Origin of the sequence: Paenibacillus mesophilus, assembly GCF_005938385.1 — a bacterium.
Lineage (GTDB): Bacteria > Bacillota > Bacilli > Paenibacillales > NBRC-103111 > Paenibacillus_AB > Paenibacillus_AB mesophilus.
On sequence record NZ_VCRA01000019.1, the window covers coordinates 1 to 115,343 of the forward strand.

At 51.8% G+C, this 115,343-nt stretch carries 98 protein-coding genes, 1 pseudogene and 1 other annotated feature (1 of these 100 running past the window's edge); of the genes and pseudogenes, 71 read left to right on the top strand and 28 right to left on the bottom strand.

Annotation, left to right across the window (positions count from 1 at the left end; all coding sequences use genetic code 11):
• Window positions 1-331: 331 nt before the first annotated feature.
• Window positions 332-784 carry a hypothetical protein gene (locus FE783_RS26400; protein WP_138882375.1) on the bottom strand — a complete coding sequence of 151 codons (453 nt, stop codon included), beginning with the start codon at window positions 782-784 and terminating at the stop codon, window positions 332-334.
• A gap of 135 nt (window positions 785-919) precedes the next feature.
• Between FE783_RS26400 and FE783_RS26405 the strand changes: the two genes are divergently transcribed.
• The 4 genes from FE783_RS26405 (at window position 920) to FE783_RS26420 (ending at window position 4,749) form a co-directional block, all read left to right on the top strand.
• Complete coding sequence (locus tag FE783_RS26405) at window positions 920-1,480, top strand: DEAD/DEAH box helicase family protein (protein ID WP_138882467.1); 561 nt, start codon at window positions 920-922, stop codon at window positions 1,478-1,480.
• Window positions 1,481-2,257: 777 nt separating this feature from the next.
• Window positions 2,258-2,863: a methyltransferase domain-containing protein gene (locus FE783_RS26410; RefSeq protein ID WP_138882376.1), complete on the top strand. Its 606-nt coding sequence runs from the start codon at window positions 2,258-2,260 to the stop codon at window positions 2,861-2,863.
• A 106-nt stretch (window positions 2,864-2,969) separates the two neighbouring features.
• Entirely contained in the window at window positions 2,970-3,386 is a 417-nt protein-coding gene (locus FE783_RS26415; RefSeq protein ID WP_138882377.1) for an NUDIX hydrolase, read from the top strand.
• Window positions 3,387-3,648: 262 nt separating this feature from the next.
• Window positions 3,649-4,749, top strand: coding sequence for a hypothetical protein (locus FE783_RS26420; protein ID WP_138882378.1), 1,101 nt, complete (start codon window positions 3,649-3,651; stop codon window positions 4,747-4,749).
• A 55-nt stretch (window positions 4,750-4,804) separates the two neighbouring features.
• Here the strand turns inward: FE783_RS26420 and FE783_RS26425 are convergent, their stop codons facing one another.
• Complete coding sequence (locus FE783_RS26425) at window positions 4,805-5,926, bottom strand: aminotransferase class V-fold PLP-dependent enzyme (protein ID WP_138882379.1); 1,122 nt, start codon at window positions 5,924-5,926, stop codon at window positions 4,805-4,807.
• A gap of 257 nt (window positions 5,927-6,183) precedes the next feature.
• Window positions 6,184-7,080 carry an RCC1 domain-containing protein gene (locus FE783_RS26430; RefSeq protein WP_138882380.1) on the bottom strand — a complete coding sequence of 299 codons (897 nt, stop codon included), beginning with the start codon at window positions 7,078-7,080 and terminating at the stop codon, window positions 6,184-6,186.
• A 383-nt stretch (window positions 7,081-7,463) separates the two neighbouring features.
• On the opposite strand from FE783_RS26430, the gene FE783_RS26440 reads away from it, so the two are divergent.
• From FE783_RS26440 to FE783_RS26475, 8 genes are all read left to right on the top strand, one after another.
• Complete coding sequence (locus tag FE783_RS26440) at window positions 7,464-8,510, top strand: MBL fold metallo-hydrolase (protein WP_138882381.1); 1,047 nt, start codon at window positions 7,464-7,466, stop codon at window positions 8,508-8,510.
• Between the two features lie 246 nt (window positions 8,511-8,756).
• A complete protein-coding gene (locus FE783_RS26445; protein ID WP_138882382.1) occupies window positions 8,757-10,712 on the top strand; it encodes a PAS domain-containing hybrid sensor histidine kinase/response regulator in 1,956 nt (651 codons plus the stop codon).
• Window positions 10,713-10,780: 68 nt separating this feature from the next.
• Window positions 10,781-12,256 (top strand): protein adenylyltransferase SelO, encoded by a 1,476-nt coding sequence (locus FE783_RS26450; protein ID WP_138882383.1) that lies wholly within the window; start codon window positions 10,781-10,783, stop codon window positions 12,254-12,256.
• 163 nt (window positions 12,257-12,419) lie between these two features.
• Entirely contained in the window at window positions 12,420-13,163 is a 744-nt protein-coding gene (locus FE783_RS26455) for a DUF975 family protein (RefSeq protein ID WP_138882384.1), read from the top strand.
• Between the two features lie 34 nt (window positions 13,164-13,197).
• Window positions 13,198-13,935: an MBL fold metallo-hydrolase gene (locus FE783_RS26460; RefSeq protein ID WP_138882385.1), complete on the top strand. Its 738-nt coding sequence runs from the start codon at window positions 13,198-13,200 to the stop codon at window positions 13,933-13,935.
• A gap of 106 nt (window positions 13,936-14,041) precedes the next feature.
• Window positions 14,042-14,306, top strand: a binding site (T-box leader).
• A gap of 120 nt (window positions 14,307-14,426) precedes the next feature.
• Complete coding sequence (gene asd / locus FE783_RS26465; protein WP_138882386.1) at window positions 14,427-15,512, top strand: aspartate-semialdehyde dehydrogenase; 1,086 nt, start codon at window positions 14,427-14,429, stop codon at window positions 15,510-15,512.
• Between the two features lie 173 nt (window positions 15,513-15,685).
• Window positions 15,686-16,450 carry a CPBP family glutamic-type intramembrane protease gene (locus FE783_RS26470; protein WP_138882387.1) on the top strand — a complete coding sequence of 255 codons (765 nt, stop codon included), beginning with the start codon at window positions 15,686-15,688 and terminating at the stop codon, window positions 16,448-16,450.
• 77 nt (window positions 16,451-16,527) lie between these two features.
• Complete coding sequence (locus FE783_RS26475; RefSeq protein ID WP_138882388.1) at window positions 16,528-17,166, top strand: TetR/AcrR family transcriptional regulator; 639 nt, start codon at window positions 16,528-16,530, stop codon at window positions 17,164-17,166.
• A 91-nt stretch (window positions 17,167-17,257) separates the two neighbouring features.
• On the opposite strand, the gene FE783_RS26480 is transcribed toward FE783_RS26475, so the two are convergent.
• Window positions 17,258-18,664: an extracellular solute-binding protein gene (locus tag FE783_RS26480; protein ID WP_158302039.1), complete on the bottom strand. Its 1,407-nt coding sequence runs from the start codon at window positions 18,662-18,664 to the stop codon at window positions 17,258-17,260.
• A gap of 313 nt (window positions 18,665-18,977) precedes the next feature.
• On the opposite strand from FE783_RS26480, the gene FE783_RS26485 reads away from it, so the two are divergent.
• From FE783_RS26485 to FE783_RS26500, 4 genes are all read left to right on the top strand, one after another.
• Window positions 18,978-19,991 (top strand): zinc-dependent alcohol dehydrogenase, encoded by a 1,014-nt coding sequence (locus tag FE783_RS26485; RefSeq protein ID WP_238403264.1) that lies wholly within the window; start codon window positions 18,978-18,980, stop codon window positions 19,989-19,991.
• Between the two features lie 13 nt (window positions 19,992-20,004).
• A complete protein-coding gene (locus tag FE783_RS26490; RefSeq protein WP_138882390.1) occupies window positions 20,005-22,011 on the top strand; it encodes a hypothetical protein in 2,007 nt (668 codons plus the stop codon).
• 95 nt (window positions 22,012-22,106) lie between these two features.
• Entirely contained in the window at window positions 22,107-24,401 is a 2,295-nt protein-coding gene (locus tag FE783_RS26495) for an FIMAH domain-containing protein (RefSeq protein ID WP_138882391.1), read from the top strand.
• Between the two features lie 24 nt (window positions 24,402-24,425).
• Window positions 24,426-25,757, top strand: a complete 1,332-nt coding sequence (locus tag FE783_RS26500) for an ABC transporter substrate-binding protein (RefSeq protein ID WP_138882392.1) — start codon at window positions 24,426-24,428, stop codon at window positions 25,755-25,757.
• 78 nt (window positions 25,758-25,835) lie between these two features.
• Here the strand turns inward: FE783_RS26500 and FE783_RS26505 are convergent, their stop codons facing one another.
• Together FE783_RS26505 and FE783_RS26510 are read right to left on the bottom strand one after the other, a co-directional pair.
• Window positions 25,836-26,582 carry a PHP domain-containing protein gene (locus tag FE783_RS26505; protein ID WP_138882393.1) on the bottom strand — a complete coding sequence of 249 codons (747 nt, stop codon included), beginning with the start codon at window positions 26,580-26,582 and terminating at the stop codon, window positions 25,836-25,838.
• Window positions 26,554-27,627, bottom strand: a complete 1,074-nt coding sequence (locus tag FE783_RS26510) for an ATP-grasp domain-containing protein (RefSeq protein ID WP_158302040.1) — start codon at window positions 27,625-27,627, stop codon at window positions 26,554-26,556. Before FE783_RS26510 ends, FE783_RS26505 begins: the two co-directional genes overlap by 29 nt.
• Window positions 27,628-27,833: 206 nt before the next feature.
• Between FE783_RS26510 and FE783_RS26515 the strand changes: the two genes are divergently transcribed.
• From FE783_RS26515 to FE783_RS26530, 4 genes are all read left to right on the top strand, one after another.
• Window positions 27,834-28,502 carry a PIG-L deacetylase family protein gene (locus tag FE783_RS26515; protein ID WP_138882395.1) on the top strand — a complete coding sequence of 223 codons (669 nt, stop codon included), beginning with the start codon at window positions 27,834-27,836 and terminating at the stop codon, window positions 28,500-28,502.
• Between the two features lie 34 nt (window positions 28,503-28,536).
• Window positions 28,537-29,256 (top strand): glycosyltransferase family 2 protein, encoded by a 720-nt coding sequence (locus tag FE783_RS26520; protein ID WP_138882396.1) that lies wholly within the window; start codon window positions 28,537-28,539, stop codon window positions 29,254-29,256.
• 319 nt (window positions 29,257-29,575) lie between these two features.
• Window positions 29,576-30,295, top strand: coding sequence for a kasugamycin N-acetyltransferase AAC(2')-IIb (gene aac(2')-IIb, locus FE783_RS26525; RefSeq protein WP_138882397.1), 720 nt, complete (start codon window positions 29,576-29,578; stop codon window positions 30,293-30,295).
• A 223-nt stretch (window positions 30,296-30,518) separates the two neighbouring features.
• Entirely contained in the window at window positions 30,519-32,903 is a 2,385-nt protein-coding gene (locus FE783_RS26530; protein ID WP_202916261.1) for a polyprenyl synthetase family protein, read from the top strand.
• Between the two features lie 93 nt (window positions 32,904-32,996).
• On the opposite strand, the gene FE783_RS26535 is transcribed toward FE783_RS26530, so the two are convergent.
• Window positions 32,997-33,875, bottom strand: coding sequence for a LysR family transcriptional regulator (locus FE783_RS26535; RefSeq protein ID WP_138882470.1), 879 nt, complete (start codon window positions 33,873-33,875; stop codon window positions 32,997-32,999).
• A 164-nt stretch (window positions 33,876-34,039) separates the two neighbouring features.
• Here FE783_RS26535 and zwf point away from each other — a divergent pair, with 164 nt between their 5' ends.
• The 4 genes from zwf to FE783_RS26555 all read left to right on the top strand — a co-directional run bounded on the left by zwf (window position 34,040) and on the right by FE783_RS26555 (window position 39,325).
• Window positions 34,040-35,566: a glucose-6-phosphate dehydrogenase gene (gene zwf / locus FE783_RS26540; protein WP_138882398.1), complete on the top strand. Its 1,527-nt coding sequence runs from the start codon at window positions 34,040-34,042 to the stop codon at window positions 35,564-35,566.
• A complete protein-coding gene (tkt, locus tag FE783_RS26545; protein ID WP_138882471.1) occupies window positions 35,550-37,538 on the top strand; it encodes a transketolase in 1,989 nt (662 codons plus the stop codon). The genes zwf and tkt overlap by 17 nt, the downstream gene beginning before the upstream one ends.
• A 36-nt stretch (window positions 37,539-37,574) precedes the next feature.
• A complete protein-coding gene (gene fsa / locus FE783_RS26550; protein ID WP_138882399.1) occupies window positions 37,575-38,240 on the top strand; it encodes a fructose-6-phosphate aldolase in 666 nt (221 codons plus the stop codon).
• 299 nt (window positions 38,241-38,539) lie between these two features.
• On the top strand, window positions 38,540-39,325 hold the full coding sequence (locus FE783_RS26555) for an aminoglycoside adenylyltransferase domain-containing protein (protein ID WP_138882400.1): 786 nt from the start codon (window positions 38,540-38,542) through the stop codon (window positions 39,323-39,325).
• Window positions 39,326-39,601: 276 nt separating this feature from the next.
• On the opposite strand, the gene FE783_RS26560 is transcribed toward FE783_RS26555, so the two are convergent.
• Genes FE783_RS26560 through FE783_RS26570 form a run of 3 tightly spaced genes read right to left on the bottom strand, consistent with a single transcriptional unit; the run spans window position 39,602 to window position 42,565 of the window.
• Window positions 39,602-40,195: a response regulator gene (locus FE783_RS26560; RefSeq protein WP_138882401.1), complete on the bottom strand. Its 594-nt coding sequence runs from the start codon at window positions 40,193-40,195 to the stop codon at window positions 39,602-39,604.
• Window positions 40,182-41,570 carry a sensor histidine kinase gene (locus tag FE783_RS26565; protein WP_138882402.1) on the bottom strand — a complete coding sequence of 463 codons (1,389 nt, stop codon included), beginning with the start codon at window positions 41,568-41,570 and terminating at the stop codon, window positions 40,182-40,184. The genes FE783_RS26560 and FE783_RS26565 overlap by 14 nt, the downstream gene beginning before the upstream one ends.
• A gap of 11 nt (window positions 41,571-41,581) precedes the next feature.
• Entirely contained in the window at window positions 41,582-42,565 is a 984-nt protein-coding gene (locus FE783_RS26570; RefSeq protein WP_138882403.1) for an alpha/beta hydrolase, read from the bottom strand.
• 260 nt (window positions 42,566-42,825) lie between these two features.
• Between FE783_RS26570 and FE783_RS26575 the strand changes: the two genes are divergently transcribed.
• From FE783_RS26575 to FE783_RS26590, 4 genes are all read left to right on the top strand, one after another.
• Window positions 42,826-43,311 carry a DUF3574 domain-containing protein gene (locus FE783_RS26575; RefSeq protein WP_238403265.1) on the top strand — a complete coding sequence of 162 codons (486 nt, stop codon included), beginning with the start codon at window positions 42,826-42,828 and terminating at the stop codon, window positions 43,309-43,311.
• Between the two features lie 86 nt (window positions 43,312-43,397).
• On the top strand, window positions 43,398-44,093 hold the full coding sequence (locus FE783_RS26580) for a hypothetical protein (RefSeq protein WP_138882404.1): 696 nt from the start codon (window positions 43,398-43,400) through the stop codon (window positions 44,091-44,093).
• Window positions 44,083-45,876, top strand: coding sequence for an NPCBM/NEW2 domain-containing protein (locus FE783_RS26585; protein WP_138882405.1), 1,794 nt, complete (start codon window positions 44,083-44,085; stop codon window positions 45,874-45,876). The genes FE783_RS26580 and FE783_RS26585 overlap by 11 nt, the downstream gene beginning before the upstream one ends.
• Before the next feature lie 105 nt (window positions 45,877-45,981).
• Entirely contained in the window at window positions 45,982-47,337 is a 1,356-nt protein-coding gene (locus tag FE783_RS26590; RefSeq protein ID WP_138882406.1) for a DUF2252 domain-containing protein, read from the top strand.
• Window positions 47,338-47,421: 84 nt separating this feature from the next.
• On the opposite strand, the gene FE783_RS26595 is transcribed toward FE783_RS26590, so the two are convergent.
• Both FE783_RS26595 and FE783_RS38870 read right to left on the bottom strand, forming a co-directional pair.
• Window positions 47,422-48,165, bottom strand: coding sequence for an aminoglycoside phosphotransferase family protein (locus FE783_RS26595; RefSeq protein ID WP_338015908.1), 744 nt, complete (start codon window positions 48,163-48,165; stop codon window positions 47,422-47,424).
• The gene (locus FE783_RS38870) at window positions 48,143-48,346 is read right to left on the bottom strand and encodes a hypothetical protein (protein WP_338015909.1); all 204 of its coding nucleotides are present in this window, start codon (window positions 48,344-48,346) and stop codon (window positions 48,143-48,145) included. Before FE783_RS38870 ends, FE783_RS26595 begins: the two co-directional genes overlap by 23 nt.
• Before the next feature lie 317 nt (window positions 48,347-48,663).
• On the opposite strand from FE783_RS38870, the gene FE783_RS26600 reads away from it, so the two are divergent.
• The gene (locus FE783_RS26600; protein WP_138882407.1) at window positions 48,664-50,976 is read left to right on the top strand and encodes a right-handed parallel beta-helix repeat-containing protein; all 2,313 of its coding nucleotides are present in this window, start codon (window positions 48,664-48,666) and stop codon (window positions 50,974-50,976) included.
• Window positions 50,977-51,053: 77 nt separating this feature from the next.
• On the opposite strand, the gene FE783_RS26605 is transcribed toward FE783_RS26600, so the two are convergent.
• From FE783_RS26605 to erm, 3 genes are all read right to left on the bottom strand, one after another.
• On the bottom strand, window positions 51,054-52,256 hold the full coding sequence (locus tag FE783_RS26605; RefSeq protein ID WP_138882408.1) for an MFS transporter: 1,203 nt from the start codon (window positions 52,254-52,256) through the stop codon (window positions 51,054-51,056).
• 88 nt (window positions 52,257-52,344) lie between these two features.
• A complete protein-coding gene (locus FE783_RS26610) occupies window positions 52,345-52,632 on the bottom strand; it encodes an ArsR/SmtB family transcription factor (RefSeq protein ID WP_138882409.1) in 288 nt (95 codons plus the stop codon).
• A 137-nt stretch (window positions 52,633-52,769) separates the two neighbouring features.
• Window positions 52,770-53,588, bottom strand: a complete 819-nt coding sequence (gene erm, locus FE783_RS26615) for a 23S ribosomal RNA methyltransferase Erm (RefSeq protein WP_238403266.1) — start codon at window positions 53,586-53,588, stop codon at window positions 52,770-52,772.
• A 406-nt stretch (window positions 53,589-53,994) separates the two neighbouring features.
• Between erm and FE783_RS26620 the strand changes: the two genes are divergently transcribed.
• From FE783_RS26620 to FE783_RS26650, 7 genes are read left to right on the top strand one after another with little or no spacing between them, the layout of a single operon-like run.
• Window positions 53,995-55,287, top strand: a complete 1,293-nt coding sequence (locus tag FE783_RS26620; protein ID WP_138882411.1) for a sugar ABC transporter substrate-binding protein — start codon at window positions 53,995-53,997, stop codon at window positions 55,285-55,287.
• A gap of 13 nt (window positions 55,288-55,300) precedes the next feature.
• Window positions 55,301-56,617 carry a carbohydrate ABC transporter permease gene (locus FE783_RS26625; protein WP_138882412.1) on the top strand — a complete coding sequence of 439 codons (1,317 nt, stop codon included), beginning with the start codon at window positions 55,301-55,303 and terminating at the stop codon, window positions 56,615-56,617.
• A complete protein-coding gene (locus FE783_RS26630; RefSeq protein ID WP_138882413.1) occupies window positions 56,618-57,451 on the top strand; it encodes a sugar ABC transporter permease in 834 nt (277 codons plus the stop codon).
• Between the two features lie 34 nt (window positions 57,452-57,485).
• Window positions 57,486-59,234 carry a glycoside hydrolase family 13 protein gene (locus tag FE783_RS26635; protein WP_138882414.1) on the top strand — a complete coding sequence of 583 codons (1,749 nt, stop codon included), beginning with the start codon at window positions 57,486-57,488 and terminating at the stop codon, window positions 59,232-59,234.
• 57 nt (window positions 59,235-59,291) lie between these two features.
• Complete coding sequence (locus FE783_RS26640) at window positions 59,292-60,206, top strand: LacI family DNA-binding transcriptional regulator (RefSeq protein ID WP_138882415.1); 915 nt, start codon at window positions 59,292-59,294, stop codon at window positions 60,204-60,206.
• Window positions 60,207-60,232: 26 nt separating this feature from the next.
• Entirely contained in the window at window positions 60,233-61,585 is a 1,353-nt protein-coding gene (locus FE783_RS26645; protein ID WP_138882416.1) for an alpha/beta hydrolase, read from the top strand.
• Window positions 61,582-62,640, top strand: a complete 1,059-nt coding sequence (locus FE783_RS26650) for an alpha/beta hydrolase (protein ID WP_138882417.1) — start codon at window positions 61,582-61,584, stop codon at window positions 62,638-62,640. The genes FE783_RS26645 and FE783_RS26650 overlap by 4 nt, the downstream gene beginning before the upstream one ends.
• 66 nt (window positions 62,641-62,706) lie before the next feature.
• On the opposite strand, the gene FE783_RS26655 is transcribed toward FE783_RS26650, so the two are convergent.
• Window positions 62,707-64,479: a sensor histidine kinase gene (locus tag FE783_RS26655; protein WP_138882418.1), complete on the bottom strand. Its 1,773-nt coding sequence runs from the start codon at window positions 64,477-64,479 to the stop codon at window positions 62,707-62,709.
• 11 nt (window positions 64,480-64,490) lie between these two features.
• On the bottom strand, window positions 64,491-65,774 hold the full coding sequence (locus FE783_RS26660) for a response regulator transcription factor (RefSeq protein WP_158302041.1): 1,284 nt from the start codon (window positions 65,772-65,774) through the stop codon (window positions 64,491-64,493).
• A 277-nt stretch (window positions 65,775-66,051) separates the two neighbouring features.
• On the opposite strand from FE783_RS26660, the gene FE783_RS26665 reads away from it, so the two are divergent.
• From FE783_RS26665 to FE783_RS26685, 5 genes are all read left to right on the top strand, one after another.
• The gene (locus tag FE783_RS26665) at window positions 66,052-67,680 is read left to right on the top strand and encodes an extracellular solute-binding protein (RefSeq protein ID WP_138882420.1); all 1,629 of its coding nucleotides are present in this window, start codon (window positions 66,052-66,054) and stop codon (window positions 67,678-67,680) included.
• A 168-nt stretch (window positions 67,681-67,848) separates the two neighbouring features.
• Window positions 67,849-68,202 (top strand): SGNH/GDSL hydrolase family protein, encoded by a 354-nt coding sequence (locus FE783_RS26670; protein WP_138882421.1) that lies wholly within the window; start codon window positions 67,849-67,851, stop codon window positions 68,200-68,202.
• Between the two features lie 135 nt (window positions 68,203-68,337).
• Window positions 68,338-69,699: an ABC transporter substrate-binding protein gene (locus FE783_RS26675; RefSeq protein ID WP_138882422.1), complete on the top strand. Its 1,362-nt coding sequence runs from the start codon at window positions 68,338-68,340 to the stop codon at window positions 69,697-69,699.
• 45 nt (window positions 69,700-69,744) lie between these two features.
• On the top strand, window positions 69,745-71,373 hold the full coding sequence (locus FE783_RS26680) for a glycosyl hydrolase family 28-related protein (RefSeq protein WP_138882423.1): 1,629 nt from the start codon (window positions 69,745-69,747) through the stop codon (window positions 71,371-71,373).
• A 218-nt stretch (window positions 71,374-71,591) separates the two neighbouring features.
• Window positions 71,592-72,203 (top strand): hypothetical protein, encoded by a 612-nt coding sequence (locus tag FE783_RS26685; protein WP_138882424.1) that lies wholly within the window; start codon window positions 71,592-71,594, stop codon window positions 72,201-72,203.
• Window positions 72,204-72,263: 60 nt separating this feature from the next.
• Here the strand turns inward: FE783_RS26685 and FE783_RS26690 are convergent, their stop codons facing one another.
• Window positions 72,264-72,914, bottom strand: a complete 651-nt coding sequence (locus tag FE783_RS26690) for a TetR/AcrR family transcriptional regulator (RefSeq protein ID WP_138882425.1) — start codon at window positions 72,912-72,914, stop codon at window positions 72,264-72,266.
• A 137-nt stretch (window positions 72,915-73,051) separates the two neighbouring features.
• Here FE783_RS26690 and FE783_RS26695 point away from each other — a divergent pair, with 137 nt between their 5' ends.
• The 13 genes from FE783_RS26695 to FE783_RS26755 all read left to right on the top strand — a co-directional run bounded on the left by FE783_RS26695 (window position 73,052) and on the right by FE783_RS26755 (window position 85,971).
• Window positions 73,052-74,551 (top strand): MDR family MFS transporter, encoded by a 1,500-nt coding sequence (locus FE783_RS26695; protein ID WP_138882426.1) that lies wholly within the window; start codon window positions 73,052-73,054, stop codon window positions 74,549-74,551.
• Window positions 74,552-74,791: 240 nt separating this feature from the next.
• The gene (locus FE783_RS26700; protein WP_138882427.1) at window positions 74,792-75,274 is read left to right on the top strand and encodes an NUDIX hydrolase; all 483 of its coding nucleotides are present in this window, start codon (window positions 74,792-74,794) and stop codon (window positions 75,272-75,274) included.
• 165 nt (window positions 75,275-75,439) lie between these two features.
• The gene (locus tag FE783_RS26705) at window positions 75,440-76,357 is read left to right on the top strand and encodes an aminoglycoside phosphotransferase family protein (protein ID WP_138882428.1); all 918 of its coding nucleotides are present in this window, start codon (window positions 75,440-75,442) and stop codon (window positions 76,355-76,357) included.
• Window positions 76,354-76,599 carry a hypothetical protein gene (locus FE783_RS26710; protein WP_138882429.1) on the top strand — a complete coding sequence of 82 codons (246 nt, stop codon included), beginning with the start codon at window positions 76,354-76,356 and terminating at the stop codon, window positions 76,597-76,599. Before FE783_RS26705 ends, FE783_RS26710 begins: the two co-directional genes overlap by 4 nt.
• A gap of 35 nt (window positions 76,600-76,634) precedes the next feature.
• Window positions 76,635-77,945 (top strand): ABC transporter substrate-binding protein, encoded by a 1,311-nt coding sequence (locus tag FE783_RS26715; protein WP_138882430.1) that lies wholly within the window; start codon window positions 76,635-76,637, stop codon window positions 77,943-77,945.
• Window positions 77,946-78,140: 195 nt separating this feature from the next.
• Window positions 78,141-78,542 carry a VOC family protein gene (locus FE783_RS26720; RefSeq protein ID WP_138882431.1) on the top strand — a complete coding sequence of 134 codons (402 nt, stop codon included), beginning with the start codon at window positions 78,141-78,143 and terminating at the stop codon, window positions 78,540-78,542.
• A 96-nt stretch (window positions 78,543-78,638) separates the two neighbouring features.
• Window positions 78,639-79,544, top strand: coding sequence for a DMT family transporter (locus tag FE783_RS26725; protein WP_138882432.1), 906 nt, complete (start codon window positions 78,639-78,641; stop codon window positions 79,542-79,544).
• A gap of 52 nt (window positions 79,545-79,596) precedes the next feature.
• Window positions 79,597-79,980: a YkvA family protein gene (locus tag FE783_RS26730; RefSeq protein WP_138882433.1), complete on the top strand. Its 384-nt coding sequence runs from the start codon at window positions 79,597-79,599 to the stop codon at window positions 79,978-79,980.
• Between the two features lie 175 nt (window positions 79,981-80,155).
• Entirely contained in the window at window positions 80,156-81,166 is a 1,011-nt protein-coding gene (locus tag FE783_RS26735) for an ABC transporter ATP-binding protein (protein ID WP_202916262.1), read from the top strand.
• Window positions 81,163-82,008 carry an ABC transporter permease gene (locus tag FE783_RS26740; protein WP_138882434.1) on the top strand — a complete coding sequence of 282 codons (846 nt, stop codon included), beginning with the start codon at window positions 81,163-81,165 and terminating at the stop codon, window positions 82,006-82,008. The genes FE783_RS26735 and FE783_RS26740 overlap by 4 nt, the downstream gene beginning before the upstream one ends.
• 2 nt (window positions 82,009-82,010) lie before the next feature.
• Window positions 82,011-82,814 carry an ABC transporter permease gene (locus FE783_RS26745; protein WP_138882435.1) on the top strand — a complete coding sequence of 268 codons (804 nt, stop codon included), beginning with the start codon at window positions 82,011-82,013 and terminating at the stop codon, window positions 82,812-82,814.
• Between the two features lie 41 nt (window positions 82,815-82,855).
• On the top strand, window positions 82,856-83,884 hold the full coding sequence (locus FE783_RS26750) for a polyamine ABC transporter substrate-binding protein (RefSeq protein WP_238403272.1): 1,029 nt from the start codon (window positions 82,856-82,858) through the stop codon (window positions 83,882-83,884).
• A gap of 131 nt (window positions 83,885-84,015) precedes the next feature.
• A complete protein-coding gene (locus FE783_RS26755; protein WP_158302042.1) occupies window positions 84,016-85,971 on the top strand; it encodes an ATP-binding protein in 1,956 nt (651 codons plus the stop codon).
• 72 nt (window positions 85,972-86,043) lie between these two features.
• Here FE783_RS26755 and FE783_RS26760 read toward each other — a convergent pair whose 3' ends face one another.
• Entirely contained in the window at window positions 86,044-86,694 is a 651-nt protein-coding gene (locus FE783_RS26760; protein ID WP_138882438.1) for a response regulator transcription factor, read from the bottom strand.
• 207 nt (window positions 86,695-86,901) lie between these two features.
• On the opposite strand from FE783_RS26760, the gene FE783_RS26765 reads away from it, so the two are divergent.
• The 3 genes from FE783_RS26765 (at window position 86,902) to FE783_RS37700 (ending at window position 92,066) form a co-directional block, all read left to right on the top strand.
• Window positions 86,902-88,023 carry an acyltransferase family protein gene (locus FE783_RS26765; protein ID WP_158302043.1) on the top strand — a complete coding sequence of 374 codons (1,122 nt, stop codon included), beginning with the start codon at window positions 86,902-86,904 and terminating at the stop codon, window positions 88,021-88,023.
• A 112-nt stretch (window positions 88,024-88,135) separates the two neighbouring features.
• The gene (locus FE783_RS26770; RefSeq protein WP_138882440.1) at window positions 88,136-90,592 is read left to right on the top strand and encodes a hypothetical protein; all 2,457 of its coding nucleotides are present in this window, start codon (window positions 88,136-88,138) and stop codon (window positions 90,590-90,592) included.
• A gap of 241 nt (window positions 90,593-90,833) precedes the next feature.
• Window positions 90,834-92,066 (top strand): GNAT family N-acetyltransferase, encoded by a 1,233-nt coding sequence (locus FE783_RS37700; protein WP_238403267.1) that lies wholly within the window; start codon window positions 90,834-90,836, stop codon window positions 92,064-92,066.
• A gap of 56 nt (window positions 92,067-92,122) precedes the next feature.
• On the opposite strand, the gene FE783_RS26780 is transcribed toward FE783_RS37700, so the two are convergent.
• The gene (locus FE783_RS26780) at window positions 92,123-92,734 is read right to left on the bottom strand and encodes a hypothetical protein (protein WP_238403268.1); all 612 of its coding nucleotides are present in this window, start codon (window positions 92,732-92,734) and stop codon (window positions 92,123-92,125) included.
• 448 nt (window positions 92,735-93,182) lie between these two features.
• Between FE783_RS26780 and FE783_RS26785 the strand changes: the two genes are divergently transcribed.
• Window positions 93,183-94,703 carry a malate:quinone oxidoreductase gene (locus FE783_RS26785; protein WP_138882441.1) on the top strand — a complete coding sequence of 507 codons (1,521 nt, stop codon included), beginning with the start codon at window positions 93,183-93,185 and terminating at the stop codon, window positions 94,701-94,703.
• 562 nt (window positions 94,704-95,265) lie between these two features.
• On the opposite strand, the gene FE783_RS26795 is transcribed toward FE783_RS26785, so the two are convergent.
• From FE783_RS26795 to FE783_RS26815, 5 genes are all read right to left on the bottom strand, one after another.
• Complete coding sequence (locus FE783_RS26795; protein WP_138882443.1) at window positions 95,266-95,964, bottom strand: L,D-transpeptidase family protein; 699 nt, start codon at window positions 95,962-95,964, stop codon at window positions 95,266-95,268.
• Between the two features lie 63 nt (window positions 95,965-96,027).
• Window positions 96,028-96,906 carry an SDR family oxidoreductase gene (locus tag FE783_RS26800; RefSeq protein ID WP_138882444.1) on the bottom strand — a complete coding sequence of 293 codons (879 nt, stop codon included), beginning with the start codon at window positions 96,904-96,906 and terminating at the stop codon, window positions 96,028-96,030.
• Between the two features lie 17 nt (window positions 96,907-96,923).
• Window positions 96,924-98,591 (bottom strand): thiamine pyrophosphate-binding protein, encoded by a 1,668-nt coding sequence (locus tag FE783_RS26805; RefSeq protein WP_238403269.1) that lies wholly within the window; start codon window positions 98,589-98,591, stop codon window positions 96,924-96,926.
• A gap of 143 nt (window positions 98,592-98,734) precedes the next feature.
• A complete protein-coding gene (locus tag FE783_RS26810) occupies window positions 98,735-99,115 on the bottom strand; it encodes a YmaF family protein (RefSeq protein ID WP_138882445.1) in 381 nt (126 codons plus the stop codon).
• A gap of 105 nt (window positions 99,116-99,220) precedes the next feature.
• Window positions 99,221-99,742 (bottom strand): class I SAM-dependent methyltransferase, encoded by a 522-nt coding sequence (locus FE783_RS26815; protein WP_158302045.1) that lies wholly within the window; start codon window positions 99,740-99,742, stop codon window positions 99,221-99,223.
• A gap of 297 nt (window positions 99,743-100,039) precedes the next feature.
• Between FE783_RS26815 and FE783_RS26820 the strand changes: the two genes are divergently transcribed.
• Complete coding sequence (locus FE783_RS26820; protein ID WP_138882447.1) at window positions 100,040-101,455, top strand: MBL fold metallo-hydrolase; 1,416 nt, start codon at window positions 100,040-100,042, stop codon at window positions 101,453-101,455.
• Window positions 101,456-101,479: 24 nt separating this feature from the next.
• Complete coding sequence (locus FE783_RS26825; RefSeq protein WP_138882448.1) at window positions 101,480-102,061, top strand: histidine phosphatase family protein; 582 nt, start codon at window positions 101,480-101,482, stop codon at window positions 102,059-102,061.
• Between the two features lie 96 nt (window positions 102,062-102,157).
• Here the strand turns inward: FE783_RS26825 and FE783_RS26830 are convergent, their stop codons facing one another.
• Window positions 102,158-102,973 (bottom strand): AraC family transcriptional regulator, encoded by an 816-nt coding sequence (locus tag FE783_RS26830; protein ID WP_138882449.1) that lies wholly within the window; start codon window positions 102,971-102,973, stop codon window positions 102,158-102,160.
• A gap of 218 nt (window positions 102,974-103,191) precedes the next feature.
• On the opposite strand from FE783_RS26830, the gene FE783_RS26835 reads away from it, so the two are divergent.
• Window positions 103,192-104,508 carry an ABC transporter substrate-binding protein gene (locus FE783_RS26835; protein ID WP_138882450.1) on the top strand — a complete coding sequence of 439 codons (1,317 nt, stop codon included), beginning with the start codon at window positions 103,192-103,194 and terminating at the stop codon, window positions 104,506-104,508.
• A gap of 85 nt (window positions 104,509-104,593) precedes the next feature.
• On the top strand, window positions 104,594-105,436 hold the full coding sequence (locus tag FE783_RS26840; RefSeq protein ID WP_274381462.1) for a sugar phosphate isomerase/epimerase family protein: 843 nt from the start codon (window positions 104,594-104,596) through the stop codon (window positions 105,434-105,436).
• A gap of 29 nt (window positions 105,437-105,465) precedes the next feature.
• Here FE783_RS26840 and FE783_RS37860 read toward each other — a convergent pair whose 3' ends face one another.
• A complete protein-coding gene (locus tag FE783_RS37860; RefSeq protein ID WP_162458205.1) occupies window positions 105,466-105,906 on the bottom strand; it encodes a hypothetical protein in 441 nt (146 codons plus the stop codon).
• On the opposite strand from FE783_RS37860, the pseudogene FE783_RS26845 reads away from it, so the two are divergent.
• A pseudogene (locus tag FE783_RS26845) lies at window positions 105,840-106,271 on the top strand (AzlC family ABC transporter permease); the annotation flags it as partial. The gene FE783_RS37860 and the pseudogene FE783_RS26845 sit on opposite strands and share 67 nt — an antisense overlap.
• A 2-nt stretch (window positions 106,272-106,273) precedes the next feature.
• Entirely contained in the window at window positions 106,274-106,600 is a 327-nt protein-coding gene (locus FE783_RS26850) for a branched-chain amino acid transporter permease (protein WP_420799771.1), read from the top strand.
• A 205-nt stretch (window positions 106,601-106,805) separates the two neighbouring features.
• Here the strand turns inward: FE783_RS26850 and FE783_RS26855 are convergent, their stop codons facing one another.
• Window positions 106,806-107,888 (bottom strand): RNA-guided endonuclease InsQ/TnpB family protein, encoded by a 1,083-nt coding sequence (locus FE783_RS26855; protein ID WP_238403273.1) that lies wholly within the window; start codon window positions 107,886-107,888, stop codon window positions 106,806-106,808.
• 220 nt (window positions 107,889-108,108) lie between these two features.
• On the opposite strand from FE783_RS26855, the gene FE783_RS26860 reads away from it, so the two are divergent.
• The 7 genes from FE783_RS26860 to FE783_RS26890 form a co-directional block, all read left to right on the top strand.
• Window positions 108,109-108,324 (top strand): CDGSH iron-sulfur domain-containing protein, encoded by a 216-nt coding sequence (locus tag FE783_RS26860; RefSeq protein ID WP_138882455.1) that lies wholly within the window; start codon window positions 108,109-108,111, stop codon window positions 108,322-108,324.
• A 797-nt stretch (window positions 108,325-109,121) separates the two neighbouring features.
• A complete protein-coding gene (locus FE783_RS38055; protein WP_476638930.1) occupies window positions 109,122-111,236 on the top strand; it encodes a winged helix-turn-helix domain-containing protein in 2,115 nt (704 codons plus the stop codon).
• A gap of 201 nt (window positions 111,237-111,437) precedes the next feature.
• On the top strand, window positions 111,438-111,740 hold the full coding sequence (locus FE783_RS26870) for a hypothetical protein (protein WP_202916264.1): 303 nt from the start codon (window positions 111,438-111,440) through the stop codon (window positions 111,738-111,740).
• A 95-nt stretch (window positions 111,741-111,835) separates the two neighbouring features.
• Window positions 111,836-112,468 carry a DUF2306 domain-containing protein gene (locus FE783_RS26875; protein ID WP_202916265.1) on the top strand — a complete coding sequence of 211 codons (633 nt, stop codon included), beginning with the start codon at window positions 111,836-111,838 and terminating at the stop codon, window positions 112,466-112,468.
• Window positions 112,469-112,495: 27 nt separating this feature from the next.
• Window positions 112,496-113,464, top strand: coding sequence for an NAD(P)-dependent alcohol dehydrogenase (locus FE783_RS26880; RefSeq protein WP_138882458.1), 969 nt, complete (start codon window positions 112,496-112,498; stop codon window positions 113,462-113,464).
• Window positions 113,465-113,571: 107 nt separating this feature from the next.
• Complete coding sequence (locus tag FE783_RS26885; RefSeq protein WP_238403274.1) at window positions 113,572-114,156, top strand: maltose acetyltransferase domain-containing protein; 585 nt, start codon at window positions 113,572-113,574, stop codon at window positions 114,154-114,156.
• A gap of 353 nt (window positions 114,157-114,509) precedes the next feature.
• Window positions 114,510-115,343: the 5' portion of an extracellular solute-binding protein gene (locus tag FE783_RS26890; RefSeq protein ID WP_274381463.1), read on the top strand. It continues 210 nt past the right edge of the window; the window shows 834 of its 1,044 coding nt (coding positions 1-834); the start codon lies at window positions 114,510-114,512; its stop codon lies off the right edge, out of view.

Here is a 115,343-nt window from a genome sequence, read left to right on the forward strand (position 1 = left end):
AGGCGAAACAGTGTGCCGTAGACGGTACGAATTAAGAAGCTTTGGTGGGGTATTTCACCTAGTTGACGATTGAATACCCCAAACAAGAGTATTTGATTAACTTTTAGGCAAGTAAATCGACAGTCTCAAACCTACAGTTAAATTCTTTCGTTTTGTTCATTTAATTGATTTTCAATGATTTTAACCGCATGTTTTCCTTTATAATGAAGCCAAAACACCCATTTTCCCGAAATACCTGCATGTTTTCCAGTTGGCAGCGTCCTAACTCACAAAATGTCCCCTTGGCTCATGTCAACGTCAATGACAAAACCGAGGGGACATCTACCTTAGCCTAATATTCATTGCGGCGCTTGCGGAATAAACGAACGACAGCAAATATAGCGACGGCCCACAGTACTAAACTGATTATCGATAATACGGGGAATCCAAGGGAAAACCCGGAAAACGGGTTAAACAACGAACCCAGAATCGTACCGAGAGCAAGTCCTCCGAACAATCCGCCAAAAAAACCTCCGAATCCCGTTCGCGGAGCAGGTGTCGTTCTGGGCGTGGTCGGAGTGCGGGCCGCATTGTCCGGTCTCGCCGGAGTCGTACGGGCAGGTGTTCCGACTCCCGGATTATAGCCTTGTCTCGGCGAACGGAAGCTGCCGCGCTTGAACGGCTCGAACGTACCGGGTTGTCCGGTTTCCTCCTGTGATTGATATTCCTCCCCATATACGGCGGCCGGCGTATTTCCGAACATGAGCATGGGAATCAACACGAACATCATGATCCATTTTTTCATTCCGACTTATTACACCTCCATCTTTTAGCGTCTCCATACGATCCTTTATCCATGCAGCAGGTTTGTTAGATAGAGGTTTAATGCATCTATGGATCGAATTGTGTTCTTATAAAACCAATGGAGAGGTTAATGAAAATGAAATTTATTTTAATATTCGGACCGCAAGCGGTCGGCAAGATGACCGTCGGGCAGGAGCTCGAGAAAATAACCGGATTGAAGCTTTTTCACAATCATATGAGTATTGAAATGGTTGCCCCCTTTTTTAGTTACGGCACGGCCCCGGGGAAAAGATTAGTCAAACTGTTTCGTCAAGCGATATTTGAAGAAGTGGCGAATAGTGACTTGGACGGATTGATTTTCACCTACCTTTGGTCGTTTGACCGCCAGGCCGATTGGGACTATGTAGAGAGTGTTTGCCGCATATTCGAATCGAAGGGCGGCATTGTTTGTTTTGTAGAATTGGAAGCAGAGCTGGAACTAAGATTGGAACGCAATAAAAGCCCACACAGACTCTTGCATAAGCCTACGAAAAGAAATATCGAATTCTCCGAAAACGATCTGATCTCCAAGATGGAGAATAATCGGCTGAACTCTTACGATGGTGAAATCAAAAGAGAGAATTACATGAGAATCAACAATTCAACGTTGAGCCCGGACATGGTCGCCAGCATGATCAAGCAGAGGTTTGACTTATAGAGAAGTATATTGAACTGGCGGTGATTGAGAATCGCTTCATTCTTCTGTATAATGTGAATATTCGTATGGATGGAGGGATGAGAGCGTTGATGATGATGGCCGTATTCCTGACAGTTGTTATCAGTTAATCATGAACTGAATAACACCGGCGGCACGTTGGAATCCGAAAACCGTTATTTCGGGTTTTATTTTTCATGGATTCTTCATGCTGCTGACTGTCAAGGAACGGAATAGTCAACACGCTCTCTTCCAAGGACCCTGCAAGCGGGGCCTTTTTGTGTATGAGGAAGCGCGAATGGACTTTTGTTCATTTGCGCTTTTTTTGTACCCATAATCCCGAGTACGAAGGAGAAATGAAAAGTGGCATCGATTATTGCAACGGTATTGCCGGGGCTCGAACACGTTTTGGAGAACGAGATTCGGACTAAGATTACAGACGCTACCATTGAAACGATAGAACGAGGCAAAGTTTATTTTAATTCGTGCTTACCTACTGACGCGTTACTGGTTTTACGGACGGCAGACAACCTATACAAATGGATTCATCGGTTTCGGGTCGGCCCCCATAAGATTCACTTGGCCGGCATCGAACAGGAGATTTCCCGGATTGAATTATGTTGGCCGAATAGAAACCGCGCGAGACCCGTTAGCTTTAAAGTCAATGCAAGCCGTATAGGCAAGCATACTTATTCCCGGTTTGAAGCTGCCGAAGCTTGTGCACGAGGGATCGCGAAACGTGCCGCCACTTGCTCTCATGATCTTTCCGGAACACATGAAATGGAGTTTCGGCTTGATATCGTTCATGAAGAAGCGGTGTTCTCATTAAGGTTGACGGATGCCGCCTTCCGTTATCGGAGGGAGGAAAGAACATTCACTCACGCCGCTTTGCGTCCGACAGTCGCTCATGCTCTAGTCTGGCTATCAAGGCCTGGAGCGACGGATGTTGTAGTCGACCCATGCTGCGGTTCGGGTACGATCGTCTCGGAACGTCTTGCGTATCCGTATTTCCAAATATGCGGGGGAGATCGAGACGAAGAAGCCGTGACCGCCGCTCAGGAAAATGTCGGCATCAACGATCATGTACCGATTCAACTTTGGGACGCCCGCCGTCTCCCTCTCGATGCGGGACATGTAGATAAAGTGGTTACCAATTTGCCGTTTGGCCGACAAATCTCGGCGGATGAGCATATACCGTCATTGTATCAAGATGTCTTCATGGAGATGAAACGGGTGTTGAAGAAGAAAGGCTTCGTCTTATGCCTAACCGATGCGGATGCTGCGCTGCATGCTGCCGCCGAGCGGATCGGGTTCTCCTGCTCCAAGGAAGCGACTCTCAGCTTAAAAGGTCTTCATCCTTCCGTCTATTTGCTCAGAAACGAGTAATGCGGCTCAAATCGGCAAGTGATCTTTGTTATAATAAAGAGCCGGGCAAGATGAATATCGATCTTTTGTACTTTTCGAAAATGGCAAGTAGAGAGGAGATCCGCTCATTCAAGGATACAATGTTCTTATGGTTTATAGTAAAGATTTGGATCGGCTGCTCATGTGCAAAAGAGTAAAGGACCCCTATAAAGGACTAAGCAATTTGGTTGGCGGCAAAATCGAGAGCGGAGAAACGGGGATTCAAGCAGCTTACCGAGAGCTGTTGGAAGAAACCGGCATTACGGAAGAGGATATTTCTTTACATCATATCATGGATTTTACATACTATTTGCAGCATTGCTATGTTGAAGTGTATGCAGGCAAATTGAAGCGCGATGTTAGGGTCTCGGGGGACGAAAATGAATTGTATTGGTCCGATTTGAACCAAGATTTTTTTGACATGACCTTATTTGCCGGTGAAGGCAATATTGGCCATATGATTGAACAAGTGAAGATGAGTCGAAGTATCCTTCTTGATGAGTAAGCGTTGCCGCACATGCGGCGAGAAGCGATTGCTCTACATGTATCTAAAACGTGGCTGCCGATGCGGATCGGCAGCCTTGTTGCGTTAACGGACGCAACTCCGGCCGAGAGGAATTGATCTGTCCTTATGCATTGATTAATAATGATATATTATATATAATATATCATAGCTCAATATGAATTTATCATTTTTATCGGTTGCCTTGACGGTGTGATGCGTTAGGGGTCATTTGAAATGGTTGCAAATTGCGGAGGTGGGCGGATTGAAGAAAAGAGTAGCGGCCGTTATTACGGAATACTGGGACATTTGTCACGCAGACGTCATTTTGACGAAGATGCTGGACGGCTTTCGGATGGACGGACGACAGTATGCTTCGACTATCGATATCGTCGCCATGTATGTGGATAAATTCCCGCCTACAGACTTGAGCCGAGGAATGGCGGCCAAGCACGGTATTCCGATTCACGGAACGATCCGGGAGGCGCTGCTGGCGGGACAATCGGAATTTGATCTGGATGGCATCATTATTATCGGGGAGCACGGCGATTATCCCGACAATGAACTCGGTCAGACGTTGTACCCGCGCCGCCTTTTTTTCGAAGAATGTCTGAAGGTTATGCTGGAATTCGATCGGATCGTTCCCGTATTTACGGATAAAGGGTTTGCCGTCGTCCGGGAAGACATCGAGTGGATGTATAGACAGATCAAGCAAAACCGTATCCCTTTCATGTCAAGCTCCGTTGTGCCTTATTCCCCGCAGAGACCCGCCGAGAAGCCATTTCCGAACGGTGCGCCGCTCCGTAAAATGTTTGGATTCTGTTACGGTCCTGTCGAGCGCTACGTCTATCATACGCTGGAAATGATGCAATCGATTGCGGAAAATCGGGCTTGCGGCGAATCCGGGATTTGCAGGGTCAAGGCTTATAAAGACGGTGAGGCGATCGGAAGGCTGCTGTCCGAGGAGTGGAACGGAATATACCGGACGTTGGGCGGCTATATAAACCTTCGCAACCTCGACACATTTCCGAGCGAAATAAAAGATCCCGTGTTCGTCGAATTGAACTACAAGGACGGACTGAAGTCGGGCGTGCTTATGGCGAATCCCGAAGTCGTGACTTTTGCTTCCGCCTATCAAGTCGATGAGCAGGAGGCTCCGATATGCCGCGAGTTTCTGCTGCAAGGCGGCAAGCCTTATATTCATTTCGGCAGACTCGTGCTGGAGATCGAGAAGTTCATTCATACCGGGCGGCCGCCACACGCTGTCGAGCGATCTTTGCTTACGACCGGCGGTCTTGATGCATGCATGCGATCGTTGCATACCGGGGAAGCGATCGACACGCCTCATTTGATCGTTAATTATTAATACTTAGGAATAGGGAAGGCAGGGCCTAAATACGGCTCTGCCTTCTCACTTATCGTTATAATTGGCTAATCCACCCATATAATGCACGCATCCGCGAGAGAATCTGTTCCACTTCATCCTCTTGCAAATGCAAAGGGTTCAGCACCAGACTCCGCTTATCCGGCGATAGAGCAACGAGTATGGAAGGGGTCCCTTCCAACAGCTGCCTGCTCAGCTGCTCTGCAACTGCTGCGGGCCGATTCAGTTTCACATGAACGAGAGGGTAATCTTGACCGGTTGGCCCGGGGTAAGCCCGTTCGGCGTTCCAGCCCGCCTCGTTTAATCCGGTGCGCAAGCGGTCGACAAGCCGTTCGTAATGTTCGTTCATCGCTTCATGGTCCAGATTGACATATCGCTCTATTGCCGCGACCAAGCCGGCAATCTCTTCCTTACCGACCTTCATCGGCCTTGCGATCGAATTTCTGGCTCCCGTGTAGAGGCGGCATGCCGCCACATAATGTTCCTTCCCGACGATAAACCCCGAGCTTTGCGGTCCGCGCAGCGTCTTGCCGCCGGAGAAGATGACCAGGTCGGCCCCCATTTCCGTATATCGCCACAGGTTGCTGACCGGAGGCAGCTGTGCAGCTGCATCGACGACGACTGGAATGCCCTTCCGACCGGAGATTCGGATGACTTCTTCCAGAGCCAGCGCTCCTTGGGTGTATTGCGGAGTATCGAAATAGATGATGCAAGCCGTGCGGTCGCCGAGCGCCGCCTCTAACTGTGCGGCAGTTGTTCCCGCCGTATCGCCGATCTCGACCAGAGTCGCCCCGGTCTGCCGGATCGCGATGTCAAAGCCGTTGCGCTGGCATCGATGCATAACGACTTCATTTTTCGCGCCGTTATGCAGAGGCCACTCCCGCGCTTTCTCGGTATCCGCTCCCGTCATGCAGGCTGCTGTCGCCACAGACAGCGCCGCTGCGGCACCGCTCGTTATGACGGCCGCCTCATTGCGGGTAAGCCGGGCGATTTGCTCGCCCGCTTTCAGATGCAGCTGCTCCAGCGAGACGAAATGACGGCCCGCTTCCGCCATCGCGTCCGTTACTTCAACAGGCATCAGCGATCCGCCGATCATAGTGTAAGAGTCGGCGGCGTTAATAACGGTAGTCACGCCGAGCTTGCCGTAAAAAGATGACATGGCTTTGTCCGCCTTTCCGAAATCGTGTCGCGTTTTTGATTTATGCTTCTCCTATCATAGCATTTTTTTAACGTTTCAGAATGTTTAAGTTTGCTAAAGCGTTAAAGCGAACAGCGACATTCTGAACCAAGAAAAACTTCCTCTTGATCGCGGTCGCTCATCCTTGAAGTACTTCGATAGACGTTTTTCTTACAAATAAATAGACACGGTACTCTGCTTTTCATACCGGATCGTTCCAAGAGGCTTAATATTGAAAACTAATTGCCGGGCGGTTGGATGCCGCGCCAGGCACTTACATTGCATTGGCCATATTCATTATCACCCACAGCAACCATCGTGCCGTCCGATTTAAGGCCGAGTGTATGAGCGCAACCCACCGCAATCGCCACAATATCGCGCCAGCCACTTACATTGCATTGGCCATGCTCATTCCAGCCCACAGCCGCCACCGTACCGTCCGATTTAAGGCCGATGGTATGATGACTGCCCGCCGCTATCGCCACAATACCGTGCCAGCCGCTTACATCGCACTGGTCATGCTTATTCAACCCTACAGCCGCCACCGTGCCGTCCGATTTAAGCCCGACGGTATGTAGGTAACCCGCCGCTGCCGCCACTATGTCGCGCCAGCCGCTTACCTTGCATTGGCCATACCGATTATTACCCACACTCGTCACCGTACCGTCCGATTTAAGCCCGACGGTATGCCAGTCACCCGCCGCCACCGCCACCATATCACGCCAGCCGCTTACCTTGCATTGGCCTTCATTATTTCGACCCACAGCCACCGCCGTGCCATCCGATTTAAGCCCGACGGTACGACGCCAACCCGCCGCAACCGCCACAATATCACGCCAGCCGCTTACATCGCATTGATCATGCTTATTCCAACCCACTGCCGTCACCGTGCCGTCCGATTTAAGCCCGATTGTATGAGCATTGCCCGTGTTCGTCGCCATATGAACATTACCAGCCGCAACCGCCACCATATCGCGCCAGCCGCTTACATCACATTGGCCATATTTATTATCACCCGCAGCAACCACCGTGCCGTCCGATTTTAGACCAACGGTATGACGAGGACCCGCCGCTATAATATCTTTAGGCCACCGTTTCCCCTTTAACGCCGCTTCTTTCGGTGAAATGTAATCCATGTCTTACCTCCTCGAAAACAAGGTTCCGGTATGTTAAAGCAAAATGATTCCAACTTCAATCATACAACATTCATGCAAGATTTCATTTAGTGAAAATCGGGGAGGTCGCCGTTATCGCCGTTGAACGCTCCTTCAGAATAGCTCTTCAGAAGCTGAACGAGCAATTGGATAAGCAAATGAATGGCATATCCGAAATGATGAGATAAGAGTCATTTTTTTTATTCATTTTGTTCTTGCCGTACAGGGATTTAATGGTTTTTGTAGAATGTTATCGTCAATGGGAATCCAATCTGCGGCTAAGATTTGTTATCTGGTGAATACAGCTAAGTCCCGCCCATATTTCCAGATGGGATCAACAAATTATTTAGGTGGAGGGTGTCCGAATGAAACTTCGTGTAACCGTTTTACTAGTTTTGCTCCTGTCTTTGACAGGTACAGGAATGCTGTTCGCAGCCGACGAAACGATGAATAACGGACAAGTGATTGTCCAGGTAGACGGGAGGGAAATTGTGTTTCCGGACGCCAAACCGTATTCGGTATCGGCCAGCGTATACGTCCCCGTCCGGATCGCAGCCGAGAATATGGGGATTCCAGTGTTCTGGGATGCGAAAACCACATCCGTACGTATTGGGGAAGGCGCTGCTGCCGTAACGTTTATACCGGAAAAATCTGCGAACGGCAATAAGCCGTTTCTGAGAGAGGGCCGGGTATTTGTCGATCTTGCCTTCATCCAAGACAAGCTCGGGGCTACTGCTGTCTGGAATAAAGAGAAGAAGTCGGTAACCTTAACGACCAAGTCGAACGTGCTGAAGGGCGTTCAGCTGTTCAAGCAATCGATGGTTAAACTCACCGGGGAGCAAGTGATTTACGTCGATCCTTACAAGGTGGACGGCGAGCCGATGGATGGAGATATTATTTTTATTACGCATACGCATGGCGATCATTTCAGCTTGAGTGAAATCCGCAAAGTGGCCAAGGCCGATGCGACCATCGTATTCCCGGCGAAAGAGCTGGACAAAGTATCGGATGCCGGATTCGGGGATGTGGTCGGCGCAGTTCCGAATGAAGAGGGAACAGTGAAGAACATTTCGTATAAGGCGGTACCGGCGTACAATACGGAGAAGAGCAATCATCCGAAAGACCGGGAATGGGTAGGCTATATCATTAAGGTTAACGGAGCGTCGTATTATATGGCCGGGGATACGGATCTGATTCCGGAGATGGAGCAGATCGACGCGGACGTCGCCTTCCTGCCGATGGGCGGCACGTTTACGATGGCCTACGAGGAAGCGGCCAAAGCAGCGAATCTCATTCGCCCGCGCATCGTCATTCCATATCATTACGCCGATGTAGTCGGCACCCGGGATGATGCGCTGAAATTTATCGATTTGATTGAACCCGGCATAACGTCCATATTGATGAAAGAATAGAGGATTGCAAAAAACCGAAGAATGATGACACCGGAAGGCCTGAGAAATCAGGCCTTTAATTTTTTTATCATCACGCTCAAGTCCTTTCCTTGTATGGATTACTCAGCGTTTCCCGAAAAAATCTATCGATGAAAAAAATGGCAAAGCCTTGTACAATAATAGGGAAGAATGAATCATTTTTTTGTCGAATAGGAGCATCGTTGAGCGGGATAATCGCTTCGATTATAGGCTGGATGGGAGAAGAGCATGATAACGAATCTCAAAGACGTCGAATATGCTATCGCTGCACTGGAAGCAGCGTCGATCGTTTCGATTACGGATGAAAAAGGGGTCATCACCTATGTGAATGATCATTTCTGTGAATTAACAAAGTATGATCGGGATGAAATCATTGGATCGAGTCATAATACGGTAAACTCCGGATTCGATTCCCATGCGCACTTTAAGGGATTATGGGAAACGATCAGCCAAGGTCAAGTATGGAAAGGAGAAATGAAAAATCAGGCGAAGGACGGCAGCGAGTATTGGGTAAACTTGACCGTTGTCCCGTTCGTGAACGACAGCGGTGCGGTTTATCAGTATTTGGGCATCGGGACCGATATAACGAGACGCAAGCAGAATGAAGCGAAATTGATCGAAACGATGGAAAATTTGCGCGATATCGAAAATGCATTGGACGAATCTTCGATTGTCGCGATCACGGATGATAAAGGAGTCATTACGTATGTAAATGAAAAGTTTTGTGAAATTTCCAAGTATGAGCGAACGGAGCTGATCGGAAAGACGCACCGGGTGATCAACTCGGGCTACCATCCCAAATCATTTTTCAAGGAAATGTGGGACACGATAAAACAAGGCCTAGTCTGGAAAGGTGAAGTCAAAAATCGGGCCAAGGACGGCAGCGAATACTGGATGAATACGACAATCGTACCGTTTCTCGGCGACAACGGAATCCCCCGGCAATTTATTTCGATTCGTACGGATATTACGGATCGGGTTAAAGCGGAAACCGCTTTGGCCGAACGTACGGAACAGCTGGCCAAAGCGCGTGACGAAGCGATCCAAGCGAGTATGATCAAGAGCCAGTTTCTGGCCAATATGAGCCATGAGCTGCGAACGCCGCTCAATGCGATCATCGGTTACAGCGAAATGCTGCTGGAGGAAGCCGAGGAACTGGGCGAGTCGCTCTTCGCGGAGGATTTGTCCAAAATCAGTAAAGCCGGAAACCATCTGCTCGCACTGATTAATGACATACTGGACATTTCCAAGATCGAAGCGGGCAAAATGGAGCTCCATCCGGAGACATGCCGTTTGCCTGAATTGATTCAGGATGTGATGACGACGATTCGCCCACTTGTGGAAGGCAAGGGCAATAAGCTTCAAATGAAATGCGAGGAGCAAGGGGATATTACTACGGATGTTACAAAATTGCGCCAAATTCTCATTAATTTGCTGAGCAACGCCAACAAATTCACAGAGGACGGCACGATCACGTTTCAGGTTTTCATCGAATCCAGAGACGGTCGAGGTGGATACGCATTCCGCGTACAGGACACGGGAATCGGCATGAGGCCGGAACAGCTTGAGAAGCTGTTTCAACCGTTCACGCAGGCTGACGCTTCCACGACGCGAAAATATGGAGGAACGGGGCTCGGTCTTGCAATCAGCCAACGGTTTAGTCATCTGATGGGCGGCGATATCCGGGTGGAAAGCGAGTTTGGCACAGGTACGACTTTCACTTGTTGGCTGCCTGTCACGCCAGACGATCATCAGGGTTTGCCGCGTCCCCGGTTGGATGATGAGGAGCAGGCAGCGGATGAGGCTCGCCAGGTCAGCATCCTTCTTATAGATGATGATGCCTCCAATCGGGAGCTTATGGAACGTTATCTTGTCAAGACGGACTGGACGCTGGCCTATGCGAATAGCGGGGCGGAAGGGCTGCGATTGGCCCATAAGCTGCGGCCCAAAGTGATTTGCCTTGATATTCTCATGCCGGGCATGGACGGCTGGAGCGTACTGACAGCGTTAAAGAATGATCCCGGGCTAATGGACATTCCGGTTGTCATATGGTCCATGACGAGCGACAGACAGCCGGGTTATTCGCTTGGCGTCACCGAATTTTTAACCAAACCGGTCGAACGGGAACGGTTGATCAAGGTGATGGATAAGTATATCAACCAACGTGGCCTAATATCGGAATGACTATGATTTATGTTGTATGCAATAGAACATATTAAGATACATAAGACAAAAAGAAAAAAGGAGATACGATGACAGGGATAAAAGCAATGAATAAAACGGGATGGAACTTCGATAACAGTTATGCTCGTCTTCCGCAATTATTTTATTCGAAGCTTAACCCGACCCCCGTACGATCACCGGAGTTGATTATTTTAAACGATTCATTGGCAGAATCCCTCGGGCTGAACGTCCAAGCGCTGAAGAGCGAGGATGGCGCGAAGGTGCTTGCAGGCAACCGTATTCCCGAAGGGGCTTTGCCTCTTGCCCAAGCTTACGCGGGACATCAATTCGGTCATTTTACGATGTTAGGGGACGGCCGGGCTCTGCTGCTGGGCGAACAGATCAATCCCCGGGGCGAGCGGTTCGATATTCAGCTTAAAGGCGCCGGTAAAACGCCATTCTCCCGCCGCGGCGACGGTCGAGCGGTAATCGGGCCGATGCTGCGCGAGTATATCATCAGCGAAGCGATGCATGCACTTGGTATTCCAACCACACGCAGCCTGGCCGTGGCGGGGACCGGCGAGCCGGTCATCCGTGAAACCGAACAGCCCGGCGCCATTCTGACACGCGTGGCTGCCAGTCATCTGCGCATAGGCACGTTTCAGTTTGTTTCAAAATGGGGCAGCGCCCAGGATCTGGCGACGCTGGCCGATTACACATTGCAGAGACATTTTCCGGAAATCGGGGCCGATGAGAACCGCTATCTTCACCTGCTTCAGGAAGTGATCAAGCGTCAGGCCGAGCTGATCGCGAAATGGCAGCTCGTCGGCTTTATTCACGGAGTGATGAATACCGACAATATGGCCCTCAGCGGCGAAACGATCGATTATGGCCCTTGTGCTTTCATGGATGCTTACGACCCGGCTACGGTGTTCAGTTCCATTGACGTTCAAGGCCGCTATGCATACGGCAATCAGCCGTATATTGCCGCGTGGAATCTCGCGAGATTCGCCGAAACCTTACTCCCGCTTCTGAACGATGACGAGGCGCAAGCCGTCAAGATGGCGGAAGATGCGATTTCGAATTTCTCTGAGCTGTATCACCATAATTGGCTTGCGGGCATGAGGGCTAAGCTTGGAATGTTTGACGAGGAGCCGGAGGATGAAACCTTGATCGAAGACCTTCTCGGTATGATGCAGAAGCATCGAGCGGATTATACCAATACTTTCCGCGCGTTAACTTTCGATAAGCCGGAGGAGACGGCTCTGTACGGCACTTCGGACTTTACCCAGTGGCTCGAGAAGTGGCGGGCGAGACTCGACAGGCAAGAACAGCCAAAAGCCTCCTCGCATCAGTTGATGCGGAGCAGCAATCCCGCATGGATCCCCCGCAACCACCGGGTGGAGGAAGCGTTGGAAGCTGCAGAGGAGCAGGGAGACTACAGCGTGATGGAGAAGCTTCTTCAAGTTCTTTCAAGCCCGTTCGAGCACTCTCCCGAACACGCCGAGTACTGCACTGCGCCTGCGCCTTCCACCCGTCCTTACCGAACCTTTTGCGGAACTTGATCCAGACCCATCCAAGGCTGCCGCTTGATCGGCAGTCTTTTTCTTTTTTGCTTGAAACGATTGTTAGCGATGGAACGGCTTGATAAAATGGTAGTAATAATTGGAACTTCTTCATTGACAAGTATTGTGAGAAAAGTAAGGTGCGAAAGGGGAGCCGGTTCGGATGTGGACTCGCAAGGAACTGAAGGAAAGAGCATGGCAAAGCTTGCGCGCGACGTATTGGAAGGCGTTCTTGGTCAGCCTGCTGCTGGCGTTGATTGGCGGAGGACTCCCTAGCTGCTCATGGAATTCGGGAGGCGAAAGAGGATTCGACGGGGACACGGGCTCCATATTCGGCAGCGGGGAGGACATCGGGATATGGGTCACGATCATTGTCATTCTTGTATTGATCGGAATCTTCGTGGTGATCGCCGCATTCGCATTTCAGGTGCTTCTCGTCTCGCCGTTAATCGTCGGCATCCGTCAGTACTTCAAGCAAGCCGCCCAAGATGACGTAAACATGAATTATATAGGATATGCGTTCGCCAAGAACAATTATTGGTCCGTCGTCAAAGGGATGTTATGGAAAGATTTCTTGAATTTCTTATGGTATCTTCTCTTGCTTGTGCCTGGATTCGTGAAATTTTATTCGTACAGCCTTGTGCCGTATCTGTTGGCGGATAATCCCCGGATCGGTACGAAACGCGCGGTCGAGTTGAGCAGGAAGATGATGCATGAACAAAAATGGCGGACTTTCGTGCTGGATCTGTCCTTTATCGGCTGGTTCTTGCTCGGAATGCTTGCGCTCCTGCTCGGCATTTTATTTGTGCTGCCATACTTCAATGCAACGAAGGCGGAGCTGTATATAACGCTTCGGGACAAAGCGATTCAAGAAGGAATCAGCAGCAGGGAGGAGCTCGGACTGTAGCGGATTCTCCTTAGGAAAGGAATAAGAGCTATTTATGAAAAACTATCGACTGCTGGAGATCGAGTTTGAATATAACGGACAAACGCAAGTAATCACCCCGACCGTTGTTCAAGATGAACGCGATACGATTCTCATCGATTGCGGCTATCCGAATTTTATGCCTCTGCTTAAGGAAGCGGCTATCCGAATCGGAGACACTCTCGATACGATTACAAAGTTGATCGTGACGCATCACGATATGGACCATATCGGATCGCTCGCTGAATGGAAGAGGGCGTTCCCTCATATCGAGATCATCGCACACGAGTTGGAAGAGCCGTTCATCGACGGGACCCGAAAGTCATTGCGGCTGGAGCAGGCGGAATCGTCGTTGGACGCTTTGCCCGTTGAAGCGAAACCGCATGCGGAACAGTTTATTCGCTTCTTGCAGTCCATCGAGCCGGTTGCCGTTGATCGGACGGTTTCCAGTGGGGAAACGCTCCCTTGGTGCGGCGGTATTGAGGTCGTCCATACGCCCGGTCATATGCCCGGGCATATTTCTCTGTATTTGCCTGCAAGCAAAACCATGATAGCGGCGGACGCCGTCGTCATCGAGGAAGGTCGGCTCGCAATCGCGAATCCCCACTATACGCTCGATCTCGATGAGGCGATCCGTTCCGTAGAACGATTGCTCGACTACGACATGGAGCGGCTCGTTTGCTATCATGGAGGTTTATTTCAAGGCGACGTTAAACAATCGCTCCGACAACTCCTCCATACGTATAAGTTTTAGGAACATACACCGACATTCGAGCCTCCGACAAATTTTTGAAGTGTTTTTGAAATTTTTAAATTTATATTTACGTCGCGACAGTTATTTGATAATATAAACGCAACATTCAAATGCGATGAAGAGACGAGTAAATAAATGAATTCTTTCACAGAGAGCTCCGCCGGCTGAGAAGGAGTATAGAATTCATTATTGAAAAAAGACTCTGAGCAGCACATCGGATCCTCATTATTCGGTTGATGGTGTGCCAGGAGCTCCTGTTACAGAGCTAGAGTATAAGCATTGCGTTGCAATGCCGTACTCGAAGAGGCGGATATGGCGACATATCGGCGAATCTGGGGTGGTACCGCGAGCGTATAAATCTCGTCCCTAAGACTACACAGTCTTGGGGGTGGGATTTTTTTTGTCGCTAAGGAAAGTACTGCACACATGATTCGTACTGCTTGAATATCGAAGTAAAAAATGCCATTTACTCGGAAAGGAAATGATAGCATATGACACAAAAATTGAAAGTCGGTATTGTCGGAGGAACGGGGATGGTGGGACAGCGGTTCGTCCAGCTGCTGGATCAGCATCCGTGGTTTCAAGTAACGGCCATTGCAGCCAGTGCCGGTTCGGCAGGGAAAACTTATGAAGAGTCCGTACAAACCAGATGGAAGCTGTCCAGCCCGATTCCTGAAGATGTGAAGCGTATCGTCGTTCAGGATGCGTCGAAAGTGGAAGAGGTTGCCGCTCAGGTCGATTTTGTTTTCTGCGCGGTCGATATGAAGAAGAACGAAATCCAAGCGCTGGAAGAAGCGTATGCCAAGACGGGCACACCCGTTATTTCCAATAATTCGGCTCACCGCTGGACTCCCGATATTCCGATGGTCATTCCGGAAATTAATCCGGGACATATCGAAGTCATCGCCGCACAGAGAAAACGGCTTGGAACTTCGACCGGTTTTATTGCCGTAAAACCGAACTGTTCGATCCAGAGCTATGTGCCGGCACTCCATGCACTGTGGGATTACAAACCGACAACCGTGGTCGCATCGACGTACCAGGCGATCTCCGGAGCAGGCAAAAACTTCTCCGATTGGCCCGAGATGCTGGATAATGTCATTCCTTATATCGGCGGCGAGGAAGAGAAGAGCGAGCAGGAGCCGCTGCGTATATGGGGCAGCATTGTAAACGATCAAATTGTTAAAGCAAGCGCCCCTTTAATTACGACACAGTGTATCCGCGTTCCGGTAACGGACGGACATTTGGCTACGGTATTCGTATCGTTCGAGAAAAAACCATCGAAGGAAGAAATTCTCGAACGCTGGCTGCAATTCAGAGGTCGGCCGCAGGAGCTTGGCCTGCCGAGCGCACCGAAGCAGTTCATCACGTATTTTGAAGAAGAGAACAGACCGCAGACGAAGCTTGATCGCGACATTGAGCGCGGAATGGGAGTTTCGGCGGGTAGATTGCGCGAGGATTCCTTATACGATTATAAATTTGTCGGACTATCGCATAATACGCTGCGCGGAGCAGCGGGCGGCGCAGTTCTGATCGCCGAACTGCTCAAAGCGGAAGGGTATATTCAGGCCAAATAAATGCTCGCGTAGGGTCGAGCAGATAGACAGCAAGCAATCCGAATAATCGGGGCTTGCTGTTTTTTTGTTATGCTAAAATAACGATATTAACGAACGTTAATACTTTACAAGTTAACGTTCGTTCATTTATAATGCATATATTGGAATGAAAAATCATATTGAGGTGTAATCGAATGAAAACAGCGGCTATCAAACATTCAGTACCAAGCAGTCATGAAATCCGCTCCGGCGGGCGCATTGTTTTTTCTTTATTAATGCGCACATTATTGTTTTTCGTTTTCGGAATTGGGTTTGTAGGTCTATTTGCTCTCGTCGGCCATGCGGATCCTTTGAAAGCAGCAGAAAGATGGTGGCCTTTTCAAGCCATATTCGCCAATGCGGCAACGTTTCTCATTCTGAGATACTGGATCCATAAAGAAGGAAGCACCTACCGCAGCATGTTTAAGGTTCGGAAGGGCGAGCTTGGAAAACTCGCGCGACAGTTTTGTTTGCTTCTTATCGTCGGGTTTGCACTAGGCGGAATTCCTTTGTTCGCGTTCTCCTATTTGCTATTGGGAACCGTCGTGCCTCCGGATACGATGTTTCAATCGTTGCCTGTCTGGGCGGCAATCATCGCGTTAGTCGTATTCCCGCTTTCCAACGGTCTTGTGGAGACACCAACCTACATCGGGTATGCTCTTCCTCGCCTTTATAAGAAAACAGGCATCTTATGGGTTGCCGTTATGATGACCGGATTAGCGCTAGCCTTCCAACATATCGTGCTGCCTATGGTGTTTGATGTGCCCTATATGCTGTGGAGGTTTCTTTCCTTTATTCCTTTGGCCATTGCATTGGGCTTTATATTCAGCCGCACTAAGAAGCTGCTTCCGATTGCATTGGCGCATTATGTAATGGACTTGCAGCTTGGCGCACAAGTGTTCCTCGTTTCACTCGGTTAGCCGCTTTCTTTGCATGTGAACGATCGTTAATATATAATGGCGATAAAGGATGACAAGAAAGCAGGGTGTCGTATACGATGGATCATTTGTTTCCCGTTAAAGAATCAGGCCAGACGAAGCGGAGAATACTCGAAGCGGCTATCGATATGTTCTCGCAAAACGGATATTCCGCGGTATCGGTGCGCGAAATTACGAAGCAGGTCGGGATCAAAGAGAGTGCCCTATACAATCACTATAAAACGAAAGACGAAATTCTGGAGTCGATCTATCTGCTTTTTAAAAATATGCAGAAAAACAACGGGCAAGGATTCCCCTCGCCGGAGCAGCTGCAACAGATTTTGAAAGCCGTATCGCTGGAAGCCTTTTTGGAGCAAGGCTTTGATCAATTCATACGGGCCATCGAGAACCCGCTGCTTACGAAAATTTGGCGGATTTTAAATATTGAGCAATATCGGGATCAGCGCGCCCGGGAAATCATTTTGCAGTATATATACAAGGATACGATCGACTTCTTGACTTCGGCTTTCCAGATTCTGATTCCGAATCAACAGATCAAACCTTACGATGCAAAACTGCTTGCCATTGAATATCAATATCCGATTTTCGCCATGATGACGGAATACTTGCTGCTGAAGTTTGACGACAAAGAGACGGATGAATTGGAGAAACGAGTGAAAAGTCATATTCACTATTTTACGGAGATTGTGAAGCTGTAGTGTCCTCCTTAAAGGAAAATGCAACGCGAGAAGCCGGGGGCGTTCGGAATACGCTTTCCCGGCTTCTTTGTTGGGTAATACAATTCGCCGGTCAGCCGATTGGCCGGACCGCCACCGCATCCTCCAAGCCCATACAGCATGCGTCCAAATCCGTGACGCCCGCCCAATACAGCTTCAGCTCGCTGCGCACTCGTTTCATTGCTTCGCCCGACAGCTGCAGATCGGAATGCAGCCGGAAGCTGCGTATAATTTCCCGGTACAGCATAAATCTCGACGGCTCGTAAGGAGGTGCGGGGTGGTCCGGAGCAAGTCCCCGCTCCGCCGCTTTTTTGAGCGCCGGGATGCTTAGCGTCCTGCGGCGGATCAGACTTTGGTAGTCCATCGAGGTCAGCTCGCCGACCAGATGCTTGGCCGCCTCCTTCTGTGCGGATTTGGCCGCTACCGCCAGACCCACGACAAGATTGAGCGTAAGGTTCGTCCGCAGCGCAGGCAGCGGAGCGATATCGAACCGGAAGGGAGCATCCTTCAACAAGTTCAATCCGAAATAAGTCGTCATGATCATCGATATTTTCCCGCCCCGGAACAGCTCTTCCGCTTCTCCGTCGCTTTGGGACAAAAGAGAGGTCAAGCCTTGGTCGTTCAAAATGTCCCGGCTCATGCGGATCGCTTCCCGGACCGCCGGACCGGAGAAGTCGAAATGTCCGGCTGCCCCCTCGATTGAAGATTCTCCGCTTTGCAGCAGAAAGATCGGCCAACGGTTGTCGGACAGCGCATGGTAATAAAAACCGACCCGTTTGTGTTCCCGGGCGATTTCCGCCGCTACGCTTAGAAGGTCGCTCCACGTCCAGCTGCTGTCCGGCTCGGGCAGATCGTATTCGGCGAAGTGGTCTTTATTGTAGCCGAGTACGACGGGAGAGAAGACGAAGGGCAGCGCATGCAGCAGCCCGTCGACTCGGAACGCCGGCAGCAGGAACGGATACAGCTCCTCGGAAGGCTGCAGCGGTTCCAGAAGCTCCTTCAGCAGGCCGGATTCATGGAGCTCCCCGAAGCTGAGCTGGTTGAACATGGCGATGTCGATCAGACCGGATTCCAAATAATGGTGCATCAAATGCAGATCGTCGAATTTGAACGGAATCGGGATCAGCTCCACGCCTACATCCGGATGCCGCTGCCGGTACAGCTTCACCAGCTCGGATAAAGCCGCCTGCCTCCACATGGAAGGATAATAGCCCAAACGAAGAACGACGGTCGGCTTCTGTTCGGGCCGACTCACTTTATTGCCGATCCTCGGAACCTTCAACACGTATCCCTGCTCGACCAGCAGGTCCAGTCCTTTCCGGACGGAATGTTTGCTTATTTCGTACTGTTCCGCCAGCTCCACCTCGGAAGGCAGAAAATCCCCGTCATTCAGCTTTCCGCTCGTGATTTGTTCCCGGATGCCGGCTATCATGTCGTCCAGCTTCGACCTCAGTACAGATTGCCTCGTTTTCCGGCTCATTCCGGTACCTCCTGATTTTCTAGTACGTATCTGATTGAAACATGTCATATCGGTTGATTGGAATCATAAACTCTATTATAAATAAAAAAACGGCCAATGTCACTCGCGACACGAAGGAACTGTTGCGATCCGCACCATACATCGTAAAACGGCGGCAAAAGATTGGAACACGCGAATAGACGATTTTTTCGTTGACAGCGTTTACTTGATGTCTATATAATTCAATCAGATACGTATCACAAATGATTAAATCCTTTATTATTTCTTGCAAGTTCGTTTGTGGTTGTTACATCAATGGATTGGAGGGGAAACCTTGCGAGTCATCGTTGCCAAAGAGGGAATGATCCTAACCGAGTGCGAGCCCGAGCCGGTGCCCAAAACGGGCCATGCGCTCATTCGGACCGTCTGCTCCGCCATCAGTCCGGGAACCGAGCTGATGATCGCGCGAAGGCCTAACGAGCGGCCGGCCGCACTCGGATACAGCGCCGCCGGCTATGTGGCGGACCCGGGAGATTGCGGCGGATTGACGGCGGGACAGAGAGTGGCCTGTTACGGCGGCCCTTACGTGAGACATGCCGAATATTTATCGGTCCCACGCCATTTGGTCGTGCCGATCCCGGAGTCGGTCGGCTTCGAGGAAGCATCCTTTGTCGGACTCGGGGCTATCGCGATTCATGCCCTTCGCAAAGCAGCGCTCCATTTCGGCGAGACGGTCGCCGTCGTCGGACTCGGCATCATCGGGCAGCTCGTCTGTCAAATCGCCCACGCCGCATCTTATCAAGTCATCGCCCATGACCTGATCCCGGAACGAAGGAGGAAGCTTGCGGCGATGCTTCCTGCATGTACGGTTGCGGAGCGGTTGGACGAGATGGGTGCCCTTGTAGGAGCGAATACGGGAGGAGCGGGCGCGGATGCGGTATTGCTCTGCGCGAACAGCGCCGACGGAAGCTTGATCGATCATGCTTTGCGTTGGGTGAGGGATCGCGGCCATGTCGTTGTCGTAGGCGATATGAAAATGGATTTCAATCGCGGCCTGCTGTTCGCCAAAGAAGCGAACTTAACCGTCTCCAAGGCGGGAGGTCCGGGCAGGGGCGATGCGGCTTACGAGCTGCATGGCAACGACTACCCGATCGGCTTCGTCCGCTGGACCGAAGGACGCAATATGGGCGAATTTATCCGGCTGCTGGAACGCCGTGCGATCCAGGTCGAGCCGCTGATCTATGACCATTACCCGCTGCAAGATATGCAGGGCGCTTACGAGAAATACAAGAAGACGCCCGAGCAGACGATGGGCATGGTGATCCGGTACGATCCTATGAACCGATGAAGGGAGCAGCGCATTGAATCGAATAGCCATTGAACCGGTTGAAGTCAAACGGGCCGCCTTCCGCCCGGTCGGAACCGTCGAGGATCTGGGGGCGCCAATCCATAATTCCACCTCCCACGCCGCCGCCTTCGCGAAATCTGCTGAAGGCCGCACGATCATGTATTTGTCGCTGGACGGCGCGCATGGGGAAGACGCCCGGTTAGGCATCGTAGATTTGGACGAGGAACGGCTGCTCGAGGCGATTCGCCTTCCCGATGCGATGGGCGGATTTACGATGACCGTTGCAAATGATGACAGCGTATATGTCGCCTCTCACAATAAAGGGAATGTTTACCGGTATACTCCGGCGGACGGCAAGCTGGAAACGCTCGGAAAGCCGACCCCCGAAACGACGTTCGGGTATTCCCTGATTCCGGCAGGGAAGGATGCGGTGTTCGGAGGGACGTACCCGGGAGCGGTGTTTTACGAATACAGCCCCGCAGGAGGCTTCAAGCTTCATGGCCCGAAGCCGTTCGAGCCCGGCGAGCATTATGTGCGCAGTCTCGCGCACTGGGCCGAAGCCGGCGTCACCTATGTCGGAATCGGCTCCCATCCGCGGCTGAAGCGTTACGAGCATGCGGGCGGACATATCGGGGAGCTGCTTCCGGAGTCGTACTGGAACGACGAGTTCGTGTACGATCTGAACATCGAAGGCGGAAGATTGTTCGTCCGGCTCAATCCGTCCAACCGGATGCTCGTTTACCGTCTTACTCTCGACAGCCAAGGCCGGATAACGGAACAACTGGAGCGCGAAGTGCCGAACGTAGGCAGCCTCGGCGTATCCGAAGAGTATGAAGGCTGCGTCTACTACGCCTCGGCGGGTACGATTCACCGTTACGATATCGCAACAGGAGAAGCGGCATCGCTCGGAGTCGATACGACTATAGCCCCCTACAAACTAAGCTTCGTTCAATTGGCGGATCAAGAGTCGTTCCCCGGACGGACGCTGATCGGGGCAGGCTGCCGGATGGGCAAAACCCGTCTATTCAAATACAATCCGACGACGGGCGCGATCCGCATAACCGATCTGGACATTCCGGGCGTGCCGACGAATGTGCAATGCGTCGTCGCGGGGTCCGACGGTCACATTTACACGGGTGCGTTTCTGGTCGGAGGCACCTCCGTATTCGATCCGTCCACCGGACTTTTTACCGAATATAAAGGAGTCGGGCAGACGGAAAATATCGCCGAGGTCGGCGGCAAAATGTACTTCAGCGTTTATCCGCACGCCAAGCTGTTCGAGTACGATCCCGCCGAGCCCTGGTCGATGGTCCGGGGAGGAAGCAATCCCCGTCAATTGTTCAACTTGTCCGCCGAGGAGCAGGACCGGCCGTATGGGTTGACGACGGGCGGCGATGTGCTGTACATCGGCACCATTTGCGGCTACGGCAAGCTGGGAGGCTCCATCACGGCCTTCGATCCGCGTTCCGGCTCGCGCAAAGTGTATCGCAACCCGCTTCCGGATCTCAGCATCGTAACGCTCGTTCATCATAGCGGCAAGCTATACGGCGGGACGAACGTTTGGGGAGGACTCGGGATTAAGCCTGCTCGAACCGAAGCGGAATTGCTCATCTTCGATGTGTTCTCGGAGGAAGCAAGGGGGATCCCGCTGCCTGTTCCAGGATTGAAAGCGATTACGGCTTTGACGTTCGGAACGGACGGCTTGATATGGGGGATGGCGGAAGGATACGTATTCGCCTTCGATCCGGCGAGTGAGAGCTTTGTGCATCTGGCGCATTTGTTCCCGGATATCCGGTACGGCGAGCAGTCGATATGGAGGGACGCCTCCCTGCGATTCGGCAAAGACGGCGCTCTTTACGGAACCGTGCAGGGAAAGTATTTATTCCGATACGACCCGGCAGTAGCTTCCATGGAGACGCTCGTGGAAGACGGAGCGAGGTTTCTGGCCGAGGATCGCGAAGGGCGGCTCTATTTCTCGGACGGGAAGACGAGGCTGCGGCGGTATACGCTTCCGGGCTGACGGCAAAAAGAAGTTTCAGGGCTCCCCCATAAGCTTCGAAGACATGCTCCACATTTGGGGGACCAACACCATTAAGGGAAGGGAGAGCTTCCAAAATGAAATGGTCCAAAACGATGGGTACCTGCTTGTTGGTCTTCATGCTGGGACTCAGTACAACGGCAACGGGGCCGAAAACGGCGGAAGCGCAGGATGCCGCATCCGGCGTCTACGAGATGCTCGGGACACCGCTCAAGCGGGTAGTCGGCGTGGGAGGCGTGCCATTCGACGGTCCGGACGGGACGCCATATATCAGCGCCTCCGTAAACGGCTCTCCGGCACAATTCGTCTCCGTTCACGCGCTCACGCTTCAGGTTGACAAAGTAATCGAAATACCCGGAACGTCGAGCGCTCCGTCCATGACAACCGGGACCGACGGGAACGTGTATATCGGGACGACCGGCTCGGCCGAATTGTTCCGCTATGTGCCGGGAACGGCGAAGCTGGAATCGCTCGGCAAACCGATCGCGGGCGAGACGTATATTTACGGCTTGACGAACGGTCCCGGCGGCAAGCTGTACGGAGGCACTTATCCGGGCGGCAAAATGTTCGAGTTCGATCCCGCGACCGGAGCCTACCGCAATTACGGCACGCTCGTACCAGGCGAGAAATATATAAGGGCGACCGCATACGATGCCGAACGAGGGCTGCTCTACGTCGGAACGGGAACAAGCAACAAGCTGGTCGAATTCAATCCCGCGACCGGGGCCGTGTCCGCCAACTGGATGCCGGCGTCATTGTCCGTCGAGGAATACCCGAACAGCATCGATCTGAGAGGCGGCAAGCTGTTCATCCAGCTGAACAAGTCGTCGAAGCTGATCGTGATGGATAAGCTGACGAAGGCGATCGAATATACGCGCACAGGCGTTTCGTCCGATGTGATTTCGTCGCCGGACGGCAAGAAGGCATATTTGTTCACCCCGGGCGACGCGTACGTGCATGCCTACGATTTTGTCGCGAAGCAGACATCGCCCGTCTTCCGGTTCGGCAAATACAACGGCTGGAAATCGGTGAGAATGATCCAGACCGGTACTTCTCAGACGCCGGCTTATACGTTGTCCGCCTGGGCGGGCTACAATGCCGCGGTAACATACGATTTCGCGGCGGCGAAGCAGCGGGGGCAAACGATCGACGTGCCGGGTCAGCCGATCGAGATCCGTTCGATCGCGGCAGGACCGGACGGAAAGGTATATGCCTCGGGCACGCAGGGCGGTGTCGGCATCTATAATCCGGCAACCGGCGTCATGGAGCCGGTCTCGCTTAACATCAGTCAAGCCGAAGGCATCGCGGCTATCGGTGACGTGCTTTATTTCGGCATATATCCGCAAGCGCGGCTCGGGATGTTCGATACGTCGCGGTCGACGGGAACCGGCAATCCTGCCGAAATTGCGAAGCTGCCGGCCGACAGCTTGCAGGATCGTCCGTTCGGCATGGTCGGAGCACCGGAGCTCGGCAAGCTGTTCATGGGCACCGTACCCCAATACGGCCAGCTGGGCGGAGCGTTCGCCGTCTATGATCCGGCAACGAAGGCGCTGAACACTTACCGCAATCTGGTGCAGGATCAGAGCATCATCACGCTTGCCTACAAAGACGGCAAAGTGTACGGGGGTACCTCGATCTGGGGCGCTTACGGCGCGCCGGCTCCGACGGCCAAGGAAGGGAAGCTGTTCGTATGGGATGCGGCGACCGGACAGAAGGAGCTGGAAATCGTACCCGTGGCCGGAAAGCAGGCCGTTACTTCGCTGATCGTCGGTCCGGACGGCAACCTGTGGGGCTTTGACGAGGGAGTGCTGTTCATTTACGATCCGGCTTCCCGAAAAGTAACGGAAACGCACGAGGTCATGCCGATCCGCTATGCGGGAACGGTATGGACGGACGCGTTCATGGCGGCAGGCAAGGACGGCAACGTATATGGAACGGCGCGAGGCACGTTTTTCCGAATCGACGGCAAGTCGAAGAAAGTTTCGATATTGGACAATACGCGCCAATTTTCCAACCTGACGGCAGACCGGAACGGCGATCTGTACATGCGCTCGGGTATCGAAGGCAAAAGGCACGAGCTGTGGCGGTATACGAACCCCGATCTTGCGCTGGCCCGCATGAGTGAGCGGATCGAAGCCGCGGCTGCGGATGGTAGTCTAGGGCAACCGCTCTATATGCAGACCGGCAATGATTTACGCCAAGCGATCCATCATTGGGAAGCCGGGCGCCGGGACCAAGCCGTACACTTTTTGGCCAAGGCGGCCGATGGACTGAAGCAGGGCGGCAAATGGGCAAGCGAGCCGGTACGCAGCGGACTAGAGTCGGGGTTGAACGAGATCACCCTGCTGATACAAGGCACGGCAGGGAATTAATACGTCACCGAAAGGGTGGAAGAAATGAAAAGCAATACAATGTCGAAGACGGTACTTCCTTTCTTGTCGCTTGCTCTCGTTCTGGGCGCGTGCGGCACGGGAGGGAACGGCGACTCGGCGAAAAATACGGAGACGGCAAAGCCGGCGGCCGAAAAACCGAAGGAACCCGTTACGCTTACATTTTATAATCCGAACTCCGGGGATTTGAAGGAAGACTGGATGGCACAATACGGCAATGCCATTCAAAAGAAATTTCCTCATATTACGATCAATTACGTGCAATCTCCGGATACGAATCCGGCAGGTCATCTCGCCAATCTGCTCGCGGCCCAGGAGCCGATCGACGTGATCCTTAATGCGGATACGAACCATTACCGGCTGATCACGCCATTCAAGTTCGAATACGATATGACCGAATTGATCAAGAAGCACAACTACGATTTGTCCCGTCTGGAGCCAAGCACCGTCGAGGCGGTGAGAGCGCTTTCGAAGGGCGGCTTATACGCTTTGCCGTTCAAAATGAACGTCCTGTCTCTTATGTACAATAAAGATTTGTTCGATAAATTCGGCGTACCGTATCCGAAGGACGGCATGACCTGGGACGAAACGTACGAACTGGCCAAGACGATGACCAGGAAGGACGGGGAAACGCAGTACAGGGGCTTCATTACCCAATCGTACAACATAGCCTGGATGAATCAAATGTCGCTCGGCTTCGCCGATCCGAAGACGGATAAGCCGTTGTTCTACAGCGACGACCGGTGGGGGCAGTTCGTGCGCAACATTAACCGGTTCTACGAAATTCCCGGAAACGCGTTTGCGGAAACGACATTCCGTGCGGTCAGCAACGCTTTCCTCGTGAATAAAGTCGCCGCCATGTACGCATATACGATCCCGACTACAAAGCAGGACGTGAACTGGGATATGGTCTCGCTGCCGGAATTCGGCAATCTGCGCGGAGTAGGCTCGCAGGCGATGCTGACGCTAGCTTATGTCGCGAGCGTCAGCAAGCATAAGGACGATGCCTTCGAGGCCATCGCCTATATGACGAGCGACGAGTACCAGACGAACATTTCCAAGCAGGCACTAGGCCTTCCGGTCGTGAAGACGCAAGCGGTCAAGGACGCCTTCGGTCTGGACAATCCGAACCTGCAGGGGAAAAACTTGAAATCGCTGACGAAAAACAAACCCGCCGCGCCGTTCCAGCAATCGGCTTATCAAGCGATTACGAATAATCAGCTTGAAAAGGTTTGGTACCAGCTCGGCAAAGGGCAGATGGACGTGAACACGGCATTGCGGACCGCATCGGAAATGGCCGAGAAGGAAATTGCGAATCTGAAATCGAGCGGACAGTAATTGAACTGCACGCCAGACCACACGGGATTGGAAGTGCGGCAGCCTTGGACGAGAATTAAGTCCAAGGCTGCCGCCATTTTAATCAGGCTTCGGTTGAGGAAGTGTATTGTTTTTTTTCTCTCCTATATGCCGGTGGATGTCGATCAATTGATACCCTCTACCCGTGAACTCCTTGACGAGCCTGCTGTTTGCGATCAAATCCTGAACGGAATGGCTGTCGGATGAGATCAGGAACGGGATTCCCTTATGCGCCGATATCCGAATGACGGCTTGATCGGGAGTATTGTAACGAACGTTCAATTCCAGAATTTTGCCCGAGTGAGCGATCCGGTCCGTAATTTCCTCCATCGGAAGCTCTTCTTCCCGTATCCCGAAGCCCTTCAGCTCCGACAGCGGATGGGCGATAATATCCACACGCGGGTTATCGAGCATCCCGTAGAAAGCTTCGAGCCAGTTCCCGATGATCGATCCTCTGGGCAATCGACCCGCATCCGCCTTGGAGTAGTAGCCGTCCGGCTTCGGAATGCGATGAATGGAACCGAGGACGAGATCTACCAGAGAGTCGAAGGAGGGATCGGCATCAATATCGCCGTCCAGCGACACGACCTTCGCTTCGATCCCCGTGTAAAGCCGGATTTGATGCCGATAGTTCCGCTTCAGCGCATGAAGATGCGCGGCGTACGCCGGTATCCATGAGCTCGACTTCCAAACATGATCCGTGATGGCCATCGTTTCGTAGCCGATGCCGATTGCGGCTTCGATCATCTCTTCCGGCGTGTTTTTGCCGTCCGAATAATTAGAGTGCATATGAAGATCCATGAACATCGTAGAAAACCTCCTCCCAATAACGCGTCATCCGAGTTCCCCACTTGATCTCCAATTCGTCTTTGCGCGGCGGAATATCGAGCGCTTGCTTTACGGCAAGCGCCGGAAGGTTGATCCCGGCCGCGGTGCAGTGTACGATCGTTCCCTGTATTCTCGGGTTAATCTCTACGATTTTCGGCTCTCGATGCCGGTCCCGGCGGACTTGCACGCCGATGTTGCCATTCAATTGCATACACTTGACTACCGCAACTGCGTAATCGATAATATCCTGTTCTTTCGCTATCAAGCTCTTTGTCGTAATTCCTCCCACCGTAACCTCACGCAGCCTTGGAACGGCCACAACGGCCTCGCCGTGCTTGGCCAGCAGATCCACGCTATACTCCTCATACGGCAAGTACTCCATAACGAGGGTTTCCGGGATGTCGGCGCACCCCCCGATAATACGCAACAATTCTTCTTCGCTGATATGCGCGGAGCTGGGCTTCTCCCGGAAAAGCATTTGAAACCTGTCGGCGCTGTTATCCACGATATGAAACCCTCTGCTGCCGTCCGATACGACCGGCTTAAAGCATACCGGCCGAGCCGGGTAGCCAAGTTCATAGATCGCATGGATCAAACCTTCCGGAGTATGGACCGTCCGGAATTCGGGCACGGCCAACCCCATCGTTTGAAGCGCTTGATACAAACGTCCCTTGTGAATGACTTTTCGCAGCGATTCCGCCGAGGAAATCAATAGTCGAGTGCCAAGACGCAGCAGTTCATGTTGCGCCTCCGACAGCTTGATTAGTTCATCCGTGACGAGAGAAAAAACCATCCCGACTTTCTCCATGGCGCATAGACTCAGGACGAATGGCAGAAACGATTCCTCCGACGCCCGGGGACCGACGACATGCTTATTCGCCAAATGAAATCCAGCGGCTTCCGAATTGCAATCCATGCCTATAATCTCGACATCCATATCCCGGTTTAGGCGGAGAGACCGAATGACGCCGGAAGCGGCCGGAGAACCTGCTCCGGTAAGAAGTATGCGCACGAACGGTTTCACGATGAATTCATCACCAACCTCTATTTTCTTCCCACTATACTCTCTAACCGTCGTTTAAGCGCCTGACAGGCGACCAATTTTACTAGGAATAGGTCGCAGTACAGGAAACGCTCTTGATCTTTTCATAGGTTAGGATAGTCAAATCCATACCATACGACGAAGGTGTGATACGATTGGGTGCGCTCCTCTATTCTGAGCAACGTGCAATGGTTTTGGCTCCCCATGCGGACGATGAGACGCTCGGCTGCGCCGGTGTCATTCAGAAATATATCCGCCACGGCAGTCCGGTTCGAATTGTCATAGCTTCCTTCACCTTAAGCGACTCCAAGCGTTATCGGAAGGAACAAAGCGGTTACGGCACCTATAGCGGAAAGAAACGAATCAGTGAGCTAAAGGAAGCCATGCGTCTGCTCGGTGTTACGGATTATCATATCCTTTATCCGGATCAAACCGGCAAGCAGCTTTACGACAGCAGGCTCGACCGCATCCCTCGGGTGGAGCTGGTCGCAAAAATCGAACGCCACATAGAGGAATTCCGTCCGACAGTCCTGTATATTCCGTCCATTACGAAACATCAGGACCACGAAGCGCTTCATCAGGCCGCAATGGCAGCGGCGCGGCCGTATTTCTGGAGTGGCACCGTCTTGGTATATGAGACCGACGGAGAACTGATGTTTCAGCCGAATCTCTACGTTCCCCTTACGGAAGAGGCCATGAATCTCAAAATGAAGACGTTGGAGGCTTATCAGACCCAGATCGGCTCATTACGTCATCCGGTTCATCCGGATAGCCTCCTGCATAAAGCAAAGTTCCGCGGCAATCAAATATTCGAGGAATTCGCCGAAGCTTTTCAGATCATACGGCTCCATGGGTAAAATACGAGATTTCGATCTTGGGAGGGAATGATTAGTGAGTCTGTATGTCAATCGGATACAAGGGGTCTCGGTCATCACTTGCACAAATCGCCCGCTGTTCTTCAGCGCGCTGATCAACAACTACAGAAGGCAGCGATATAATCAGAAAGAGCTGATCGTTGTTCTGAACAAGGATAGTATGGATTTGGCCAAATTTCGCCGGATGGTTTCTTCCTTTCCCAATATTTCGGTCCACAAGGTTCCGGAAAAGTTTTCTTTGGGCCGGTGCCTGAATTATGGAATCGGCAAAGCAAAATATCCGATCATCGCCAAGTTTGACGACGACGATTACTACGCGCCCAATTACCTTATGGAACAAGTAAGGGCTCTGCGCCGAACCGGTGCCGATATTGTCGGAAAAGGAGCTCATCTGAAATTTTTTGAAGGGAAACGTCTGCTTGCCATTACAACTCCTTCGGAGAAAAACAAATTCGTGAATTATGTGGCGGGAGGTACGCTTCTGTTCGAGAGGCGGCTGCACAATCGCGTTCGTTTTGCCGATCGTACGCTCGGTGAGGATACAAACTTTTTGCAAAGAAGCCGGGCAAAAGGGTATAGGCTGTACGCCACCTCTCCTTATAATTTTGTCGGAATCCGGAGGGCGAATAAAAAAAGCCATACGTGGACCTTGAGTGACGACATCGTAATGAGAGGAAGCAAGTTTGTAGCAAGGACAATTCGCTACCGCAGGTGGGCGAGCCGGCCGGTCAAATAGCCGTTTGTCCGGTTCGGAAGCTCCGCGACGGGAACGATAGAGGCTGCCGGGGAATCGGCAGCCTTATTGCGTACGATAAAGAAAGTTTAACTTCGCTAAAGCGTTAAAGCGAAGTGCGAGTTTCTTTACTAAGAAAAGCTACCTCTTACGCAGGGTCATTCATCGTGGAGAGGGCTTCGATTAGAAGCTTTTCTTATTTCGGGAGGATAATTCGGATTAGTTTGATTTATACCCGGGTTATGTTTGGATATTTTTGATACTATGGAATGTGGCAAGAAACGATAATAGATTTAGGCAAGCGGAACGGAGGGATGAAAGCATGAGCGATAGGGGAGCAATGAATCCAACCGCACAGGAGCTGATGGTATTGCATGCCGAGGCGATGTTCACGTATGACCGGAACATGCGGCTACGTACGGTTAACGAGCCTTGGCCGGGCGAGAGCCCAGCCCCCCGGTTTTTTATGGGACGAACGATGGAAGGTTCGGCTCTTTGCCGATTTCGGTATGATGTGCCGGAGACGCTGGTCGAGCAATTGAATAAATTGTGCGCCGACGAACCGGTCATAAGAGATTTACGGACAAGGCCGAAACATTTCGACGCTTACATGAGCCTTCTACAAAGCGACCGCTACACGATGGGGCCTTGTTATCGGGTACCTGACGAAACCGTGCCGAACGCGCAGGTTGTCAGCATCACGCGGGATAACAGGGACGAGTATCTTCACGGCGGCTTCGAATGGTTGAAATCGGAAATAGATTATGCGCAGCCTTGTATGGCGCTCGTAAACGAAAACAAAGCCGTCTCGATCTGCCGAAGCGTTCGCATCTCACCCGGAGCGCACGAAGCGGGGCTCGAGACATTAAACGAATATCGCGGAAGGGGATATGCCGCCGCAGTTGTTGCCGGATGGGCGATGGCGGTGCGTGAAATAGACGGTATCCCGTTATACAGTACTTCGTGGGACAATCTTTCCTCCCAGAGTGTGGCAAGACAATTAGCTTTGTCGGTATACGGTGTCAATTTTACAATCCATTAAGTCGAGTTCTCTTTAAGAAGCTGGAGATCCATCGGGGTCCCGCAACCCCCGCCTAGCGTTCATTTGTAACCCCTGCGAATTTTTCACGTATAAAGATGTGAACATGATCCGACGACGAATTCGTTGTGGCATGAATTCACAACCGTTTCTGCCATTGGAGTAACCTCGTTCTCACTTCATGGATCCATGTTTAACACTAATAGAAGCAGAGGGAATCCGACGTATGAATGAGGAATATACAGATCATGCCGGAACCTGGTATCGGCTCGCCGAGCGGAAGGCGGCTCATTATTTTGCATCGTTATATGCGCAGGTGAAGGAAAAGGCCTATGTGCCGATATTGACACAAGATATTCAATCGTGGAAAAGAAACCATATTCATCATCGTTCACTGCTTTCCTTGTTGTCGCGGCGGAAGAGAAAGCCTGATTCTGCGGATTATCATAAATATATCCGATGGCTGAACGTTACGGGTAAACTGGATGATTACTTGGACCGCAGCGTTTCCTATATTTACATGAGGGATCTGGGCAAGGCATTGGATCATCCCGACACACGGAGCAGAATTCAACGTACCGTTGCCGACGTGAAAAATCTGTTGATTCGGTCCAGCGCAACAAACGGGGGAGACCAACCGGAGTATATGAGCTTGGCCGGGTTGTATCGGTGGGCCCGGAAGGAAGGCGTGGAGCTTGCCGCGATCTGGGTCATAAACAAACTGAAGGCCGTATCCTCCCATCTTCCGAAGGAGATGAATGCGGAGCAAGCGCTGCGCAAGCTGATCAAAATCATGATCGGGGTAGTTCTCCATGTGATAGAAGAGATGGACGAAGAAATATTGCCCGAGGAACGTGCCCGCAGACTTGATGAAGCGATCAGGCTTGGATACTCGTACGGGCTGACTTATCCTTTTATTGACGATCTTCTCGATTCCGGGGTCTTAAACGATCAAGAGAAAGCACAGTATTCCCGTATGATCCGTGCCGCGCTTCTCACCGGATCCGTGCCGGAAATAGGCGAGTGGACCGGCAATAACCTGGATTTGGTCCGTTACGTGCACTCGGAGCTCCGGGATGGTTACGAGTATATTAAGAGTCATCGGCAACCGGAGTCGCGGCATACCTTTTTCGAGCAATCGTATGTGTTTTTTCATTCTCAGGAGACGGACCGTGCAAAGGATCTTTCCAACGCGCATTACACCAACGAAGAGCTGTATGTGCCCATCATCATCAAATCTTCGTCTTCCCGATCGATCGTCCGTTCCGTCATCGGCGCTCCCGCGGATGAAGGCTTTGAACATCGAACATTTTACTATGGCATTTACAATCAGCTTGCCGATGACTTTGCGGATATGTTCGACGATGAGAGAGACGGGGCGTTGACGCCTTACACGTATTATTTGAAATACTATAGCGAGCGTCCGGATTTGATCAATCCGTTCGAATTATACTGGGCGGTCATCTCCCATTTGATCCATCACGTCTATCGCTCCGATGCGAAAACCCGCGAGGTGATACTCGATCGGGCCATCAACGGTCTAAAACGTTGCAAGAAACGGATCGGTAAGGAAAAATATAACGAAATTATGGAGATTTTCGCTTCCGGAAATCCGGAATTCAACCGTCTCATCCAACATCTGGTTCGAAAAGCGGACGATGTGGATTTCTTCGATAAGCTGCTCCGGGACCAGATGGTGACCGTGCTGAAAGAAGACCGCAAAGAAAAGGAAAGCTTCCTCGAAACGGTCGAAACCGTACGCCATCAGATCAACAAACTGCTGCACATTCCTAACGGCAACGGGACTCCATCGATGAACGAGTCGCTGGTCGATGCCGCCAATTACAGTCTCGAAGGGGACGGCAAGCGGATCAGGCCAATACTTGCTTGGGTCATGGGTGTAAACGAGTACGGACTGGCTCCTTCCGCGCTTGGGCCGCTTCTGAAATCGTTGGAATATATGCATACCGCTTCCTTGATCTTCGACGATTTGCCGTCGCAGGACAATGCGTCCACCCGCAGAGGGCGACCGACCTTGCATCAAGTCCATAATAGCGCCACCGCGGAATTAACCGGTCTGTTTCTGATCCAGAAGGCGATTGAGGAACAATCGTCCCTTGACGGGTTCGATGCCAAAACCGTGCTTGCCTTGATGCAATATTCGTCCCGGAAGGCGGCGGATATGTGCATGGGCCAGGCGATGGATCTGCAATCGAAGGGAAAGCCGTTGACGCTGGAGCAATTGAATACGATGTGCTTTTACAAAACGGGAATTGCGTTTGAGGCGTCATTGGTCATGCCTGCCATACTTGCTCGGGTGGAGGCGTCGGAACTTGCGGCTTTGAAGAAATTTGCCTATCATGCGGGCATTGCCTTTCAGATCAAGGATGACTTGCTTGATTCGGAAGGAGACCTGAGTTTGCTCGGCAAGCCCGTCGGGAAAGATGTCGACAACAATAATTCGACTTTCGTGACTGTCCTGGGTCAAGATGGCGCCAGAAAACAGATGTGGGAACACTACTGCCTCGCCATGGATGCATGGAAGGAGCTGCCCCGCAAAAACGCTTTTCTGAAGCATTTATTGACTTATATGATTAGCCGGGACTGTTAAGAGTGGTCATTCTGTGTTGGCAACATTGCCAGCACTTTTTTTTATGAAAAGGAAAGGAAGCGAGTGAGCTCACATTCCGCACCGTATTGAAGTCTATCGAACCAGATCGATAAACCGGCTTGCGGTAATCGACAGCGGCATATTGCGCATCGTCATGAACCCGACACGAGAGGGCGGCAGCCGTACGTCCAACCGTATCTCGAAAAGAGAGCCCTCCTCCAGTTCCTTCGCAACAAACTCCCGGGTCACGTAAGAGATTCCGAGTCCTTTCCTCGCAAACTCGATGAGCAGATCGACGCTTCCGACCTCGATTTGAGGTTTCAGCGTATAGCCGTAGCTTTGAAATAATTCCGTAATGGCCATTCGTGCCCGGCTATTGCGCGAGAATAAAATAACCGGGTGTTCCAGCAGCCTATCCAGTGTCAGAACCGCGTCCTTAAGCCCGGCATAACGGGCTCCCGCCACAAAACAATCCTGCAGCTGGATACTCTCTCTTACGTCAAGCTGCGGATCGACGATAGGCAGGCGGACGACGCCCAGATCGATTCTGCCTTCTTTCAAGAAAGCTATGATTTCCGGTGTCGTGCCATGATTCAGGTGAAGCCGGATACCCGGATGCTTCTGAAGAAAGTGTTCCAGGTACGGAAGCAGGTAATGCTTGAACAGCGAATCGCTTCCGCCGATCCGCAGCTCGCCGCTGTCCAAATTTTTAAGTGCGGCCATTTTTTCTTCGGCCAGCGTGATCAAGATATGAGACCGCTCGATATAGGAATATAGAACGGCGCCTTCATGCGTCAGCGATACGCCTTTGGGATTCCGGTAAAACACCGTGATGCCGAGTCTGTCCTCCAGCTGTTTGATGGCGTGGCTCACGCTCGGCTGGGTGAGGAACAAAGCTTTGGCAGCCTGCGTCAAGCTGCCTGTCTTCGCGGCCCAATAAAACACTTTGTACAATTCGTAGTTATTACCCATAGACATGGTCTATAGCTCCTGTGAAATATATTAATTACTTACATGCATACGATTCGTATTATAGTGGAACTGCGAGCAACAATCCAGAGTTTCCGGATCGGGAAGCAGCCATGCCGCAGCTGCGGACGATCGATCAACTATAGACTGCCGGGAGGAGAAAGGAAATGGAGCCGACCACGTTTATTTTGTTTGGAGCGACAGGAGATTTGGCCAAAAGGAAAATTTATCCTGCCTTGTATAATTTGTTTGTCGATAATTTGCTGCCGCAATCCTTCTTCTTGATCGGTCTCGGAAGAAGAGAATGGTCCGATGAGACGTTTCAGGCCAATGTCGAGCGGTCCATCCGCGAGTTTTCCAGACGCGAAGCGGAGGATCCCGCGCTCCTGAAACCGTTCTTGCGCCTATTCCGTTATTGCGTACTGGATGCCGGACGCCAGGAAGATTACCGGAAACTGCTGCAGATGATCGAACAACGGGAACAAGAGCTACGCCTTGCGCCGAACCGTCTGTTTTATTTGTCCGTCGGTCCGGAATTTTTCGAAACGATCGCAGCCAATATCCAAGAAAGCGGACTCGGTTCCGCGGACGGCTGGAAGCGTCTTGTGATCGAGAAGCCTTTTGGCCATGATCTGCAATCGGCCCGGGATTTGAACCGGAAACTGAACAAGGCTTTTGCGGAGCATGAAATTTTCCGGATCGATCATTATCTCGGCAAGCCGATTGTCCAGAAGCTGGAGGTGCTGCATCAGACCGATCCGATCCTTCGGGAATTGTGGACCGGCCGCCGCATTGCCAATGTGCAGATTACGGCGGGCGAAACCGTAGGTGTCGAGGAAAGAGCGGGCTATTACGATCATGCCGGCGCTGTCAGAGACATGTTCCAAAACCATATGCTGCAATTGCTTATGATGCTGGCGGTTCACTTTCCGAACGACAGTGCGGACGAGATGTCGCGCGTAAAGAAGAGAAAGGTGATGGAAGCCCTTAGACCGCTGCGAAAACAAGATGTGGTCGAGAGCGTGATCCGCGGGCAATACACGGCCGGAACGATTCAAGGAACACCGGTAACCGGCTATACTTCCGAACCGGGTATTGCACAACAATCGATGAACGATACGTTTATTGCCGCCAAATTGCGGATCGACGATTCCTTCTGGGACGGAGTTCCTTTCTATATCCGAACAGGCAAAAGAATGAGGGAGAAGTCCACCCGGATCGTGATCGAGTTCAAGGACGCCTTGATGCCATCATTCGCAGCAAAAAGCGGCAGCAAAGCGCCTAACCTTCTAGTCTTTGAGATTGGCCCCAAGGAAGGAATTTCGCTGCGATTCCATAAGAAGGATGCTCCGCATACCGAAGAGTTCGAGCCCGTTCATGTCGACTTGACTGCAAATCGCGGCGACGTCCAGGAAGCTTACGAAAATTTGATTTGCGATGCTTTGCGTGGAGACCCTAGGTTTTTCGCCCATTGGGACGAAGTCGAATTGTCTTGGGTATGGGTCCAACCGATTCTGGAAGCATTCGAGGACAATCTCGTTCCGCTTCGCTTGTATGAAGCGGGCTCCTACGGACCGGCTGAATCCGACGTGCTACTGGCGGAGGACGGCTATCATTGGTGGTTCGATACCAAGACAGAACAAGAATCCAACACAAAAGAAGGGGAACCTTATGCCTATCACACAAACTATTGATCAGTTGGCCGTCGATACGATCCGGACTTTGTCCATCGACGCCATCAACAGTGCCAATTCCGGTCATCCGGGGCTGCCTATGGGAGCTGCGCCGATGGCGTACGCCCTTTGGTCCAAGCTGCTGAATCACAATCCCGGTCATGCTAAATGGTTTAACCGCGACCGCTTCGTACTGTCGGCAGGTCACGGCTCGGCCTTGCTGTACAGCTTGCTGCATTTGTCCGGTTACGATGTGTCGATTGACGATTTGAAGCATTTCCGCAAGCTGAACAGCAAGACGCCGGGACATCCCGAATACGGGCACACAGATGGGGTGGATGCGACAACGGGACCTTTGGGACAAGGGATTGCAATGGCTGTCGGGATGGCGATGGCCGAAGCGCATTTGGCCGCGAAGTTCAATCAAGCCGGGTTCCCGGTTGTCGATCATTATACGTATGCGCTTGTCGGGGACGGCTGCTTGATGGAAGGGATCTCTTACGAGGCGATGTCCATGGCGGGACATATGAAGCTCGGCAAATTGATCGTCTTGTACGATTCCAACGATATTTCCCTCGACGGTGATCTGAACCTTTCCTTTGGGGAAAATATGCAAAAAAGAGCCGAATCGGCTCATTGGGAATATATACGGGTAGAAGACGGCAATGACGTTGCGCGTATTGCCGAAGCGATTGCGGCAGCCAAACAAAACGGATCCCAGCCGACTCTCATCGAAGTTCGGACGATTATCGGGTACGGCAGCAAAGTAGCGGGAACGAACAAGGCACACGGCGTTCCGCTCGGCAAAGATGAGGCGAAAGCGACCAAGAACGTATATGGCTGGCAGTACGAGGAAGAGTTTACCGTTCCGGAAGAAGTCAAAGCTCATTTCCGCCGGCTTATGCAAGAGGGCGAGGCCAAGGAACAACAATGGAACAAATTGTTCGCTTCCTATAAAGACCAACATCCATCGCTCGGCACGGAACTTGAGCAGGCGATCGACGGCTCCGTGCTGTTGGATGCCGCAGATATTGTTACGTTCGACACTTCCAAAGCGATTTCCACCCGCGTAGCAAGCGGGGAAGCTATCAACCGTTACGTGAAAACCGTTCCGTCCATTTTTGGCGGAAGCGCGGATTTATCGCATTCGACGATGACGGACATCGGCAAAGAGCAAACGTTCGCCGTCGACTCTTATTCGGGCCGCAATATTTACTTCGGCGTCCGGGAGCATGCGATGGGCGCGGCGGGGAACGGCATGGCTTTGCATGGCGGCGTAAAACCGTTCGTCAGTACGTTCTTCGTATTCAGCGACTATTTGCGTCCGTCCATCCGGTTGGCGGCGCTGCAGAAGCTGCCTGTCATTTATGTATTTACCCATGATTCGATTGCAGTCGGGGAAGACGGACCTACGCATGAGCCGATCGAGCATTTGGCCGCCCTGCGCTCCATCCCGGGGCTTACGGTCATCCGACCGACCGATGCCAATGAAACGGCTAGCGCATGGGCGTACGCTTTGCGGCAGCAAGAAGGCCCGGTAGCCCTCGTGCTGAGCAGACAAAATCTGCCTGTATATGAAGCGACCAAGGCCAATATCGACAAGGTGGCGAAAGGAGCTTATGTTCTGGCCGAAACGAACGATCAGCCGGATCTGATTCTGATCGGAACCGGATCCGAGGTTTCGCTGGCCGTCCATGCCAAAGCGGAGCTGGAGCGTGACAACATCTCCGTTCGCGTGGTCGCCATGCCGTGCAGAGAGCTGTTCGATCGGCAGCCCGAGGCTTACAAGCAAAGCATTTTACCAACATCCGTCTCGAAACGGATCGCCATCGAAGCGGGAATATCGCTAGGATGGGATCGTTACACGGGTCTCGGCGGAAAAGTATTGGCAATCGATACGTTCGGCGCTTCGGGACCTGGAAATGAGGTAATGGAATATTTCGGCTTCTCCATATATAATGTAGTTCGTCAGGCAAAAGAGTTACTGCGGTAACCAGCCCTAAACCAAAACAAACGGAGGTAGTACCCAATGAAATTTTTTATCGATACGGCAAACTTGGCAGACATCAAAAAAGCGTATAAAATCGGCGTCTTGTCCGGCGTTACGACGAATCCGTCGCTGGTTGCCAAAGAAGGCGTGAAATTCGAAGACCGCATTGCCGAGATTTTGCGGGAAGTGCCAGAGGTTGAATCCGTCTCGGCCGAAGTAACCCCGGATGCGGAAACCGCCGAAGAAATGATCGCGCAAGCGAACGAATTGATCAAAATCAATAATTATGACAAAAACATTACGATCAAGCTTCCGATGACGCTGGAAGGGTTGGAGGCTTGCCGTTACTTGTCCAAAAAAGGCGTGAAAACCAATGTGACCTTGATTTTCACCGTAAACCAGGCGCTGTTGGCCGCTCGCGCAGGCGCAACCTATGTATCGCCGTTCCTCGGCCGTTTGGATGACATCTCGGAAGACGGCGTTCAATTGGTTGCCAAAGTCGCGGAATTATTCCGTACGCATAACCTGGATGCGCAAATCATCGCGGCATCTGTCCGTCATCCGGATCACGTGACTCGAGTGGCGATGGCAGGCGCACATATCGCAACGATTCCGTTCTCCGTTATCGAACAAATTTCGAAGCACCCGCTGACCGATCAAGGGATCGCGAAATTCGCCGCCGACTGGAAAAAAGCGGTTCAATAAAAATAGGTTTGCTTCACCTGGAGCCGCGATTCTCGCGGCTTTTTTTTTGCACTCGGGCGAATCTTCGGCATGGAGATCCTGCAAGCAGATAGACTCGGACTATACCATCAAGTATGTTTATTCGGAGATCAGCGTAGCTGTGTGAAAAATTAATTAAAAACTATATATCGTAAGAACCACCGTGCTATTCTAGCATTACGGGAAGGGAAGACCGTTTTACATTGAAATGGCATAAGGTGGGAACTGACGTGGGGAAGCCGCAATCTTGGGAATCATGCGATGAGGATATCAGGCGATTTGTGTTAAAGCTCGTGGAGCGGTTGAGAAAGGAGCTTGACGATAGGCTGGAAGGCGTCTACCTTCACGGATCGCTGGCGACGGGCAGCTATTATCGGCCGAAGAGCGACTTCGATATGATAGTGGTTGCAGATGGCAAGCTGGAAGCAGGACTTGCCGAGTCGGTCGGCATCGCAATCGCGGAGGAGGCTGAGACGAGACCTACTGTCGGCAATGTCGAGCTTAGTGTCATAACGGCCGACACGGCTAGGCAAGTCCCGAAGGCGATGCCTTACGAAGTGCATTACAGCACGAATTGGCACGAGAAGATTATGAACCGCGAAGTGGATTACGACGGCGAACGCACGGATCCCGACTTGCTCTCCCATTTGACCTATGTGGCGAAACGCGGCATTTGTTTGTACGGCAAACCGATTCGTGAAGTATTCAGCACCGTCGAATGGCTTCATTTTATGGAGTCGGTCCTGGACGACTTTACTTGGATCGTTGAAGACGATCATATCGTGGAGACGCCGTTCTACGGCGTACTGAATATTTGCCGCGTATTGCAGCTTACGAGTGAAGACGGAGAAAACGTCTACAGCAAGGATGAAGGCGGGGAATGGGGACTTAGCCATCTGCCGGAGCAGTTTCATCCGATCATCCGGCAAGCGCTCGATATGTATCGTTCTTCGGAGCCCGTATCCGAGGAGCAGCGGAGGCGGGGCGGCAAGGAGTGGGACGAAGCCGCTCTGCACGCTTTCCGGGATTATGCCAAGTTCATAATGGATCGGAAGGGAAGGCATTAAGAAGACTTTCCGCGTTAAGGGGACGATCTCGATCGTCCCCTCAGGCTGTCGAGAAACCCCCGATTTTTTCAAGGGCGATTAAAAAGAACATTTTTCACATCATAACGTGGCTCTCAGATCGTTTTAAATCGATTTTTCTTGTTTGAGACGAGAGTCACCACATAAAAAAATAAAGTGCGAAATGCCCATTAGACTTTATCGACACTCTGAGGGGACGATCTCGATCGTCCCCTTTTTTTTTGCCGGTGCAGCCAGCAGACGAAACGGACAGCAGCTTCATTCACTGCCATTCGTTAATTTGCTCTGGATCAGTTTCACTTGTTTTTTTACCGTTTCTACGGATTTATGCAGCTTCTTCGCGATTTGCGTTTTGCTTAACCCTTGTTTCTTCAAATCATAAACTTCCCGTTCCGTAGGGGTCAATATTTTCAGCTTGCGTTCCTTACGAAGTTCGGCCGTCAGAACGCTCGAGACGTCGGAGTGCAGACTGACCTTCCCGGCATATGCCTCCCGTACCGCTTGGGGAATGTCCCTGTAAGACGTTTTGGTCATATAATTGACAGCCCCTAGATCAAACGATTCCAGTATGATTTCCGTATCTTCGCAGGAAGTGAGCATAATCAATTTATCTATGCCGAGGTCCGACAATTTGCTTGCAACCTGAAGCCCGCATAAATTATCGGCGTCCTCGGAAAGCTGCAAATCGATCAATACTACGTCTACGGTCGAATTAGTGATGCCGTCCGTCGCATCTTCCATCGTGAAGGCTTGTTTGACTACGGCGATATCGTTCTCTTTCTCGATATATTCGGTTAAATATTTCATCCAAACCGGATCGTCTTCCACGATCATAAGTTTAATTTTGACCATAAGCCACCTTTTCGTGATGAATCGGATGGGCTGGTGGGATTACGGAAACAGATCGTATTCTTTTCATCGGAAATGCCAATGTGAATGTGGTTCCTTGCTCCAAATGGCTTTTGACCGTAATAGAGCCGCCGTGCTTCTGCATGACGTTATAGCAGTATGTCAATCCGAGTCCGTAATTCCCTGCCTTTCCTTTAGTCGTATAAAACGGATCGAACACCAATACCCGGTTGTCCTTCTCAATCCCCTTTCCGCTGTCCGTAATATCGAGGTAAGCGTTCCTGCGCGTGCGGTATGTTTTAAATAAAAGAGTCCCGCCGTCGTTCATGGCTTCCAGGGCGTTGTTGATCAAGTTTACGCAAGTTTCCTGTATGTGCACGGGGTCTCCGAAAATTTGTAGGTCAACGTCATATTGCCGTACAATCTCGGTTCCCTTGGAATCCAGGTGAGGCTTGAGCAAATGAAGGGCTTGCTCTATGCAATGGGTAAACCAAAATTCGGATTCCTTGAGCTCCATAATGTCGAGTTTCTTCTGAATTCGCGAGGAAAGCTCCAATACATGCTTGGTCGAATGCAAGATAAAGTCAATATCCTCATGGGGACCGCTCCAATTTTCCGGCACGATGTCCTTTACCCGATTCGCCAAAAGGTCGATTTTGGCGATTTCATTTTTGATGGCATGGTTGAGCAGCATCGTTCCGGACGTAACGGCTCTCATCGTATGATCGCGCCGCTGCTTCTCCACCCGGACTTGGACGCCGAGGAAGCCGTATCGAATGGCTATGTAGACGAATAACAAAAATTGCACTCCGATAATCCAAGGATTGTAATTCCACACTCCGGCAATCCCGAACGCCTCCAGCAAAATATTCGTTACGAGTGCAAACGAAGTCATAGGCACTACTACGACGGAGGTCCATATTTTTTGGCGTTTGATAGCCGGCCGTTTTTCCCGCCATGTCGAATAGATCATCAAAATGTTGGACCAGACAATATAGGGTGTGACCCAAAGCGCCAAAACTTTATAATCGGCTTTGAATTCGGGATAAATCGGATACAGAAAATACATGGCAATGACCGGTATGAAGAACAGCAGCTTGCACAACCCTTTTTGCAAAGGAGTTCTTAAAAGATCCGAAAAGACAACGCCGAATATGAGAATCGAATAAGACGTTCCATAGTGTCCGACCGACGATAAAAATCCGTCAAGAAGCAGAATCCAAGGAGAACGGTCCAGCTCGTGGCCGAGAAGAACGGTTAAGCCGCCGCATCCTCCGCAAAAAGCCACGATGCAGGTCCAGCGAATTTTCTCGTTCTTGGGGTCTGCGAAAAAAAGTATCAAACAGATCAACCAGAGCGCAGCCCACAATACAACCATATCTCACACCTTTATCCTCTTATTTTTTGCTGCACGAACGATAGGGCGTCTCGCGCGATTGCTTTTCCGTGCAGAACGATTCCGGCATGACCGCAATTATAAACGTGCCGCGCAGGTCTATCCCATGCTTCCCACAAATAGTCGGCATCTTCGATATGGACATACAAGTCGTTTTTGGCCGAGATCAGTAATATGCGGTCCTTCTGCAAGACCGGAACGGATTGGCTCGGCTCCGTTATTTTCCAATATCGAACAAGATCTCCGTAATTCACTCCATGATGCTCCAAATCGGTTCTAATATACTTCCCCGGGATCGTATTCCAGATCGAGTAGGACAGCCGGTTGGCATAAAAAATGGAAACCATCGCATCGATCCGAGGCTCGACCAAAGCGGTCAAATTCGTAAGAAAGCCGCCTAAACTGACCCCGATCACGATGACGGGCCCTTTTTTATTCGCCTTGATCCAGCCGATCAACGTTCGCAAATCGATTACGGCTTGCCTGACGGCTTGTATCGTTCGGCCGATATCGGCACTGACCATATACTCTCCGCTATATAACGACAGATCCGGCTTCCTTTGAACGTGATAGGGGAGGGTGAAATAATACGGATTCCATCCCAAATCGTCCATCAGCTGTTTCTGGAACATGCTTTTGATCCGATCGAACGAGCTCATTCGCCAGCCGTGTACAAAAATGACATTAGGTGCCGCTTCATTGTGATTGATCAGCACCTCTCCCGCCGATATGTCGTTCAAAGGATCGTCGGTGGCAAGCAAGCTTCGGTATGAGAATGTCCCTGTATGATACCCATCTTTAAAGCGATGAAAATCGAATATGACATTAGACGGACCATCCGCATTGTAAAAGATTTCTTTTTCCATTGATTCCGACATAGCCGCCGGAGGCGCGGAATACTGAAAATGTTTGCTTCGGGTTTTATGAAGGATATGTAGAGCAAAACGGTCTATCGCCTTGGAAATGATAGATTTCATCCCCTTATTGGTTCTTCTAAAAAAGGTTATTCGATTCCCGGTACAAAGTCACGGCTCTATGTAATCATTTTTTCGACAATTCCAGTAGGCAATTGTTATTATAAACCTCATAAAATTTTCCAAAAGATAGATTATAACATTTAATCTTCATGGGTGAGAAGGGGTATTTTTTTGGCCCTCCCCAATAGCTGCCGAAGCTTATAACATGAATTTGTCGCATCAATTGTTTTTTGGATCTAACTTTATGAGGAGGACTGGAAATGATGAAGAAAAGAATCGTATACGTGTTGATGGGGCTGTTTGCGTTCGCGCTGCTTATGCTGCCGTTGAATTCGCCATCAAACCCGCTGCAAGCTTTTGCCTCAACGGCAGCCGCGTCGGAAAATAACGGAAGCGACTTGCAGAAGCTGAGCAGCCTGAATCATGTCGTCAAAATTTATGTGCCTTCTACGGTGAACGGAAGCATTCCGATTACGGAAGAAGCTCATGAGCAATTTGTCGACCAAGCACTCACTAAATTTTCGTCCCTGTTCGGCGGAGCGACGTCCATTGGCGGAAACGGCGGCTGGATCGACGAGAACAAGAGGCTGATCAAAGAAAAGGTTACGATCGTCTACAGCTTCGCCGATAAGCTCGACAATCAGTCGCTGAACGATGTCGTAGCTTATGCCAAGCAGTTGAAAAAGGATTTGACGCAATCGTCCGTTTCCCTCGAAGTGGACGGCAAGATGTACTTTATCGAATGAGCAATGCGAAATATCGGTAATCCTTGACCAAGGAAAGCCGATTTTTCTTTTGGGGGCCATATTGCGGAAAGGAGTGGGAGAAGCAGGTGAAATTGTATGCTTTATTTATCGCGGTAATCGTTCTTCTCGCTGTTACGGGATGCGGTCGGCTGGACTTGGTCGTCCAAGAAGACAGTTCGGGAGAGGGAAATTACTCGGTTGATCTGATGGGCAAAATCTCGGCCCAGCAAATAAAAGCGGAGATGGAGAAACAGATTCAGAAGGCCAATAAGAAGGCCGGCAAAGAAATCATTACGCTAAACAAGTTCGAGGAGAAAGACGGGAAGGTAAACGCGACAGTCATATTCGGTAATATTTCCGCGCTCGGAGGAGACGATTCGCTGCTTGTGACAGTCGACGATTTGAATAGAATTTACCCGGAGCCGATACGAAAATTGACCGATGTCAAACGGCAGACCGTCATTACGCCGGAAGCTATCGAAAAAATCGGGGACAAACCCGCGATATACCTGGATATGGACGAGGATGTCGAAATAACGGTTACCGTACCCGGAAACATTTTATACGCGGCGGGAGGAACCGTCTCGGATCAAAAGCCGCGAACTTTGCTGGCGAGTGGTGATTCTGTCGTTATTGTTTATGAGCCTTCGGGCAGGTCGGATATAGTCTGGACCGTTATGCTGCTCGTTGCCGCCGTTGTTCTATATTTCTTGTATAGGAACGGGTTGTTCAAGAAGATCTTGTCCGGACGGAAAGGAGGCGGCATTCCGAATGCGCAATAAGGGACGTCTGCGGATCGTTCTGCTCAGTTGTTGGCTCCTGTCCGGCTGCGTAGGCGGAGACGGGGAGTATGCCAAGCACATGGCGGAAGCCGATAAAGCGATGGAGAATTTGGACGTGGAGACCGCCATTGAGGAGTACCGCAAAATTGCCGAGATGGCCCCCGGAAAGTTCGTATACGGCGAGGGGCGGATCGTCATCGTCCGGCAGCTGTTGGAGGATGCGGAAAATTTGAAGCAAAAACTGGGGGATTTGAAATCGCGCGCCGAGAAAGTCAAGCAAGCGCTCGCCGAACTGGATATGCGGAAAGCGAAGGCGAAAGAAATCGCCCAGGTATACCACGAGCTGAATGATGTTCATTCCGCTCTGGAGCAGTTCCCCGCCGCCGGTTTGTACAAAGAATTGGGTGACCTGCACAATAAATTCGCGAACGACGTGAAGAGCGGCAAAGTCGATCCGCTCAAAAAAGAAATCGAGCATCACATAGGCAAGCTGGCTTTTGATACGGCCGAAAACAACGTTACGGCGCTTCGCGAGCTCGAAGACGGCATGTCGAATATTGTCGGGAATGCGGCGGCCGATTATTCGGCGAAGATCAAGTCGGAAAAAGCGAAATACATCGATCTGCCGGTTACGTATAACCAAAGAAATATAACGCTCTTGGAAAATGACGCCGGTAAAATAACGTTTCTCGGCGAAGGCGTCAAAAATAACCAACTCGCGCTAATCTACAAATATGAAGGAGCGGTTCGCTATGCGGCAAAGGAGCTGCCCCCTAAAATCCAAGCCGTATTCACCGACGGCAAATCCGTTACGAGTGACAAACTGACGCTTCGCCATTATCCCGATTATGCCATCGGTTATCAGTTTATATCCGATATCCCGACAAAGACTTTGGCGCGGCTCGATTACCGTTTCGGACTGCAGCCGAAGGAGGAGTATACTAAGGTCGATATCGGCGCTGCGGGTGTCAAGGAGACTTTGAAAGAGGTATTGGCTTTACCCGACAAAGAACTCCAATCGTCCATTAAAGCGACTAACGGCCAGATTACCCTCGAAATCGGCAAAGTAAAAATAAGCGCCAATTCCGTAGAAATTCAAGGAAAGATGACGGCGAGCGCGGATACGAAGCTGAAGGAAAAAGCCGTTCTGTATGTGCCGACACTCGACACGTATCGGGACTATACCATGAATCAAGACTTGTTCGCCGGGATAGCCAAGGATATAAAAGTCACTTTCGGGCTGAACGGACGACTTCCGAATGACGCCAAATACTTGAAGCTCCATATGGCGGGGATTCAGACGAATATCGATTTGGCATCCGGAGGCGAGTATAAGCCGGACAAAGAGCTTTTGGCGCAGCAAATTATGATACCCGACAAAGATACGCAAATATGGGAGAGATTTAACGGTTGGGACCGTAAGTTTCTGGAAGACGCCTCGGGCAACATATATGCCGACGGCATCGGTTTTACGGGTGCAAATTCATGGGTGAAAGAGCCTTCCGTTTCGTTATCGATGAGCGGGGAATTCAAGCGGTTGACGGCAAAAGTAGGGGTAGACAAGACGACCGTCGGAGAAGATTTCGGGACAAGCGACTTTAAGGTGATCGGCGACGGCCGTCTACTGAAAACCATATCGTTTGGTTCATCGGCCCCCGCTACCCTTGACCTGGATTTGTATGTAAGCGGCATCCGCACGCTGCAGTTTGCAGCGGTCCAAAACCCGAAAGCTCATAATGACGCGCAGACGTTGATCATCGGGAACGGAGTTCTCACTCCATAATAAATCGACCGCGAATAAGTAATCTTTTGCGAGACCATCCTTCCTCAGTTACGTACATAAGTAGTGATAAGTTGTTGTAACCAGATTCGAGGAGGATATGCAGCGATGGAATTGACCGACTTGACCGCGAGAGTAAGGCATACGCAGAAGAAGCTGCGGCTTCTTGCGATTTCGGGCGTACTGGATCAGTTTGACCGGGATATTATGAATTTGGACGACGAGAAGAGACGATCGAAATATGCAAAAATGGCAGCGAGCCCGTTCTCCTTTTTCCGAGGCAGCGCGTACTTGTTTTACTTCGACGTCAGCCGGGAATGGTTTCCGTACCACAGCTCGCCGGAACGCCCGACGTGGATCCAGGGCGATCTTCATTTTGAGAATTTCGGCGCGTTCCGCAGCGAGAGCGGACGGATCGTGTTTGACGTGAACGATTTCGACGAGGGCTACACCGGCTCCTATTTGTACGACATCCTACGCATGTCCGTCAGTATAGGGCTAGTGCTGCGGATGAACGGAATCGCGCCGAACTATCAGCGTGAAGCGCTTGAAAGCTACTTGTCCGCCTACGTGAAGCAGATACGCAAATTCGCGAAGCGCAAGGAAGATCCGCGAACGATTGCGTTCGATACGGATACGACGGAAGGGCCGATCCGCAAGCTGCTGAAAAAGATGGAGAAGCGGTCGGCGAGCCATTTGTTGGAAGACGTCACCGTCTGGACGGAAGAGGGCCGGCAATTCCGCTGGTCGGACGAAATTCAGCAGCCGACCGAAGCGGAGCGCGCCATGTTGATCGCCGGCTGGAATGATTACATAGCCAGCTTGGATCCGGAAACGAAACGTCAGGCCGAGTACTATAAGATTAAGGATATAGCCGTCAAACACGGCTCGGGGACCGCCTCCATCGGGTTGGACCGCTTCTATGTACTGATCGAAGGGGAGCGAAGCTCCAATGAGGCTCTGGACGATATTGTAATCGAGATCAAGGAAGTCCGGGGACCGGTACCGGCCTATTTTCTGCCCTACAACGAGTCGTTCTGGGACCGTTATGCCCATCAAGGTAAACGCGTCATCATGACGCAGCGGGCGATGCATCACGAAGCCGATCCGTTTCTCGGTTATTTGACGATGGATGGGCGTACTTTCTATGCACGGGAGCGTTCGCCTTTCAAGAAGAAGCTGAAAGCGGACAAAATCGCGGATATGGAGGAATGGACGAGCGTACTCCAATGCATGGGGCGAATCACTGCCAAATTGCATGCCCGTGCCGATGCCGACGTCGATCAAGGCCTATTGTCGCATCATAGCGAGGATGAAATCGCGGGCGCTATCGGGGACGATATCGACGGGTTTTGCGATTATGTGGCGAATTGGGCGCTGTCCTACGCCCATCAAGTGGAAGAGGATTACACGATGTTTTGCGAATGGGCCGCGGAGCTTTCAAGTAAAACCGGTTCGAAATGAAAGCGGGCAACGGATGCCGAACCTGTAACTCCGGCTGCTTTTCCTGAATAGGAGAGCGTCCGGAGTATTTTTCTATGTAACCCATTAGCCTATATCATTCAGCTCTTTCATTAAGCAGTTTAGTGTAGACGTTCTCTCTTGAGCATCTTGATGGTCAAATAACAGCTGCTCCAGAAACTCCCAGATGTCCTCCAATTTGCGTCTGTACTGATAAAACTGCAGAATATCGGGATTGATCGCAAAATGTTGATGGACTTTCCGATATATGTTCAAAAAATCATCATAGTAAGGCTGGTCGACCAAAAACATCAGATCGGCTTCAACGGGTGCCAATCTTAGGCCTTCCCAGTCAATCAAGATCAGCTCCCGATCGGATTGCATCAGATTCCAGTTGTGAAGATCGGTGTGGCACAGGGCCATTCTAATTTGACTGTTTTTCATTTCAGAATGCATCTCTAACGTTCCAATCAGAGTCTGTATTTGCTCAAGATGAGGATGTATCAGTGCCCTTACATCATCAGGAATCTTCTCATAATCTTTCTCCAAGAAGTTCTTCATCGTCGGCAGAAACGGAATAGTAAAGTCTTCCTTGATAGCACTCGTTTCAACCGGGATTTGTTCACTATACGAATGAAGCTCCGCTATGATTGCCGAAAGACTGCAAATCTGCTCCCCGGTCAAGTCTTTATCTCCGATAGTTTCACCCTCGATATATTCATAAAGCAGGTAGATTCCATCCTCATCTTCACATTTGTAAGCGCCATTCTTTGTTGCGACCGGCACTGGAATTTTCCCTTTCAAACCGCTATTTTGCTTGAGCCAAACCATGATCGATAAGAGCCGTCCATTTTGGTGTGGATGCTCTACTTTTTTCGTAAGCCTTCAAGAAGTATGTAGCTTTGCTGCTGTGCACTTTATACGCTAGTGCCGACCATCCGCCCCGCTGGGAGGAAACGCTCGTACTCTCCAGATCATACTGCTCTTTTAAAACCTCGCGTATCTTGTCCATCGTTTCCTCCTACTAAAAAGATGTAATGACCGAGTTAGCGATCATAGTCAACAAATTATTTTTTATATGGTAAATAATATCACATCGTAAATGCTTGTTCATTTGCACGAACAAAATTACCAATTCCGCGAACGAAATGACAATCCGGGAGGCAAAAAAAACGGTAAATTGCATAAATATTTTTGCAGCCGTTGTTCCTATGATAAAGAAGATTCGAGATGCAAGGAGCGATCGATCGGCAAAGTGGCAACGCTTCCAGAAAGCCGGACGACTCGGAAACGTTTCGGATCTATTTATGAAGCGGAGGAGATGGCTTGATGGACGAGCAATCGAAATCGGTGGACAATGGGGAAGACATGAAGAAGCAAACGGTGGCGGGCATGGTCAGCAGAAGAAAAATGCTGGCTTCGCTCGGCTTGGCCGGAGCGGCGGTAATCGGCTCATCGCTCGGAATCGCATACGGCAAAGAAGCGAATTCCGTGACGGAGACGGTATACGGGAAGAAGACGAAGCCGAAAGAGTTGATGGATATGGACTTTTGCGTTCCCTCAACCATTGCCGGGCTGCGGGCAGAAGGGAGTCCGGAAGCGGGCTTCGTTTATTACGTCACCGATCGGGGGCAGGAAGGATTTTTCTATTACGATCCGGCCGATACGGCTACGCCGGACAATTTGGGCACGGTGCTCGTCTCGACGTCGGGGGCGCGGTTCAAACGCATAGTGGAGACGGAATATGTCAACGTCAAATGGTTCGGAGCCAAAGGCGACGGCACGACCGACGACTTTAAGTCGATCCAGGATGCGATCAACGCCGTTTTCGCGATGGGTGGAGGGACCGTCTTTTTCCCGAAAGGCACTTACATCGTTTCACCTTACTTGAACAAGTGGATCACGCTGAGAAACAATGTAAATTTGTTGGGCGAAGGGATCTCCTCCGTCATCAAAGTCAAAGACAACGCCGGGGACTATTTCACGATCTTTTACGGAAGCAGCGGCGCGCCGCTCAAAAACGTGCGCATCAGCAAGCTGAGGTTCGACCAAAACCCGCAAAACAACCAAACGTGCTACATCGACTTGGATCGGAAAGATACCGTATATTTTTATCAATTCTGCATTATATCGTATCGATATGAAAACGTATTCATCGATCATGTCCAGTTCGATCCGACATGCGGTGTAAACTCGGTATCCTTGAACAGCGACACCGGCAAGCTCGCGTCGATTACGGATTGCTATTTCAATTTCGTCATGGCAAGAGGCAACGGCACCTACGACAATTCCGCCATCTATTTGAACGGCCGCAACCATACGGTGTCCAACTGTTTCTTCTACGCGGCTCCCGGGCAGAAGGCGCGGGGCGCGATCGAAACGCATATGGGCCAAAGCGTCGTATCCGGCAACGTCGTGGACGGGTACTATACGGGCGTTAATTTGCAGGCCGGGAACGCCGCCGACGAACGCTGCGATATGACGGTTGTGAATAATACGATCAGCAACGCCAATCAAGGAATCCAGATCGGTCCGTACAACGCCAATCCGGTGAAAAATGTAACCATTGCCGGCAATACGATCAGCCTGACGAATAAGGCGCATAAGCGAAATTTGACGATCGGCATCTCGAGCGCGGCATGGTCGAACGTTAAGACGCTTTTCGAAAATATTACGGTCGCGAACAACACGATCGTGTTCCAGGAGGAGTTCGAATTCCGTACGGAGCTGCAAAGCAATGCTTACGGCATCGGCTTCACCCATGATTCGGACCTCTCGAACGTAGTCATCAGCAATAACGTCATCAAAAACGCGCCGATTACCGGCATTTTCATCGGAAGCTTCCGGAATATCGGGGTCGTCTCGAATGTGCAAATTACGGACAACGTGATCGTAAACGCTGGGCATTACCCGACTCCGGCCGAATCGTACAGGTCCGGAATCTTATTGCGCTCGACGGTGAACGGCGCGCAAATAACCGGCAACCTCATCTCCGATACGTACGATGCTTGCAAAGGCATCTATTCTATTCGTGCAAGTGACACGGACGGAACGCTTACGGACGTTGCGGTAGACGATAACTTGATCCGAACGAAGCAAGGCGGGCTTTGGCTTCTCTTGGGCCAGTCGGTCATGACCGATCCGGTCCGCAAATTCGTCAAATTCGCTTCCGCCTATCCGCCTGTAACGGGGACCTTCAATCTGGGCGATACGGTGTGGGTCACCTCCGCAGCCGTGACGGACGGCAAAACGCCGGCCGGGTTCAAAGTCGTCGCTACCGGTACGGCCGGGACGTTGTCCGGCGTGACGGGAACGGGAACAGTCGGTAAAACGGCATTGACCGTAAACGACGCCTCCTCGCTTCGGGTAGAGCAATGGATCCGTATTGCGACAGGTAATCAAGTGCGGAGAGTCGTTCGCATCTCCGGCAACGAAGTGAGGTTAAATGCGGCGCTAACCGTAGATGTTTCCGCTCCCAGCGCGATCAGCTACGTCAATCCGGTACTCAAGCCGTTCGGCCGGATCGGCGATCTCGGCGCGATCGCGGATACGAGCAGCGCGACGCTGTCCGAGCTGGAATCGGAAGTGAACAAATTGAAAAAAGCGATGAGGGATTTCGGCATTTTCTCGCAGAATCCGTAAGATTCATTAACAAAAAAGGAAACGGCGCGCAGTACGGTGCCGTTTCCTTTTCCTTTTAAGTGATTCCAGCTCCGGTATCAGGCTTCCGCCTCCAAAATGCTCCGTTCCTTCGCTACACGTCTCGAACGCGACCGGGAGCGGGACATTCCGAGCGACAATGCGGCCGTTCCCGCCGCGACTGCGACAGATGCGGCCCCGATCCAACTGATGGCCGCGAGCGACGCACGCTCCACGATAATGCCTCCGATGCCCGCGCCGGCAGCCATTGCGAGCTGCAGCACCGAAGTGTTCAAGCTAAGCATGATGCCCGATGCTTCGGGGGCGAGCGTGATCAAATGGTATTGCTGCGTCGGGCCCGACGACCATGCCGAGAACGACCACAGCATTAGCAGAGGGAATACGAGCACCGCGGAATGGGCCGACAGCGACAGCAGCACGAGAGCCACTGCGTGAAGCAGCATCCCGCCGATCAATGTACGGGACACGCCCCATTTATCCGTGCCGATGCCTCCGAGCTTGGAGCCGACCAGGCTAGCGATGCCGAATGCGAACAGCCCTGCACTCACCGTTTGTTCGCTCATGCCGGTAACGGTGAGCAAGAAAGGCGAAATATACGTATAAGCGATCGCATAACCGACGATCCAGAAGAAAGTGATCGACAACGCGATGGCGATTTTCGGCTGCTTCAACAACATCAGCTGCTTGCGCAGCGGTACCGGCTCTTCACCTTCCGTTCGCGGAATCGTCATGGCGATAACGAGCATCGCGAGCAGACCGAGTAAGCCGATCCCGCCAAATATCGTTTTCCAGTCGTAAACGGCCGCGACGACTCTGCCAATCGGTACGCCGACGATCAGGGCGGTGCTGAACCCCATGACGAGAGTCGCGATCGCGCTCCCTTGGCGATCCGGTGGGGCCAGCTTGGAGGCTACGGTCAGCGCGGTCACGACAAATACGCCGGTACTAAGCGCCAAGATGACCCGGGAGCCCATCAGAAATTCGAATCCCGGCAGCAAGACGGCGATTCCGTTTCCGACCACGAATACGCCTAGAGCGTAGAGCAGCAGCTTCCTTCGCTCCAAGCGGGCGGTAACGGCCATCAGGAAAGGCGTCCCGAATGCATATGCGAGCGAGAATACGGTAATGAGCTGACCGGCGGCGGACACCGAAACGCCGATATCCTCCGTAACTTTATCCAAAATGCCGGCAATAATAAACTCGGACGTCCCGACCAAAAAACTGACGACGGCGAGCATATAAATTTTCCAAGCGTTCTTCATCGTACTGCTCCTCTCTGTATCCACAGAATATGATTTCTTGTACTTCTCCTATATTTCTAAAAGTATAGAAATAAAGACGAAAAAAAAGCTACTGCTGCTGCAGCAAATACGGCGCATATTTCAACGCCATGTCGCGGTTGACGCTGTAATAAATATACGTGCCGTCCTTGCGTAGATTCAGCAGACCGCAATCGGTCAATTGCTTGAGGTGGTGGGACAACGTCGAGCCGGCGACGGATTCCAGCTTGGTCATAATATCGGAGCAGCACAAATTTTGCTCTTCGGTAAGCAGAAGGGCGATTTTGAGCCGGGTCGGTTCCCCGAGCGCCTTGTATACTTTGACCGCTTGCCGTACTTCCGCGTTGTCTTCGACCATTATGCTCTCCACCTTTGCCTGCCAGTTTATTTCTATGTATTTCGAAATATAAAATAACACATCTTTTGGAGAATGTAAACAGCGGGATGTGGGGTGCCGGAACAGAAAGAAGCACCCCGGAGGGTGCCTCGGCACGATCATCTGCTTTTCTTCGGTCTATGCTTCGGTCGTTTGGGCCAGCGATGCGGCTGGACATGCTGAATCATCGCAAGAAACAATTCGCCCCACTGCCGCTCATTCAAGTAACAGACCGGTCGATGACGATCGATTTTCAACGTTTTCACCAGACGCGCAAGCTGCGGAGGCGTAAAGACGCCGGACATGGACTCGCCAAACGGCAGCATCGGATCGCGGAGCCCGTATGCGGCCAATGCGAGAAACCGCTCATGGTGGTGTTGCGGAATGACCGGCTCTGATATTCTGCTGACGGTTACAACGGCCGAATCCACTCGAGGCGGTGGGGAAAAATGGTTCGGCGAAACCGTCCGAACTAGCCGGATTTCATACCACATTCTCCAGCCCAGTATGCGCGGGTCGGTAATGGGAGTGGCCGTGAACCGTTTGGCCGCTCCTTTCTCTATAAGAAGCACGGCCCGCTGCAGCTTTACCGCCGCAGGCTGGCTCAATAGCTTTGCAAATATCGGAGTGGTGATGGAATAAGGAATATTGGCCACTACGCAAAACGGCTCTTTCGGGAGATGCAGTTGCAAAAAATCGATTTGTTTGATTCGAATATTGGTTTGATCGTTCAGCTTGCTAGACAGCTTTCGCACATACGTCGGATCATTCTCGACGGCGAGCACGTGTGCCGCTTTCGCTGCCAGCGGGAATGTGATAGCCCCGGTCCCGGCACCGATATCCAGAACTAGATCGCGAGGAGTGATTTTCGCCAGAGCGATCATTTGTTCGACGAGACGTTTATGGATCAGTAAATGCTGTGCGGAAAAATTGGACACAAAAAAACACCCCATTCATTCGTAATGGTGAATGAAAAAGGCACAGTACAAATAAGCCTGATCCTTTTACTTCAAAATAATAAATGGATAGGGCATACCCGATCTGTACCTTTCATTACCAAATGCGAATGAATGCGATGCAATACACGCGATAAAGCCTCCTTGAATGGAATAAAGGACTCGCCGTCTATACTGCACATTATATCAGCCGCCGTAAGGCAGGTACTATCCCCATTCTTTACTATAACTATATTTTCCGCAAATGCCGGATTCCATAATTTCTCATTGACACGGTGGAAGCCAACACGATATGATAGGGGCGAAACATAACTTAAACGTTTCAGTACCATTATCACTTAAACGTATAAGTGCTTAAACGATTAAGTCGAACAAAAGGGGGAAGCATATGTCCAAACGTTTGTTTATCGTCAGCGTGCTTGCCGTTATGTCCAGCGTTGCGGTTTTAACCGCATGCGGGAACAACACAACTCCGCCTGCAGCCCAAGAGCAGGGCAAGCCGTCCGAGGGTACCGCCAAGCAGGTAGGGCTGAAGCCGGAGGCGGGAGCGCAACTGCTCGTCTGGGAATCGAAAGGGCCCGAGCTTGATTATTTGAAAGCGGTCGCAGAACAGTTCGAGAAAGAGTACGGAGTCAAAGTGAAGGTGGAGTCCGTTCCGGCCATCGATTCTGTGAAAAAGCTGACGACGGACGGCCCGGCCGGCATCGGCGCCGACGTCTTCTCCTCTCCGCACGATCAATTGGGTAATGCCGTAATGGCGGGACTTGTGCTGCAAAATGACGTTTTCGACGAGAAGACGAAAAACGAATATATGGCGTCGGCCATAGAAGGCGTCAGCAACAAGGGAACGCTGTACGGGTTTCCGACGGCGATCGATACGTACGCGCTTTTCTACAATAAAAGCCTTATGCCGACGGCTCCGAAAACGTACGAGGAAATCGTCAAGTTTGCAGAAACGTACAACGATCCGAAAAACAAAAAGTACGCCTTCATGTGGAATGTCGGCCAACTATACCAATCCTACTCGTTTCTTGCCGGTTACGGCGGATACGTGTTCGGCAATAACGGCTCCGATGCGGGCGACATCGGTTTGAACAATGGCAAGTCTGTCGAAGGCGCAAAATACATTCGTTCGCTGAAAGCCATACTTCCATTAAACACGAATGACATCAATGATAACATCATCACCGGATTTTTCCAGGAAGGGAAGACGGCGGCCGTCATCAACGGTCCGTGGCTGCAGTCGAGCCTGACCCAAGTCAAATTCGAATACGGCGTCGCTCCTTTGCCGCTGCTGCCGAACGGCGAGCATCCGAAAAGCTTCTCGGGCATTCGCGGTCTGTACGTCAATTCGTATACGAAGTATCCGGCCGCCGCCAAGCTTTTCGCGAGCTACGCGACCAACAAGCCGAATTTGTCTAAACGATTTCAATTGACGAAGCAGCTTCCACCGAGAAAAGATCTGATGGACGATCCGATCATTACGAAGGACGCCAACGCTTCCGCTTTCCTAGAGCAAGCGAAGTACTCCGTTCCGATGCCGTCCATTCCGGAAATGGGCAACGTATGGGTGCCGGCAAGCACAGCGCTCGCCTCGCTATGGAACGACAATCAAGACCCGGGCACCGTCTTGAACAACGCGGTCAACCAAATCAAAACGGCAATCAAGACGAAGAAATAAGGCGGTTTTGCGTATGCACTCGAATCAAGGCGTTTGGCGTCACCAGACGAAAGCCGTTCTACTCTCTGCGGTATTCATCGGTCTCGGTCAGCTACACAACAAGCAATATGTCAAAGGCTTCTTGTTTCTGATAATGGCGCAGCTGTTTTTCTGGAACTACTATCCGATCGCCTTCAAGGGAATTTCCGGGCTTATTACGCTAGGGAAAGCGCCTACCCGAATTGTAGGAGGCCAGATCGTTCAGGGCGACCATTCCATCTTTATGCTAATCAACGGCCTTATTACGCTTGTCATCGTCCTGTTGTTTGCGGGCTTCTATGCGATGAACATACAGGATGCCCGGAAAAACGGAGAGCTTCGGGACGAAGGAAGCCGGGCTCCGGGGTTTATCGACTCGTTCAAAACGGCGAAATTTCGGCATCTGCCTTATTTGCTGCTGCTGCCCGCCGCCTGTTTCACGCTTTTCGTCACCGTAATCCCGCTCGTGTTCAATGTGCTGATCGCCTTCACGAACTATTCCGCTCCGGCCCACATTCCCGACCGGTCGCTGGTCGATTGGGTGGGGCTCCGAACGTTCGCCGATCTGTTCGCACAGGAGGCGTGGAGGTCGACTTTTCTCGGCATATCCGTCTGGAACATAGTCTGGGCGGCCGCTTCGACGGTATCGGTGTTTTTCGGCGGCCTGCTGCTCGCGATGATGGTGAATTACCCGGGCATCCGGTTCAAGCGGTTTTGGCGAACCGTCTTCATCTTGCCGTGGGCGGTGCCGCAATTTATTTCGATTCTCGTGTTCCGGGTGCTGCTCAACGGGTCGTTCGGTCCGGTCAACGATATGCTGGTAAAGCTCGGCTTCGCGCCGGTGCCGTGGCTATCCGATCCAACGATGGCGAAGGTGTCGATCGTGCTCGTCAATATGTGGTTTTCGACCCCGTTTCTGATGGCGTTGATGTCCGGCGTCTTGACGACGCTGCCTCGTGATTTGTACGAAGCGGCCGAAGTGGACGGAGCCTCGGGGCGGCAAAAGTTCGTTGGCATTACACTGCCTCTCGTACTGACAGCAACCGCGCCGATCCTCATTATGCAGTTTGCTTTCAACTTCAATAATTTCAATCTGATTTATTTGCTTACGGACGGAAGGCCGAACAACCCCGACTATTATTACGCGGGAAGCACCGATATATTGATCTCGTGGATTTTCAAGATGACGCTGAACCAGAGCCAGTTCAACATGGCTTCGGCCGTGTCGATCCTGATGTTCCTGTTCATCGCGGCTTTTTCCTTATGGAATTACAGGCGAATGAAGTCTACCCAAGAAGAGGATATGGTCTGAATGTCGAAGTTGAAAAATAAGTTGGTCGTAATCGGCATTTACACGGTTTTCGCGCTGCTGCTCCTGACGATCGTCTACCCGATCGTGTGGGTTGTCGGTACGTCGCTCAACCCGGGCACCGCGCTTCTGGTCAGCAGCATGTTTCCCGCCAATCCTACGATCGGCCATTATGTCGAGCTGATACGCAATACCGATTTCGTGTTGTGGTACGGCAATACGATCAAAATCGCGGTTTGGAACGCGTTGTTGTCGACGGCATTGGTGGCGGTGACGGCGTACGCCTTGTCCCGGTTCCGGTTCAAGGGCAGGAAGCAAGGCTTGATGGCTCTGCTTATTTTGCAAATGTTCCCGGGTTTCTTGTCCATTATGGCGATTTTTGTGCTGCTGCTGCAAACGAAGATGCTCGATACGCATCTCGGCATCGTTCTCGTCTACGCCGGCGGGGCCGTTTCGATGGGAACGTGGGTGATGAAAGGCCATTTCGATACGATTCCGCGAAGCTTGGAGGAAGCCGCCTTTTTGGACGGGGCTACCCATAAGGACATCTTTTTCAAAATTATTGTCCCGCTGTCCCTGCCGGCCGTTACGTTCGTTGCGTTGAACAGCTTTATTACGCCGTTCATGGATTTCATTTTGCCGCAAATCGTGCTCCGATCGTCCGACAAAATGACGCTCGCCCAAGGATTGTACAATATGGTCGCCAACGAGACGAACTCCAGCTTCACCCTATTCGCGGCCGGTGCCGTGCTGGTAGCGCTGCCGATTACGTTTCTGTACATGTATTTTCAAAAATATTTGATTGGCGGACTTGCGTCCGGAGCCGATAAAGGTTGACAGCGCCATTATATACGGATGGAGGGAGTAAGCCATGCACGTCGAAGCGATTTATCACCGGTCCGCGGACAGCTATTGTTACGCCTACGACGACCGTACCGTTCATATTCGGCTGCGCGCGAAAAAAGACGATCTGCAAACCGTCAAAGCGATATACGGAGACAAGTACGATTGGGAACATACCGCCAAGGAAACGCCTTTGTACAAAATGGCGACGGATGAGCTGTTCGATTATTGGCAGGCGGAGTTCGCGCCTCCGCATCGCAGGCTGCGGTATGCGTTCGAGCTCGTATCCGGCAAACGAAAGCTGTGGTATACGGAGCAAGGTTTTTCGGAAAGCAAGCCGCGAGATCCGCTTTCCTTTTTCGATTACCCGTTTCTATGGCCGAGCGAAATATTGAAGCCGCCGGAATGGGTCAAGGGGGCCGTCTTTTATCAAATATTTCCCGAACGGTTCGCGAACGGGGATCCGGCAAACGATCCGGCGGGTGTTCGTCCTTGGGAGCAGGACGACCCGGGACCGCACGATTATTTCGGCGGAGATTTGCAAGGCGTTCTGGACCGCATCGATTACATTCAATCGCTAGGCGTCAATGCCGTCTATTTCACGCCCCTCTTTGAGGCGAACACAAACCACAAATACGATACGGCGGACTATTTCAAGATCGATCCTCATTTCGGCGACACGGAGCTATTGCGAAGGCTGGTTCAAGCGTTCCACGATCGCGGCATACGCGTCATTCTCGATGCGGTGTTCAACCATAGCGGGATTCGGTTCGCACCTTTTCGCGATGTGCTGGAGAATGGACGGGAATCGGCTTACTGGGACTGGTTCCATATGAAGGACTACCCGGTTGCGACCGGGTCCAAGCCGTCGTATCATTGCTTCGCGTTCGAGTCGCACATGCCCAAGCTGAATACGGCTAATCCGGAGGTGCGCGCCTATTTGCTGGACGTGGCACGGCATTGGGTGAATGAATGCGATATCGACGGATGGAGACTGGATGTGGCGAACGAGGTTGACCACGAGTTTTGGCGGCAATTTCGGAAAGCGTTAAAAGCGCTCAAGCCGGACTTTTATATATTGGGCGAAATATGGCATGACGCGATGCCCTGGCTGCGGGGAGACCAGTTCGACGCGGTCATGAATTATCCGGCGACGGAGGCAGTACTCCGCTTTTTTGCCAAAGACGCCATCGATGCGGAAACGTTGTCGCATCAGATCAACCGGCTGCTGGCTAGCTACCCGCGGCAAGTGAACGAGGCGGCGTTCAATATTATCGGAAGCCACGATACTCCTCGGCTGCTCACCGTCGCGAACGATGAACGTAAAGCTATGCAGGCCGCCTTGTTTCAATTTATTTTGCCGGGTGCGCCTTGCCTCTACTACGGAGACGAAGTAGGGATGCGGGGAGGGGCGGACCCCGACTGCCGGAAACCGATGGTATGGGAGAAGCAGCGGCAAAACGGAGAGCTTCTCGACTTTTACCGAAGGCTGATTTCACTGCGCTTGGCGCACCCCGCCCTCCAGGAAGGATCGTTTGAATTCGTATACGCCCGGGACCGGCAGATTGTCGTGCGAAGAAAGCATGCAAGCGAGCACGTTTACGTTTGCTTTAATCATGGTGGCGCACAAGAGAGGATTCTGTTCTCGACAGATGGACAACTATCGCCAGTTCCGATATGGGGCAATGGTACATTCCGGATGGCCGATGATACGGTGACCGTAACGCTGCCTCCGTTCGGTTGGCTCGTATTGGCCGCTCCCGCCCAGGATGATTGACAAATCGGCGGTCGTATGATTAAATCGACTGAAACGTTTAAGCAGGGGCGGATGAACATGAAAAAAGCGACCATCAAAGATATCGCGAAGGCGGCGGAAGTTTCGATCGCTACGGTGTCCTATATTTTGAACGATGTAAAAACGCAGTCCATATCGGACGAAACGCGCGTCAAAGTGTTGAAAATCGCTCAGCAGCTTCACTATGTAACGAATCGGAGTGCCCGTTCCTTAAAACTGCAAAAAACCGGGTTGATCGGCATTTTGCTGTTCAAAGATTTGGAGCCGCACCCCTGGTCCGATATGAAGTACGTCAAAACGTTATACCGGCTCGAAAAGTTGTGCGGCGAGCTTGGGTACCATGTCATTTTTATGCAAATCGACGAAGGTGCACCGTCTTACGATATGATTCGGGAACGGAATTTGGATGGCGTCATCCTGATGAACGTCGATCAGCAGCGTTTTTCGACCATATCCCGATATTTCGGATTCGGGATTCCGGTATTCGTGATTGACAGCCATATTGAAGATACGTTGTTCCACAAAGTGATTCCAGACTTCGAGGGAAGCTTCCGGTTAGCGCATACGCTGCTCGGAGAAGCTCCGGAATTTCTCGTAATGGATGCATACAACGACACGGATTTGGTCGGCATAGTCAAACGGCTGTCGGGCGTGGATGAAGATCGGATTCACGTGTATGAGAGCCGACAAGGCTTGAGCGCGTTTTTATCCAAGTTTCCGGATCGTCCGGGGATCGTCGTCAATGAATTTTTGGCGAACGAAGTATTGCGGACTCACGACCGAATCGTCGCTCTATGCACCAGCCATTGTCCGGAAATGCTGCCGGAACGCGCAGCGAAAATATCGTACGAATTGAACGATTACAAGCACGTTACGGACATGATGGACCGGAACATTCACGACGCGGATTACAGCAATCCGGAAAAGTTCATTTATTTGTCCGTTTCATCGTGAAGATACGAATAGGAGGAAGTCACCCGGTGAATGCATCGCGGTTAATCGAAATCAAGCAGTTTCATTCGGCTATATTGAATAACGATCGCGATATGTACGTTTACTTGCCTCCCGGTTATGAAAGCAATGCCACGAAAAGGTATCCGGTTCTGTACATGCATGACGGACAGCACGTGTTCTTTCAAGATCGGAAGGGCGAATCGTGGGACGTCCATCTTACGGTGGACCGGTTGGTTGCGGAAGGGAAGATTCGGGAAATTATCGTGGTCGCGGTCGCTCATGTGGAGGACGCGAGAATCGCCGAATATATGCACGCGAATCCGGACGGGCACAACGTGTTCGATATGACGAATCAAGGCGAGTTGTACGAGCAATTTTTGCTTCGCGAAGTGAAGCCTTATATCGATACGCAATATCGGACAATGCCTGGCAAAGAGCATACCGCTCTGATGGGATCGTCCGCAGGCGGACTCGTGTCGTACAATATCGGTTTCCGCCATCCGGACACGTTCGGCATGATCGGCGCGTTGTGTCCGTTCTTCGTAAGCGTAGATCCGGCCACGATGGAGGACCGTTGGTTAAGCAAAGTGTATACGAAGAAAGAAGACTTGAAAATTTGGATGGACGTAGGGGATTCCGAAGGCTATACCGTTATGGAAAAGCATGTGCGCCATGTCGCCGATGTTCTGCTGGGTGCCGGTTACCGGTCCGGGGACGATTTCATGTTTTATGTCGCTGTCGGCTCCGGACATTCCCAGACCGATTGGGCGGCCCGGGTCCATGCGCCGCTTCTTTATTTTTTCGGCGACATCGGTAGGCCTGTGCGTATCGATCTGCACGGTCCCGAAGTTATTGGCCTGGAAGGGCCGCTGCGCTCGCTGAATCCGGTTGTGCACTACGATAGCGGTTTTATGATGACGGATTTATGCGGACGTTATGAAGCAGGCGACCCGGAAATCATGGAAATTGGCGCGGACGGCAAACTGCTGCCGAAGAAGGTAGGGAGAACGACCGTAACGTATTCCGGGTACCATTTGACGGCCAGTCTCGACATAGATGTAGTTCCGCACATTTCCGAGACGGTCGCTGTGGAGCTTTACGTGAAAGTGCCGGATTGCACTCCTCCGACGGACAAATTGTACGCCGGCATCGAGCTGCCGCCAATTCGGGAAGGGCTGTATGGCGGGACGTTCATGGTGCCGAGAAACGTTTCTTTCGTATTTCGCATTTCCCGGGGGCTTGGCAAGCATGAAACGGATCGAATCGGAAACGAAATTCCATACCGGACTTTTACTGCGGATGACGGCTTGGTGTTGAACTATGAAGTAGAGAACTGGGTGGATTCAGCGGCCGATCGCTTGCCGGGGGTATTGCGATGACGACCGGATCGAGCATTTTGCGAATCGAAAGCTTTTATTCCGCCAAGCTGGACAACCGGAGAGATTTATTCGTTTATTTGCCCCCGAGCTACACACATGATACGGCCAATAGGTACCCGGTTTTGTACATGCACGACGGACAAAACGTTTTCCACCCGGCATTCAACGGCTATTCATGGAACGTGCATGAAACGGTCGATCGGCTCGTTGCCCTTGATCGGATGGAAGAAATTATCGTGGTCGGCATTGCGAATATGGGGATGGAGCGGTCCGACGAATTTACTCACGACTTGGAAGGGGTGCTTTATCGATCCGATAAAGTTCCGATCCGGCCGAAAGGATTGGTATACGAATCGTTTCTGATCGACGAAGTGAAGCCGTATATCGATTCGCTTTTCCGGACAAAGTCGGGCCCGGAGCATACCGCATTGATGGGATCGTCGCGAGGGGGACAAGTCACTTACCATATCGGTTTCCGCCGGCCGGATGTGTTCGGGAAGCTGGCTATCGTTTCTCCTTATTTTTATTGCGTGGATCCCGCCGCTTCGGAAGAAGTTCCATTGGTGCATGTTTTCCGGCACAAGCAGCCGGTTTCCCGCATATGGATCGATTTGGGCGGACGCGAAGGAACGTTGGTGATGGAGAAGCACGTTCGCCAAGCGGCGGAGCAACTGCTGGAATTGGGTTACGCGGCCGACAAGCAGCTCTCCTATTATTTCGATCCCGATGCCGAGCATGTGGAGAAAGACTGGGCGGCAAGACTGGCTTCGCCTCTTATTCATTTGTTCGGGGACAAAGGGGATATCCAATCGTTGACATTACACGGTTGCGGAGAGGTCCGCCTCTCGGGTCCGGCATGCCGATTGAACCCGATCGCCGTCTACGAAGGCGGTGTGACGATGACCCCGTTGAGACCGGCTTATGCGGTAAAAGATCGTTCCATACTGGATGTGAGGGAGGACGGAACGGTCGTACCCAAACAGCTGGGGGAAACGGCCGTCACGGTCGCATACGGTCGCTTGGCGGCATCCACACGGATTCGAGTGAATGATTGACGTGTAGCCGAGACAGAAGAGAACCCACCCAAGGTCACGCGCCTTGCGGTGGGTTTCTTGCAGATATCACTCCAAAACCGGGATGGTGAACTGGACGACTGTTCCTAGACCGGGTTCGCTGCTGACGATTAACCCATACGATTCGCCGAACGTAAGCTTGATCCGCTGGTTTACGTTTCGGATGCCGATATGGTCGCCCGGCTCGCTGTAATCGTCCTTGAAGGCCGCGTTGAGTTCTTCCGTGCGTTCTCGGCCTATCCCCACGCCGTCATCGGCTATTTCGAACAATAGACAGCCGTCGCGCTTCCGTCCTGAGATACGGATGACGCCTTTCTCGCCCTTCGGCTTGATGCCGTGACTGATGGCGTTCTCGACCAGCGGCTGCAGCGTAATTTTCGGGATTCGGCATTGGCGGATCGATTCATCAACGTCCCATACGACGGAAAAGGCGGTTTTGTAGCGGACCGATACAAGGTCGATATAATGCCGGACGTGCTCCAGCTCCGTCTGAACCGGAATCAGGTTTACCGGTGTTTCGAGGGAAAGCCGTAGCAGCTTTGACAGGGAGGAGATCATCTCCGATACTTTGTTTTCCCCGCCGGTGAGCCGCAAGGCGTTCCAGTTGATCGTCTCGAGCGTATTGTAGAGGAAATGCGGGTTGATCTGGGACTGCAAGGCGATGCTTTGCGCTTGCTTCAGCAAGGTCAACCGTTTGCGCAGCTCCTGTTCCAGCTCGAGCCGCTCGTCGTGCGATCGGATCAGCGTGGAGGCGATTTGCCGGATTTCGTTCAGATGCGGCTCCTGCCTCTCCAGCTCGACCGTCATCCACTTGTCCGGATTTTCTACGATCGAGATGATTTTGCGGATCGGCTGGAACACCTTCGAAGCGATGATCAAGGCAAGGAGCAGGGCGACAGCCAATCCGGCCGCGAAGATGACGAGCACATATCGGCGCAGGTACGCATTTTTCTCCTGATACGCCTGAAGCGGCAATATGGAATAAAACGTCCAATCGTTATATTGGGAGTCGAGCGAAGCAATCGACTTTTTATTGTCATTCGTGGACAAGGAGTCCGTCAGGCGGCGGTTGATCATGGACAGGTCCCGGTTATACAGCACGGTGCCGCTTTTGTCCGTGATATAGATGTCCTCCAGATACGGATCGCCGACATTATTGATAAACTTGTCCAGCCGGTCCGTATCGACATTGACTACAATAGCTCCTTGCCGGTTCTTCACGTCGAGAGGAGCGGTATAGAAGAAGGAGAGGAAATGCCGCTCGGTCTGTTCTCCGACGTACTGCTTCGCCGTTCTTGCCGACAACCAGAAGTTCGATGTCGTTTTGCGGCGTTCATATTCCGCAATCCAGCTGCTGTCCGTGAACCATTGCGCGTCCCACAGACCGAGATTGGTAGACTGAACGAAACCGCTTGCATCCGAGTACAAGTAAACGGAATTGATAAACTGCCCGCTTAACTTGTATACCGGCATCATTTTTTGGCGGAGCTGGTTCATTTGCGTGTACAAAGCGGGTTCGGCCCTGTCCGGACGAGACTCGGAGAGAAACCGGCCGGCCGCTTGATCCGAGGCGATATGCAGGGCGAATTCGTCCACCTCGCGGACCGCCATATCGATCATGTCGCGCAGCCGGGAAAGGGCAATGTGATGAACCGTTCCGATCTCTTCCCGGATGATTTTGTCGTAGACGATATAGACCGCTGTGCTTATGCCGACGACCGGCAAAATCATCAAGCAGACGATGATTAGAAAATTGCGCAGGAAGATGCTATGAATGTTAAAATGCTTGATATAAAACCAAATATTGGACCGCTCCTTCATTGGCGGGTCTCCTAGGGCATCATATTGCGGTACTCCGTCGGCGTGCAGCCGGCGTATTGCTTGAACAGCTTGAAGAAATACTTCGTGCTCTTGTAGCCGATGATCGAGCTGATCTCGTATACTTTATACTGGGGTTGACGCAAATACTCCATCGCCCGGAGAATGCGGATTTCCGTTACATAATCGGTAAAGTTGCGGCCCGTCTGTTTCTTGAACAGCCGGCTGAAGTATACGGGGCTTAAGTAAACGTGCTCCGCTACGTCCTCAAGCGTTATGTCTTGATTATATTTCTCTTGAATGTAAGTTTTGGCCTTCTGAATGACGAGCGGGTCGAAACGGACCGGTTCCGGACCCGGGGACACGGACAGGCGGTCGTTCGGGACGGGCTCCGGCTCCGATGAGGAAGGGGCTGCCGGTACCAAGTCCATCAGCCGAGCATACGACCGGACTTCCTCCAGACAGGCATCCTTGCCCAGGACAGCGGAAATTCTGCTTTTGACCGTCGCGAAATGATGGACAACCTTCTCCTCAATATAGGTGATACCGGTAAACCCGCCTGTTACATCGATCGCGGCCATCCGGATGATTCCCGCCTCGCTGCGCAATGGGATATGCTGAATACAATCCTGTTCGTTTCTATAGGCTTGCTGGATGAAGCGGAAAATCCGGTTCGCTTCTTGGTCCGCGGTTCTCGGAGCCATATACGGTCCGTCATGCGGGATTCGAATGGAATAAAGGCAGCAGGGGGAGATGTCCGGGTCGACAGGAAGGCGGATGAAGTGCAGCCGGCGTCCGATCTCTTCCCGCTCGGCCAGCGTGCCTGCGGCCAGCTCGGCAAAAAACTGCCGCCGCAGCATGGATAGCATCTCCTCGTTCTGGTTCTTGATGTCCAGCGCCAGCTCTTTCTCCGCTTTTTCTTTATCCAGAGATGTCTTGACGTCGCGGAGCACCTGATGAACTTCACTCAGCCTTGTCGGCTTCAGCAAATAATGCGCGACCCGGTAGTTCAAAGCCTGCTGGGCAAATTCGAATTCCTTGTAGCCGCTGATCAGGATCATTTTTATATCGTACCGTTGGTCGTATACATACTTGGCCAGCTCCAGACCGGATACGAACGTCATCTTGATATCGCTCAAAATGACGTCCACGGGATGGCTCTGAATGAAAGAAATCGCGTCGCGGCCGTCTTCGAGCCGGGCAACGACGGTATACCCGAGTCCCGGCCAGTCGACCAGGTCGGCCAAGCCTTCCCGGATGTCCTCTTCATCGTCGACAATTGCAATTCGATACGACATGGCGCCCCTCCGGTTCTTTTTCTTTCTTCGTACGACCATTATGTTTGCAAAATGAAGGCGCTGTCAACGGATAATGTATTTCCGTGCGGAAAGGTCAATACAGCAGGACAATAAGTAGAAATAGTGGACTTGTCCTTCCGATTCATTTCTTTAATAATGGCGGGAGCAGGGCATGTTCGGCAGGAATTCCTCCTACTGCTGCACGCGTCGTATTGGGCGTTATTTTGCACCATAACTAGAAATTGTGCCGTTTCGGCGCCGCGAGGAGGTTGCTACAATGATGATGAAAGCGCTGTTATGCCGATGTCGGTTGGCCTGCTGTTCACTGCTGCTTGCCTCTGCAGCACTCTCGGGTGGCTGTACGTCAACGACTCCGGCCGAATCGGTCGTATCGGAGGATGCCGCCGGCTCCGCCTTGCCTATCGTGCCGCTCGGTTCGGTTACGCTTCGATATGCAGGATGGGACAATTGGTACGCACCGGCAAGCTTAACGTTGCAATTGCCTGTCTGGCAGGAGGTGGAGAAACGGACAGGCGTGAAGATCAGATGGGACGTTTCGCATAGCAGCCAGTATCCTTCGTCCATGCGGATGAAGCTGGCTGCCGGCAAGGAAGTGCCGGACATATTCGCTTTGCCGATGGATCTTTACAGTGCGATTGAAGCGGATTTGATCGAGCCTCTGGACGATTGGATCGAGCGGTATGCTCCGAACATCAAGCGGTTTCTGGCCGATAATCCTGCGGAGGCGGGCAGAATGCGCGCTTATGACGGCAAGCTGTACGCTTTGTCTTCGGTAACGACGGGAAGCGAATACCTGGACCCATTCGGCATCTTGATCCGGAAAGACTGGCTCGACAAGCTCGGGCTGCCTGAGCCGAGAACGCTGGACGAATGGTATACCGTATTCAAGTCGTTCAAGGAGCGCGATCCGAACGGCAACGGAAAGCGGGACGAAATTCCGTTTATGCCGCAAACCGGGTACCACGGCTTGGCGCTGTTCGGCAACGCACTGGGGCTTCATTTGTTCTACAGCAGGGGTTACTACCCGGACGGGTCCGGACACGTGCGCGCCGAATGGCTGACACCGGAAGCGGAGAAGCTGGTCGTCTGGCTGAACAAGCAGTATAGGGAGGGGTTGATCGATCCCGGATTTATGCACAGAACGGAGGAAAGCATCATTGCCGGCGTGTCGAGGGATCAAATCGGCGCGAGCATGCATTTCTTGAGCCGGCTCGGACAATTGGACAGCTTGTCGCGTAAAACGGCGTCCGCGAATGCGGATTGGCTGCTGACCCTTCCTCCGCTGGAACATGGTTACAAGCCTATATACGAGAAATATGGGCCGGTGAGCGGGAATTTCGTCCTATCCAAGCAGTCCCCGCATAAGGAGGTTGCGACCCGTTGGCTCGACTATATTTATGCCAGCGAGGAAGGCAACCGGCTGATGACGTTCGGAATCGAGGGCTTGACGTACAGGCTTGTAAACGGGCAGCCGGAATATACCGAAAACGTATTGAACAATCCGGACGGGTTGGATCCGGTAGGGGTTCTTCGCTCCATCGGCGCTTATCCGCCGACACCGTGGATCCGGTCAGCCAAAGGACCGCTTTCCCGGTCGCCTGCCGCTTTACTCGGCAGCAATTCGAAGGCGTTCGGGCTAGCGCAGCGGGTGAGAAGCATGATGGTCGATTCCCAGCCGTTTGCGATGCCGACACCGGAGGAGCTTGCTATAGGGAACGCTTTGATGCCTGCGATACAGACCTATGTGGACGAGTCCATCATCGCCTTTATTACCGGCGCCGAGCCAATTGATTGGGAGGCGTTCACAAGCAAGCTGAAGGAGCTTAAGATCGACACGATCGTTCAAGTGAAGCAGCAGCAATACGATAGGTTCATGCGAAAATGAGCGGAGAACCGTGGCGGTATCCATACGCGGATAATTAGGGTGTTATATTCGGATGTAAACCGCATTTACCGATGTTGAGCTTCGCTCATTTTTTAGCTGCGTAGTAATCGGTTTCTAAAAAATCATCACATTGTGCAAGCAAATCTCGTCGTGTTGGGAGGGGGGCTTTTGACCGGGAAAAAGTTTGGCTTGCCTCTTGTTGCGCTTATTGTGCTTGGAGTCTCATGGGTCGTCTACAATACGGCCGGCAATCTTTTGTCGACCGACAAGGCGAAGGAAGGGGAGAAGCCTTCGGCAGTAGCGGCGAAGCCTGTAACCGTATTTCTGGCCGGTGATTCGACCATGCAAAGCTATACCTCGAATAGAGCGCCGTTAGCGGGATGGGGGAAGATGCTCGACGTCCACTTCACGGAGAAAGGGACGATCCGGAATCATGCGATGTCGGGGCGCAGCTCCAAAAGCTTTATGAGCCCGGCCACAATCCCAATTATCCGGGAGGTATCAAGGAGATACGCATTTTAACGAGCAGGGTGCTGCCGAGATGGCGAAGCTGGTCGTACAGGGGATTCGGGAAGCGAAACTGCCGCTTGCCTCGTATTTGAGGGCCGATTAATCAGCAATATAGAAATCGATTACTAATAATAGGGGGAACTAACAATGTCAAGAAAAGCGGGAACGATATTGACCGCGAGTGTGATGCTGCTGTCTGTGCTGACTGCATGCGGCGGCACGGGAACGGTCGGGGATGGCGGCAAAGGAGGTAAGGAAGCAACGGGAGAAGGAGCGTCGTCAAATTCACAGAAGCCCGCGGAATCGGCAGCGGACAAACCGGCCGAGCTCGTTTTCCACAACTTGGCGGGCGGGGCCGAGGAGCAATTCAATCAGATGTTCGGCAACCTGATCCGCCAAAAGTTTCCGAATTATACGATCAAATTCATCCAATCCAAGCCTGGTTCAACCTTGCCGGAGCTGGTAGCGCTCAAGGAGCGTGTCGACATCGTCTACAACTCGATCGAATATATCGCGGAGCCGTTGCTCGGGACCGGCCTGGAGTATGACATGACGGAGCTGATCAAGAAGCATAAAGTCGATCTGACCCGGTTCGAGCCGACGATTATCGACGGCATTCGGGCGATCGGGAGCGGCAAAATGTATATGCTCCCGATTATTAACGGCAGGCAGGTATTGTTTTACAACAAAGGGGTATTCAACAAGCTGGGCGTTCCGTATCCGAAGAACGGGATGACGTGGGACGAAGCGTTCGAGCTGTCCAAGAAATTGACCCGCACCGAGGGCGGCGTAAACTATTTGGGATTGTCGGCATCGCCTGCGCATATATTGCGCACCAATCAGCTGTCCAAACCGTATCTCGATCCGAAGACGATGAAGCCGACCTTTTTGGATGAAGAGTGGAAGAAGCTGCTTCAGACGTATTTCCTTTCCTACGGCCAAAATGAATCGTTTGCGAAACGGACGGCGGAATTGAAGCGGCTGCCTTATTACACCGAGATGACCAATACGTATGAGCTTGCCATGTTCGTGTTTAACTCGACATTCCCTTGGGACGGGGCGGTTTACGTTAAAAATATCGATTGGGATCTCGTCAACATGCCGACGTTCAAGGATAAGCCCAAGGTCGGTTCGCAAGCTTCGCCGGGGTCGTTCGCGATTACTTCGGTCGCCAAGGATAAAGACGCGGCGATGGAAGTCATCAAGTTTTTGACATCGGACGAGACGCAGGCGGAGTATTCCAAAAAAGGCATCATGTCCGTGCTGAAATCAGACGCGGTTAAGAAAGTGTTCGCTACGGCCAGCGAGCATAAGGACAAGAACTGGTCCGCGTTGTACTACGACGACTTCGCTCCGCTGTCGTACAAGAGCGTGTATGAGCTGGGCATCGAGGGAATTTACAGGCCGCTTATACCGGATATCGCAACCGGCAAGGTCGACTTGAATACGGGACTGCGCAATATTCAGGAGCTGGTGGAGAAATATATCGCGGAACAGCAAAAGAAGTAGGGAGAACGAAACATTTACATTTTGGATAGAGGAAGTGATCGATGTATGGCGAACCAATCGGATTTATACGAAACACAAGTCGAATTGTCGTTATCGCGAAGAAAGGTACTGGCAACGCTTGGATTGACCGGATTGGCGCTTGCCGCGGAAGGCGCTCTTTTACCTGCCTGCTCCTTTGCGGCTTCCGATAAAAAATCGGTTCGTATTTCTGGTACCATGTCTACTGTGTCTACCGTGTCGGAATTGAGGAACTTGCCGACCGCCGACTTGTCCGATAATGAAACGATTCTCGTATGCGGGTACAGTTCCGTCAACGACGGAGGAGCGGGCATCTTTTGCTGGAACGCGTCGAGCACGGCTGCCGATAACGGGGGAACGATTATTTTGCCGACGGGACATACCGGTGCCGGCCGTTGGATTCGGCTCAGAGACGGGTCCCCGGTCAGCGTGAAATGTTTCGGGGCCAAAGGCGATTGGAACGGAACGTCGGGTACGGACGATACGGCGGCGATCCAAGCGGCGGTCCAGGCCGAACGGTTTCTTTATTTCCCTACCGGAGCCTATATCGTCTCATCGCCGATATCCGTTCCGAGAGACGGGACGCGGTTAGATTTTGCCGACCCGGTATCGGCCAAACTGGTTAAGCGATTCGACGGTTATGCGATTCATTTGGCCGGCAGCTACTGCTCGTTTACGAACATGTGTATCGATGGGCAAGGCGCAACATTTGCGGGTGGATATATGAATATCACCGGAGCCGGCTTCAACGCATCCATTTACAACCCGCGGTTATACGACGCCAAGGACGCCGGCATTTTGTTCAACGCTAACACGGGGCTGTTCTTTAAGGCGGAATCCGGTTACATTTCAACCTGGACTAATAACGGAACGAGTCTGAACTCGCCTTCTTTTCGTTCGACGGGGGCCGATACCCGCCCGATGCACCGGCATTTCTCCCAGATTGATACCGGTGGCGTCAATCTGGGGGATTTGACGGGAATGGAGACGACGATCATGACGGGATGCACCGCCCGCAACCTGGTATTTGCTACCGATACCAAGAAGGCGATCGTGACGGGCTGCCGTTTTACGACGGTCGGAACTCCTTGTATAGTGAAAGGGATAGACAACAGCATGACGGGGAATGTCATTGCGGGGGATATCGTGCTGGATGAAAGCTGCGCAAATAATGCGATCGGTCAAAATGTATCGCCGTTCAAACTGGTCGTGAACGGAAACCGGTGGCGCAACAGCTTCCATCATCGTTCCTGGAGCGACGGCCACCACGCCGAATGTTCCGGGGTGAAGCAGACGATATCGAATTGGGAAAACGAGACCCCGATTACCGCCGCGAACGTATCCAATGCCGTTTTGCCGGGTCCGAGCCATTTGCCGTTCCGATCAGCCTTTTCCATAACGGGACTTATCGCAAGAGCGATAAGCGGCGGCATTGCGTCCGGTTCCGTGACCGTCCATTTACGCGTGAACAATAACCCGACCGGGTTGTCCTTAACATTGGATCAAGCCGGCCTCGCCTCAGGGTATAAGGCGCAAACTTATGAAGCCGGAGCGCATGTTCTATTGGAAGCGGGAATTTATACGATGACTTATAGCACGTCGGCCGACTACTCGGGCGATTTGAAGATCGTGGCCGGGTTTGAGATCGAATCATGAGCGATTGGGGAACGTCATTGCGGATTTGGAGCTATACCGCGTAAGGATTTACGATATGGGCAGTTTGATCTGCCCGACTTAAGGGTCATGCGGCAATGCAGCGAAATAGCGATTAAAGCGGAAGAAGGAGCTCGTTTAATAGGGCTCCTTCTTTTCTATCACCGGCCCCTATGGTAAATTTTAACTAAACACTCGCTCGTTTCTTGGAGGTGAAGGAAATGCGTGCTCTTGCAGCCTTTTTAGCTGCATGCTGCTTCGGTGTATGGCTAGTTTTCCTTTGGTCCGACACTTCGTACGGAAAAGCATTGATCCTCCCCCCGGACAAAATGCTGGAAGAAGCGGATGTGATTTTTACCGGGAAAATCGTTAAATTCGAGCATGTTCCGCCTAAGAAAGGCGCACCTGAACCTGTACTGGTTAAACGTATCTACATCAAGGTCGATCAAATAATGAAAGGAGAGCTTGACTCGGACATTGCGGTGCTGGAGGAATGGAAGGGGGGCTTGGCTGTACACCAGAACTTTCCGGACTCCAAAAATGACAAGCTGTTCGTGATGCAGCGCAAGCGTCCCGATAATACGCTGATGAGTGTAGCGGATACGTATAATGTCGGTATTATCCGCGACGATCGGGTGGCGGAGGTCCTGGGCCTTTCCTCGGCGGGGAACTATGTCCCCGAATACAATGAATATTATTTGGCAAACAAAGCGAACGCGAAGAGACCGCCCCGATCGGTTCGCAACTTCAATTCGACCGGTTATGTGCTTGCGGCTTCTGCGATTGCTTTCCTTTTGACGTCGGGCATCGTATGGCTGAAAGTAAAGAGATAAACCTTATGAAAGGGCTGTCCTCTCAGGTTTTAACAAACCTATTGAGACAGCCCTCTTGTATTACAAGCCCTCCACAAAAAGCCGGCATATTCCTTTCATGAACCGGTTTTTGTCGTACCCGAGCACATCCCGGTGATACAAATATTGGTTCGGGCTTAACGCGACCAACAGCGTGTTAATGGTTAAAGTGATATCGATTTCGCGGATTTCGCCCTGTTCCACGGCGCGGACAAGCAGCGGATGCATCAGATCGTGCAGCCTTCGGAAGATCGGCTTTTGATAAAAGGAGTGGCTTTTCTTCTCGAAGTACATCGAATGGATCGTATGCAGCAAGGACGCCTTCTGGTCGATGAAATCGACGATCCGGTTTACGATGTCGGACAACTGCCGCATCGCCGGCTTTTCCGGATCGGCACCGGCCAAGCTCTCTTCGAGCGAATCCAAAAATGTATCTACCGTCGTTTGCATGAGGTCGCTGCAAACCTCTCCCAAATGCGCGTAGCGCCTATATAGAGTACCTTGGCCGACACCGGCCTCCTGGGCGATTTGGTACATCGTGACGCAATCCACGCCTCGGCTCTCGAACAGCTCATTGGCGGTAGCAAGTATACGCCGGCGATATTCCGTGTCGCGCTCCTCGCGGCGGCTTCCGGGCGATGCGGATTCTTTGGAGTCGGGCTGCAAGTCTTGCTCGTCATTGTGTCGTTTCACGGCGAAACCTCCTTACGAAAAGCTTTACGAAAGAAATAATTGACATTGCGGACAATTGTCCGTAATATGTTGTTTGCGGACAATTGTCCGTTGTCATTATACCATATACGAACGGATCGGGTAAGGAGGAGCATGCAATGAGTCAATCGTCAACAGCCGGAGGTTCAGACCCGGATTTTAAGGTATCCAGTATTATAGTGCCCCTGATTGCCATTATATTTGGGATATTCATGGTCATTCTCGACTCGACGGCGATGAATGTCGCGCTGTCCAAGCTCGTAATCGACTTTCAGACCGATCTGCCTACGATCCAGTGGACGGTTACCGGCTATATGCTGGCGACGGCTGCCGTAATTCCGCTCGCCGGATGGCTATCGGACCGCTTCGGAGCCAAGCAAGTGTTTTTATCCTCCGTCGTTTTGTTTACGATCGCTTCGCTGCTGTGCGCTACGCCGAACAGCGCGGGGATGCTGATCGCGTTCCGGATTCTGCAAGGGTTGGGCGGCGGGTTCGTCATGCCGGTCGCTATGGCTTACGTGTATCGGCTTAGTCCTCCGAATAAGATCGGTCAAGTGATGGGGATGCTCGGCGTTCCGATTTTGCTCGCTCCGGCGATCGGACCGATTTTGTCCGGCTGGCTAGTAGAATATCACTCGTGGCACTGGATCTTTCTGATCAACCTGCCCGTAGGCATCTTCGCCTTCCTATTCGGCTTGTGGAAGCTGCCGACTGTAGCTCGCAAAAAAGTGGCCGGATTCGATCTGCCCGGCATGATTTTGGGACCGATCGCCTTCGCGGCTCTTTCATATGGCGTCACGCAAGGAGCGGAAGGGTGGACGTCAAGCAAGACGCTCGCCGGGCTGATTATCGGTGGGGTGGCGCTGATCGGCTTCATCATCGTCGAGTTTCGGGCGAAAATCCCGCTGCTGGAGCTGCGCGTCTTCCGCTCCGTAGACTTTTCTTTCGGGATTTTCGTACAGTGGGTGCTGCAATTTTCGCTGTTCGGCGCTATTTTCCTGCTCCCGCAGTTTTTGCAGCAAGCTAGAGGGTATGGGGCATTCGATACCGGTCTGACGCTGTTCCCGCAAGCGCTGGCTTCTGCGGCGATGATGCCGCTGGGCGGGTATTTATTCGATAAAATCGGCGTCCGTTGGCTCGTCGTAGCCGGTCTTAGTCTCGTCTCGGGGGCGATCTACCAATATTCGCATGTGGACCTGACCACCGAAGGACGCGATCTGCTCATACCGCTTCTTATGGCCGGCGGGGGCATGGGCTTGATGATGATGCCGCTGAATTCGCATCTGATCAGCAAGGCGCCGCGCGATCTGGTGAGCCGGGTCACGTCTTTGACGAGCGCTATGCAGCAGGTCGTCAACTCTTTTGCAGTCGCGACCTTGGTCACGATTCTCTCCTCGCGCATGGCGACGCTGATCGCCGACAATCATGTGCAGGCGGCTACTCCCGCCGATATGCAGAAGGCGATGCTGGCTCTCGCTCCCGATGCATTCGGTTACACATTCGGCATCATGCTGGTCATTGCCATCATCGGCATTTTCTTGGGACTGTTCCTGCGCCGTGGCAGTGTGCAAACCCAATCCGTCGGCGGCAAGGAAGTCGGGCTCGAAGGAATTCACTGATTGCTAAGCGAACAGAAGGTGAGGCTGTACCTCAAGGTCATTGTAGACCTCGTAGGACAGCCTTTTTTTTATCATACGCATACCGCCGAGGCAGACAATGCTCCATATTTCCCTACGATAATCGGGATGTAACAGTCAGTTATCATTGGCCTATCAGTGTTGTGGGATTATATAACATTAAGCATAAATCATATAATGATTTTGAGTGGAATATACAAAATAATACTGGAGGCAGCGCACATGGTAATGCCGACTCATATTGTAGCGGTAAGCGGTATAGTAGAAAATGAACAAGGACATATCCTTATGGTGAAGACGCAGCATGAGGCATGGGTTTTTCCCGGAGGGCAAGTCGAAGTAGGGGAAAATCTAATGGACGCTTTAATTCGAGAAGTAAAAGAGGAAAGCGGGATTGACGTTGTCGTTTCTACCTTGTTTGCAGTGGTCTCCAACACATGCAGCTATAAATGGCATGACGGCGTTACGGATGTGCCTACCAAGGTGATGTTGGATTTCAAGTGTCATCCCGTGGGGGGACAATTGAGTACGTCTGAGGAAACTTCGGAAAGCGGTTGGATCGAGAAGGAGAAAGTGCTCGAAATGATTTCGGAACCGGCGATCCGTACGAGATATCAAGCGTATTTGGATTTCACCGGACAACCGCTTTACATAGAATATGTAACGAAACCTGATTTTGAACTCAAACTAAAACGGACTGTTTAATGTAGGAGTCAAAAGCGAAAAGATTGCTCGTGCGCAGAGAAGCTGCTTCTCTGCGCTTTTTTGCACTTTCGGCATACGTTTCTGTTTTTTTGTGGAGGAAAACAGCTATCCCTAAAAGAATAATGGGATAGGCAATAAGTGAGAGAGCGGAGGCTGATTCCAAGTATGGAAAAAAGCTATCGATTCAAACAAGACGAAATTGAAAAAATATGCAGCCGTTTCGGCACAAATTTTTATGAGAAAGTTCTGAGGAATCTTGCAGTGTATGCCGAGAAGTGGACGTTAACCTCTTTTCAATTGATCCCATCCTATTCTGCAAATGTAGTGTTTACGTGTGATTCCGAATGCTTCGGCAAGGCAGTGCTTAAGATCGGGAATCCTTCCTTCGGTGCGGTCGTTACAGAATATAACACGTTGTGCCAGTATAACGGCAAACGATTTTGCAAAGCATTCGAAGCCGATCCAGAAAACGGTGTCATACTCGAAGAGTGCGTGCAGCCGGGTACTCCTTTAAGGGATGAGTGCTCTCTTGCCGATAGACTAGCCGTCTTTTGCTCGCTATATAAAGACCTACATATTGCGCCCGCAAATGCAGAAAATTATCCGACGTATACGGGGTGGGTCGGCAGGATTACGGAATATATGAGCAAACGGCAAGATTGCAAACCATTATACGGCTATATGAAAAAAGCGGAAGAAATCTGCTTATCGGTTTCTTCCTCATATCGACAAAAAATGCTGCTTCATGGCGACTTCCATCATGATAATATTTTGCTCGGCCCTCATGGGGAATATAAACTGATCGATCCTAAAGGCGTGATAGGCGATCCCGTATTCGATGTTCCGCGATTCCTATTAAATGAATTCGGGGATGAAGTGACTCCCGACTTGTATAAGAAAATAACCGATATTATAAACATCTTACAAAGAAGCCTGAATATTCCAAGCGACATTTTAAAGCAATGCCTTTATGTGGAAACGGCAATGGGGGTATGCTGGAGCGTCGAAGGCGGTTCGACACCCGAGGAATATCCGAGTCTGATCCAAACGGTTGCGTTTGCAGAAGCGATTATGAAAGGATGATGACTTGGAGCGCGATGCAGTTCGATAACTGCCGGGCTATTTTCGATAAATGTAAGCGTTTCAAAAAGTGCAAAACAACGGACCAAAATGGCAAAGCATATGGCAACAAGTTTGATTATGATGAATTTGATATCAAAAAAAGCGCGAAGAAAGGGGGCGGGAGAGGGTGCAGCGGAAACTGTACCGGTATCGCGCTTTTTACTGAACAGATTTTCTTTCAAACGGAAACAGCACCGTTTTAAGCTCACGAATTGGAAATGAAAAGGGAGTGGCTTGAGTGAAAGGGAATCGAACGTTTGCATGTGCGGCTTTGGCGGTGCTGACGGCAATCGCGGCCGGCTGCTCCGGGGGACAATCGGCGGGGACGAACGAGAAGTCGGACAAAACGAACGAGCCCGCGTCCAAGGCGAGTTCTCCGGAACCGGTCAAGCTGAAGCTTCAGCCGGTCGGGGCCGGTTATTTGTACGAAGAAGATTTTCAAATGATGATCGCCGAGCCGTTGAAGAAAAAGTATCCGCACATAACGGTCGAATACGTCCTTCCAGCCAAGGGGACGATGATCGATGATTTGGTTGCGGCGAAGACGGTTCCGGACTTGCTTCTATACGGAATCGGCAACTATACGCAATATCGCGATTTGGGCATATTAACCGACATCACGCCGTATCTGACGAAGCAGAAAATAGACTTAAGCCGGTTTAAGCCGTGGACAATCGATAACATTAAAGATAACGGTAAGTTATATAGTTTGCCTTATGCGACGAATACGAACGCGATTTATTACAATCTCGACCTGTTCGATAAGTTCGGTGTCCCGTATCCGAAAACCGGCATGACTTGGGACGATATTATTGAAGTTTCGAAACGGTTAAGCCGAGTCGATAACGGCGTCCAGTATAAAGGATTTATGTATTTGAATAGTTATTGGCTCGGCTATCAGATGTCGCTGCCGTTTACAGATGCGACGAAAAAGAAGGCCGCGATCAATTCGGACGGGTGGAGCCGTGCCTTCCAAATGATGAAAGCGATCGACACCATTCCCGGCAACGAACGCGGCAGTCCGGTCGCCGACTTTTACGACAAGCGCATCTTGGCAATGGTAGGCGCTTACAACCTGGTGCCGACGCTCAAGCAAGAGAAGTACCAGACGCTGCGCTGGGACGTCGCCGGCTATCCGAGCTTTAAGGAAAAGCCGAACATCGCCCCGCCTGTTGACATACACCAGATCACGATATCAAACAGTACGAAGCATCCGAATGAAGCGATGCAAGTCATCGATATGTTGACGTCCGAAGAAGTGCAGCTGATCAGCGCTCGCCGCACCGGACGCGCATCGCCGCTGCTCAGCAAGCGGGTCGAGCAGGAGCTTGGCGCCGAAATGGAACAGATCAAAGGGAAAAACGTTAAAGCATTTTTCGAAACGCAGCCGGCGCCGAACGTCATGTTTGCGAACGAAGACATTGCGGTTCAGAGAAGCATCGACAAGTTCTACAAAGATTACAGCAGCGGCTCGATCGACGTCAATGTGCTTCAGCAAAAAATCGTAGAAGACGCTAACCAGGCTATCAGCGGTATGCAAAACAAATAACTAGGTATCGATGGCATGGAAACTAATAAGAAGCCGCTGCTCCTGTCGGGGTGGCGGCTTGATTGTATTGGCGATTTTATTTTTTATCATGTCAGTTTCCGAAAGGGCGGCGGCATCATACTCATTAGAACATCACTGAGCACTTGGGCAGGTCTATCTAAAAAGATGTTCTTAATCCGGATCGGAGGAATGAGTATGAATCAGGTAAGACTGGTTGCGGATTTGGCCAAGTCGAAGGAGTATTATAAGCATGCGCTCGGCTGCAAGGTGGACGGTTGGGGTCATGCGGAGCGGAAAGATCCGGATATGGGCTTCATTCTTCAGCAGGCCGAGCATCCGGAAGACGTGCGGCCAAATAACAAAGCGAAGCAAATCGTTTATCCTAATAACTGGGAGGGTCCGCCAACAGGATGGGATTCTTATGCTTATGCGAAATGGGAAACGATTGATGCACATATCGTGCAGTTTCGAGAAGCAGGCGCGATCATCCACTATGAAATAAAACATGAAGACCAGGGAGATATGGTATGGAAGGAATTCGCGATTCGTGATCCCGACGGCTACGTCATCGTCATCGGTGCAGGCAAGATGAAATAACGATAATATGGTTTATCGAAAAAATCGCGCTAACTCGTCTCCCCTCTGTTATAATGGCAAAGTAGAAAAGAACGGATACAAAATCGGGGTGCGAGAATGGGGTACGTGTTTTTGCTGCTGGCTACGCTGTCATGGAGCTTTGTCGGCGTACTGGTCAAAATCGCTTCGTCGATGGTGGACAGCTCCACCATTACCTTTTTGCGGTTTGCTCTAGGAGTCGTATTTCTGGGTATATTTCTGCTCATTCGGAGCGGGAAGCTGCCGGTACGATTCGACTTGAAATGGATATGGATCGGGGCGGCCGGCAAAGGCTGCAACTATTTTTTTGAGAACCTGGGGCTCTCGATCGGTTATTCTTACGGCAATATTCTGGTCGTTCCGATTCAGACGATCGTGCTGCTGCTCATCTCCATACTCTGGTTTAAGGAAAGACTGACTCCGCGCGGTTGGACGGCCGCCGCTTTGTGTATCGCCGGGGTTTTGTGCATCAGTTGGAACGGCAGGCCGCTTTCCGGGCTGTTTGGCGACAGCGCATCGTTCATTACTCTGCTGTTTATCATCTCGGCCGTAGGCTCGGCTTTTCACGTATTGGGACAAAAAATGCTCACCTCGCGTATGGATTCCGGCGAGATGAATTTATCGATGTTCGTGCTTAGCTCCGTGTTCATGGCAGCACCGTTGCCTTTTCAATTCGAAATGACGGGGGAGCCGGCAATCGGTCCGATAGCCGCTTTGCTTGCGCTAGGTCTCATCACCGGGCTCAGCTTCTATTGGTTCTCGCAAGCTTTACGCCTCGTTTCGTTCCCGATCGCCATTATCGTAAGCAACACGTCCGTACTATTCGGAATACTATGGTCGTGGGTTATCCGGCACGATCCGATTACCGTATATTTGATCGCGGGAGCGCTCGTATTCGCTATTGGCATGGTGATCTTGAACTGGCCCGCAAGGCAGCCGGCGGTCCGAAGCTCCGCCAAAGGAGTAGCGCCGACCGGCACGTAAACGTGGTATTATAAAGTAAACTTGTGTGGATGAATGGGAGAAGCGGCTCTCTATGTTCGAGAAAATAAAGAAGTGGGCTAAACAACTTAAAAGAAAAGTATTTGTGCTTTATTTTGCGTATAAGGACACTCGTACTCCTTGGTATGCAAAGATTTTTGCATTATGTGTCGTCGCCTATGCGTTCAGCCCGATCGACTTGATTCCGGATTTTATTCCCGTGCTCGGTTATTTGGATGATGTCATCCTAATTCCTCTAGGCGTCGCGCTTGCGTTGAAAATGATACCCGAATCCGTGATTCGGCAGTGTACGGTGCAAGCGGAGGAACGGCAGAAGAATGGAAAGCCGAAAAACTGGCTGGTCGGAAGCCTCATTATTTTGGTGTGGGTCGCGGTGTTCCTATGGATTTCTTTAGCGGCCTATCGGTATTTTGTTTAACGGGAAACTAATGCTCGATTCAACACGGCACAATTGGATTGTTTTCTCGTCCAACGACTGCCGTGTTTATTTGTGCTCTACCGGAAAATATTCTAGTCAACTGTCAAAAAAAGGCGTACAATGTTCATTGTTTGAATGGAATAGTTGGAAACGAATTCATCAGGAGGGATGGGGATTGAAGCCTCTGCTATGGATAGACGCCGTGGAAAAACAGTTCGCGGGGCAAACGGTCATTTACCCGGAACTTTCCTTGCAAATCGTACCCGGCGAGTTTATGACTCTCCTAGGTCCAAGCGGCTGCGGCAAAACGACTCTGCTGCGCATGATAGCGGGACTTGAACAACCATCCGCAGGCAGTATTTATTTGGACGGCGTCAATATGACGGAGCTTCCGCCGTACCGCCGCGACGTAAACCTTGTTTTTCAAAACTATGCCTTGTTTCCTCATATGACGGTAGAGCAAAACATCGTCTTCGGCCTAAAGATGAAAAAGGTCTCGGAGCGGGAGCAAAAAAAACGGCTCGACGAGGCGTTAGAGCTGACACAGCTCGGCGAGCTGCGCAATCGATTACCGCAGCAGCTTTCCGGAGGGCAGCAGCAGCGGGTGGCGATAGCAAGAGCCATTGTGGGCAAGCCGAAGGTGCTGCTGCTTGACGAGCCGCTCGCAGCATTGGATTTGCAGCTGCGCAAAAGCCTGCAGCTGGAGCTGAAGCAGCTGCAAAGCCGACTAGGGATGACGTTCGTTTACGTTACGCACGATCAAGAGGAAGCGCTTGCAATGTCCGACCGGATCGTGGTGATGAACGAAGGGCGGATCGAGCAGATCGGCAATCCGGAGGATATTTACTATCGGCCGCAAACGAGATTTGTCGCCGGTTTTATCGGGGACAACAATATATTCGAGCTGGAGCGGCGCTCTTTCGCCGTTCGGCCGGAGAATATCAGACTGAAACGAAGCGATGAAGCGGCCGCAGGCAATGCTTCCGCCTCGCGGGGCTGGGCGGAAGCCACGGTGGAAGAGCTTATTTTTATGGGCAACGCCGTCAAAATCGTCGCCAAGCTCAGCTCGTATTCCGACAAGTCGGTCACGGCTGTGCAGTATGGTCCGCAAAAGCAAGGCTGGGTAAAAGGGGAACGAATCGCCGTTTCTTGGAACGAGGAGGACGAGGTGGTGCTGCGTCCATGAAGAACGGCAGGCTGCTTCTCGCTCCGGCTTTGCTTTGGCTTGGGGCGTTTCTCATCATTCCGCTGCTGCTTGTCGCGATAGTTTCCGTCATGCAGCGTGATTCGCTCGGAAGTATTGTGCCGGAATTTAGCGCAAGCAATTATATCCGGTTTTTTGAGCCGCTTTATTTGCGGATTTTCGCCGAATCGATCGGCTTATCCCTGTTGACGACCGTGCTTTGCCTGCTCCTTGGCTATCCTGTCGCTTACTTCATCGCCCAAGCCCCGCCATCGCGGCAAAAGCTGTATTTGCTGCTGATGATGATACCGCTTTGGATCAACTTCATGATACGGGCTTATGCGTGGATATTGCTGCTGCGGGCGCAAGGAATCGTGAATACGGTGCTGCAGGCGCTCGATCTTATCGATCAGCCGCTGAACATGCTGTATACGCCCGGTACGGTGCTGCTCGGGATGGTGTATACGCAGCTGCCGTTTATGGTGCTGCCGATCTATGTTTCGCTCGAGCAGGTTGACCGGAGACTGCTGGAGGCTGCAGCCGATCTTGGAGCGTCCCCGATGCGCACATTCCGGCATGTAACGCTGCCTTTAACTAAAGCGGGGGTAGCGGCCGGCTGCATTTTGGTGTTTGTGTTTTCAATGGGCTTGTTCATCGTGCCGGATATTCTCGGCGGATCGAAGACGGCCATGTTCAGCAATATTATCCAGAACCAATTTTTGTCGGCAAGAAATTGGCCTTTCGGAGCTGCGCTCTCGGTGCTGCTTATCGCCTTTTGCATGGTGCTCATTTCTTTATACTACCGATTGACCGGAGGCCAATCGAAAGGCGGAGGGCTGATGTAGGAATGAAACGGAATTCCGTTTCCGGATCGATTCGTCGTGGCCGCAATTTGCTGGCCTATCATACGATGGCAGTGCTCGCCTTCCTATATGTTCCGCTCGCGGTAGTAGCCGTATATTCGTTTAACGAGTCCAAAATCAATGCCGTCTGGGAAGGGGCAACCTTAAAATGGTATGTCTCGCTGCTCTCGAACGACCGCATGCTTGAAGCCCTTGCGAACAGTTTGGTCGTGGCGTTTGTTTCCACCACGCTCGCCACGGTTCTCGGAACGGCGGCCGCTCTTGCCGTGTACCGCAGCCGCGGCAGGTCGGGCGGCATCGTGCACAGCTTTATGTATGTGCCTATTCTCATACCGGATATCGTGATGGGTCTTTCCTTGCTTGTACTGTTCAGCCAGCTTCATTGGGAGCTCGGGAAGCTCACGGTTATTACGGCGCACGTTACCTTCAGCCTATCTTACGTATTTATTCTTGTATCGGCACGGTTGGAAGGGATCGCTCGGCAGTTGGAGGAAGCGGCACAGGATTTGGGGGCCAGCCCGTGGAAAACATTTCGCTGGGTGACGCTGCCGCTGATGATGCCCGGCATCGTCTCGGGAGCGCTCATTTCCTTTACGTTATCGCTCGATGACGTGCTGGTCAGCTTTTTCGTGTCGGGACCCGAATCCACCACGCTGCCTCTCTATATATATGGTCTGGTCAAACGGGGCATCTCGCCGGAGGTCAATGCGCTTTCGACGCTGATGATTGCGGCTACCGTGCTGCTTGTCCTTGCCGCCGAGCGGTTCAGAAGAAAATCCAATTCTTAAGAGTGGGAGGGGAACGAATGAAAGCGGGAAAAGGGATCAAAATGTTGTCGGTTGTGGCGCTGCTGGGTATGATGGTCGTGTTGTCGGGCTGCGGGATGTTCAAAGACAGACTGAATTTGTACAGCTGGGCGGACAACTTCGATGAGGAGGTCATCGAAGATTTTGAGAAGAAGTTTAACGTGAAGGTCAACTATGACGTCTTCTCCAACAACGAGGAGCTGCTCGCGAAAATACAGGCAGGCGGAGCCAAGTACGATGTGATCCAGCCGTCCGATTATATGGTGGCGACTATGGCGAAGCTCGGTCTGCTGGAAGAGCTGAACAAGGCGAATATTCCGAACGAAGCGAATATCGCCGACAATTTCCGCAATCCGGTGTTTGACCCGGGAAATAAGTATTCCATCATGTACACCTTGGGCGTTACGGGGATTGCCTACAACAAGAAATATGTCAAAGAAAACATCCAGAGCTGGAGCGACCTATGGAATCCGAAATATAAAGGCAAAGTCGTGCTGTTGGACGACTCCCGGGAAGTGATCGGCATGGGTCTCAAAAAGCTGAATTTCTCCAACAGCTCCAAGGACGAGAAGCAGCTCCAGCAAGCGGTTACGGAGCTGAAGGGGCTGCTGCCGAGCCTGCTCGCGTTCGATACCGACAACATCAAGCAGAAAATGATCGCCGAGGAAGCATGGATCGGAACGGTCTGGTCCGGAGATGCTTCGATCATCCAAGCCGAGAACAAAGACGTTGCGTTCGTCATTCCGAAGGAAGGCAGCACGATTTGGGCAGACAACTACGCCATTCCTAAAGGCGCGAAGCATAAAGAGCTAGCGGAGAAATTTATTAACTACATGCTGGACCCGGATGTCAGCGTCAAAAATTATGAATCGATCGGCTACAGCAACCCGAACGCAAAGGCGAAAGCGCTGCACAGCAAGGAGTACTTGGCCAACCCGATGATCAATCTGACGGAGCAGGAGCTAAAGCGGACGGAATGGCTGGTCGATGTCGGCGATACGCTGAAAAGCTACGACAAGTTCTGGACCGAGCTTAAGGCGGGGAAAAAGTAAGTCGGGCGAATAACCCTTATATGCCCGGAGCGATTATTTATTATGGCGCTCCGGGCTTTTTCGTGTCCGATAACATGGTATGATAGGAAGGAATCTACTCCAAATAACAACTACGAAGGATGAGCAAGTTCATGACCATGTCGAGATCGTTGGTGAAGGTTGCCGGTGCGGCGTTCATCCTGTTCGTGATGAACGGTTGGATCAACTATTCGCTGATGAAGCCTCTGGACGGCGCGTCGGACGCGGTCAACCGGTTCCGCTACCATTTGGACGATGCCGTATTTATCATGCTTTTTGTTTTCATTGCGATCGTCTTCTGGGCGATGTTTGCCGTTCTTCCCCGGGAGCGCGGATATCTTTATCTTGGCGTAATCTCGTTATTGACATCGCTGCAGCTGTATTGGGACTGGGACGACAAAGCCTTGTTGTTCGGACCTATCGAGAAAGCTCCATATGGGTCGTTGGTTTTCAAATGCGGCATTGTGTTCCTGCTGTTCTCCTTTATCGCTTACTTGCTCGGAACCGCAAAAAGACCGATCACCCGCGGATTGCTATGGGCGGTAGGCGTGCTTTGGGCGATGATTTTGACGGCGACACTGCTCTCGGCTGCGGATTTTTTGTTCATTGTCCTTAACCGGCTGTTTCTGGTTCTCGTCTTCTTAAACATGGCGCTATGCATCTCGCAATTTCTGGCGTTATTGCGCCGCAAGGAACATAAAGCGGAGCTTCGCTGGATAGCAAGCGGATTCGTCTTATTCGGGCTCGTTCTGCTGCCGGATCCGGTGAAAGATTCGATGGAACAAATCGAGGGACACCTTCTCGGATATCGCCATGTGTTCTGGCAGCAATGTCTGGAGGATACGTTCCCTTGGGCCTTGCTCTCCCTGTTGACGGTATTCGGCGTTGTGTTCTTCCGACGGTTCATCCAGACGCTGAATGACAATAGAGCCGTTACGGAAGAGATTCGGTCGAAAAACGAAGCCCTGCAGCAGGAAATGGATACCCGGCAGCGGTTGGATCAATTGTTGTCCGAGATGCTGCGGACTTACCGGGTCGCCGATTGGGAGAAATGCGTCATCCGTGAAGGACAACGATTTTTCCAGCCGCATGTGTTTGTATTGGTGAAGTACGATGAAGCGGATGGGTCCATCCGTTTTGAAGGGGCGGACAATGCTTCTGCTCTCGAAGAGGAGGTCGGCGAGTCGCTGCGGTCGAAGCGAAATCGGATGACCCCCGGAGAAGCGATTTCTACACCTTCGCTGGTATTAGGATCGGCGGGGGGAACGGATAAAACGAAGCTTTTTTTGGCGGTGTATTCCGCGGATGCCGGGCCGATCTTCGTCGAAGAACGTGCCAAGTTCGCCTTGCTGCTCATGTCGAAATATGTATCGATCTTTTATGAATACTTTCAATTGCTGGAGGGCCGGTTACAGGAAATGGAGCAGCGGCATGCCGGCGAGTCGCCTTGGCTGTCCAAGCTGTTCATGCAGATGGCGGAAAAGGAACGGAAGCGGCTGGCCTCCGATCTTCATGACGAGGTGCTGCAGGAATTGCTCCATATTCGCCGCTTATTGGACCGGGCGCCGACCGGTCAATGGTCGCCCGAAGACCAAGAGCATGTACGGCTCGGGTTGGATAACGCCGAGTTCATGATCCGGGAAACGAGCAGAGAGCTGATGCCGTCTTTTTTGACCGATCAAGGCGTGCTGTATGCGATTTCCAGACTGGTGGAGAAAGCCCGGCTGCGGGCCGACTTCCAGCTGGAATTTACTCCTTTGCCGCTAACCGCTCCTCTCGGCGACGAGCAAACGACAACGATCTATAGAGTCGTACAGGAGCTGATCAATAATGCGATGAAGCATTCGGAAGCAAGCCGGGTCGCATTGGAGGTCGGAGAGCGGGGAGGAGAACTGCATATCCGTTATACGGATGACGGGAAAGGGATGGAGACCGGAATCGATTTCTCTTCCACGAACCGCTTCGGATTAAGAGGGATTGCAGAGCGGATTCGTATGGTAGGAGGGGAAGTGGCGGTGAAGTCCGGGCCCGGCCAAGGGGTTGCGATCCGGTGTAAGATGCCGATTTAGGGCGTGCCTTGCCTTGCCGGTGTTGCCATCTAGTTCCCGCCGGTCCTGTCGCATCACAGCCGAAGAGAACCGTTACAAGTCCACGTTCAGCCACTTCAACTCAATCCCCTTCATAACCGCCTCCTGGCGGGAGGACACACTCAATTTCTCGAACAAATGGGAGATCACATACTCGACATTGCGCTGGCTCATGAAAAGCCGGTCCGCAATGTCTTTATTTTTATGCCCTTGCGCGATCAGCTTCAAGACGGATACTTCTTTATCCGTCAACGTCCGGTTCGCTGTGTCGGCCTTCGATCCCGGGCTGAGTGAGCGGCTATCTTTGGTTCTAAGCTGCTTGGCTAGATGAAGGGGAAGAACCGTTAATTGCTGCATGGCCAGCTGCAGACTGCCGATAAATTCCGGTTCGCCCAGCGATTTCTCGATAATGCCGGTTACGCCGATCTCGATCAGTCTGTCGTAATGCTCCGAGATGTCTTCGCCGGTCAAAATGACGATGGTCGCAGCCGGATGACGCTGCAGGGTCGCTTCCGTCAATTCGAAGCCGTTCATCCCCGGCAGCTTCAGGTCGAACACGAACAGATCGAACGAGGCCCGATCCATCTCGTTCAACGCTTCCGCTCCGCTTGGCGCGGTTGTCACATGGAAGCCGTGTTTTTCCAATATGATGGCGGTTCCGGCCAAAAATGTCCGGTGATCGTCTACCAATAAAATGCGTTTCACAACGGATTCCTCCCATAAAGCTCCTTGAGAATGATTTCAGTATACCATGACGGACGAATGGATACACCGCAACTGCAGCGAGCAAGACCGAAACAAACACCCTTCGGTTCCGAAATTCGATTTGCGCTCGCTTGCCTCATTCTTTCGGTGAGCTTCCTATGAATGCCGTGTTACCGTTGAAGTATGAATTCCGGAAGGGGATGCAAAATGGAAAAGCGGTTGGTTTATCTGGATCGGTTGAAAATATTCATGACGGTGCTGGTGGTGCTTCACCACACGGCGATCACTTACGGTGGAGCGGGGAGCTGGTTTTATTACGAGCATCCGAACAATGTTGTCGTTACCACACTGCTTACGATGTTTACGGCCGTCAATCAGTCTTTTTTTATGGGGTTGTTTTTTTTCATTTCCGGTTATGTTACGCCTGCTTCCTATGATCGTCATGGGGGAGGCAGCTTCCTGAAGATACGCCTGACCCGGTTCGGCATTCCGCTGTTGTTCTACATGCTGGCGATCGCTCCGCTTCTGCAGTATGTTGCCTCCGGATATAACGGTTCTCTGGGCGCCTACCTACAAGAAGAGATATTCGCCAATCCGCTTCAAGGTATCCTTACCTTTTCAGTGGGGCCGTTGTGGTATTTAGAGGCGCTGCTGCTGTTTTTTGCCGGGTATGCCGGATTTCGTCGGCTGGCCGCAGGTAAGTTCCGCAAACGTCTCGCCCTGTCACCGCGATTGATAGCCGGCTATGTCGGATCCGTAGCGGCAGCGAATTTTGCGGTACGTTTGGCTTTCCCCGTAGGAGAAGATGTATTGAATTTGCAGTTGGCCTACTTCCCGGCTTATATCGGCTTGTTCATGGCCGGTGTTGCGGCTTATCGCGGGCAATGGCTGCACCTACTCTCCAAACAGTCGGCGCGGAAATGGAAGCGGGCGGTCTTCGTGCTGATTCTCATGATGGCTGCGGGAATGGCGCTCGGAGGAGCGATGGATGGAGATATCTCCGCGTTTATGGGAGGCATGAGCTGGCAATCGGCTTTCTATTCCATCATTGATCCGCTATTGGGTCTGGGGATTTCCTATGTGCTGTTGGTATGGTTTCGCGATCGCTGGAACGGCTCGGCTACCAAGTCTACCGAATGGCTGTCCGCCAACGCCTTCCTTGTATATATCCTTCATGCGTTGTTCGTTACCTACGTGGCTTTTGCGCTGCGTGGGCTGGACTGGAACCCGATGTTGAAATTCGTATTGGTCGGTTGTGCCGCCGTCCTTCTTTGCTACACGGCAGCAGCTTTCATTCGCCGCATCCCCGGCGTCAAGAAGGTGGTATGAATCGAGAAGAACCGACGGATTCTCGTTCTCGCGGCTCATGCCGATCACTTGTGTGATATGGTAATTTAAGGATAATGGCAGGTCCATTCAAGGAATAGGGAGGGGGCGAGCGATGGGTAAGGAAAAAGCTGTCGAAAGAGTCGCAGCTACCGGGATAGGCGAACATGAGCGACAGTCGCGTTCTCCGGAACGGAACGGCGGGCAGAAGGGAAATCATCTGAAGTACCCTTCCGCTTACGCGTACGGGACGGGAGCCTATCCGCATTTATCCGGCCTCGGCATCCTGCAGTTGCAGCGAACGGTCGGAAACCGCGCTGTCGGCATGATGCTGCAGCGTGGACGGAGCGCGAGACCGGAGAAACCGGCGCCGCGCGGGAATCGATCATTCATCCAGCGAATGATCGACTCGGACGTCCCGGCTACGACGGATTGGGGAGCGTTGGAGAAGTACGTGTTCCGGACGCTGATCAACCCGCGCAAGCAAACGTTCGAACAGTCGGTCGTCGAACATATCGAGACGAGAGCAGCCGGATACGCCGAAATATCATCGGCGTGGGAGCAGGTCAAGACGGGCTTGAAGAGCAAGACTGATATCGGGGAGGTGGCCTCCAAGCTGACGGATATCCGGACGCGCATAAACGACGTCAAGTCGTTGGTGCCGGACCACCCGAACAAACGCGGCATCGACGCGTCCCAGGAATTGTACGAGACGATTCCGCAGAGCGAGAACAGCAAGACGGTTGCGGCGACAATCCGCCAGGCGCTGCTGAACGATTTTACAGCCAATGTGCAGTATAAAATCATCCGGCCTAAGTCCGGTCCTGCCAAAGTGGTGCCCGATCGATACGGCGGCGCCCCGATCGTCGGCAAATGGAGCGAGTCGTTCATGTTAGGCGTTCTCGTCTTGCCGAATGGAGATATCCATGTAAGCCACAGCGGTTTCATGGGTCCGACACAAAATCAGGCGTTCGTGCAAATCGTCCAAACGAACCACGGTACTCCGGTGACGCACGATACGTCGACGGATCACGACGATTTGACCCGGACGTTTACTGCCATTCTACAGCGCGAAATACCTAAGCACGCCCACCACAAAACCGTAAAGGACAAAGGCCGGGACAAGGTGCAGCACGATCATCCGACCTCCCGGGCAAAGCTGGAATCGGGCAATCCAGTCGGTACATGCGCTGCTCCTCAAGCCCTTCACGACTTTAACGATCCGAACTTGTCCGATTTTCCGGCCGAGCTGACCGGGAATTCGGTTATGGGCATGACCGAGGTGTTAGTACGTTACGAGACGAAAATCAATGTCAGGATGACAAAAGGACCGGACAAAAAATATTGGGGCAACGTAAACCCGGTTCAAGTACTCGATGCAAACGACGCTCCCCAGTCGTACAGCGGCAGCCAAGACGTCGTCTCGTGCCTGACTTGCCAGTTCCAGCTGCGCGAGACGCTGAAGCGGATCGTCGATCGGAGACGCAACGTATTGAACAAGGAAACGATCGAGAAGCTCGAGAAGGCGTCCGGACGGTACGGCTTGCTGGAAACGGCCGAGCAGCTGATCGAGGATTTGGCGAACGGAGGCAAGCGGGACACCTTTGTGAACACGTTCGGGCCCGGAGTCGGCAAGGACGACTCGGAAGATACCGGCTCGGAGACGGCGGAGCTGCGCGGCGCAGCCGATGCATACAAGAAGGCGATCGAGGGGTTGGCCAAGCAGCAGACGATGCAGCCGGAGCATATCGAGTGGGATCGAGGGAGCGAGCCGAACCGGGCGGCGACCGATTTCAAAGATTTAACAGGCAAGGAGAAAAGCGTCCGCCGGGAGCAAGCCAAGCTCGCACTCGGGAGACGGAAGTTGGTCGGCAAGCAATTGGACGGCGACAAGTACGCGGATGCCATGGAGTCGAGGCGTAAGGAACTTGAGGAAGCGTCGGACAAAATCCGCGAGAAGAAGAACGCGCCTCCCGAGCTGATGGATACCATAACCGAAGCGGAACGGGCGGAGCAGGCGTTGGCGGAGCTTCGCGTGCAGCGCATCCTCGGAATCGGGAATACGGACGTTCTGGCCGGACAAATCCAGGAATGTCTCGACCAATTCTCCAATGCGGCGAAGAAGCTGATTAAATTGTCCCGCGAGGAGGCGGGTGAGGCTGAGCGATTGAACGCGGAGCTGGCCGGGATTGCAAAGAAGCTGCGGCTGCTCGTGCAGAAAGTGCCGGACCGGCGCGAGGTGTACGCTCCAATCAAAGAAGAGCGAGCGCGGAAGGCGGAGGACGAAGCGATAAAAGCGAGCGGTGCGCGAGACGCGAAAAGCGACTCGAGCGCCTTGGAAGCGGAACGGCAGGAGTTTAATCTGCGCAAAGGGGCCGAGGACAATGCCGGCCAAGCCAGGGAGAAGCGGGAGAAAAAGGCTCTTGAGGAAGCGAAACGATTGGAGTCGCTCGCAGGCGATATTGCCCGGATGTATGACATGTCGCTTGGAGCCGCGATCGTCTATCTGGCTTCGCGGATGCAGGCGGTGCCCGACGATAGCCCCAATCCGATGGAGCACGCATATTCGTAGGGCTGGTCACTGCCAGTCCTGTCGGTCGATGCGGTGGTCCAGAGCCGTTGTTGAATTGTAGGATGAGAAGAATAGGGTCCCATTTATCGCCGCGTATATCGCGGCTTTTTTGCATTCCAATGTATGGACCGGTAAAAGAATAACAACCGCTGGTTGAATGCAGATCAACTTTGCTTACGTTGCGTATATCGGGCCTGTGTGCAATGATGGATTCATCACATACGGAAGCGGTGGGATCGTAGTGGCGGAAGAGATCAAGTTTCAGGAACGAATAAAAGAGCTTCGATCCGAGCGGAACATGACCCAACAACAGTTGGGAGATTTGCTCGGAGTTACGGGCCAAGCCGTATCCAAATGGGAGACCGGGCTCGCAACTCCGGATATTATGCTTCTGCCCAAGGTTGCGAAACTGTTCGGTTGTACCATTGATTCGCTGTTCTTCGGCAGTGATGGCACCGGATCAGATGACTGCAAAACTATGACGAGATTGGATCTTGCAGAAACGAAGATCGAAAACTCCAACTTAAGAGGCGTCGTCATGCGCGATGTCGTAATGGACGGCGCCGAAATATTCGACAGCCGTCTGAACGGTATGCGGATTCATCACGGCGGCATGGCCAACTTGTCGATGCGGCATCTTGATCTGGATGGGCTGTCAATCGGTTTCAGCCAGATGAACGGAGCCATCATCCATGATCTCGGCGGGCATACGATACCGATCCGATTCGCAGAGAATGATTTCAAAGGAAGTACAATCGATCGCTGCGACCTGGCTTATGCCGAGCTGACGAATTGCAATCTATCGGGGCTGCGCATCATAGGCTCCACGCTAAGAGACAGTTGGCTGCTGCAGCCTGATACATACGATCCGTTGCATATGGAGGATGTAGATTTACACGACAGCTTGATCACCGGAAGTAATTTATCGGGCTTGCGCATCGTAGACTGCGAAATCGATGGGATGACGATAAACGGGGTTTCGGTGAAACAGCTGATCGATGACAAAATTCAAGAGGATAAGCGGCGAATCTCAATGGTCACCGTGAGAAAAGCAAATGAAACCGACCTCGTACAGGTAGCCAAGCTATCCGAATTGTGGGTCTCCGAAAATATCACCTACGGTTTGGGGGCTAATAGCGAACAACTCCTGAGAACATACATCGGCGATTACTTTTGGGTGGCCGAGGCCGACTCGCAGGTTATAGGTTATATAACGGGAACTGTTCACGTAAGCAATGGATTGGCTGTTATAGAAAAAGGGGAGCATTACCTTGAAGTGGATGAGGTCTACGTTCATCCCGCATATCGGAATGAAAACATTGGCCATATGCTGGTGGACCGGCTTCTTCAAACAGCGGAAGAAAATCGTATAACTCGTTCAATCGTTTATTCCGCAACTAAACAATGGCAAAACATAATTGGTTTTTATGAGAAGCACGGCTTTACAATGTGGTTTGTTCAAATGTACCGTTAAAAAAAGTACCGGGCTTGAAGCCCGGTACTTTATCAAACAGGAAAAGCCGTTTGTTTTTATTGGGGACAGCCATAAGGGGGTTTAGGCAAGCCTAAACGGTCCAGGTTGCCGCATACCGTACTTTGCCAGTAGGCCACCTGATCATCCAGCGATTTCGCGGAATGCTGTTGAATGATTTCGATGTAGGCTGTAGCTGCCGCGACTTGCGGATCGAAGGACCAGGACCAGTAATCCGTCCGATCATATCTTCCGATCCATTGTCCGTCTACGCCAAATTTTTGTTGATCGGTTACGCCGATGACGGCTCCGTCCGCTGATCTCAGCAAAAGGAAAACTCCGCCGGTAAATCCGGTTAATTTGACGTTGTTCTTCGTTCGGGTCACGACGTCAAGCTGGCCGGCCAATGCTCCCGAGCGCTGAAGCGTGGCCCTTGTGTACATGTAACGCCCGCCATTGGAGCTTTGCCATTCAGCTTCTACAGTTAAAGAAGGAATGGTCTGGACTGAGGATGAAGATGAATAGCTCCCGCCTGTGCTTCCCCCTGATCCTCCGTCATAACCTCCGATCGGATCTTCCGACATCCGCGCAGAGACCGAAGAAGTAGCAGCAAACAGGGTAAAAGCGGCAAGCATAAACGTTAACAATTTACCTTTCCAAGTTTTCATCATTAAGCCCTCCGAATCAATGTTTTATTGTGGTTGCAACCCTCCATCATTATGGAATACATATTGACTTCCAAAAAGTACTAATTTTTTCTAGTACCGGTAGTGTCGTGTGCGCTATAGCTGAACGTCAATGCCAAAAAGACTGTTCCCGCTTGTAATAAACGGGAGCAGTCTTTTTGGCATTGGCGAATTAAGCGGAAGATCGTCGTCCGGTATGGCAGAAGATACGGGACCCGATTTGCCGGTATTTTGATCTCAGCTATTAAAAAGCTTATAATATCATAGAATAAGGAAATAAGTATATTAATCTTTAAATAATAGTGATAAACTAGATAGGGTTAATATTGATTCAGCATAGTTGCGAGACTAGATCGCGCCCTGGCTTGCTGTAGCGCCTAAGCAGGAGCGCCTACATTTGGTCTGCAAATCTTAGGGTATAAGGACGGTTAACATGAGCAACAGACAAACAAAATCAGACGTTATCTTAATTGGTGCCGGAATTATGAGTGCGACTTTAGGGTCACTGCTGAAGGAATTAGTACCGGACTGGGAAATTACAGTGGTTGAGAGGCTTGCAAGCGCCGGAGAAGAAAGTTCTAACGAATGGAATAATGCAGGAACGGGGCATGCTTCCCTGTGTGAGCTCAACTACACCGTCGAAAAACCTGACGGATCCATAGATATTAGCAAAGCTATCAAAGTTAATGAAGAGTATCAGGTGTCGAAGCAGTTTTGGTCATATCTCGTAAACAGCAATCTGATACGCAACCCGAGGGACTTTATCTCGCCGGTACCTCATATGAGTTATGTACAAGGGGAACAGGATGTAACGTTTTTAAGAAAACGGTTCGAAGCCATGTCCAGCAACCCTCTGTTTCAAGGGATGGAATATTCCGATGATCCGGGAAAACTGGCGGAATGGATTCCGCTCATGATGAAAGACCGGACTATAAATAAACCTATAGCGGCAACAAGAATCGATTCCGGCACGGATGTCAACTTTGGCGCTTTAACGCGCATATTGTTTGCTCATTTAAAGAGTAAAAGCGTCGATATCAAATTCAAACATAATGTCGATGACATTAAACGGACCGGCGACGGCTATTGGGAATTGAAAGTCCGGAACGTCGATACCGGTACCGTCGAACGCCATACCGCCAAATTCGTCTTTATCGGCGGCGGGGGTGGAAGTCTGCATTTGCTGCAAAAATCCGGTATTCCCGAAGGAAAAGGAATCGGAGGATTTCCGGTAAGCGGACTATTTATGGTGTGTCAGAACCCGGAGATAGTAGCACAGCATTATGCAAAAGTATACGGTAAAGCTTCGGTCGGCGCTCCGCCAATGTCTGTCCCGCATCTTGACACAAGGGTGATCGACAAGAAAAGATCGTTGTTCTTCGGACCGTTTGCCGGCTTCTCGCCGAAGTTTCTAAAATCCGGTTCCATGATGGATTTACTAACTTCCGTCAAAGCGCATAATCTCGTAACCATGATGGCGGCAGGCGTAAAAAACGTTTCATTGACAACCTACCTGATCAAGCAAGTGATGTTGTCGAAAGAACAGCGTATGGAAGCTTTAAGGGAATTTGTCCCGAACGCCAAAAGCGAGGATTGGGATTTGCTGGTAGCGGGCCAGCGTGTTCAAATTATCAAAGATACCGCCGCCGGCAAAGGAACGCTTCAATTCGGCACGGAAGTTATCAGTGCAGCCGACGGTTCGATAGCAGCATTGCTCGGCGCTTCGCCGGGCGCCTCTACTGCCGTTTCCGTCATGCTTGAGGTAATCCAAAAATGCTTCCCGCAGCACATGAAAGCGTGGGAGCCGAAAATTATAGAAATGATTCCTTCCTACGGCTTGTCGCTGTTGAAAAACCCGGACCTGGTCCAAGAAATTCATACTTCAACTGCGCGGACGCTCGGTCTGAGCGAAGACTTGCCGCCGTTACAAATCGCGCGCCAAACCGTATCCTGACAATCGAAGGTTACATCCGACATCGCCACATCGCTGGCGATGTTTTTTTGTATACTGCAAGCTTCGCGTAATTGGAGACGATCGAATTGTCATGCAAGCAGCGAACCATAGACTAGGCTCATGCATACTTTGAAAAGTAATAATTATTAGTTCATTATTCTTTTTTATCATGGAGGGAAAACTATATGGCATTTTTGCCACAGCCGGGATCGCCTGCACAAACTCTGCCTCCTCCGCCGGATTATATCCCGCCTTATCCGATTTATCCGTCGTATATCGTCGACTGCTCGTATCAATACACTTATGTGTGGTTACGAAACGGGGAAAGCTTCTGGTTTTATCCGACTCGGGTAGAGTATGGCGCAGTTTCAGGTTTACGTTGGAACGGACTGTTCTGGTATTTTTTCGGGATTGACCCAAGATTTATAGAGGCGGTCTCGTGTCCTCCGATTCCTACTCTGTACTGACCCGTCGTTTCTTCATCTTACGCAACAAGGCTGCCACGGGGAAGACGAAGGGCAGCCTCGTTGTGCTCAAGGATATGGACACGCAAAAGGTGATATTACTCCACTAACCCCAGTTCCTTATAGACATGAAACGATACGACCCCGTTTGGAGCTAAACGATGATCCCGCTGATATTTTTTTAACGCTGCAGTCGTATCGGAACGAAACTTGCCGTTGCACGTCCCTTTGAAGTATCCCGCACTTTTCAAACGGGACTGCACCAGTTGAACGTCTCCACCGACATCGCCCTCGGCCAAATCCCTCGGCTCGTGATTCGGATCACCCAGAACATGTCCGTATATCGCCACCTTCGTTCCGAGGGGAACCAATTGATATAGTTCCATAACATCGCTGTTCCGCATCCGAATGCAGCCGTGGCTTTGATGGTGCCCGATAGAAAACGGCTTGTTTGTTCCATGAATGCCGTATATTCCCCACGGGACATTTAATCCGAGCCAGCGCGGACCAAAGGAAGGTCCCCAATTTTCACCTTTGTACACAATCTTATATTCGCCGATAGGAGTAGGAGTAGACGGATCCCCGACAGCGACTCTGTATGTTTTAATGACCTTTCCCTGATGCAGAACTTTCAGGCGATGCTGCTGGGGATAGACCTCGATTGTGTACTCGCCTTGCTCGGCTACGATCGGCAGCGACGGATCGGCAAAAACATGCGGTGTTCGTCCAATGCCGGACAAGCCCCACAACAGCAAAATCAGTGCAAGGATTACAATTTTGCTTTTGTTTCGATTCATCGTTCATCACCGCCATCACGTAGATTTTTAGCTGCTATATCCACCGGGTCAGTCCGTTCATGGTTACCCGTTCACGACAACTCCGCCCGTAACATGAATAAATTGTCCGGACACATAGGAAGAATCCTCGGAAGCCAAATAAACGTAGGCAGGAGCTATTTCGTACGGCTGTCCGGCACGATTCATCGGTGTCTTCGCACCCCACTTTGCGACTTGCTCGGGAGGGAAGGAGGCCGGGATGAGCGGAGTCCATATCGATCCGGGGACGACGCCATTCACGCGAATACCTCTGCCATGCAAAGATTTGGATAAAGAACGGGTGAACGATACAATCGCTCCTTTCGTTGCGGAGTAATCGAGCAATTGCTCATTTCCTTCGTACGCGGTTAAGGAAGCCGCGTTAATGATCGTACCCCCTTGCTTCATATGGGGTAATGCCGCTTTCGTCAAATAAAATACGGAGAAAAAATTCGTTCGGAACGTCCGCTCCATTTGTTCGGCCGTAATGTCCTCCAATCTGGTTTGCACATGCTGCTCCGCCGCATTGTTGACCAAAATATCCAGTTTGCCAAAATGCCGGAGCGTTTGCTCGACGACCTGCTTGCAAAACGGTTCGCCGCCTAGATCGCCGGCGAGCAGGAGGCATCGGCGGCCTTTTTGCTCGACAATCTGTTTCGTCAGTTCCGCGTCCGAATGTTCGTTCAAATAGGCGATGGCGACATCTGCGCCTTCCTTGGCGAATGCAACGGCAATAGCTCGTCCTTGTCCGCTATCGCCGCCGGTAACGATCGCAACCTTATCCTTCAGCTTTCCGCTGCCTATATAGTTCGGGTTATCGAAGACCGGCTTTGGATTCATGAGCGATTCCAAGCCGGGCTGTTGATCCTGATGTTGAAGCGGATACGGTGGGGCCGGCTGCATGTGCGAATCGGTTGTTGACATCCCAATATTCTCCCTTCTTAGTGTGAGCCGAAATCCGGATGCGCAACCGCAGCGGTAATCACGTTGAGCAAGACCGGTTTGTCGCTATTGCGCGATTGAATTAAAGCTTGTTCCAATTGATCTTCATTTTCTGCGAGATAACCGTGCCATCCGCATGCTTCCGCTATTCCTACAAAATCCGGGTTCGTGATCTCCGTACCTTCCGGTCGTAAATGTTTCATTAGCATTTTGTCATGTTCCATTTGCAGCCTGCCGTTATTAAAGACAATGACAGTAATGAGAAGCCCATAGCGGGAAGCCGTGAGTAAGTCGGACATGACCATTCCGAGTCCGCCGTCCCCGGTTATACAGACGACTTGTTTATCGGGCGAGCAGCATTTTGCCGCCAGAGCGGCGGGTAAGCCGAATCCCATCGCCCGCCATCGCTCGGACAGTAAGACATTTTGACGATTCGCCCGAAAATTTCGCAGAAACCAAATAGTCGAATCGCCTTCATCCAAGGCAATTAAGGCGTCATCCGCAATATGGCTCTCCAAAACCCGTATTACGGATGCGGGATAAAGTGGAACGGCGGTTCGATTCCTCTCTTTATCGTTTTGCGTAGCCCACGCTTGCTTGCACTCTTGAACTTGCCGCACCCATTCCGCATTTGGTTTGTACCCGCTTAACCCGTCGATCCATTGCGGGACCGCGATGTTCGCATCCCCGGCAACCCAGATGGCAGACGGTGAAAGCATTACGGAATCGGTTGGGCGTTTGGCCAATTGAACAAGGAAGAACGGCTTTGGAACGACTTCATCCGGCCATTTCGTTTCGATGGCTAATACGACATCGGCCTTTTGCAGCAGTTTGGGCAGGAGAGGATTTCCCCCTTCGCCAAGCCCGTTGAGCATTGACGGATGCGACTCGGGAACGATTCCGACTGTTCCATAGCTGTTCACGGTTCCGCATCCCCACGTCTCGGCCAATCTTCGAATCGGTTCACGAGCCGAACGTGCTCCATTGCCCACAAGTAGGATCGGTTGCCTAGACGATTGCAATAGATTCGATACCCGCCGCATCTCTGCCGGGTCTGAAAGCGGAGCAGGCATGTGTGGAGGATCGTAGGGCTGAGCCGTTGTCAACATCGTAAAAACATCGGAAGGTATGGATAAATGAGAGACAGTGCGCTGAACGATAGATGTATACATCGCATGAGACATCGACTCCATAACCGCATCGGGATGTACGACCGATTGGCTGTACGACGAAACGGCTTGTACAAGTTGCTGTTGATTGATGGACTGCTTATAGGGTGTGCCGAGTTTGTTCAGGGGCGCCTGGCCGGTTATGGCAAGTACCGGAGCTTTGTCCAGAAAAGCATCGCCAAGCCCTGTAACAAGGTTGGTAAGACCCGGTCCCATATGCGAAAGGCAGACGGCAAGCCGGCCCGTTAGTTTCGCTTCGGCCGACGCCATCATGGCGGCAACGGACTCGTGCTTCACGGTAATAAAAGAAATCGCGTTTTGCTTGGCAAGGGCGTCAATCAGTCCAAAAACGGCGTCCCCTACAACTCCGTATATTCTCCGGACCCCCCAAAGCCCGAGCAATTCCAAAATCGCCTGCGCTACGGTTCGCCGAGCCGGATGACTTTGTTGTGGTGTTTTGTAGGAATGGGGTGACCCGGTAGCTTGCATGTCGGGCATTCGTCTACGCCCTTTCATTATCTTTTTCATGTAGTATGTCTTTGCCAATTCTTAATTATTACTAACAACATTCGCACGGCGCGAAACCGGCAAATAGTACAAGCCGCTCTCGCGAGAGCGGCTTGATACGTGGTCATGATGCGCTAACCGGCTTCATTGCCGGTTCGTCCGCCATAGGCATGGGAATGCGGATGCCTGCCATTAATCGTCGTGAACCCTTCAAACAGGTGATAATGCCCGCCGCCCAGGAGAGGAACGGCAGGTCCGGTTGTTCCTTGAATGTGGTGGGTGTGGCCGAAATCGAACGAAGTCGTTACCTGATAGTCGTGCACATGAGGCACCCCGCTTGGGGCCGGAGCCGTCCAGCTTGCGTATTGATGAGAATGTCCGTCACTGATGGAAGTCACGCCGGAGAACGGGTGGACATGGACGGGCCTGCCATCCCAAGACGTAATATAAAGCCGGTGGGAATGATGATCGTCGTCTCCGGAGTCCATCACGAAACCGGTAACGGGAATTTTCATGGTGCTGCTCCCTTTCTAGTGAAGTCCTATACGGAATTAAAATATGGATTTCCGTGTTTGTCTAGAAACGGCTGGTGCCTATGCAGCGGATAAAACCACTCCGATTTATTCGTACTGTTTCGGCTCTGCAATTACACCGATCACTGGAACCGGCTCCAGCTCTCCGGCAATGACCTCCTTAATCTCGAAGCCGGCACGCTGCAAGTTGCGGATGGTGCAATCGGCTATATGGCGCAGCTTTTCCGTCGCCGGAGGTTGATTGAACAAATACACCGCTCCGCCCGGCGTTAGCCGCTTTTTGATGCAAGACAGCTCGCGATCGGCATTCATCCAGAATAAATTTACGTTTACGGCAAATATTTTGTCATACCCCGTTTGCCCCAAATCGGCAACATGCAACGAAGCGTTAAGAAAGCGCGCCTTGCCGGACGCGACGTACGGTGCATTTGCTTTCTCGGCGGCTTGAATCATCTTCGCGGACCGGTCCAAGCCGGTTATCGTACCGCCGATCAAGCTGCCGCAAATCAAAGAAACCGCCTTTCCATGTCCGCAGCCTATTTCTAGAAGCCGATCCGAGGGAGCGGTTTTCAGCATACTTACCGCCCATGTAATCCGATCTTCAGCCATACGTTTCATGACTCCTTCCTATATGTTCGGACAGTGCCGGTAAAGCTTCATTCAGCTTCGTGGGTCTCTATACTCTCAGTATACAGAATGAAGTGAACGCGCAGCTAGGAAGCGCGGTGAACAACCGGATATGGATATCAGACACCTGTGATGTTTAAAATGAAATAAATTATATTCCGTATGAAACAAACTGCATGTTCCGGCACCGATCTCCTTTGTAAGATGAAATGGACAATGCACAATGTGTGTGCATGCCATCATGCAGAGTAGAAAGACCGGTGGATCGGAGGAGATCGAATGCGCGAAGGTCAATTGACTTTTTTCGGCGGGGTAGGCAAATCGGGAGGCGTGCAGGTCCTATATGGCAAAGGCGTCCAAGCCGTTTTGTTCGATTTCGGCGTGGAACACAGCAGCCTGCTGTTCCCCAAGCAGCTTACGCTGTACGAGCCTGTAGGAGCGACACCCGGTCGGGAGCTGCGGCAATATTTGCTAGGGGGAATGACCGCTCCGCTGCTGCAGCTGTACGATCCGGAACAGATCAAGGGGCTTGATGCGGCGAAGGTGCGACGTGCTTGGGGCGACAGCGATTTCCCGCTATACGAGCGGATCAGTCTGTTTATCGGGCATATGCATACGGACCATATGGCCGTTCTTCCTTATGCGAATCCGGATATTCCCGTATATATGAACCGCGACGCTCATTCTCTGTATCGAGGAATGGTAGCGGGCGGGCATGCCCCGGATACTGCGGCTCGGATTATGGCATGCGAAGATCTAAGCGTCATAGATTTCGGCGATTTTACGATGCAGATCGTCGAGATGGACCATAATGCAACGGGTTCGGCGGGTATAATTATCGATGACGGCGACCACAAAATCGCTTATACAGGTGATTGGCGGCGTCAAGGCAAGCATCCGGAGCGGATCGACCGATTCATCGAGCTTTGCCGCGATAAGCGGATCGACTTGTTGATTACGGAAGGGACGCGTCTTCCGGCAGACCCGTCCGCTCAGCCGTCCTATCAGATGACAGAAGATGAACTGCTTGCCCGATACTCCACTATTGTGGGCGAAGCGGATGGACTCGTCTATCTGCAAATGTCTCCCCGGGATTTGGAGCGAATGGCCAATATGATTGCCATTGCGGTGGAGAAAGGCCGGGAAGTCGTCATGGAAGCCTCCCATGCGGTCATCTGGCATACGGCCAATCGTGAGGGCTTGCATATTCTGGAGGGGCATCCCGCTCTCGGCGCGGATATTCGGGTCGTCGACGCGACAGTGACGAACAAGATGACATCGCCTTACAAGACGATATCGATTGAGGAACTGGCCGAACGCAAAAATAACTATGTGTACTTTTTCAAATTTCCGGATCTTGCCCATATGATAGAACTGGAAACGCTCAGCGATTTGCCGGGGCGCTCTCATTTCATCCAATCCGATTACAGCGTTAAGCTCGATCACTCCGATGTGGCGAAATATTTGAACACGTTCGGTATTATCGGCCATTCGTTGTGCAACGGAGGGCACGCCCATCCCGATGCTATCGCCGATATGATCGAGAGGATAGCTCCCAAAGCGGTCATTACTTTGCACAGCCGCCATCCAAGGTCGCAAAATACGAGAGGCATTCACGCTTATTATCCCGAGAAGGGGGAGACGGTAACGGTTGCTTCCATACTTGGGTCCGCAATCAGCACCGGAAGCCGATAATAGAGCAGAGGGAGTAGACAGAAGATGGCTGCATTTACTTTCGTGAGACACGGCATTACCGATCACAATATCGAGAAGAGAGCGCAGGGTCATACGCAAAATCCGCTGAACGACGAGGGAAGAGCGCAAGCGGCGTTAGTGGCCAAGCGGCTCTCCGAAGAGCGGTGGGACGTATTCATCTCGAGCGATTTAAGAAGAGCCCGGGAAACCGCGGATATTATATCCGCAGCGATTGGCAAGCCGGTCGATTTTTACGATACCCGGCTGCGCGAAATGGATAGAGGGAAAATCGCCGATACGATTGAGGAGGAACGGGTAGCCCGATGGGGGGAAAACTGGAAAGAGCTTGATATGGGCCAGGAATCCCACGAGTCCATGCGTAAGCGAGGAATCGACTTCATTCAGGACATAGCATCGCGATTTCCCTCCAAGAACGTGCTCGTCGTCACTCACGGTTATTTCCTCGGACAAACTTTAAAGGAATTGATGGAGGACGAGTTGACCGGCAACGAAATGCGCAATACGTCTGTCACCACGATCGCGCATAACGACGAGAAGTGGGAGTATTCGCTCTATGATTGCGTAAGACATTTGTCTGAACATTGAAATCCAGGTACAGGGAAGCTTAGCGAACTAAAATTATTTGCTTTAGAAGAGCCGGTCCTATGCGGACCGGTTCTTTTTGCGTAATAGAGCAGGCGCTTAAACCCGATTTTTCTCGCGATATTTCGAGGGCCTCATTCCCATGCTTTTAGCAAATACGAGGCTTAAATAGAAGCCGTTCTCATAGCCGCAGCGGCCGGCGATCTGATCCAGCGTCATGTCGGTATCGAGCAGCAGCTCCGCCGCCCTGCGGATGCGCAAAGATCGGACGAAATCCGACGGCGTCATGCGAAACGATTTCCGGAAACGGCGCGTAAACTGGACGGGGCTAAGCCCGAGCAGATCGGAAAGCTCGTTCATGCCGAATGGGGTATAGGCGTGCAAATAGAGCCACTCCGTCGCCCGGTTCATCAGTGCGTCTTCCGAAATAGGAAGATGCTCAAGCTTATCTTCTAGATGCTCATCTTCCCAATCCTCGCAGGTAAGCTGCCATATATCTCCCAGAATCATTTGTTTGCGCTGGACACTGCGCTGATCGACCGCAAGATGAAGCTTGCGCAAATAAGCGAAGTCCGAGAACAGCCGAATGCTGTCCGTCGGATGCGATCTCACGGATGGCAGCGGATGCTTAAGTTCGGACGGCCCGCTGCCGGCAAATTCGAAGCCGATATAATGGAGTCCGAGCGGCGATACCATTTCGCGATGAAAGGTGCACCCCGGGGGACAATAAATAAGCTCTCCGGCGCTTGCCTCTCCGCTTTCCGCACCAATCCGATACCGGAATTTCCCCGATTCAACGGCAAACATCACCCATATGGGATAAGAATCCGACTGCTTTTCAAATTGTTCCTTGTGCTCGAAATAGACGTGATAGGCCAGCAGCAGCTGCCGGTTCCATAAGGCTTGCGCATCCATGATGAACCATCGGCCCCTCTAACTGAAATAAAGTATATTATAAATGAATGATTACTGTATGTACAAGCATTATTAAAATTGATCTATTGAAATAAAAGCATGTAAAGTGCGTCGGCTTAACAATATCTTTACGGTGATTTAACAGAGTAAGCAAATTCAATTGCTATAGTTGAAGAGTCGATTAGGAAAAATACGCACTATTAAATGGAGGTATTACTTTGAAAAGCAAGAGCATTTCTTTATTGCTGGGTATGTCAATTTTAGGAACTGTAGCTCTGGCAGGCTGCGGGACGGAAGCGGCGGGTCAGAAGAGTGGAAGCGCCCCGCAGAACGCCTCGGCGAAGGCGGTGGATACGACGCCGGTTAAGCTCAAATTCGCCGTACATTTGCCGCTAACCGAAGAATTTAAGCAGCTGTATATCGAGCCGGTCGCAAAGAAGTATCCCCATATTACGTTGGAGCTTATCAGTGCAAGCTCGTTCAAGGCCTACGATGAGCTTATCGCTTCCGGCGAGGTGCCGGATCTATATATTTCGTTTAACGGCAACATGCCGGGTTTAAAAGACCGGGCCATTAACATGGATATGAAGCCGCTTTTTCAGAAAAATCAAGTGGACTTGAATCGGTTCGAGCAAAATTACTTGGACGATATTCAATATGCAGCGACCGAAAAAGGCGAATTATACGGCTTGCCGATTGAAACAGGATTTCATGCATTGTACTATAATAAGGACATCTTCAATAAATTCGGCGCCCCATATCCGAAGGACGGAATGACCATGGAGGATGCTTTGGAGCTTGCCAAGAAGGTGACACGGATCGATAATGGCGTTCAGTATCGCGGTTGGGACGTAGCGAGTATCGTGAGAATGGCTCAACCTCTCGGGCTTGAATATATCGACCGCAAATCGGAGAAGGCGATTACGTCGAGTGAAAGCTGGAAACGCGTGTTCGAACTGGGTAAGCAAATTTATTCGATTCCCGGCAATGAACCGGCGAAAGATTCGAAAAAGAACGGGTTGAACGGGTTCATCAACGATCGCTCGATTGCGATGCTGAATGAAACCAGCAAGTTCTCGCAGCTGAAAGAGGCGCAGGGTCTCAACTGGGATGTCGTACAGCATCCGTTCTATAAGGATAAACCGAATATTTACGGTAATTCGACTGTATATATGGTAGGAGCTGTACCGACAACCAAACATATGAACCAGGTGCTTCAGGTTATCGAGGTGTTAACCTCCGATGAAGTGCAGATGAACGTTTCCAAGTCCGGCCGAGTATCGCCGCTTAAGAACGATGCCGTGAAAAAAGCGTTCGGGCAGGGCGACTCTTCCTTGAAGGATAAAAACATAGCCGGAATTGTGAAAAGCACGCCGGTGAAATACCCGATATATTTATACAGGGAAATCGCCGAACCTCTCACTACGAAAAAGTTCGACGTATTCCTGAAGGGGTCGGACGATGTGAACACGGTACTGAGAGAGCTTGACGAGGAAATCAATAAAGCGGTTGAAATTGAAAGGACCAAGAAATAATGTCGTCTTGGCCGTCAAACAAATTTGTTCGGGAGAGTGATCCAACTTGAGGCTTTCAACGACAACAGCTACTTTTAGCCGTACCTTGTCGGGAGGCTATACCTCATACAAAGAGTCCGTCAGAAGGTTAAAGGCAGCAGGATATGATGTGCTGGACATTAATTTTTGCCGAGCTTTGACGGGCCAGACCGATCTGGTAAGCGACAATTGGGAGCAAATGATGCACGAGCTCCGGGAAGAGGCCGAGACGCTGGGCATGGAGTTTACCCAGTCGCATCCCGTTTTTTTACCCGGACATCCGAATCATCAGCCGGCCGAACGGCTGGAGATTTACCGGGAGATGATGCGCCGATCCATTATCGCGAGCTCCATTCTCGGCGTAAAATGGGCGGTCGTACATCCCCATGAGGACAGAGAGAAAACCGCACTGGACGTAGATGCATGTATCAAGGACAATGTGGAGCATTTCTCTCCGATTGTCGAGCTTGCGATCAAGCACAATGTCGGCATCGCATTTGAAAATATGATTGAGAGGGAATCGTCAAAGAGGCGGTTTGCCAGTCATGCGGCCGAGCTTGCCGCGCTGAGCGACGTGTGGGGCGAGTCTCGGATAGGGGCATGCTGGGACTTCGGTCACGCCAATTTTCTGTACAAGGATCAGCGCCCGGCGCTGCGTACGCTTGGCAAGCGGCTCAAGGCGACTCACGTCAACGATAATTACGGCAGCTCGGACGAGCATATGTTTCCGTTTCACGGCAGCGTGAATTGGCGCTCCATCATGCCGGTGCTCGTCGAGATCGGCTATGAGGGCGATTTTACTTATGAGACGCATAAGGAATTTGACGGGTTGCCGGAGCCTATTAAAGACTCTTTGGCGAAGGTCGGATACGAAATCGGTCAATACTGTCTGACATTAACGCGAGGATAGAAATTGTTCCACAAACAAAGCTTGAGAAATCAGGCTTTGTTTTTTTTGCCTGCTCTGCCCAGATTTTCTTTCAAGATCTCCAATCCCCGTTTTAATTCCTCCAATGAGTTTGTAGACGATAGTGCTATTCTCAAATAGTGATTCCGAGTATTGGCCCCGCTTAAAAATCGATCCGAGTGAAAAACACGAATTCCTTTATTAAGAAAGTAACTCTCCATGTTTGCAGTATAAGCCTTGTCCATTAAGGGTAGCCATCTGTAGAAGCTGAGTGGATGACCCGGATTATGAGGCTGCGGGAAATATTGAGCAAATAAATGGTTTGCGGACTGCGCCAGCTGCATTTTTTCCGCAACAATCGCGTTTGCTTTTCCAGTCAAAATAAGCTCGGTTATGATTTCGGCATCTGGAAAAGTACAAGGGAACCGGGCTGAAAAAGATGTATTTGATTTTCGGTCTATGCGACCAATCATTCTCCAATAATTATTCAGCAAATATACCGCAAAAGGTGAATAAGGGATGGTACATGTTCTTCGTTACGTTGCTGAATCATAGCTATTGGGTGCTTGGCGCTACCATTGGCGGGCTTTTTGGATCGCTCTTGCAATTCCGTATGGAAGGGCTTGAGTTTGTTATGACGGCTTTATTTGTTGTCATCTTTATTGAACTATGGATGAAAGAGAGAGTACATCACAGTTCGTTATTGGGTCTGGCCGTATCCTTTTTATGCCTTATCGTTTTTAACGGCGGCAGCTTTATCATTCCTTCCATGATCCTCATCTTATTCGGACTTACTTTGATGAGGAAGCGGCTGGCGAAGGTAGGTGAATGTACTTGACAATGACTTTCATGGAGCGAATGATTACGATAGGAATGGTCGTTTTGGGAACGATGATAACAAGATTTCTTCCATTTCTTATTTTTCCTTCCGGTCGACCCGTTCCAACTTATGTGCAGTATCTCGGCAAAGTATTGCCTTCAGCGGCTCTGGGATTACTGGTGATTTACAGTATCAAAGATGTCAATTTTATATCCGGCAGCCATGGAGTACCCGAAATGATTTCAATTGCCATTACTGCATGTCTTCATATTTGGAAGAGGAATATGTTCATATCCATTGTTAGCGGTACACTCGTCTATATGTTTTTGATTCAGTATATTTTTTAATGGGGAATGACAGCTTTAGCTCGTCTTTTTCCGGCGCACGCTGGATATACTTGTAGTGAATGCCTCCCACAGCCTGAAGGGACGAGGGCTTCTTGTTTCTACGATCTCTGCCTTCCCTTGGAGGAAGGTCTTACAGGATCTCCACAAGCGTTCGATGCTTTCCGCATCCCGTTCGGGGGCAACCCTCCCTACGTTGCTCGGTCCATCAAGCTGGCATTTCCAAGGCCCGCTGCAAGATGATCTTGGCCGAAACGATGTCTCTATCTTGAATCAGTCCGCACGACCCGCATTCATGGATCCGGATGGACAATGTTTTCGGCACAGGCGCGCCGCACAGACAGGATTGCGATGTGCCGTGGGCAGGCACTTGAGCGAATCGCTTTCCTTGTCTTTTAGCTTTGTAAGACAGGTACGTGATAAATCGTCTCCATCCGGCATCTGAAATGCTTTTGGCCAGGCGGCGGTTGCGGACCATGTTCCTGACCTTCAACTCTTCCACCGCGATCAGATCATGGTCTCGTACAATGCGGTACGATTGTTTATGCAAAAAGTCTTTTCGCTGCCGCGCGACTTTCTGGTGGGCCTTGGCGACCTTATGTTTGGCCTTCTTCCGGTTGCGGGAAGCAGGTTGCTTGCGGGAAAGTTGCTGCTGCTTCCGTTTCAGCCTCTTCTCCGCTTTGCGTAGATACCGGGGGTTGTCCACCTTCGTTTCATCGGACAGCGCCGCGAACGTGTTCAGCCCGACATCAATGCCCACAGCGGATTCCGCCGTTTGCGTCGCTTCCGCATCAGGCACTTTCACGCTAATATTGACCATCCAACTGTCCACATACCGTTTCACATTGATTTGCGTCACGTTCGAAGGGTCAAAGGGGCGGTGAGCATTCAGTTTGACAACGCCGATTTTGGAAAGGTAGACGAATCCTGGTTTGGCAAACGTCTTTTCAACCGCGCCGGGTTGCGGGTAAGTAAAGGAAACGTATCGGTCAGTAGACTTGTAGCGGGGGTACCCGGCTTCACCGCGGAAGAAACGCTGATACGCATCATCCAAACGCCGCAAACAGTCCTGCAGTACCTGCGAATGAACGTTCTTGTATTCGGGAAACTCCTTCTTGAAGGCAGGCAGTTCATTCTGCTGCATGGTATAGGTGATGGTTTTGCCTTCCTGTTTGTAGGCGGTCTCGCGTTGTTCCTTCGCCCTATTGTACAGCTCTCGGCAACATTCCAGTGTTCGATTCATGAGTTGTTCCTGTTCGGGAGTCGGATAAAGGCGAAACTGAAAGGTCATTTGCACATGCATGCCCCCTTATAAGAACGCGCGTTCCCATTATATCCTATTCACCACGAATTCTCCACCCAATTATAGAAAATGTTACAAGGGAAAAAACACGAGGGATTCGACAAAAAACAGTTCATTTAGGCTTCGCCTATCCGAAATTCACCCCCCCTGCAGAGGAAGAGGACTTCTTTCGGATTGGTATTAATTATCGTACTAGGAGGGCACGCTTATGGCAGAACAGAATAAAGTGACGATTAAAGTGAACGACAACGGATCGCTTCGGGTGACAGGGCCGGTCGAACTGGTGGACGCGGAAGGCAACCCGTTCGAACACAAAGAATCGTTCTCGCTGTGCCGGTGCGGCGGATCTGGCAGTAAGCCGTTCTGCGACGGCACGCATAAGTCGATCGGCTTCGAAAGCGCGCCGAGAGCGAAGCGGGACTAATTATCGGCAATCGGCAACCCGGTCTCTTGATGAGGCCGGGTTGTTTTCCGGTGCGCTGGATTGTCCAATCTCTTCCTTTTCATTCGGATTCCCTATGAAATATAATAGGGGCAGGAATCAGAAGAGACAGAGAATGGGGCAATCCATGATGACAATGATGTTGGCCTATGCGGATGGAAGTCAATAAATCTATGAATATGCCGATTTTATCTACGAAATTGTTTATCCCCCCGCCACGGACTAAAGTCGTCCTCCGACCACGCCTGATCGAGCGGCTGAACGAGGGTCTTGATCGCAAGCTGACCCTCGTCTCTGCTTCGGCCGGCTTTGGAAAGACTGCGCTGGTCAGCGAATGGGTCGCCTGTTGTGATCGACCAGTAGCATGGCTGTCATTGGACGAAGGGGACAACGATACTGCACGTTTCCTTACTCACCTTGTCGCCGCTCTGAGGACGATAGCAGAGAACATTGGAGGAGGCGTAGTGAGCGCGCTCAAATCGCCACGGCCGCCATCGGCCGAATCGATTCTAACGATCCTGCTCAATGAAATCTCGGCCCTCCCGTTCAAATTCGTACTCGTCCTTGATGACTACCATATTGTTAGTTCCAAATGGATCGACGAAGCGCTCAGCTTCATACTCGAGCATCTCCCGCCGCAGGCGCACCTGGTGATGGCCACCCGAGAAAATCCTCAACTTCCGCTAAGCCGGTTACGCGCACGGGGCCATTTGACCGAGTTGCGTGCCGCCGACCTGCGCTTTACACCCGGCGAAGCGGCATCATTCCTTAAACAGGTGATGGGCCTCGGTCTAACGGATGACGAAATTACTGCGCTGATAACCCGCACCGAAGGCTGGATTGCGGGGCTTCAGCTGGCGGCACTCTCATTGCAGGGGAGCGAGGACATTCCTTCGTTCATTCGGGCATTCGCCGGAGACAATCGGTACATTGCGGACTATCTGGTCGAAGAGGTTCTGCAGCGTCAGCCCGAGCATGTCCGGAGCTTCTTGCTTCGGACCTCCATTCTAGACCGTTTACAAGGCCCGCTGTGCGATGCCGTCACCGGTCAGGAGGCGGGCAACGCGCGGTTGGAGGCTTTGGAGCGAGGAAATTTCTTTGTCGTTCCACTCGATGACAGGCGCTGTTGGTATCGCTATCATCACCTCTTTGCCGAGGTACTCTCGGTGCATTTGAGGGCGGAAGAGGAGCCCGATCAGGTAGCTGAGCTGCATCGGCGAGCGAGCATGTGGCATGAGCGGTATGGCTCGGCGGCCGATGCGATTCGCCACGCGCTTGCCGCCGAAGATTTCGCGCGGGCGGCGGATCTGATTGAGCGGTCATTACCTGTTATGCGCCAAAATAGACAAGAGGTTGCGGTGCTGGGCTGGCTGAAGACGCTCCCAGACGAGCTGGTTCGCTGCAGGCCTGTGCTAAGCGTCGGGTATGCCTGGTCGTTACTTGCTTGCGGCGAGTTAGAGGCCGTAGAGATCCGGCTGCGAGACGCCGAACGGTGGCTGGTGCCGACAGCGGATATGCATGAGCGACCGGAAGCCTTGCCTGCCGGTATGATCGTCGTGGACGAAGAGGAATTTCGCCGTCTGCCTGGTGCGATTGCCGTGTACCGTGCCGCACATGCCCAGGTACTGGGCGATGTGCCCTCCGTTATGAAGTACGCCCGGCGGGTGCTCGAACTCGTACCCGAGGACGACTATCTCGTGCGCGGAGCGGCAACCGCACTCCTGGGACTTGCGTTCTGGACGAGCGGGGCTCTCGAGGCGGCGCACCGGATGTTTACCGAAGGCATGGCGAATGTGCAGCAGGCCGGGAACATCTTTGACGTAATCGGGGGCTCTATCGCTCTGGCTGATATACGGATTGCGCAAGGCCGGCTCCGCCAAGCGATGCGTATTTATGAACAGGGATTGCAGCTTGCGACGTTGCAAGGAGATCCAGTACTGCGGGGAACGGCAGACATGTACGTGGGCATGAGTGAGATATACCGCGAGTATGACGATCTGCAAGCCGCCACGCTGCACTTGCTGAGAAGCAAGGAGCAGGGCGAGCACACCGGTTTCCCGCAATACCGGTATCGCTGGTGCGTCGCCATGGCTAGAATACGGGAGGCTCAGGGAGATCCGGACGGTGCGCTCGAGCTGCTCCACGAGGCAGAGCAGCTGTATGTGAGTGATTTTTTCCCAAATGTTCGTCCTATAGCGGCATTAAAGGCACGGGTGTGGGTCGCGCAGGGGAAGTTGGGTGAAGCCCTCGACTGGGCACGGGAGCAAAGCTTGTCCGCCCGTGACGAGCTTAGTTACCTTCGCGAATTCGATCACATTACACTGGCCAGGGTGCTTCTGGCCCGGTTCAAGAGCGACCGCGCAGACCGCTCCATGCTTGAGGCGATGGGACTCCTGGAGCGCCTCCTCCAGGCAGCGGAAGCAGGCGGGAGGCTGGGAAGCGCGGTCGAAATCCTGGTCGTGCAGGCACTTGCCCACCATAGGTTGGGCGACATCCCTGCTGCGCTCGTACCGCTGGAACGTCTGCTGACCTTGACTGAACCCGAGGGCTACGTCCGCATCTTTGTGGATGAAGGCGAACCTATGGCAGCCCTGCTGGAAGCGGCCGTGAAACAGGGGATCGCCAAGGACTATGTCCGTCATCTCCTGTCAGCCTTTGGCAAGGAAGAGGGCATAAGAAAACACGCCAAACCGATTGCAAGCGAGCCGCTGAGCGAACGAGAACGGGACGTGCTCCGGATGCTCGGAACCGATTTGAGCGGCCCGGACATAGCACGCGAACTCATGGTGTCCCTGAATACCTTGCGGACCCATACGAAGAACATTTACGACAAGCTTCAGGTGAACAACCGGCGGGCTGCAGTCCGCCGGGCTAAGGATCTCGATTTGTTCTAGCGTAAGGCAATCGGCTCTCCGGGCTCTGGCATGCGGCATACCGCTTACCGGGGCTTTTTCTCTTCCGACAGACAAATCACCACGACAATCACCACATGTGGTGATTCCGTTTCGCCACATGAACGTGTATCTTTGATATAGAAGGGAACGATGTCACAACCGAGTGGAGCTTCACGGAAGAAACATGGAAGGAGGCGCAGAATGAGTGAAATACAGGAATCAACGGAGGACCGGCACGAGCATGAACGGTACGAAATTCGCCTCAAGGGACACCTGGATGCCCGGTGGGCCGACCGGTTTGAGGGCATGACCTTCACCCAAGTACACGACGGATCAACCATCCTCTCCGGCCTGGTTGTCGATCAAGCCGCATTACACGGCTTGCTGAGAAAAGTGCGCGATCTCGGCTTGCCTTTGGTCTCCGTCAATCTGGTTGCCCGATCCTTCTATACCAAGCAATCGGCACCTGAATCAGTCCAAGGAGCTGAAAATGAAAACAAATGACTACTAATACAGGTCAAGCACCCGACCCGCCTCAGCTTGCATCAAAGAAAACCAAAGCACCGGCGTCGGCAAAGGCGGTTTCGAAAGAGTGGCTCTTGCCCGCCGCACTGCTCGCGCTGAGCGCCGTTCCCCTCGCCGCCGGCGCCTTCCGGCTGTCCGAGCTGGCCGGCGGCGCGGAAATCACTCCGGCCAACGCACGATTCTTCGCTTCGCCCCTGCCGGTGGTGCTTCATATCCTGAGCGCAAGTATGTATGCCTTCTTGGGTGCGTTCCAGTTCGCAACCGGTCTTCGGCAGCGCATGCCCGGCTGGCACCGAGCGGCCGGTCGGTTCCTGGTTTTATGCGGACTGCTGGTCGGGCTCTCTGGGCTGTGGATGACCTTGTTCTATTCCCGCCCGGCCGGCACCGGCGAGCTGCTTTATGTATTGCGGCTCTTGTTTGGGTCGGCGATGGTCGTGTCCATCCTTCTCGGCTTTGCCGCGATCCGGCGAGGGAACGCGAACCGGCACCGTGCATGGATGATGCGCGGCTATGCGATCGGGCTTGGCGCGGGCACGCAGGTGCTGACCCAGCTGGTGGGCGCATTGATCATCGGCCCCCCGAGTGAGCTCGGCGAAGCGCTGCAGATGGGCGCGGGCTGGGTGATCAACCTCGCCGTTGCCGAATGGGCTATCCGTAAAAGACCGGCCCCTCCGGCACGCATGGCTTCACCCCGGGTTTCCCATTAACTACGAAAGTGAACGGAGGAGAAGTGAATGAAAGCGATCGTATACGAGCGCTACGGACCGCCCGATGTACTACAGCTGCAGGAGGTCGCCAAGCCGGTACCCAAAGACGATGAAATATTGATTAAGGTCTATTCAACAACCGCGGCAGCGGGGGATTGGCGCTTGCGCAAGGCAGATCCTTTCCTGGCGCGGCTGTTCAACGGTTTGTGGAGACCGAAACGCGTCCGGATTCTCGGATTCGAACTGGCCGGCGTAGTTGAATCGACGGGCGGCGGCGTTACTCGATTCAGGCCCGGGGATGCCGTCTATGCCGCCTGTGGGATCGGTTTCGGCGCATATGCCGAGTATAAATGCTTGCCCGAGACCGGCTGCGTCGCACTCAAGCCGGTGAACATGACGTTCGATGAGGCGGCGGCGGTTCCGGTCGGTGCCTATACGGCCTTGCAATTTCTCCGGAAGGGCGGCATCACGCGCGGCAGGCGCGTTCTCGTTTATGGAGCTTCCGGCAGCGTCGGGACGTATGCCGTGCAGCTGGCGAAGCATTTCGGAGCGGAGGTGACTGGAGTTTGCAGCACGTCGAATGTGGAGCTGGTAAGATCGCTGGGCGCCGACCGGGTCATCGATTACACGAAAGAGCGGTTCGCGGACGGTGGTCCGGTCTACGATATCATTTTCGATACGGTGGGGAAGAGTCCATTCAAGGATTGCGTCGGGTGTTTGGCTCCGAACGGCTTCTACTTGCTAGCGTATCATGTGAATCCTTTGATGATCGTTCGAGGGTTGTTGGTCAACTTGAGAAGCGATAAGCAGGTGATCGGAGGAACAATGAAGGAAAACGCAGAAGATTTGATCTATATCAAGGAACTGATCGAGTCAGGCAAGCTGCGTTCGGTCATCGACCGCCGTTATCCGTTGGAGCAGGCTGCAGAAGCCCATCGCTATGCGGAGCAGGGCCATAAGAAAGGCAATGTGGTTATTACCGTTCGGGAAGGTTGAGAGACGGTTTGATGAATAAGGAAAGGCGAAAGGGACATTATCATTGTGTAAGAACTCTACTGCGAAAGGAATGTTTCTTTGTGCCATCAAAAACCGAAAAAGAAAAGATGGTAAACGGCGAGCTTTACCGGGCGGCCGATCCGGAGCTGGTGAAGGATCGTTTAAACGCACGCCGTTTGACGCGGCTGTTCAATCAGTCGCTTGAAACGGACGATGAACAAAGAAACGGGTTCCTGAGGGAGTTGTTCGGCTCGACGGGAAACCAGTATTACATCGAACCCTCGTTCCGCTGCGACTATGGGTACAACATTCATATCGGCGAGAACTTCTATGCAAACTTCGATTGCGTATTGCTCGATGTGTGTGAAATTCGTATTGGCGACAACTGCTTCCTGGCTCCCGGCGTGCATATCTATACCGCGACTCATCCCATAGAGGCTCTGGATCGAATTTCCGGAGCGGAATTCGGGAAGCCGGTTACGATTGGCCACAACGTATGGATTGGCGGACGTGCGGTTATCAACCCCGGCGTTAAGATAGGGAATAATGCTGTTATTGCGTCCGGAGCAGTTGTGACAAAGGATGTCCCGGGTAACGTGATCGTAGGCGGCAATCCGGCCAAGATCATCAAGCACATTGACAATAGCTTATCAAAAGAGCTGCAGGTAAACCCCATGATTCGGGATTGTTAGAACTACTCCAACTTGGTACAATGATAGTAAATATTGGTACATCTTCCATCGACTTTGTTCCTCCAGTACCAATAGCTACATTACCTAAGAGGAGTGTGAAGATTATTGAAAAAATTCGCTGTAACTGGCGCACTTGTACTTGCCGCGAGCGCTATAACCGGATGCTCCGTATTAACGGACAAACCAACCACGACCGTTCCGAGCGTTAAAGAGATCACGATTGTAATGCCGGACGCGAACATCAGCCAGACCGGTCCGTTCGTGAATAGCGCCAAGCAGTTTGAAGAAGCGAATCCGGGGGTCAAAGTAAACGTAGAAAAGCTCGACGCGTCAAAAGGATACAGAACGGCTCTATTGGAAAGGTCAAAAATAATAACAAAGCGGTGGATCTCATTTACACCGGATATGATACGATATTGATCGAGCAAATCGCTTTTGCCGATCTGTTGGCGATGTTTAAGTCGGATAAAAGGACTACGGACGACCTGTACGAGAAACTAGTTGAAATGTCGACCGTAAAGGGAAAGCTGATCGGCATTCCGCTCAATCCGCTGCCGCTCGCCGTATTTTACAACAAGGAATGGTTTGACAAAGCCGGAATCCCATATCCCGGCAAGGACTGGACTTGGGATCAATTTTTGAATCTGTCGATCAAGCTGCAGGCAGCCAATCCGATCGAGGGGAAAGAAGTATACGGGAGCATCGTTCCGCTGGATATGTTTACGTTCGAGTCGATCGCGCAGAGCACCGGACAAAGCATTGTGTCGGCTGACGGCAATCGGGTAAGCGGTTATATGAACAGCAAGCCTGTCGTTGCGGCATTCGCCAAGCTGTTGAACTATATGAATACGAGCAAAGCGAGTAAAGGCGTTTCCGCCGTAGGAATTCCGGTTTACAACGAATTGCGTTCATTCTCGGCGGGCATGGGTATTTCTGTAGCGAACATGTTCTCCCCTTTGGAGGCGAATGCAGCAACAGCAGGAAAGTTCGGTATTGCCGCATTGCCCTTTTTGGAGAAAGGTGCCAAGGCCAACTCGGTCTATTATAGCCTGTTGTCCATACCTGAGAGCTCCAAGCAGAAGGAGCTCGCCTGGAAATTTATGAAGGATGTCCTCCTTAATCCAGACAGCCAGTTCCAGAAAGATTGGGGGAAGTCGGCAATGCTGACCGTGAAATCGGCCGTAGCC

What these genes read in the sequence shown, in the direction of transcription:
- FE783_RS26400 (WP_138882375.1), bottom strand. Translation starts at nt 784, where the DNA reads ATGAAAAAATGGATCATGATGTTCGTGTTGATTCCCATGCTCATGTTC.
- FE783_RS26405 (WP_138882467.1), top strand. Translation starts at nt 920, where the DNA reads ATGAAATTTATTTTAATATTCGGACCGCAAGCGGTCGGCAAGATGACC.
- FE783_RS26410 (WP_138882376.1), top strand. Translation starts at nt 2,258, where the DNA reads ATGGAGTTTCGGCTTGATATCGTTCATGAAGAAGCGGTGTTCTCATTA.
- FE783_RS26425 (WP_138882379.1), bottom strand. Translation starts at nt 5,926, where the DNA reads ATGTCATCTTTTTACGGCAAGCTCGGCGTGACTACCGTTATTAACGCC.
- FE783_RS26430 (WP_138882380.1), bottom strand. Translation starts at nt 7,080, where the DNA reads ATGGATTACATTTCACCGAAAGAAGCGGCGTTAAAGGGGAAACGGTGG.
- FE783_RS26440 (WP_138882381.1), top strand. Translation starts at nt 7,464, where the DNA reads ATGAAACTTCGTGTAACCGTTTTACTAGTTTTGCTCCTGTCTTTGACA.
- FE783_RS26445 (WP_138882382.1), top strand. Translation starts at nt 8,757, where the DNA reads ATGATAACGAATCTCAAAGACGTCGAATATGCTATCGCTGCACTGGAA.
- FE783_RS26450 (WP_138882383.1), top strand. Translation starts at nt 10,781, where the DNA reads ATGACAGGGATAAAAGCAATGAATAAAACGGGATGGAACTTCGATAAC.
- FE783_RS26455 (WP_138882384.1), top strand. Translation starts at nt 12,420, where the DNA reads ATGTGGACTCGCAAGGAACTGAAGGAAAGAGCATGGCAAAGCTTGCGC.
- FE783_RS26460 (WP_138882385.1), top strand. Translation starts at nt 13,198, where the DNA reads ATGAAAAACTATCGACTGCTGGAGATCGAGTTTGAATATAACGGACAA.
- asd (WP_138882386.1), top strand. Translation starts at nt 14,427, where the DNA reads ATGACACAAAAATTGAAAGTCGGTATTGTCGGAGGAACGGGGATGGTG.
- FE783_RS26470 (WP_138882387.1), top strand. Translation starts at nt 15,686, where the DNA reads ATGAAAACAGCGGCTATCAAACATTCAGTACCAAGCAGTCATGAAATC.
- FE783_RS26475 (WP_138882388.1), top strand. Translation starts at nt 16,528, where the DNA reads ATGGATCATTTGTTTCCCGTTAAAGAATCAGGCCAGACGAAGCGGAGA.
- FE783_RS26480 (WP_158302039.1), bottom strand. Translation starts at nt 18,664, where the DNA reads ATGAGCCGGAAAACGAGGCAATCTGTACTGAGGTCGAAGCTGGACGAC.
- FE783_RS26495 (WP_138882391.1), top strand. Translation starts at nt 22,107, where the DNA reads ATGAAATGGTCCAAAACGATGGGTACCTGCTTGTTGGTCTTCATGCTG.
- FE783_RS26500 (WP_138882392.1), top strand. Translation starts at nt 24,426, where the DNA reads ATGAAAAGCAATACAATGTCGAAGACGGTACTTCCTTTCTTGTCGCTT.
- FE783_RS26505 (WP_138882393.1), bottom strand. Translation starts at nt 26,582, where the DNA reads ATGTTCATGGATCTTCATATGCACTCTAATTATTCGGACGGCAAAAAC.
- FE783_RS26515 (WP_138882395.1), top strand. Translation starts at nt 27,834, where the DNA reads ATGGTTTTGGCTCCCCATGCGGACGATGAGACGCTCGGCTGCGCCGGT.
- FE783_RS26530 (WP_202916261.1), top strand. Translation starts at nt 30,519, where the DNA reads ATGAATGAGGAATATACAGATCATGCCGGAACCTGGTATCGGCTCGCC.
- FE783_RS26535 (WP_138882470.1), bottom strand. Translation starts at nt 33,875, where the DNA reads ATGGGTAATAACTACGAATTGTACAAAGTGTTTTATTGGGCCGCGAAG.
- zwf (WP_138882398.1), top strand. Translation starts at nt 34,040, where the DNA reads ATGGAGCCGACCACGTTTATTTTGTTTGGAGCGACAGGAGATTTGGCC.
- fsa (WP_138882399.1), top strand. Translation starts at nt 37,575, where the DNA reads ATGAAATTTTTTATCGATACGGCAAACTTGGCAGACATCAAAAAAGCG.
- FE783_RS26560 (WP_138882401.1), bottom strand. Translation starts at nt 40,195, where the DNA reads ATGGTCAAAATTAAACTTATGATCGTGGAAGACGATCCGGTTTGGATG.
- FE783_RS26565 (WP_138882402.1), bottom strand. Translation starts at nt 41,570, where the DNA reads ATGGTTGTATTGTGGGCTGCGCTCTGGTTGATCTGTTTGATACTTTTT.
- FE783_RS26570 (WP_138882403.1), bottom strand. Translation starts at nt 42,565, where the DNA reads ATGAAATCTATCATTTCCAAGGCGATAGACCGTTTTGCTCTACATATC.
- FE783_RS26575 (WP_238403265.1), top strand. Translation starts at nt 42,826, where the DNA reads ATGATGAAGAAAAGAATCGTATACGTGTTGATGGGGCTGTTTGCGTTC.
- FE783_RS26585 (WP_138882405.1), top strand. Translation starts at nt 44,083, where the DNA reads ATGCGCAATAAGGGACGTCTGCGGATCGTTCTGCTCAGTTGTTGGCTC.
- FE783_RS26590 (WP_138882406.1), top strand. Translation starts at nt 45,982, where the DNA reads ATGGAATTGACCGACTTGACCGCGAGAGTAAGGCATACGCAGAAGAAG.
- FE783_RS26595 (WP_338015908.1), bottom strand. Translation starts at nt 48,165, where the DNA reads ATGGTTTGGCTCAAGCAAAATAGCGGTTTGAAAGGGAAAATTCCAGTG.
- FE783_RS38870 (WP_338015909.1), bottom strand. Translation starts at nt 48,346, where the DNA reads ATGGACAAGATACGCGAGGTTTTAAAAGAGCAGTATGATCTGGAGAGT.
- FE783_RS26600 (WP_138882407.1), top strand. Translation starts at nt 48,664, where the DNA reads ATGGACGAGCAATCGAAATCGGTGGACAATGGGGAAGACATGAAGAAG.
- FE783_RS26605 (WP_138882408.1), bottom strand. Translation starts at nt 52,256, where the DNA reads ATGAAGAACGCTTGGAAAATTTATATGCTCGCCGTCGTCAGTTTTTTG.
- FE783_RS26610 (WP_138882409.1), bottom strand. Translation starts at nt 52,632, where the DNA reads ATGGTCGAAGACAACGCGGAAGTACGGCAAGCGGTCAAAGTATACAAG.
- FE783_RS26620 (WP_138882411.1), top strand. Translation starts at nt 53,995, where the DNA reads ATGTCCAAACGTTTGTTTATCGTCAGCGTGCTTGCCGTTATGTCCAGC.
- FE783_RS26625 (WP_138882412.1), top strand. Translation starts at nt 55,301, where the DNA reads ATGCACTCGAATCAAGGCGTTTGGCGTCACCAGACGAAAGCCGTTCTA.
- FE783_RS26630 (WP_138882413.1), top strand. Translation starts at nt 56,618, where the DNA reads ATGTCGAAGTTGAAAAATAAGTTGGTCGTAATCGGCATTTACACGGTT.
- FE783_RS26635 (WP_138882414.1), top strand. Translation starts at nt 57,486, where the DNA reads ATGCACGTCGAAGCGATTTATCACCGGTCCGCGGACAGCTATTGTTAC.
- FE783_RS26640 (WP_138882415.1), top strand. Translation starts at nt 59,292, where the DNA reads ATGAAAAAAGCGACCATCAAAGATATCGCGAAGGCGGCGGAAGTTTCG.
- FE783_RS26650 (WP_138882417.1), top strand. Translation starts at nt 61,582, where the DNA reads ATGACGACCGGATCGAGCATTTTGCGAATCGAAAGCTTTTATTCCGCC.
- FE783_RS26655 (WP_138882418.1), bottom strand. Translation starts at nt 64,479, where the DNA reads ATGAAGGAGCGGTCCAATATTTGGTTTTATATCAAGCATTTTAACATT.
- FE783_RS26660 (WP_158302041.1), bottom strand. Translation starts at nt 65,774, where the DNA reads ATGTCGTATCGAATTGCAATTGTCGACGATGAAGAGGACATCCGGGAA.
- FE783_RS26665 (WP_138882420.1), top strand. Translation starts at nt 66,052, where the DNA reads ATGATGATGAAAGCGCTGTTATGCCGATGTCGGTTGGCCTGCTGTTCA.
- FE783_RS26675 (WP_138882422.1), top strand. Translation starts at nt 68,338, where the DNA reads ATGTCAAGAAAAGCGGGAACGATATTGACCGCGAGTGTGATGCTGCTG.
- FE783_RS26680 (WP_138882423.1), top strand. Translation starts at nt 69,745, where the DNA reads ATGGCGAACCAATCGGATTTATACGAAACACAAGTCGAATTGTCGTTA.
- FE783_RS26685 (WP_138882424.1), top strand. Translation starts at nt 71,592, where the DNA reads ATGCGTGCTCTTGCAGCCTTTTTAGCTGCATGCTGCTTCGGTGTATGG.
- FE783_RS26695 (WP_138882426.1), top strand. Translation starts at nt 73,052, where the DNA reads ATGAGTCAATCGTCAACAGCCGGAGGTTCAGACCCGGATTTTAAGGTA.
- FE783_RS26700 (WP_138882427.1), top strand. Translation starts at nt 74,792, where the DNA reads ATGGTAATGCCGACTCATATTGTAGCGGTAAGCGGTATAGTAGAAAAT.
- FE783_RS26705 (WP_138882428.1), top strand. Translation starts at nt 75,440, where the DNA reads ATGGAAAAAAGCTATCGATTCAAACAAGACGAAATTGAAAAAATATGC.
- FE783_RS26710 (WP_138882429.1), top strand. Translation starts at nt 76,354, where the DNA reads ATGATGACTTGGAGCGCGATGCAGTTCGATAACTGCCGGGCTATTTTC.
- FE783_RS26720 (WP_138882431.1), top strand. Translation starts at nt 78,141, where the DNA reads ATGAATCAGGTAAGACTGGTTGCGGATTTGGCCAAGTCGAAGGAGTAT.
- FE783_RS26725 (WP_138882432.1), top strand. Translation starts at nt 78,639, where the DNA reads ATGGGGTACGTGTTTTTGCTGCTGGCTACGCTGTCATGGAGCTTTGTC.
- FE783_RS26730 (WP_138882433.1), top strand. Translation starts at nt 79,597, where the DNA reads ATGTTCGAGAAAATAAAGAAGTGGGCTAAACAACTTAAAAGAAAAGTA.
- FE783_RS26740 (WP_138882434.1), top strand. Translation starts at nt 81,163, where the DNA reads ATGAAGAACGGCAGGCTGCTTCTCGCTCCGGCTTTGCTTTGGCTTGGG.
- FE783_RS26745 (WP_138882435.1), top strand. Translation starts at nt 82,011, where the DNA reads ATGAAACGGAATTCCGTTTCCGGATCGATTCGTCGTGGCCGCAATTTG.
- FE783_RS26750 (WP_238403272.1), top strand. Translation starts at nt 82,856, where the DNA reads ATGTTGTCGGTTGTGGCGCTGCTGGGTATGATGGTCGTGTTGTCGGGC.
- FE783_RS26755 (WP_158302042.1), top strand. Translation starts at nt 84,016, where the DNA reads ATGACCATGTCGAGATCGTTGGTGAAGGTTGCCGGTGCGGCGTTCATC.
- FE783_RS26765 (WP_158302043.1), top strand. Translation starts at nt 86,902, where the DNA reads ATGGAAAAGCGGTTGGTTTATCTGGATCGGTTGAAAATATTCATGACG.
- FE783_RS26770 (WP_138882440.1), top strand. Translation starts at nt 88,136, where the DNA reads ATGGGTAAGGAAAAAGCTGTCGAAAGAGTCGCAGCTACCGGGATAGGC.
- FE783_RS26780 (WP_238403268.1), bottom strand. Translation starts at nt 92,734, where the DNA reads ATGATGAAAACTTGGAAAGGTAAATTGTTAACGTTTATGCTTGCCGCT.
- FE783_RS26785 (WP_138882441.1), top strand. Translation starts at nt 93,183, where the DNA reads ATGAGCAACAGACAAACAAAATCAGACGTTATCTTAATTGGTGCCGGA.
- FE783_RS26795 (WP_138882443.1), bottom strand. Translation starts at nt 95,964, where the DNA reads ATGAATCGAAACAAAAGCAAAATTGTAATCCTTGCACTGATTTTGCTG.
- FE783_RS26800 (WP_138882444.1), bottom strand. Translation starts at nt 96,906, where the DNA reads ATGTCAACAACCGATTCGCACATGCAGCCGGCCCCACCGTATCCGCTT.
- FE783_RS26805 (WP_238403269.1), bottom strand. Translation starts at nt 98,591, where the DNA reads ATGCCCGACATGCAAGCTACCGGGTCACCCCATTCCTACAAAACACCA.
- FE783_RS26810 (WP_138882445.1), bottom strand. Translation starts at nt 99,115, where the DNA reads ATGAAAATTCCCGTTACCGGTTTCGTGATGGACTCCGGAGACGACGAT.
- FE783_RS26815 (WP_158302045.1), bottom strand. Translation starts at nt 99,742, where the DNA reads ATGGCTGAAGATCGGATTACATGGGCGGTAAGTATGCTGAAAACCGCT.
- FE783_RS26820 (WP_138882447.1), top strand. Translation starts at nt 100,040, where the DNA reads ATGCGCGAAGGTCAATTGACTTTTTTCGGCGGGGTAGGCAAATCGGGA.
- FE783_RS26825 (WP_138882448.1), top strand. Translation starts at nt 101,480, where the DNA reads ATGGCTGCATTTACTTTCGTGAGACACGGCATTACCGATCACAATATC.
- FE783_RS26830 (WP_138882449.1), bottom strand. Translation starts at nt 102,973, where the DNA reads ATGGATGCGCAAGCCTTATGGAACCGGCAGCTGCTGCTGGCCTATCAC.
- FE783_RS37860 (WP_162458205.1), bottom strand. Translation starts at nt 105,906, where the DNA reads ATGATTGGTCGCATAGACCGAAAATCAAATACATCTTTTTCAGCCCGG.
- FE783_RS26850 (WP_420799771.1), top strand. Translation starts at nt 106,274, where the DNA reads ATGACTTTCATGGAGCGAATGATTACGATAGGAATGGTCGTTTTGGGA.
- FE783_RS26855 (WP_238403273.1), bottom strand. Translation starts at nt 107,888, where the DNA reads ATGACCTTTCAGTTTCGCCTTTATCCGACTCCCGAACAGGAACAACTC.
- FE783_RS26860 (WP_138882455.1), top strand. Translation starts at nt 108,109, where the DNA reads ATGGCAGAACAGAATAAAGTGACGATTAAAGTGAACGACAACGGATCG.
- FE783_RS38055 (WP_476638930.1), top strand. Translation starts at nt 109,122, where the DNA reads ATGGGCCTCGGTCTAACGGATGACGAAATTACTGCGCTGATAACCCGC.
- FE783_RS26870 (WP_202916264.1), top strand. Translation starts at nt 111,438, where the DNA reads ATGAGTGAAATACAGGAATCAACGGAGGACCGGCACGAGCATGAACGG.
- FE783_RS26880 (WP_138882458.1), top strand. Translation starts at nt 112,496, where the DNA reads ATGAAAGCGATCGTATACGAGCGCTACGGACCGCCCGATGTACTACAG.
- FE783_RS26885 (WP_238403274.1), top strand. Translation starts at nt 113,572, where the DNA reads ATGGTAAACGGCGAGCTTTACCGGGCGGCCGATCCGGAGCTGGTGAAG.